Below are 109760 nucleotides of genomic sequence, written 5' to 3'. Positions count from 1 at the left end.
CGCACGGCGATGTTCCACCTCGGTTACCTCGTCGAGGAAGGGCCGACGGACAAGATGTTCACCAACCCTGACGACAAGCGCACCCAGGACTACATCACCGGCCGTTTCGGCTGATCGGCCGCGCGCCACATCCCGCCTTCACGAGGAGCGAGCCCATGGGCGAGCACACCGTCACATCCTTCGACGACGATCTTGAAGAGGTCGACAAGCTGATCCGCGAGATGGGCGACCTGGCCGGTTCGATGATCGGCGACGCCACCCGCTCGCTGCTGAGTTCGGACAATCCGCTGGCCCAGCGCATCATCTCCGACGACGCGATCATGGATGCCAAGCAGCGCGAGCTCGACGAGCGTGCCATCACGCTGATCGCCAGGCGCCAGCCCATGGCCCAGGATCTGCGTGCCGTGATCGGCGCTATCCGCATGGCCGGCGACCTGGAGCGTATCGGCGATCTCGCCAAGAACATCGCCAAGCGCGTCGGCGCCATCGGCCAATCGACGACGCCCAAGAGCCTGTCGCATTCGATCGAATCGATGGCCGAGATGGTGCACGCCCAGACCTCCGGCATCGTCGACCGTTATGTCGGACGCGACGCCGAAGCGCTGAAGGCGCTCAGGGCCGGCGACGAGAAGATCGACATCAAATACACCGCGATCTTCCGCGAGCTGCTCACCTACATGATGGAAGACCCGCGCAACATCACCGCGTGTACGCACCTGCTGTTCTGTGCCAAGAACCTTGAACGCATCGGCGACCACGCCACCAACATTGCCGAGAACGCCTATTATGTGATGACCGGCAACCAGTTGCCGATCAGCCGGCCCAAGCTGGACGAGACGGCGGTCTCGGACGCGACGGCCTGAGACCGCGAGGTGCCTTGTTGGCGATGATGGCGGCAAAGATCATGGTCGTGGAGGATGAAGAACCCCTCTGCGTCCTGCTGAAATACAACCTCGAGGCCGAAGGCTACAATGTCGAGGTGATCAGCCGCGGCGACGAGGCCGAGATCCGGCTGCAGGAAAGCGTGCCCGACCTGCTCGTGCTCGACTGGATGATCCCCGCCGTCTCCGGCATCGAGCTGTGCCGGCGGCTCAGGATGCGGCCCGAGACCGAAAGGCTGCCGATCATCATGCTGACGGCGCGCGGCGAGGAGAGCGACCGCGTGCGCGGCCTTGCCACCGGCGCCGACGACTATCTGGTCAAGCCGTTCTCGACGCCGGAATTCATCGCCCGCGTGCGCGCGCTGTTGCGCCGCGCCAAGCCGGAGGTGCTGTCAAGCGTGCTCAAGGTCGGCGACATCGTGCTCGACCGCGAGGCGCATCGCGTCTACCGGCGCAAGAGCGAGATCAGGCTGGGGCCGACCGAGTTCCGGCTGCTGGAATTCCTGATGCAGCATCCGGGCCGCGTCTTTTCGCGCAGCCAGTTGCTCGACAATGTCTGGGGCGAGACGATCTATATCGACGAACGTACCGTCGACGTCCATGTCGGCCGCCTGCGCAAGGCGGTCAATTCCGGCCGCCTGCCGGACGTCATCCGCACCATCCGTGGTGCCGGCTACGCCATCAAGGAAGCTTAGCCGGCAATCTTCTTGTCACTGCGCGTCGCTGGCCTGCCAGGCGTCACCCTTGTCGCTCGGGGTTATCGTGTCGTCGGCCTCCGGCGGATACCAGTAGCGCGCCGCGTTCGCCTCGCGGCCGATCAGCACGAAATTGTTGGCAAAGACCCGGTAGGGCGCGCTCCATTCGCCGTCAGGCCACTTGACGCGCACCTGGGCGCGTTCGGCCGTGCCCAGCCCGACATGGACGAAGCCGGCATGCCCCGAGGCGTGGCCGCCGCCGACCTGCACGGTGCGGTTATAGGTGTTGTTGCCGGCCTTGACCGAGACCAGCGCCCCGACCGCGTTGCGGTTCGGCCCCGGCTGCGAGAGTTCGACGGCGAGGAAGTTGCCCATCGGCCTCGCACCGAACGCGACCCTGGCGCCACGGTTGCGGAACAGGGTGACGTTCTGCTCGCGGTTGACGACCAGCAGGTCGAGCATGCCGTCGGCGTTGAAATCCTCCACCACCGCGCCGCGGCCCTTGGTCGGCAGGTTGATGCCGGCCAGGTGTCCGGCCTCGATGAAGCTGCCGTCCCACTGGCCGAGCAGCAGGTTGTCCGGGTCGACCGCGGCAAAATCCGGCATGCGTTCGACATTGCCCTTGGCGATGAACAGGTCGAGCAGCCCGTCATTGTTGAAGTCGGCGAATTCGGAATGCCAGCCGGTCGACGGCTTCAGATCGTCACTGGCATAGGGCCGGTGCGCCGTTGCGCCCTTGTCGAAGGCGATGTCGACATAGGTCGGCTCGTCGGTGTCCGCCTCCTCCGACAGCTTCTGCAGCTTGGTGTCGCCCATCGAGGTCAGCGCGTATTCGGGAAAGCCGTCGCCGTCGAGGTCGCCCTCGGCAATGCCCATGCCCCAGATCGTCAGGTGCTGCCAGCCTTCCGACTTGCGGTAGGGCCGCGCGGGCCGGCCCGGATCGACGCGCCACAGCTGCTCTTCGCCGCCGCGGTAATAGTGGCGGTCATTGGTGATGCGCAGCGCCGGGGTGCCCGAGCGGTTCCAGTCGGTGAAGAGCATCGACAACGCGCAGAAACCGGGGCGCAGCGCCATTCGCCCGGAATAGTCGGCGGTTTCCGTACCGGCCGGCCGGTAGAGATCGTTGTCGTGGCAGGTCCCCCAGGGCGAGCCCGGCGCGTGCCGGTCGACATAGTTGCCGAAGGCCAGCGTCGGGAAGCGACGCCCTTCTTCCCAGGTGGCCGAGAACGCCGTCGTCCAGGCCTTTCCGCCGTCGAAGGCGAAATGCCGGTTGGCCTTTTCGAAGCCGCAGTCGGGCGCACCCTTCAGGATCAGGTTTTCGCCGACGCGCAGAAGCACGAGGTCGAGCTGCGCATCGTCGTCGATGTCGAGCGCGTAGGCGCCGAGCACGTTTTCGAGGTCGTCGCGGTCGAGGCCCAGCGCGGTTTCCTCGAACCTCAGCGCGCCCCCGGCCGTACTGCGATTGAGATAGAAACGCGCCGGCTCCTTGCCGCCGGCGATGAAGAGTTCAGGCAGCCGGTCGCCGTTGCAGTCGAAGGAGGCAGCACCCCCGCCGACAAAATATTCCCACGGGCCGCGATAGGCATGGGCGAGGCCAGCGGCCTCGGCCTGTTCCTCCATCAGCGGCACGTCGCCGGTCGGTTCGGGCAGGGCGTCGGAGGCGATGGACGGCAAAGATGCCAGGGCGGCGAGCAGCGAAAGCCCGGCCAGGACGGCAGTCGGTCTCATTTCACTTCCTCCTCAGCGTCGATCACCAGCGTCTTCAGGAAGGCGATGATGGTGCCGCGTTCGTCGTCGGTGAGAGCCACGTAGCGGTCGCGCGCCTCGCGGCCCTCTCCGCCATGGGCGCGGATCACGGCGTCGAGCGAGGCCAGGTCGTTGCGGTGGCCGTAGGGGTCGGTGGAGCCGACGCCCCAGAGTTCGGCGGTCATGAACACGTTGCGTTCCACGAAGCGCTGCGCCAGCAGTTCGTTGCCGAGGACAGCAACCTGCCGGTCGGCGATGCGGTGGCGCTTCAGGTCGCCGAACAGCGGCACCAGCACCTCGCCCTTGTCGTTGCGCGGCAGCCGGCTTGCCCATGCAAGCAGGCCGAGATCGTAGATGGCGGGGTCTTCGACGTCGCTGGTCCGCAACGTGCCGGCCATGTCGGCGGGGCCGGGATCGGAAAATTTCAGCGAAGCCAGCAGCAGTGACGGCTTGTGGCAGGTCGCGCAGCCGATCGCGGCGAACGTCGCCTCGCCGCGCGCGGCGGCCGCCTGCCAGCTCTCGTCGTCGGGCACGTTGCGCACCGGTGGCGGCAATGTCGCCTGCCAGGCGACGATCGCCGACACGTCGCCGGCGCCGATCTCGTCGTCATGGCCATCGCCGTCATGGTCGCGCTCGCCGGTCCAGCGCATGCCGAAACGCTCGTCGGGCTGCATGCCGTGGTGGTGGTTGAGCGCGTTGACGGTGAACTGGCGCAGGGACGTCATCACGCCCTTCTGGCTGAACGGCCGCACCGTCAAATCGGCGTCGACGCCCTCGATGCGCGACATGTCGAGCACCCCGTCGGGGTGGGCGGTGATGGCGCCGTAGTCGATGCCCTTCGAGCCCAGTTCGCGGGTCACCGGCGTACCCGTCGCGCGCGCCTCGGCGAGTGCCGCCTTGCGGATCGTCTTCAGGTCGGCGGTGATCTCGCGGGCCAGCAGTTCGACCAGCCCGGCGCCGAACAAATGGTTGCTGCCGCGTTCGTTGGAAAATTGCGGGTCGGTGGAATCGAAATCGAAGCTTTCGAAGCCTTCGGACACGAACACGTTGGCGACGAAATCGCCGGCCCCACCGGTCACCGGCTGGTTGTGGCAGGAGGCGCAGGAATTGGCGTCCATGCCGGAGGTGCGGGCGAAGCTCGTTTCCGGCGGGCGCTTGCGCTTGGTCGGGATGATGGCCTGGGTGGCGAGCGGCCGGCCGACGCCGTCGAGCACGGTGAAGCGTCCGGCGAACAGATGTTCGCCCTTGGCGCGCAGCGCCAGCAGTGTGGCGCGGTCGAGCGGGCCGGCGAGCGTCGCCTGGTCGACGTGGTCGGTGACGACGCGCTCCGCCCACGGTTCGGCGGCGGTGCCTGACAAGGGCAGGAGGGCAAGGACAAGCGCTGCGAGTGATGGTGCCTTCAATCGCCGGGTGTTCATGCGACCTCCCTTCCAGCGCCCGAAGCCAGGGGCGGTGCGCCGCTGGCGAAGATCTCGCGATCGACGAAGGTCAGCGCACGCAGGGCGCAGCCGGCGCGGATCAGCGGCATCTCGTTCGGATCGGTTTCGAATGTCGGAATGGCATGGTGCTGGCCGCCCGCGGTCTTGGCGAGCGCATCCAGCATCGGCCCCTCGATCAGGTCGAAGGCCAGCGCTCCCTGGCCGACGATCGCCACCGGCGCCGGGTCGATGATGGCGAACAGGCTGCCGAGCCCGAAGCCGATCGCCTCGCCGGCCTTGCGGAAGGCATCGCGCTCGGCGCCGTCGCGGGTGCGGGCCGCCGCCGCAAGCGCCAGCATGTCGGCGTCGGAGATGTCGGCTGCCGGCGTGTCGCCGTCGCTGCCCTGGCGGGCATTGCGCCAGATGGCGTAGTTGCCGGCATAGGCCTCGATGCAGCCGCGCCGGCCGCAACGGCACAGCGCGCCGCCGGGGATGTGGTTCATGTGGCCGAACTCGCCGCCCGACGACATGGTGCCGGTGAAGAGCTCGCCCCGCACCATCATGCCCATGCCGATGCCGTGCGAGAGCAGGATGGCGATGAAGTTGCGCCCGTAGCGGGCCGGGTTCTTCTCGCGCAACGCCACGGCGATCATGTTGCAATCGTTTTCGACGGTGACCGGGATGCCGAAAGCGTCCTTGAGCGCATCGCCGAGCGGAATGTCGACATGACGCGTGATCGGTGACCACATCAGCGTGCGCGCGTCGGAATCGGTAATGCCCTGGAAGGCGACCGCGATGCGCGGCACCCGCGTGCGGCGCTCGTCGGCGTGGGCGATCAGGCGTCCCACCACCGCGCGCGTCGCCGCCACGATCTCCTCGCGCGACAGCGCAAGCGTGTCGAGGCGCTCCTGTTCGCTGACGATGACGCTGCCGGTATAATCGATCAGCGCCGCCGACAGGGAATTCAGCGACAGAACCACGGCGACCACCGCCGCGGCATGCGGGTTGAGACCCAGCGCCACCTGCGGCCGGCCGCGCCGCGAAGAAGCCGCGTCGCCGTCGCGCACCTCGCGCAGGACCTCCTCGGCGAGAAGGTCGGAGGTGATCGCCGACACGGTCGAGGGGCTCAGGCCGGTGCGCGCCGTGATCTCGGTGCGCGACAGCCGTTCATTGGCCCGCAATACCGAAATCACCAGCCGCCGGTTCTGCCGGCGCACATCGTCCGACCGTGCGATCGCCGTCATGCGGCGTTGTCCTCCCGTTGCCGCGCTTTCGATGCAGTGCGAAATTTTCTATTGCATTGCAACACGTTAGCGCGATCGAAAATCATCTTGACACAGCTCGCAGGGTGAGTCACTATTTTTTTCGAGCCTCGAATTAATAGAGGCTGCCGGCCGGACCAGGTTGCGTTGTTCCGGTCGTTAACGTGCATCATGCACCCGGGAGGAAAGTATGAGAAAATTGGTTCTGGCGCTGACCTGCGCCGCTTTCGCGATGCCGTTCGCCGGTCAGGCGTTCGCCGAGGGCAAGATCATCGGCGTTTCCTGGTCGAATTTCCAGGAAGAGCGCTGGAAGACCGACGAGGCGGCGATGAAGGCCGCGATCGAGGCTGCCGGCAACAGCTACATCTCCGCCGACGCGCAGTCCTCGGCTTCCAAGCAGTTGACCGACGTGGAGTCGCTGATCGCGCAGGGCGCCAACGCCCTCGTCATCCTTTCGCAGGATGCCAGCGCCATCGGCCCGGCCGTCGAAAAGGCCGTCAATGAAGGCATTCCGGTCGTCGGCTATGACCGCCTGATCGAAAGCGAGGACGCCTTCTACCTCACCTTCGACAACAAGGAGGTCGGCCGCATGCAGGCCCGTGCCGTCTACGAGGCGCAGCCGGAAGGCAACTACGCCTTCATCAAGGGCTCCTCGGCCGATCCGAATGCCGATTTCCTGTTCTCTGGCCAGATGGAAGTGCTCAAGGAAGCCATGGATTCCGGCAAGATCAAGAACGTCGGCGAGGCCTACACCGATGGCTGGCTGCCGGCCAATGCGCAGAAGAACATGGAGCAGATCCTGACCCAGAACAACAACGACGTTGACGCGGTTGTCGCCTCCAATGACGGCACCGCAGGCGGCGTCGTTGCCGCGCTCGAGGCGCAGGGTCTGGCCGGTTCCGTGCCGGTCTCCGGACAGGACGGCGACCATGCCGCCCTCAACCGCGTCGCGCTCGGCACCCAGACCGTTTCGGTCTGGAAGGATGCGCGCGAACTCGGCAAGGCCGCCGGCGAAATCGCCTCGGCGCTCGCCGACGGCACCGCCATGGGTGAGATCGAGGGTGTCGTCGACTTCACGACGCCGGGCGGCAACACCACCAAGTCGGTGTTCCTGGCCCCGGTCCCGATCACCAAGGACAACCTCAACATCGTCATCGATGCCGGCTGGGTGTCCAAGGACGTGGTCTGCCAGGGGGTTCCGGCAGGGCAGGTCGACGTCTGCGGCTGATCTTCATCCGATCGACTGACTGACCACCGCGCCGCGGTTTGACGAGAACCGCGGCGCTTCATTAAGCTTGGCGGGCTGGGAAGGGCGGCTGGACGACCGCTTGCCCGGCGGGAGGATGACGATGTCGGATGCCACGTCGCATGCGCCGGCAGAGGGCGCCCGGTCCACCGATTCCGGCCTGTTGCCGCGATTCCTGAAGGCCACCGAACTCGATACGCGCATGCTGGGCATGATCGGCGCCCTGGTGCTGATCTGGCTCACCTTCCACCTCTTGTCCGGCGGCCTTTTCCTGACCCCGCGCAATCTCTGGAACCTCTCCGTCCAGTCGTCGTCGATCGCGGTGATGGCGACCGGCATGGTGCTGGTCATCGTCACCCGCAACATCGACCTTTCCGTCGGCTCGCTGCTCGGCTTCACCGGCATGATCATCGGCGTGACCCAGGCCGAACTGCTTCCCCAGCTGCTCGGCTTCGGCCATCCGCTGATCTGGGTACTGGCGCTGCTCGTCGGTCTGGCGATAGGCCTTGTCGTCGGCGCCTTGCAGGGCTTCATCATCGCCTTTCTGAGCGTTCCGGCCTTCATCGTCACGCTCGGCGGGCTGCTCGTCTGGCGCGGCGCGGCCTGGTGGGTCACCAGCGGCCGCACCGTGGCGCCCATGGATGCCACCTTCCGGCTGATGGGCGGCGGGCCCGAGGGCGCCATCGGCGCAACCTGGAGCTGGATCATCGGCATCGTCGGCTGTGCCGCGCTGGTGCTGGCGCTTGTCAGCGCGCGCTCCCAGCGCAAGAAGTTCCACTTTCCGCTGCGCCCGGTCTGGGCCGAGACCTTCCTCGGCGCGGTCGGCTGCGCGGCGATCCTGCTCGCGGTCTGGGTCGCCAATGCCTATCCGTGGCCGGTGGGCATCGTGCGCCGCTATTTCGAGGATCGCGGCCTTGAGGTGCCGGAGGACGTGTTCATCGCGCACGGCATCGCCATTCCCGTGCTGATCGCCATCGGCGTCGGGGTCATCATGACCTTCATCGCCACGCGCACGCGCTTCGGCCGTTATGTCTTCGCCATCGGCGGCAATCCCGAGGCCGCCGAACTGGCCGGCATCAACACGCGCTGGGTGATCATGAAGATCTTCATGCTGATGGGCATGCTGGCGGCGCTGAGCGCCTGCATCTCGACTGCGCGCCTCAACGCCGCGACAAACGCCGCCGGCACCCTCGACGAACTCCTGGTGATTGCCGCCGCGGTCATCGGCGGCACCTCGCTCGGCGGCGGTGTCGGCACCATCGCCGGGGCGATGCTGGGCGCGGTGCTGATGCAGTCGCTCGCTTCCGGCATGATCCTGCTCGGCGTCGACACGCCACTGCAGAACATCGTCGTCGGCCTCGCGCTGGTCATCGCGGTCTGGCTCGACACGATGTACCGGCGGCGGATCCAGTAATCGGAGAGTGAGGACCATGACGGGAAAAGGCACGCCCCTCGTCGAGATGAAGAACATCTCCATCGCCTTCGGCGGCATCCATGCCGTCGACGATGCATCCGTCGACCTCTATCCGGGCGAGGTGATGGCGCTGCTCGGCCACAATGGCGCCGGCAAGTCGACGCTGATCAAGATCCTGTCCGGTGCCTACAAGCGTGACGCCGGCTCCATCTTCATCAATGGCGAGGAAGCCACGATCAACAATCCGCGCGACGCCAAGCATTACGGCATTGAGACGATCTACCAGACGTTGGCGCTGGCCGACAATGTCGACGCTGCTGCCAACCTGTTCCTGGGGCGCGAATTGCGCACCCGCTGGGGCACGCTCGACGATGTCGCGATGGAGTCGGAAACGCGCAAGGTGATGGGCCGGCTCAACCCTCGGTTCCAGCGCTTCAAGGATCCGGTGGTGCGGCTTTCGGGCGGCCAGCGGCAGTCGGTGGCGATCGCGCGCGCGATCCATTTCAACGCGCGCATCCTGATCATGGACGAGCCGACCGCAGCGCTCGGGCCGCAGGAGACGGCGCAGGTCGCTGAACTGGTCAAGCAGCTCAAGGCCGACGGCATCGGCATCTTCCTGATCAGCCACGACATCCATGACGTGTTCGACCTCGCCGACCGCGTCTGCGTGATGAAGAACGGCCAGGTCGTCGGCACGGCCAGCACCGACGACGTCACCAAGGACGAGGTGCTTGGCATGATCATCCTGGGGAAATGCCCGGTCGGCGCCAAGCCGGGTCCGGGGGCGCTTTCGGCGGTGGCCTAGTGGATTGAATTTGACATTCGGTACCCGCTCGATGTCGACATCAAGGCCGAATGTCAAATTCGAAAAATCCACTAGAATCATTCGGTTGCTAGTGGTTCTCTTGTTTCCAACATTTGCCCGCGAGGCCAATACAAATGGGATGCAAATGTTGGAAACGAACCACTAGGAAAGGCGCCAAAAAGCGATCGGCAGCGCCAGAGCTACCGATCGCTTTCTTGGCATTGTTATCGTGACGAGGCTTACAGGCCGCGACAACGGGCTTCGTAGAGACGCCCGTAGCGGTCGCGGTAGACGCACCAGCCGGTCCGGGTCGCCTTGCCGATCAGCACGCCGGATGCCGCGCCAACCACGCCGCCAACCACCGCGCCTGCCGCACGGCCGGTCGCCAGGCCACCGATCGCAGCACCGGCTGCGCCGCCAAGTGCCGCGTCGCGCTCGGCCGTCGTGCACCCGGCAAGGGTGAGGGCGGCGACAGCCGCAAGAACAATCTTCCTCATTGTCGAACTCCTCGTTCAGGCCTTTGCTTCATCGCCCCGGCCCAGTCTTGGGTTGCAAATGCTACCGATTTGTTGCCGGGCGTTTCCGCAAAGGAAAAATCCGGTCATTCGTTGCCGATGTCGTTGTAGGCGACCGTGACGTCCGGGCGCTCCAGCGCAGCCTCAAGGCGGCCGCCGGGGCCGACGTCCCACACCAGTACGGCGTCGTCATAAACCAGTGCCGGATCGACGTTGACGCAGGTCGCAAAGACCCGCGGCGAGGCGTCGATGTCCTTGTTGCGGACGGCCTGGAGTTCGCTCTGGCATTCTTCACGGGTCTCGAAAATCGGAACATCGACAGGCAGTTCGCGGCAGTCGCCGAGATCGCCGGAGCAACCGATAACGAGAAGTAAGGCGGCAATGTGTTCCATGACGCGGTCCTTTCGCGAACAAGAACGACGCTACACCGGCGAAGGTTCCGGCTTATGTTAAGCAGGCCACGCAGCGGAGAGTCGCGTGTGGTGCCGGCGGTGCCGGATCGGCATTTCGTCTGGACAGGGCCGGCGAAAGGCATTTTCATGCGGGCGGGCGCGGGAACCGCCGAGGCAATCAGGCGTTCGTCCGGTCGTCAGCCGGTTGTGAGGGGAGTTGTCGATGAGCACTGCACGCAACAAGACCAGCAAAGCCGCCGCAGCCGCGTCGGCCGGCACCACCGACGCCGACGCGCGGGCTGAATTCGAGGCCCAGATCGCGGCGCTTCGCGAAGAACTCGCCACCGTCAAGTCACTGCTTGCCGGCTCTGGGGAACGTTCCGCCTCGGCGGCGAAGAAAGCGGCCGCAAGTGCCGCGCGTCATTTGCGCGAGGAAGGCGAGGCGGCGATCGAGGAACTGCGGGCCAACACCAAGGACATCGAGGCGCAGCTTGTCGCCAATGTGCGGCGCAAGCCGGTCACCTCGCTTGCGATCGCCGCCGGGGTCGGTTTCCTGATCGCCTTGATCGCAAGGCGTTAGGCTTCACCACATGCTCAGATCGCTCGTGGAAATGCTGGCCGGGCTCGACGCCCAGCGCGCGGCGCGCCGCTTCCGCCGCGCTGTCATCGACTTCGCTTTCGCCGGCGCGGCGCTGGTCCTGGGGCTCGGCTTCCTCGTCGCGGCCGCGTTTCTGTTCGTCGTCGAGCGCTACGGGCCGCTCTACACCACCACCGGCTTCGGCATCGGCTTCATCGTTCTTGCCGGGCTGATCCTCATTGTCCACCGCATGATCGTCGGTATCCAGGCGAGGCGGCGGGCCGAGGAAAAGCGCGCCGAGCAGGTCAAGTCCTTCGCAACCACGGCCGCCCTTGCCGCCCTGCCGGCGATCGTCCGCTCCAGCGGCGTCGTCGGGCAGGTGGTGATCCCTCTCGTGGCGATTGCCGCTTATGCGATCTATCGCGAGAACGTCGACAGCGACGAGGATCTCGACACCGATCCCGACGAGACGCTTTGAGTTCCTGAAAAGCATTTCGCTCCGGAACCTTGCGAGCGCTGGCGCATTGCGCTGGCAGGGTCGCGGCCATCGCTTGCGCTGCGACCCGCCAAGCGGAGCATCAGCCGATGAAGCGAAAACTCGAACCACAGGACGCACGTCAGGGCCGGCTCGGCAAGCCGGTTCTCATTGTCCTTGTCGTCGGCATCCTTTTGGCCATGGTCGCCTGGGGCGGCGCCGAGTGGTATGGCGAGGAGACCGATCCGGTGCTCGGAGCGGGTTCCGGGCAAACCGGCGAAAGCGGGCAGGCCCGATAGGGGCGGCGGCTGGCACCGGTCGTCACTCCGCGTGCGGAACGAGGACGGTCAGGGCGCCCGGATGGATGCGCAACTCGACCTTTTCGCCGACGCTGCACAATTCGCCGTCGATCACGGCGCGCAGGCGGCGGCGCGAGCGGATGCGCAGCACCGCCTCGGCTGTCTCGTGGATCTCGACCGTGTCGACGTCCTTCCAGCGCCCGGCCGCAAGGGCCAGCATCAGCCAGGCGATTTCGAGACGTCCGGCCGCGCCAAGCACATAGATGCCGAGCACGCCGCGGTCGGGTTCGTCGGCATAGGGCAGATGCCCGTCGCCGAACAGATTGTTGGAGATACCGATGCCGCTTGTGGTGGCGAGCACCTTCGTCTCACCCATTTCGAGCGCGACGTCCATCGCTGGAGGCCTTGCCATGACCGCCAGCGAGGCCCGCACGGAGGCCAGTATCTTGCCGAGGCGGGAGCCGTATTCGAAACGCGAGCGCATCATCACCATGCGGGCGTGCAGGCCGATCGAGAACTGGTGGATGAACGGCCGTCCGTCGGCGGTGGCGATGTCCACCCGACGCCTGGTCCCGGCCGCCAGTGCCTCTACCGCCTCGCTGAGCGAAAGTGGTATCTTGAGGCTGCGTGCGAACAGGTTCATCGTCCCGGCGGGCAAGATGGCCAAAGCCTTGTCCGAATTCATCAGCGCGGCCGCTGCCGCCGAAATCGTGCCGTCTCCGCCGGCGGCGATCACGGCGTCGACATCCGGCGCGGCGGCTGCCCGTTTCAGGGCGGCCTCGACCTCGCCGCCACGGACGATCTCGATGTCGACGCTGTGTCCGGCCTTGTCGAAGCTGTCGCGTATGTGGGCGGAGAGCCAGTCGAGGTCGGTGGTGCGAAGGGTTCCGCCTTCGCGGTTGAGGATGGCGACGAGACGCATGGTTCAGCACTTCCGGGAAAAGGGATGCCCGTCAATAACGTCCGAGGCCGGGATTCGATCCTGCGACGAAGCGACCGTCACTGCAGGGGCAATCCTTGCTTGAACGCCTCTCCCTTGTCGTTCACAAATAGTGAACAAACAATCCGGCCGGCGAAACCTTCCAACTGGCGTTCCGATACCGACATATGGGCCAACGTTACGGCGCCAAGGCGCAAACAACCGGGATTTTGACCATGCTCGACCAGATCAAGGGCTTGCACCACGTTACCTCCATGGCGAGCGATGCCCGCCGCAACAATAGCTTCTTCACGCAGTTGCTCGGCCTGCGCCGGGTCAAGAAGACGGTGAATTTCGACGCGCCCGACGTCTACCACCTCTATTACGCTGACGAGCATGGCACGCCGGGCACGGTGATGACCTATTTCCCGTTCCCCGATATCGGCGGCCGGCGCGCCGGGACCGGCGAGGTCGGCACGACGGTGTTTTCGGTGCCGCAAGGCTCGCTCGGCTACTGGCGCGAGCGTTTCGCGAAAGAGGGCATCGATGCCGCTGATCAGGAGGCGCTGTTCGGCGAAAACCGGCTCGGCTTCTCCGGTCCCGATGGCGACAGCTTTGCCCTCGTCGAGACGAAGGATGACGGCCGCGCGCCTTGGACGGCCGCCGGTATTCCGGCCGACGACGCCGTGCGCGGCTTTCATTCGGTGTCGCTCAGGCTCGCCGATGGCGGCGCGACGGAGGAGCTTCTGACCTTCATGGGCTACGAGCCCGCTGCGACCTCCGGCAACGTCAAGCGCTTCGCGATCGGCGACGGCAACGGCGCCGATTTCGTCGACATCGAAACGCTGCCTGGCGCGGGCCGCGCGTCGCTCGGTGCCGGTTCGGTGCATCATGTCGCCTTCGCGGTCGCAAACCGCGAGCGCCAGCTCGAGGTGCGCAAGGCGCTGATGGACACCGGCTACCAGGTCACGCCGGTGATCGACCGCGACTATTTCTGGGCGATCTATTTCCGCACGCCGGGCGGCGTGTTGTTCGAGGTTTCGACCAACGAGCCCGGCTTTGACCGCGACGAGGATACCGCGCATCTCGGCGAGGCGCTCAAGCTGCCGAGGCAGCACGAGCATCTGCGTCCGTTCCTTGAAACGCATCTGGCGCCGCTCGAGGATGAAACTGTGAGCGCCGGCACGGCCTGAGGAGGTAGGAACATGTCCACCGACAGCTATCATCACAAGAGCGCTGCCGGCACGCCCGGCGGGCCGCTGCTTTTCACCTTCCACGGCACCGGCGGCGACGAGCACCAGTTCTTCGATCTGGCGCCGCGGATCGCGCCGGACGCCAGCGTGGTGTCGCCGCGCGGCGACATCTCGGAAATGGGCGCCGCCCGCTTCTTCCGGCGCACTGGCGAGGGTGTCTACGACATGGAAGACCTCGCCCGCGCGACTGCGAAGATGGCTGGCTTCGTGCGTTCTCATGTCGAGGAGGCCAAGCCGTCGGCAGTACTCGGCCTCGGCTATTCGAACGGAGCCAACATCCTGGCGACGACGATCTTCGCCGAGCCGGCGCTTTTCGACGCCGCGGTGCTCATGCATCCGCTGATCCCGTTCGAGCCGCGCATTGCTGGCGACCTTTCCGGTCGCCGCGTGCTCATCACTGCCGGCCGGCACGACCCGATCTGCCCGCCGGACCTCACAACCCGCCTCGAATCCTGGTTGCGGGCCGCAGGCGCCGATGTCACCCTCGTCTGGCACGAGGGCGGCCACGAGGTGCGGCCTTCCGAGATCGAGGCGGCACATAGCTTTCTTGCCGGTGCGGCGACGAGCCAGGAGACATCGTCATGACGGGCGAGCAACCGGAAATCGCGCTGGAGGAAACCGGGTCGAAGGGCCGCTACGTGCTGCGCGCGCCGGACGGCGCCGAAGCCGAGATGACGTTTTCGAAGGTCGGAGAGCGCCAGCTCATCATCGATCACACCGAGGTGCCCGAGGCCTTCCGCGGTCAGGGCGCGGGCGTGCGGCTGGTCGAACGCGCCGTCGCGGATGCGCGCGCTGCCGGAAAGACGATTATCCCGCTCTGCCCCTTCGCGGCGGCGCAGTTCCGCCGCCATCCGGAATGGGCCGACGTGCTCAGGAAGCCGAAATCATGAACGACAACACGCCCGACATCCAGACCGAGGAGACGACCGACGGAGGGCGCTATTTCGTCGCCATGCCGAATGGCGAAGAATCGCGCCTGACCTGGCGCAGCCTTGGAGACGGCGTCATCGACGCCAACCACACTTTCGTTCCCGTCCCCTATCGCGAGGAGGGCATCGCCGAGGCGCTGGTGGAGCGGCTTGTCGCCGACGCGCGGGCCAAGGGCCGGACGATCGTGCCGAGCTGCTGGTTTGTCGCCGACGAGTTCAAGCGCCATGCGCCAGCGTGGGATGACCTTCTCGCCTCGAAGAGCTGACAGGCGCCTCAGGCCCTGAATATCAGGGCAAAGCGCTCGCGCAGCAGGTTTTTCTGCACCTTGCCCATCGTGTTGCGCGGCAGTTCGTCGACCACGACGATCCTGCGCGGCTGCTTGAAGCGCGCCAGTCGGTCGCGCAGGCCGGCAAGCAGTGCCTCCACATCGAGTTCGGCCCCGGCCTTTGCCGTCACCACGCCGACCACGCCTTCGCCGAGGTCGGGATGCGGCACGCCGATCACCGCCGATTCGGCCACGCCCGGCTGCTCGTCGAGCACCAGCTCGACCTCCTTGGGATAGATGTTGTAGCCGCCGGAAATGATCAGGTCCTTGGAGCGTCCGACGATGGTGACGTAGCCGTCGGAGTCGATCGTGCCGAGGTCGCCGGTGATGAAGAAGCCGTCGTCGCGGAATTCCTCCTTCGTCTTTTCCGGCATCTTCCAGTAGCCGGCAAAGACGTTGGGACCGCGCACCTCGATGACGCCGATCTCGCCCGCCGCCACCTCGGCGCCGCTCTCCGGCTCGCAGATTCTCAGTTCCACGCCGGGCAGCGGAAAACCGACGGTGCCGGCGCGGCGCTCGCCGTCATAGGGGTTCGAGGTGTTCATGTTGGTCTCGGTCATGCCGTAGCGCTCGAGGATGCGCTGGCCGGTGCGCTTTTCGAACTCGACATGGGTCTCCGCCAGCAGCGGCGCGCTGCCGGAGATGAAAAGACGCATATGTGCCGCGCTTTCGCGGGTGAGGCGCGGATCGGCGAGCAACCTTGTGTAGAAGGTCGGCACGCCCATCATGGCCGTCGCCCGCGGCAGGGAGGCGATCAGATCGTCGATGTCCGGCGCCGGAAGGAAGATCATCGCGCCGCCGGCAAGAAGCATGACGTTGGTGGCCACGAACAGCCCGTGCGTGTGAAAGATCGGCAGCGCATGCAGGAGCACGTCGTCGGCCGAAAAGCGCCAGTAGTCGACCAGCGCCAGCGCGTTGGACAGAAGGTTTTTTTGGGTCAGCATGGCGCCCTTGGAACGCCCGGTCGTGCCGGAGGTGTAGAGGAAGGCGGCGAGGTCACCGGCCTTCCGTTCGGCCACGTCGAAACGCTCTGCCATCCCCGCCGCGGCCGCCGCAAAGCTGCCCGAGCCGTCGGCATTGAGCGTCAGCAGCGTCGCGCCCGCGCCGCTCGCGACCGGAGCCAGCGCGGCCTCGGCCGCGCCGTCGCAGATCAGAATCCGCGCTTCGGCGTCGCTGACGAAATAGTCGATCTCGGCCGGCGTATAGGCGCTGTTGAGTGGCAGGAAGACCGCGCCCGCGGCCACGCACGCCGCGTAGACGGCAAGCGCCTCCGGTGATTTCTTCACCTGCAGCGCCACCCGGTCGCCGACCGCTACCCCGTTTTCCCGCAGTGCATGCGCATAGCGCGCGGTCATCGCAAGGAAGGCCCGGTAACTGAGCCCGGTGCCATCCTTCAGATGCAGGAACGGCCGGTCGTTTTCCTCGTGCGGGCGAAAAAAGGCGTCGTAGAGCGGATTGGGCATGCAGGTCCCGGACGGCAGATGACGTGGCTGCGCTCGCGGCGCGCTGCATCTTTGCCGTCTCGCGGTCGTCCTGTCACCCCTTCGCGGGCGCCTGGCTCAGAGCGCCGGCTGCCGCGCCGCCTTGCCGTTGCCGCCATTTGCCGGGGCCGGTTCTCCGCGCCAGTCGTCCAGCCGTCGCCCGGCGGTGCTGAAGGCGTGCAGGCGGCTCGCGGGCACGGCGATCGACACCGCGTCTCCCTCGCTGCTCGGCGAGCGGCCGGCAACGCGCGCCACCACGCCTTCGCCATTGACCTTGCCGTGCAGATAGCTCTCGGCCCCGACCGGCTCGACCGCCTCGATGACCAGTGTCAGGCGCAGACCGTCCGCAACGCCGTTTTCGCCGACCGCGACATCCTCGGGGCGGAAGCCGATCGTTGCCACCGCCGCGTCGCGCAGGCCGAGCTGGCCATCGTCGCCGAGGGCGGAGAGCGGCAGGAGGTTCATGGGCGGCGCACCGATGAAGCCGGCCACGAACAGGCTGGCAGGGCGCTCGTAGACGTCGAGCGGCGCGCCGACCTGCTCGACCTTGCCCGCGTTCATCACCACCAGCGTGTCGGCCAGCGTCATCGCCTCCAGCTGGTCGTGGGTGACATAGACCGAGGTGATGCCGAGGGTGCGCTGCAGATGCTTGATCTCGACGCGCATGTGACCGCGCAGCTTGGCGTCGAGGTTGGAAAGCGGCTCGTCGAACAGAAACGCCTCCGGGTTGCGCACGATGGCGCGGCCCATGGCGACGCGCTGGCGCTGTCCGCCGGAGAGTTCGCGCGGCCGCCGCTCCAGCAGTTCGGCGAGTTCGAGCGTCCTTGCCGCCTCGCGGACGCGGCGGTCGATCTCGTCCTTGGCCACGCGGCGGTTGCGCAGGCCATAGGCCATGTTGTCGTAAACCTTCATGTGCGGGTAGAGCGCGTAGTTCTGGAACACCATGGCGATGTCGCGCTCGGCCGGGTCGAGGTCGTTGACCACGCGGTCGCCGATGCTGATCGCGCCCTCGGTGATGGTTTCCAGCCCGGCGATCATGCGCAGCAATGTCGACTTGCCGCAGCCGGACGGGCCGACCAGCACGATGAAGCGGCCGTCGGGAATGTCGATCGAGACATTGTCGACGGCACGCTGGGTGCCTGAATAGATCTTCGAGACCTTGTCGATATGGAGACGGGCCATCGCGGATGCTCCTACTTGTCGCTTTCGGTCAGGCCCTTGATGAACCAGCTCTGGAACACCACGACCACGATCACCGGAGGCAGCATGGCGAGGATCGCCAGCGCCATGGCCTGCCCGTATTCGGGTATCTGCGAGCCGACCCAGACCTGGATGATCTGCTTGATGCCGCGCACCAGGGTGAAATAGTCCTCGTCGGTGGTGATCAGCGTCGGCCAGAGATACTGGTTCCAGCCATAGACGAACATGATGATGAAGATCGCGGCGATCATGGTGCGGCTGAGCGGCACCAGGATGTCGACGAAGAATTTCCACGGGCCGGCGCCGTCGATCCTGGCCGCCTCGATCAGTTCGTCGGGCACCGACTTGAAGAACTGGCGGAAGAAGAAGGTCGCCGTCGCCGAGGCGATCAGCGGCACGATCAGCCCGGTATAGGTGTTGGTCAGCCCCATCGACTGCACGATCTCGTAGGAGGGCAGGATGCGCACCTCGAGAGGCAGCAGCAGGGTGACGAAGATCGCCCAGAAGGCGAGTTCGGCCAGCGGAAAGCGGAAATAGACGATCGCATAGGCGGCCATCATCGCCACGACGATCTTGCCGATGGCGAAGCCGAAGCCGAGGATCATCGAGTTGATCATCATGGTGGTGCCGTTGACGGCACCGGTAAAGCCGAGGCCCTTGAACATCACCGTGGAATAGTTCTCCGCCAGGCGGTCGCCGGGCATGAACTGGACTCCGCCGGTGTGGATGGTCACCGCCTCGTGGGTGGAGGTCATGAAGGCCAGCGCCACCGGCAACAGCATGAACAGCGAGCCGGCGATCAGGATGGCGTGGTCGAGGACGACGCTCCACCTGAAGGCGGCGCGCCGCGTCGCCGGAGCGAGCGCATGGACGGTTGTGGCGGTGTCTGTCATGCGCCCCTCACGAATAATGCACGCGGCGTTCGATGAAGCGGAACTGCACCACGGTCAGGACGAAGACGACGATCATCAGGATGACCGACTGTGCCGAGGAACCGCCGAGATCGTTGCCGCGAAAGCCGTCGAGGAAGACCTTGTAGACCAGCGTCACCGGGTTGTTGCCAGGCTCGTTCTTTGTCATCAGGTCGATCAGGCCGAAAGTGTCGAACAGTGCGTAGGTGATGTTGATCACCAGCAGGAAGAACGCCGTCGGCGTCAGGAGCGGCAGTGTCACCGTGAAGAAGCGCCGCATGCCCGACTGGCAGTCGATCATGGCTGCCTCGCGCACCGAGCGCGGGATCGACTGCAGGCCGGACAGGAAAAAGATGAAATTGACCGCGATCTGGTACCAGACCGCCGTGACGATCATCGCGGTGGCGGTGTCGTAATAGTTGACGCCGACCCGCATGTCCCAGCCGAAGAAGCCGAACAGGGCCACCAGCGGGCCGACATGCTGGTCGAACAGAAGGATGCCTAGCAGGCCGGCGACCGGCGGCGCGATGGCGTAGATCCACATCAAAAGCGTGCGATAGGTCTTGGCGCCGCGGATCACCGCGTCGGCCTTGACCGCCAGCAGCAGCGCGATGGCGAGCGCGAAGAAGGCGACAAGCGCGGTGAACCAGACGGTGAAGGTCGCCACGCGCCGGTATTCGCTGTTCGACAGCACGTCGCGGTAATTGTCGAGGCCGACAAAGGACGAGCTGAAGCCGAACGGGTCCTCGAGATAGAAGGAGGAGCGCACCGCCTCGCCTGCGGGCAGGTAGAAGAAGACGGCGACGATCGCGATCTGCGGCAGCAGGAAGATGTACGGGATGGCCGAATGGCCGAACCTGACCTTGTTCATCCGCTTCTCTGTCCCCTGCCGATGATGCGAAAAGGGCGCGTCCTCGGAAAGGACGCGCCCCGCGGGCGTGATGCCTGTTGTTAGCTGCCGGTCTTGGCGAAGCGCTCGAGCAGCTGGTTGCCGTCGGCCTCGATCGTCTTGAAGGCCTCGTCGACGGTGGTCTCGCCGGTGAACAGCTTGCCGTATTCGCGGTTCATGACGTCGCGGATCTGGACGTAGAAGCCCATCCGGTAACCCTTGGTCCACTCGCCGGCCTTCAGGTTGAGCTGCTGGATGCCGACCTCGGCCTGCGGGGTCTCGCTATAGTAGCCCTGTTCCCTGGCAAGCTCGTAGGCGGCGTTGGTGATAGGCACGTAGCCGGTCTGCTTGTGCCACATCAGCTGGACTTCCGGCGAGGTCAGGTATTCGAAGAACTTCGCCGTGGCCTTGTTCTCCTCGTCCGACTTGCCGGACATGGCGAACAGGGCCGCCCCGCCGATGAAGGACTGGTAGCCCTCGTCGCCCGCGACCGACTGCCAGTAGGGCAGCGGCACGGCGCCGAACGGCATGGTGGCCGACTTCTTCAGGCCGCCGAAGGAGCCCGACGAGCCGATCCACAGCGCGACGTTGCCCTGCTCGAACGGGGTCTGGTTGTCGCCCCAGCCGGTGCCGTACCATTCGAAATGGCCGCTGCCCTTCCACTCGACCAGCTTGGAGAACATCATCTTCAGCTCGTCGCTGTTGACCAGCAGCCTGGTGCCCTCGGCGCCGTCATAACCGTTGTTGTTGGTCGCAAACGGCAGGTTGTGGCGCGAGAAGAAGTTCTCGGTGAACTCCCACGGCAGATGCGACTGGACCAGCGGGATGTAGCCGGCGTCCTTGAGCTTCGGCGCGATGGCCTCGAACTCTTCCCAGGTCTTCGGGGCCTCGACGCCGGCCTTTTCCAGCGCCTCGGTATTGAAATACATGATCGGCGCCGAGGAGTTGAACGGCATGCCGATCATCTTGCCGGCGCTGTCGGCGTAGAAATAACGCACGCCGGAGATGTAGTCCTCGATGTCGAACGCCGCGCCGGCGCCTTCGAGGATGTCCTGCACCGGCATCACCGCGCCCCTGGCGCCGATGACGGTCGCCGCGCCCGCGTCGAAGACCTGGAGGATGTTCGGCTGTTCGCCGGCGCGGAAGGCGGCGATGCCGGCCGTCAGCGTTTCCTCGTAGGTGCCCTTGTAGACCGGGGTCAGCCTGACCTCGTCCTGGGCCTCGTTGAAATTGGCGGCGATCTCGTTGACCGTTTCGCCGAGCGCGCCACCCATGGCGTGCCACCAGGAAATCTCGGTGACGGCGAGGGCGGGGCTGGCGAGAAGCGACAGTCCGGCCGCGAGACCCGCGGCGATACCAAAGGGCTTCATGATGCTCTCCCGAATTTGGTTGGCGAAAGTTCCGTTCACTTTCGCCTCTCGCCGTAGCGACGGGAGATGACAGTCCGACAACGGTTTTGTTGCAGCCGTGTGAAATGCGCCACTGATCCACAATGGCCGCCGGCTACGCTGCGACAGGGGTCGGGGTGGCGTCCGGCGGGGCGGGCGTTAACGAAAAACCGTCTGCTGCGTCGGATGTTCACAAAAAATTTGTCTTTGTCAGATTCCGGCCAATATCTCGTTCTTCAATGGAGACGCTGGAGGATTCGAAATGCATACGCAGTTCCGCAAGATCCCCTATAGCGCGTTCCTCGCCGCCAAGGCGGCGTGCGAGAAGCCGGCCGAGATCGACCGCTTCCTGGAAAGCGGCGCCATGCCGGCCGCGTGGCACCTGAAGCTTGACGAGATGTCGCTTGAGGCAAAGAAGGACGACGACGCCGTCGTCATGACCATCAACTGACGGCGGCGGGCTCGCCCCGCCGCCCGGCACATCAAGGCCGCTCCATCTGGGACGTGGCCGCATTTCCGGACTATCAGGCAACGAAATGACCGCGCGCTGCCAACGCGCGGGCGCTCTTGTGCCTTGCATCGAGTGAAAAGGCGGGCAGGGCCGCCGCCAACCTTGCCGTCGGTCACGCAACCGGACAGGCAGCGCGGCGAGTTCACGCCGGAAAACTTAGCAAATCGACGAAGTTTTTTCTTGCGCCGCAATTCGCGGCGATGATAGTTAGCGATATGGCTAAGCATGATCCTGATCTCTCGCTGCTCTTCCATGCGCTGGCCGACCCGACGCGCCGCTCCATCCTGACCCGGCTCGCCGAGGGGCCGGCGCGGGTGACCGAACTGGCCGGGCCTACGGGGCTGCGGCTGCCCACGGTGATGCGGCACCTTTCCGTGCTGGAGGAGGCGGGGTTGATCGTTACGTCCAAGGACGGGCGGGTCCGAACCTGCGCCATCGTGCCGGACGCCCTGAACCCGGTGCGGAGATGGCTCGACGAGCAGCGGGCCATCTGGGCGGCGCGGCTCGACCGGCTGGACGCGTTCGTGATGAATGTGATGAAGGAAGGCAAGGAATGACGCAGAATTTCGCGACAAGCACAGCGACACGGGCAGCCGCCGCCGACGATCGGAGCGGCCGTTTTGCGACGCTGACCTTCGAACGCGACCTGGCGGCGCCGTTGTCGGTGCTGTGGGAAGTGTGGACGGCACCCGCCGCGCGGGCGATCTGGTCCGCACCGTCTTCGGCGGTCGCTGTGGAGTTCCTTGAGGCCGACACCCGGGTGGGTGGACGCGAGGTCTCGCTTTGCAGGATGGAGGGTCGTCCGGACATCCGCTGCGAGTGCGGCTGGCTGGCGCTGCAGCCGGAGGTGTCCAGTGTCAACTACGAGGTGATCTCGTCTGAAGGCGTGACGCAATCGGCAGCGCTGGTGACAGCAGATTTCTCGGGCACGGACGAGCGCAGCCGGCTGGTCGTGACGGTGCAGTTGTCCTCGCTGGCCGAGGATATGGAGGCGGGTTACCGGCAGGGCTTTGACGCGGAGCTGGACAATCTCGCCGGCGTGGCAGAGCGCACCATGGTGCTGCAGAAGGTGATCCGCGCGCCGCGGTCGGTCGTCTGGGGCGCATGGATGAACGCCGAGACTTTGCCGCAATGGTGGGGCCCGGAGGGCTTCTCCTGCCGCACGCAAAGGATAGACCTGCGCACCGGCGGCGAATGGGTCTTCGACATGATCGCGCCCGACGGCACGGTGTTTCCGAACCACCACCTCTATCACGAGGTCCGGCCGGAGGAGCGGATCGGCTACACGCTTCTCTGGGGCGAGAACGGGCCGAAACATGCCGACGCCTGGGCCTCGTTCGAGGACCAGGACGGGGCAACGAAGGTGACTCTGGGCATGGTCTTCACCACTGCTGCCGAGTTCCAGCAGGCGAAGGGCTTCGGCGCCATCGAGCTGGGACTGCAGACACTGGGCAAGCTGGAACGTTTCATCATTTCAAGCTGACTTGCCACGGCGTTCCGCAGCTCGAACAAGGGCTCGTGGGCAAGGCCAACTTTCGGGGAACGCTCCAGCGACGTTCCGCTCCGAAGGCCGGCATCGCGACGAATGACGAGCGGTGAACTGGTGATCCCGACAGGATTCGAACCTGTGACCCTCAGATTAGGAATCTGATGCTCTATCCTGCTGAGCTACGGGACCACGGCCGCTTCATACCGGTTTCGGGTGGATTCGCCAACCGTTTTGGCGGGGTTGCGGCGACGGTCGAGCCGTGTTCTCGGCCGCTGGTGTGAAGGCTCCGCCAGCCGAAGCAAGCGCGCCGGCTTGAGGGTCGGTGCGAACGAAAATGGCGGCGCTGCCGCCGCCATTTCCCAGCCATGATCGAAAGAACGGCTAGGCCGGCTTGCTCAGTCGGCCCTTGCCGGCAGTGCCGAGGGGGCTGCTTCGCGTCAGGCTGCCAGCGCCTTTTCCGTCAGCCGCACCCAGTAGGAGATGCCGTGCGGGATCGCCTCGTCGTTGAAGTCGTAGGCGGGGTGGTGGAGGTTGGCCGTTTCGCCATTGCCGACAAAGATGAAGGAGCCTGGCCGGGCCTCCAGCATGTAGGAAAAGTCCTCGCCGCCCATCATCGCCGGCATCGCCGGGTCGACATTGGGCGTGCCTGCCACGTCCTCGGCGACGGAGACGGCAAAGCCGGTCTCCTCGGCATGGTTGAAGGTCACCGGGTAGTTGCGGTCGTAGTGGATGTGGGCTTCGGCGCCGCTGGCGCCGGCGATCCCGGTGACGAGCGCTCGGATGCGTTCCTCGGCGAGGTCGGCGGTCTCCTTCTTCAGCGTGCGCACCGTGCCGGCGATCTCGGCCGTCTCGGGGATGACGTTATAGGCGTCGCCGGCATGGAATTTGGTCACCGACACCACCAGCGCCTCGACCGGATCGGTGCTGCGCGAGGCGATCGACTGCATGGCGCCGACGATGCGGCTGGTAATCACGATCGGGTCGATGGTCTGGTGCGGGAACGCGGCGTGGCCGCCGCGCCCCTTCACGGTGATGGTGAATTCCGCCGTCGAGGCCATGATCGGGCCCGGGCGGGTGGCGAAATGGCCGACCGGCAGGCCTGGCGCATTGTGCATGCCGAACACCCGTTCGATGCCGAAGCGCTCCATGATGCCTTCCTTGACCATGACGCGGCCGCCGCCGCCGCCTTCCTCTGCGGGCTGGAAGATCACCGCCACCGAGCCGGCGAAATTGCGCGTCTCGGTCAGGTACTTGGCCGCGCCGAGCAGCATCGCGGTGTGGCCGTCATGGCCGCAGGCATGCATCTTGCCGGCGTTTTCGGAACTGTGCGGCACGCCGCTCGCCTCGGCGATCGGCAGCGCGTCCATGTCGGAGCGCAGGCCGATGGTCGGGCCGTCGCCGAGCCGGCCGCGAATGATGCCGACGACCCCGGTCTTGGCCATGCCGGTCGCCACCTCGTCGCAGCCGAATTCGCGCAGCTTCTCGGCCACGAAGGCCGAGGTCTCGAACAGATCGAAGCCCAGCTCCGGCTTGCGATGCAGGTGCCGGCGCCAGCCGCTCACCTCTTCCTGCAGCTCCGCCGCCCGGTTCAGAATCGGCATTTGGTCGCACTCCTCTGGTCCTTCCGCGCAAGAGGCGGGTGCCGCCGGCCGGTTCGCGCCGGCCGGGCTTTGCCATCTTGGCGTCACATGCGCTAAATAATACCCGCCGGAAGCCGGCCGGTCGCCTCCCCGCGCGAAATGAGAGCGGCGGAAAGACCGCGCAACCGTAGCGCAATTCGCGCACCCGACCATAGCGAAATCGACACAGAGCCCCGCGATGCGACTTTTCGGACTTTCAGGAGCCCTGGCCGTGGCCGGCCTTCTCACCCTGCTGCAGCCGGCGGCGGCCGGTCCGTCGATCGTCGTCGACCTGAAGTCGGGCAAGGTGCTGTCGCACGAGGAGGCGTTCCGGCGCTGGTATCCGGCGTCGCTGTCGAAGCTGATGACGGCCTATGTCGCCTTCCGCGCCGTCAAGTCGGGCGAGGTGACGCTGAAGTCGCCGGTCACCATCTCCAGGAACGCGGCCAAGGAACCGCCGAGCAAGATGGGCTACAAGCCGGGCTCGGTGCTCACCCTCGACAATGCGCTCAAGATCATCATGGTCAAGTCGGCCAACGACGTCGCCACCGCCATCGGCGAATCGATCGCCGGTTCCGAGGCCGCCTTCGCGGCGCGCATGAACGCCGAATCGAAGCGCCTCGGCATGACCGGCTCGCACTGGGTCAACGCGCACGGGCTGCATTCCGACGAACAATATTCGACGGTGCGCGACCTCGCGCTGCTCGCCGTCGCGATCCGCCGCGAGTTTCCAGAACATGCCGCGTATTTCAACATCGAGGGGCTGGCTGCCGGCAAGGCCAAGCTCTCCAACCACAACACGCTGATCGGCCGCTATGCCGGCGCCGACGGCATGAAGACCGGCTTCACCTGTCCGGCCGGCTTCAATCTGGTGGCGTCGGCCACACGCCAGGGCCGCACCGTGATTGCGGTGCTGGTCGGCGAGCCGTCGGTGGCGCAGCGCGCCGAAAAGGCGGCACAGCTGCTCGAGGACGGCTTTTCCCGCAACCAGTCCTTCGCGCCGGAGCTGACCCGGCTCCCGGTCGGCGGCGACAAGCTCGCCGAGGCGACCAACATGCGTCCCGTCATCTGCACCCAGGAGGCGCGCAAGGAGCGCATGGAAAACCGCGACGAGGAGGGCAACATGGTGATCCGCTCGCCCTTCATCCGCGAGATGGAGCGCGAGCCGCAACTGGTCGCCGTCGGGCTCGGCGGGGCCACCGGGCCGAAATCGCCTGCCGCCGCCGAACTGATCGAATACGCCAACGTGCCGATCCCGACGCCGCGGCCGCCCTACGAGCCGGCCAAGGCGAGCGCGGTCCAGTAGCCACGCCGATGCCTGATCAAGAAATGCCCGCGCCGGTCCCGGTCAGCGTTCTCACCGGCTTTCTCGGCGCCGGCAAGACGACGCTGCTCAACCGCCTGCTCAAGCTGCCCGAATTTGCCGGCACCGCCGTCATCATCAACGAGTTCGGCGACGTGCCGATCGACCATCTGCTGGTCGAAAAAGCCTCCGACGGCATTATCGAACTCTCCGACGGCTGCCTGTGCTGCACGGTGCGCGGGGAACTGGTCGACACCCTGGCCGATCTCGCCGACCAGGCCCAGACGGGTCGGCTGGCGCAGTTTTCGCGCGTCGTCATCGAGACCACCGGGCTCGCCGACCCGTGCCCGGTGCTGCAGTCGATCATGGCGCATCCGGCGCTCATCGCCGCCTACCGGCTCGACGGCGTCATCGCGGTAGCCGACGCGCTCTCCGGAGCCGCGACGCTCGACGCGCATGAGGAGGCGGTACGCCAGATCGCGGTCGCCGACCGCATCGTCCTCACCAAGACCGATCTTGCCGAACCCGGTGCGGCTGAAGCCCTTGCGGCGAGACTTGCAGCCCTCAACCCAGGCGCGCCGGTGCTCGACGCCGCGGCCGGCGCGGCGACGCCCGCCGCGCTGCTCGACTGCGGCCTCTACGACCCGGCGACCAAGGGCGTCGACGTCGAACGCTGGCTGCGCGAAGGGGCGCTGCGCGACCATCACGACCACCATCACCATGGTCACGACCATGACCACGAACACCACCATCACGACCGGCATGACGGCCGTTTCCGCACCTTCTCGCTGACGCTCGCCCGGCCGCTGGAATTTTCCGCGATCGCCAATTTCCTCGACCTTCTGCGCTCCACCCATGGCGAGGGCATCCTGCGCATGAAGGGCATCGTCGAGACGGTCGAGGAACCGGAAAGGCCACTCGTCGTCCATGGCGTGCGCCAGTTCCTGCATCCGCCGATGCGGCTGCCGGCCTGGCCTTCCGGCCAGCGCGGCACGCGGCTGGTGCTGATCACCGCGGACGTTCCGGAAGACTATGTGCGGCGGCTCTTCGACGCCTTCGCCGGCAAGCCGTCGGTCGACCAGCCCGACCGCACGGCGTTGGAGGCCAACCCGCTGTCGATCGGCGGGTTCCGGCCGTAAAGCAATTTATGAGGCGAAACTGGTTTCCGATCGCACTTTCGCGGGGGAATTCGGTCGAATCGGCTCAGCGCCTTGAGCGGTGGGCGGCCTAAGCGTCCGCCCCGTCCGCAATCGCCCCGCCGCGTTCGATCAGGAAGCGGTGGCCGCCTTCGACCGCCCGGCTTTCCACGAGGCGGTGCCCGCTCTCGGCGCAGAAGGCGGGAATGTCGATCACCGCCAGCGGATCGGTGGTCTCGACCCACAGCCGGTAGCCGTCCGGCGCGTCCATCAGCCGGCGCCGCGTCTTCAGCACCGGCAGCGGGCAGTTGAGCCCGCGCAGGTCGTAGGTCTCGGCCGCGGCCATCCCCGGCGGGCTATTCGAAGATGTTGGTGATGCGCTTGCGCACCGAGCCGAGCCCGAGCAGGCCGCCGGACTCTTCCTCCGCGGGTGCCGCGGCGGTCTCCGCCGGTTCCTCGGCGGCGCGCTTGGCGGCTTCCGCCTCGGCGACCTTGGCCGCTTCGGCCGCCGCCCTTGCCTCGGCGGCGCGGCGTTCGGCCTCGGCCTTTTCCTCGGCCGCCTTGCGCTTGGCTTCCTTCTCGGCGTCGATCGCCGCCATGCGGCGGCCGGCCGGTGAATCGATGCGGCCCATGACCGAGGTCGCGGTCACCGTGCCGTCATGGCCAAGCGAAGGCGGCTCCACCGGCACGCGCTCGCCGCGCGCCCGGCGACGGGTCCAGTCGGCGACCAGGTTCGCCTCCCTCAGCCCGGCGATCGAGGCCCTCGGCGCCGGCATGCCGCCCTTGCCGGCCATGGTGGTGAAGGCCGCCTCGTATTCGGAACGGTAGGACTGGAAGGCGTTGACCAGCGCTTCGGGCTGCGTCGTCGGGGGGCAGGCGCCGGTCGGCGAGAACTCCACGCCTTCCTCGGTGACGCGGTTGAAGACGTAGCGCTTCTCGCAGACGTCGACCTTCGGCGGCACCTTGGTGATCTCGAAATGGTCGTAACCCTCCTTCAGCATCTGCCAGAAGGGATAGTTGGGGTCGTTGCGGTAGCGCGCCATGTTCTGCGCGGTCATGCGGAACGGGTAGGCCTGGATCTGGAAATCGCGCTGGCCGCCGCGGAAGGCGTCGCGGGCCAGCGCGTAGATCTCTTCCATCTCCGGATTGTTCATCGAATAGCAGCCGGCCGACGAACATTCGCCGTGCACCATCAGGTGCGAGCCGGTGCGGCCATTGGCGCGGTCATAGGCGTTGGGATAGCCCATGTTGAAGGCGAGGTGGAAACTCGACTGCGGGTTCATCTGCGCCGGACGCACATGGTAGAAGCCTTCCGGTGCCTGGCGGTCGCCTTCCGTGAATTTGGGGCCGAGCTTGCCCGACCATTTGCAGATCGGGTAGGTGGCGAGCAGCTCGTAGCGGCCATTGGCCTTCTGCTTCCAGACCTCGAGCTGGCCTTCTTCCTTGAAGACGCGCGCCATCACCGGCGAGTGCCGGGTCATGCCCTTGGCCTTCATGGCGGCAATCAGGCGCGGCGGCAGCGGCTTTTCCGCCTTGGCCCCGACCGACTGCAATGTCGATTCCGTGCAGCCGGCCAGCGTCAGCGCCATGCCGGCGGCAAGCAGTCCGGTACGCATCCACTTCGAAATCATCGGCGTATCAATCACCCGTCGCGATGGTCTTTGCGGCAGCAAGCCTCTCTGCCGTGATCGCTGGCGCGACGTTAAGTTGGTTAACCTTGAAAAAACCTTACCACAAGGGCAGCCCCGCCTGCCTCACGCGGTTGTCATTGAGGCAAAAGTCTTGGCATTTTTGTGGCATGTCGCGGGCATTGGCCGCATTTCACGCCGCCCGGGCAGCCTGCCTCAGAGCGCGCGTCCGATGGCCAGGAACTTCTCGCGGCGGTGCTCGCGATAGTCCATGTTCGCGCCGGCAAGCTCCTCGAACGCCGCTTCGATCTGCTTGCCCGTCGCCGCGATCACGGTGTCGCGGCTGCGGTGCGCGCCGCCCACCGGCTCGTCGATGATGCCGTCGATCACCTTCAGTTCCAGCAGGTGCTGGGCGGTGATGCGCATCGAGGTGGCGGCGTCCTTGGCGCGGGTGGAATCGTGCCACAGGATCGAGGCCGCGCCTTCCGGCGAGATCACCGAATAGATCGAATGCTCGAGCATGTAGACCTTGTTGGCGGTGGCGATCGCGATCGCGCCGCCGGAGCCGCCCTCGCCGATGATCACCGAGACCACCGGTACCTTGAGGCCGAGCGAGGCCGAGGTCGAGCGCGCGATCGCCTCGGCCTGGCCGCGTTCCTCTGCGCCGATGCCGGGATAGGCGCCGGCGGTGTCGACCAGCGTCACCAGCGGCACGTTGAAGCGGTCGGCCAGTTCCATGATGCGTACCGCCTTGCGGTAGCCTTCCGGCCGCGCCATGCCGAAATTGTGCTTCAGACGGCTCTTGGTGTCGGCGCCCTTTTCCTGGCCGAGAATCGCCACCGGCTCGCCGCCGAAGCGGGCAAAGCCGCCGATGATGGCGTTGTCGTCGCCGAAGCTGCGGTCGCCGGCAAGGCCGGTGAAGTCGGTGAACAGCGCATCGACATAGTCGAGGCAGTGCGGCCGGTCGGGGTGGCGCGCCACCTGCGCCTTCTGCCACGGCGTGAGCGAGCGGTAGGCTTCGTTGAGCGCTTCCCTGGCGCGCTTTTCCAGCCGGGTGATCTCGTCGGCGACATCGACGGCCTCGCCGCTTTCGCTGAGCTTCTTGAGCTCGAGGATCTTGCCTTCGAGATCGGCGACGGGTTTTTCGAAATCGAGGTAGTTGTACATTCGCCGTCGGCCAGAACGCTCGCAATACGCAAGAAAGCGCACTCCTGGCGGCCGGACGGGCCGGCGCGTGCGCCAAATGAGGCCCTCACATAACGTTCGCGCGCCTAATCGGCAAGCGGGTGGTGCTCGTTGACGAGCCGCACCAGCCGCTCCTCCAGCACGTGGGTGTAGATCTGAGTCGTGGAGATATCGGCATGGCCGAGCAATTGCTGCACGGCGCGCAGGTCGGCGCCGTTCTGCAACAGGTGGCTGGCAAAGGCGTGGCGCAAGACGTGCGGCGAGACCCTGGCCGCCCTGATCCCGGCGCGCGCGGCCAGTCCCTTCAGGTCGCGTGCGAAGACCTGGCGCGGCAGATGACCGCTTTCGGATGCGGCGGGGAAGAGAAAGGGGCTCTCCACGGCCGCGGCATCGCGGGCGCGGGCCGAAAGCCAGGCAGTCATGGCCGCACGCGCCTTCTCGGTCAGCGGCACCATGCGCTCCTTGCCGCCCTTGCCGCGCACCATGAAGAAGCGCTGGTCGCGCTGTGCCACCTCGACCGGCAGCCCGACCAGTTCGGAAACGCGCAGGCCCGTCGCATAAAGCACCTCGATCAGCGCATGCATCCTCGTGGTGGCCACCTGGCTCATGCCGGGCGGCGCTGTTGCCGCTTCCTCCGCCGCGCGGTCGAGCAGGCGCCCGGTTTCGGCCTCGCTGAGGATCTTCGGCAGCACAGCGCTCTTGCGCGGCGCCATCGCCGTGCCGGTCGGGTCGTCGCCGCGCAGGCCTTCGGCATAGAGGAAGCGGTAGAACTGGCGCAGCGCCGAAAGCTTGCGCGCCTGTGTCGAGGCAGCGAAGCCGCGCGCGGCGATGGTGTCGAGATAGGCGCGGATGTCCGAGCTTGAGGCGTCGGCCAGCCCGCCGATCCCGGCCGCCGCATCGTCGAGGTCGCGGCGATAGGCCTCGAGCGTGTTGGCGCTGGCGCCCCGCTCGGCGCTCATCATTTCCAGGAAGGCTTCGATCGCGGTCGCGCTGTTCATCGGCTGACCACCGGGCCCATGCTCAGGGATTGAGCTTCTCGGGCGGGATGCGCACGCTCATTTCGCCCTTGTTCGGCTCGACGAAGGTCACCAGCGCAAACATGGCTCCATAGACGATGCCGGCGATGATGCCGATGGTGACCAAGAACCTGAAAAGGGTGGGCATCCGCCTCCGATTTCCCCAATAGCCTGTCCGCCCCACCCTCTTATGCGTTGGCGACTGGGCGAATTCAACCCCGCCGGGCGATGGCGCGCGTGCTTGACGGAACCTCTGTTTTCATGTGCATACGCCGGGCGAAGGAACTTTTTTATGACCGCCTCGAGGAACGCCGCCGCCACAAGACTGCGCGAATTGATCGGCGGGCGGGCGATTGTCTTTGTCGGTCTGATGGGGGCGGGCAAGACGGCGATCGGGCGCAAGGTTGCCCAGATGCTGGAAATCCCCTTCATCGACAGCGACCACGAGATCGAGACCGTTTCCCGCATGTCGGTGCCTGAGCTCTTCGAAAGCTATGGCGAGCCGGAGTTCCGCTCGCTGGAGCGGCGGGTCATCGCCAGGCTTCTGGAGGAGGGCGGCCGCGTCATTTCCACCGGCGGCGGCGCGTTCACCAACGAGGAGACGCGCGGTGCGGTCAAGCGCGGCGGGGTCTCGGTCTGGCTCAAGGCCGACCTCGACGTGCTCATGGAGCGCGTCATGAAGAACCGGCATCGGCCGCTGCTCCAGAACGCCGATCCGCGTGCCGTCATGCAGCGGCTGATGCGCGAGCGCTACCCGCTTTACGCGGAGGCCGACATCGTCGTGGCCTCCCGCGACGAGCCGAAGGAGGTGATCGCCGACGAGGCGCTTGCCGCCATTGCCGCCTATCTGGAAAACGAACGTTTGGGAGCTGGCTGATGGACGCAACGGCGGCGGAGGGCACGGTGCGTGTCGAGGTCGACCTTGCCGGGCGCTCCTACGACATCCTGATCGGCGACGGCCTGATTGCGTCCTGCGGCAGCGAGATCGCCCGGCGCATGCCGAGCGTGCGCTGCGCCATCGTCACCGACAGCAACGTGGCCGCGGCGCATCTCGCCACGCTGGTCGAGAGCCTCGAACGGGCCGGGATCGAAAGCGCCACGATTACGCTCGACCCGGGCGAGAAGACCAAGAGCTTCGCCGCGCTGGAGGCCGTGGTCGACGGTGTGCTCGGCGCCCGGCTGGAACGTGGCGACCTGGTCATTGCCCTCGGCGGTGGCGTCATAGGCGACCTTGCCGGCTTCGCTGCTGGCATCGTGCGGCGCGGCATGGGTTTCGTGCAGGTGCCGACATCGCTGCTGGCCCAGGTCGATTCCTCGGTCGGCGGCAAGACCGGCATCAACACGGCGCGCGGCAAGAACCTCGTCGGCCTCTTCCATCAGCCGCGGCTGGTGGTGGCCGACACCGCCGCGCTCGACACGCTGCCGCCGCGCGAATTCCGCGCCGGTTATGCCGAGGTGGTCAAATACGGCCTGATCGACCGGCCCGACTTCTTCGCCTGGCTGGAAAAGGACTGGCGCGCCGTCTTCACCGGCGGCCCGGCCCGGCAGCGCGCGATCGCGGAGTCCTGCCGTGCCAAGGCGGAGATCGTGGCCCGCGACGAGCTTGAGACCGGCGAGCGGGCGCTGCTCAATCTCGGCCATACCTTCGGGCACGCGCTCGAGGCGGCGACCGGTTACGACGGCGCGCGGCTCGTCCATGGCGAGGGCGTGGCCGTCGGTATGGCGCTGGCGCACCGCTTCTCGGTGCGGCTCAACCAGTGCAGCGCCGACGATGCGGCGCGGGTCGAGGCACATCTGGGCGAGGTCGGACTGCCGGTGAGGATGGCCGACATTCCGGGCAGCCTGCCTGGCGCGGAGCAACTGCTTTCCTATATAGCCCAGGACAAGAAGGTCTTGCGCGGCGCACTCACCTTCATCCTTACCCGGGGTATCGGGCGCTCCTACATCGCCAGGGACGTGCCGGCCTCCGAGGTGCTTTCCTTCATCCAGGAGAACCTTCCGGAATGACGAGCGAATTGTGGGTGACAGGCGGGGTCATCCTTTTCCTGATCATGCTGTCCTTCCTGTTCTCGGGCAGCGAGACCGGCATGACGGCGGCGTCGCGGGCTAGGCTGCATTCGCTGGCGGCCGGCGGCGACCGGCGCGCGGCCATGGTCGAGAAGCTGATCGAGCGCAAGGACCGCCTTGTCGGCGCACTGCTGATCGGCAACAATCTGGTCAACATCCTCGCCTCGGCGCTCGCCACCAGCCTGCTCCTGACGCTGTTTGGCGAGGCGGGCGTGGTCTACGCCACGCTGGCGATGACCGTCATCCTGGTCATCTTCTCCGAAATCCTGCCCAAGTCGCTGGCGCTTTTCCGTCCGGAACAATTCGCGCTCATCGTCTCGCCCTTCGCGCGCGCCGTCGTTTTCGTGTTCGGGCCGGTCTCCTCGGTCGCCAACTGGATCGTGCGCGGCATCCTGAGCCTTTTCGGCATCAATCTCGGCCGCGACGCGCCGATGGTGTCCGCGCATGAGGAACTGCGCGGCACCGTCGAGGTGCTGCATCGCGAGGGCGCCTTCATCAAGCAGGAGCGCGACCGGGTCGGCGGCCTGCTCGACCTTGCCGAGCTCGAGGTTTCCGACGTGATGATCCACCGCACCGCGATGCGACTGGTCAATGCCGACGATCCGGCCGAGCAGGTGGTGCGCGAAATCCTGCAGAGCCCCTATACGCGCATGCCGGTCTATCGCAATTCCACCGACAACATCGTCGGCGTGGTGCATTCCAAGGACCTGTTGCGGGCGCTGCACGACGTCGACAACGAGCCGCGCCGCATCGACATCACCAAGGTCGCCAGCAAGCCGTGGTTCGTGCCCGACACCACCACGCTGCACGACCAGTTGAACGCCTTCCTGCGCAAGAAGGCGCATGTGGCGATCGTCGTCGACGAATATGGCGAGGTCGAGGGCCTGGTCACGCTCGAGGACATCATCGAGGAGATCGTCGGCGAGATCGCCGACGAGCACGATGTCGACATGCAGGGCGTCAAGCAGGAAGCCGACGGCTCGATCGTCGTCGACGGCTCGGTGCCGATCCGCGATCTCAACCGCGCGCTCGACTGGAACCTGCCCGACGAGGAGGCGACGACGATCGCCGGCCTCGTCATTCACGAGGCGCAGACCATCCCGGAGGAAAAGCAGGCCTTCACCTTCCACGGCAAGCGCTTCGTCGTCATGAAGCGCGACCGCAACAGGATCATGCGGCTGAGGATACGCGACGCCGGCCAGTAGCGTCCGGTCGCTGCCGCATCGCGGTCAGCGCCGTGTCTTTTCGCCCGGAGCCGTCGGTTCGATCGCCAGTGCGTGAAGGCCGGCGCGCAGTTGGTCGGCCAGCGCCTCGTTGACTGCGCGGTGGCGCTCGACCCGGCTCATGCCGGCAAAGGCTGCCGACACGATGCGGACGCGGAAATGGGTTTCGCCGGTGCCGTCGAAAGTTTCCTCGCGGCCGTGCTCGACATGATGATGGCCGGCGTGGAGATGGCTTTCGTTGATGACGTCAAGGCTTTCGGGCGCGAAGCGCTCGCGCAGCTTGGCTTCGATCGCGGTCTGGATGCTCATTGCAGGGTCTCTCCTGGGTGGCCGCCAATCGCGCCGTGCTTTTCGCACGACAATGGCCAAATCACCCGCCTACGGGGATCGAAGCTCAAATGTCAATTCTTGTATCCGGGTGCGAAGCACCCATAATCGGGGGCGCATGAAGCTGGATTCGAAATATTTCGACAGGATTCGCGTGCGGCCCGACCCGGACGCGGAGCTGAAGTCGCGCGCGCCGCGCTGCCAGTGGGACGGCTGTGCCGAGGCCGGCCTCCACCGGGCGCCGGTCGGGCGCATGCGCGAGGGCGAATATTTCCGCTTCTGCCTCGACCATGTGCGCCAGTACAACAAGGGCTACAACTACTTTTCCGGCTTGGCCGACACCGAGATCGCGCGCTTCCAGAAGGAGGCGCTGACCGGCCACCGCCCGACCTGGGCCATGGGCGGCAATTCGCAGGCGCGTTCCAGCCCGGATTTCGCCGACAAGCGCTCCGGCCGCGCCGGCTACTACAAGCGCGTGCGCGACCCGTTCAACCTGTTCGGAGACGCCGAGGCGCCGCCGCGGCCGCGCCAGCGCAAGGTCAAGCCGCTGGAGGCCAGGGCACTCGAAACGCTGGGCCTCGACCAGAATGCGGCTGGCGCCGACATAAAGGCGCGCTATAAGGAACTTGTGAAGCGCCACCATCCGGATGCGAATGGCGGCGACCGGGGTTCGGAAGACCGGTTCCGCGACGTGATCCAGGCCTACCGGGTGCTCAAACAATCCGGTTTCTGTTGAGGCCGAGGTCTGGTAAGCACTGCCCCCGAATTTGTAGGTAACGGACGGCGACGCCCTCGCGACTGCGGCGCGCTGGAGGCATGATGAACAAGATCGACCGCGATATCGCCAATCTCCCTGACACCACCGTCTCGGTGAAGGACACCTTCGGGTTCGATTCCGACATGGTGGTGCCGGCCTATTCGGTGGCCGACCCGCACGTGCCGGACATCGATCCGGACTATCTGTTCGACCACGACACCACGCTCGCCATCCTCGCAGGCTTCGCCTTCAACCGCCGCGTGATGATTTCCGGCTATCACGGGACCGGCAAGTCGACCCATATCGAGCAGGTCGCCGCCCGGCTCAACTGGCCCTGCGTGCGCGTCAATCTCGACAGCCATGTCAGCCGCATCGACCTCGTCGGCAAGGACGCCATCGTGGTCAAGGAAGGCAAGCAGGTCACCGAGTTCCGCGACGGCATCCTGCCCTGGGCCTACCAGCACAATGTCGCGCTTTGTTTCGACGAATATGATGCCGGCCGCCCCGACGTCATGTTCGTCATCCAGCGCGTGCTGGAATCGTCCGGCCGGCTGACCCTGCTCGACCAGAGCCGCGTCATCCGCCCGCATCCGGCCTTCCGCCTCTTCGCCACCGCCAACACGGTCGGCCTGGGCGACACCACCGGGCTCTATCACGGCACCCAGCAGATCAACCAGGCGCAGATGGACCGCTGGTCGATCGTCACCACGCTCAACTACCTGCCGCACGACAACGAGGTCGACATCGTGCTGGCCAAGGCCAAGCACTACCGCAACGACAAGGGCCGCGACATCGTCAACAAGATGGTGCGGGTCGCCGACATGACGCGCTCGGCCTTCATGAACGGCGACCTCGCCACCGTGATGAGCCCGCGCACCGTCATCACCTGGGCCGAGAACGCCGAGATCTTCGGCAATGTCGGCCACGCCTTCCGGCTCACCTTCCTCAACAAGTGCGACGAGCTCGAACGCGCCCTGGTGGCCGAGTTCTACCAGCGCGCCTTCGGCGAGGAACTGAAGGAATCGGCGGCCAACGTGGTCCTGGGCTGACGCGGCAAGCGATGGCGGGTCCGGGCGACAACCAGCGCGGCGGCAAGCCGAGGACGGCAAGCGAGGCGGAAGCCTTCAAGCGCGCCGTCTCGGTGTGCATGCGCGCGATCGCCGGCGACAACGAGCTCGAAGTCTCCTTCGCCAAGGACAAGCCGGCGCTGACCGGCGAGCGGGCCAGGCTGCCGGAGCTTTCCAAGCGGCCGACGGCCAACGACGTCTCGGTGACCCGCGGGCTCGGCGATTCCATGGCCTTGCGCCGCGCCTGCCACGACCGCGGCGTCCACACCCGGCTGGCCCCCGACGGCAAGCAGGCGCGCGCCGTGTTCGACGCCGTCGAGCAGGCGCGGGTCGAGGCGATCGGCGCCCGCGCCATGACCGGCGTCGCCGACAATCTCGCCGTCATGCTGGAGGACAAGTACCTCAAGGCCAACCTCGCCGCCGTCACCGAGATCGCCGACGCCCCCGTCGAGGAAGCGATTGCGCTGCTGGTGCGCGAAAAGCTCACCGGCAGCGCCATTCCGCAGAGCGGCCGCAAGCTGGTCGATCTCTGGCGCGGCTGGGTCGAGGACAAGGCCGGCGGCGACATCGCCCGGCTGGCCGAAAACATCGAGGACCAGAACGCCTTCGCCCGCACCGTGCGCGACATGCTGGTCTCCATGGACATGGCCGAGGAACTCGGCGACGAGGAGCAGTCGCAGGAGAGCGAGGACAGCGACGACCAGCCCGAGGGCGAGGACCAGAGCGAGGAGGGCACCGAACAGGAGCAGGGCAGCGACGATTCGCAGGCCGACGATTCCGAAGCCTCCGACGACGAGCAGGACAGCGGCGAGAGCGAATCGACCGACGCCACCGCCGAGGACGTCTCGGAAGAGGATTCCGACGACGCCGAGACGCCGGGCGAGGCCAAGCGGCCGGACCTGCCCTTCACCCAGCTGCCGCCCGATTTCGACTACAAGGTCTTCACCGGCGGCTTCGACGAGACCGTCGGCGCCGACGAATTGTGCGACGAGGAGGAGCTCGAGCGCCTGCGCGCCTTCCTCGACAAGCAGCTCGCCAACCTGCAGGGCGTCGTCGGCCGGCTCGCCAACCGGCTGCAGCGGCGGCTGATGGCGCAGCAGAACCGCTCCTGGGATTTCGACCTCGAGGAGGGCTATCTCGACACCGCGCGGCTCACCCGTGTGGTCATCGACCCCATGCAGCCGCTCTCCTTCAAGCAGGAGCGCGACACCAATTTCCGCGATACCGTCGTCACCCTGCTCCTCGACAATTCCGGCTCCATGCGCGGCCGCCCGATCACGGTCGCGGCCACCTGCGCCGACATCCTGGCGCGCACGCTCGAGCGCTGCGGCGTCTCGGTCGAGATCCTCGGCTTCACCACGCGGGCGTGGAAGGGCGGCCAGGCGCGCGAGAAATGGCTCAAGGACGGCAAGCCCGCCAATCCCGGCCGCCTCAACGATCTCAGGCACATCATCTACAAGTCGGCCGACGCGCCGTGGCGGCGGGCGCGGCGCAATCTCGGCCTGATGATGCGCGAGGGGCTGCTCAAGGAAAACATCGACGGCGAGGCGCTTCTGTGGGCGCACAACCGCCTGATCGGCCGCCGCGAACAGCGCCGCATCCTGATGATGATCTCCGACGGCGCCCCGGTCGACGATTCCACCCTGTCGGTCAATCCCGGCAACTATCTCGAACGCCATCTGCGCGCCGTCATCGAGATGATCGAGATGCGCTCGCCGGTCGAGCTGATCGCCATCGGCATTGGCCATGACGTGACGCGTTATTACCGCCGCGCCGTCACCATCGTCGACGCCGAGGAACTGGCCGGCGCCATGACCGAGCAGCTCGCCTCGCTGTTCGAGGAAGAGACCGGCCAGGGCGAACGCCGTTCCGCGCGGCCGATGCGCCGGGCGAGCTGACGCGGGTGGCCGGGCGGCGCCTTTTCCTTCTCGCCTGCGGGCTTGCCGCCGCATTCCTTGCGCCGCCGCCGGCGGCACGCGCCGAGCCGGCCAAGGTCGAGAAATTCGCTGTCAGCGCGCGGCCGATCCGCAATTTCCAGCTCGGCTCGACCGAAAGCCGTTTCGGGCCGCTGGAGTTCGTCGGCGGGCTCGAGCTCAATTCCGGCTCGTGGGATTTCGGCGCGCTCTCCGGTTTCCGCTTCCTCGACCCGGGTTCGCGTTTCGTCGGCGTCACCGACACCGGATTCTGGTACTTCGGCGCCATCGAGCGTGATGCCGAAGGCCGGCCCTCCGGCGTTGCCGATTTTTCCATGCAGCAGATGGTCGACGGCAATGGCGATATCATCGGCGAGAAATGGACCACCGACGCCGAGGGCCTCGCGGTCCGCGACGGCATCGCCACGGTCGGCTTCGAGCGCGCGCACCGGCTGTCGGAGTTCCGGCTGACGCCCGACGACATGAAGGGCCCGCTGCGCGATCTCGACTTCGTCGTGCCGGCCTACGAACTGCGCCGCAACCGCGGTTTCGAGACCGTCGTCCACAGTCCCGCCGACAGCGCCCATGCCGGGGCCCGCATCGTCGTCTCCGAAAAGAGCCTCGACAAGAAGGGCGACATTTTCGGCGCCGTCATCGAGGGTCCGACGAAGGGCATCTTCACCGTGGCGCGCAGCGACGGGTTCGACATCACCGACGGCGCCTTCCTGCCCGGCGGCGATCTCCTCCTGCTCGAACGCAGCTATTCGGTCGCCAGGGGGGTGGCGATCCGGCTCAAGCGCATTGCCGGCGACGCCATCCGCAAGGGCAATCGCGCCGACGGCGCGGTGCTCTTGGAAGCCAATATGGGCTACCAGATCGACAACATGGAAGGCCTCGACGTCTGGCGCCGCGCCGACGGCGCCACCATGGTGTCGCTGATTTCCGACGACAACCACTCCATCCTGCAGCGCAATCTCTACCTGGAATTCCGCCTGCACGGGGATTGATGGTGGGCGATCCTCCCCCGTTTACGGGGGGTGAGGACGCGGTCGCCGAAGGTGATCGATCGACAACGATTTGTCGATCTAAGCGACGAACGCCCGGAGCCGAAGCGGAGGGCCGGGACCACGAAGTGGTGGAGGGGGGCGCAAGGACCAGCCATTTCCTTCGCAGGGCGTGCGCGAAGGAGCGCGAACATCTCCCTCATCCTCCCCTCAAAAGAGGCTCTGCGCGGCCGTAATCTGGGGGTGGCGGTGTGGGCCCCTCACGCGACCTTGCCGCGCAGCGCCGCCAGTTCGCCCTCGAGTTCGGCGATGCGGCCCTTCAGCTGGTCGATCGCCGGCGTGATTTCCTCGATGGTGAAACGCTCGACGATGTGCTGCGGGCAGTTCCAGTCGAAGGCGTCGATATCGACCACGAGCCCGCGCTCCACCACCGCGCCGTAGCCGTCGTCGCTCAGGCTCGCGCGCAGCTCGTCGTCCGCCGTCAGGTCGACGCTGCGCACCCGGCCCAGGAGCTTGAGCCGGGCGCGGTTGGCATAATCCATGAAGAAAAAGGCGGCGCGGGCGTCGTCGGCGAGGTTGCCAACGCTCACATATTGCAGATTGCCGCGATAGTCGGCGAAGCCGAGCCGGCGTTCGGACAGCACCTTGACGAAGCCGCGCGGCCCGCCCCGGTGCTGCAGGTAGGGCCAGCCGCTGGCCGAGATCGTCGCCATGTAGAAGGAATCGCGTGCTGCGATGAAGGCCGCCTCGGGGCCGCCCAGCCGGTCGGCGTCCGCGGGCACGTCCTCGGTGCGGGCATAGGCCCGGCGGCTGCCGGCGGTCTCCTGCACCGATTTCACGGCGGGAGTGAAAAGCTGCTGGCGGTAGCGTGCGGTCATGGCTGCTGGACCTTTCGGGAACGGGCTGGCCCCGCCTCGGCGGCGAGGATGTCGGGAAGTTCGTCGAGGAAGCGGCCGAACGGCCCGGTCGAGCCGATGCCGCGCGACAGCACCAGGCTGCCCTGCATCGTCACGACCGCCCGTTCGGCGCGGGCGCGGGCGTCGGCCTCGCTCGCGCCGGCCGCCCGCGCGACGCCGGCGAACGCCGCGAGCAGCGCCTCGAAGGCCTCGCGGATGGCCTTGCCGAACGGACCGTCCTCGTTGCGCGGCGAGGACAGCATGTTGAGCAGGCAGGCGCGGTGGCCGCCGCGGTAGAAGGTGTCGAGATTTTCGGCCGCCAGCGCGATCCGCTCGCGCGGCGGGCCGTCGCCGGCCAGCGGCGCGAGCACGTTGGCGGCGATCCAGTCGAGCGCCGCCGTCAGCACGTCCTCGGCCATCTGCTTCTTGCCGCCGGGAAAGCGGTGGTAGAGGCTCGCCTTCTTCAGGCCCGAAGCCTCGGCAAGCTGCGCCAGCGAGGCGCCGTCATAACCGACATCGCTGAACACTTTCGCCAGCCTGGCGATGACCTCGTCCTCGTCGATGCTGGGTGGACGGCCCATGCTTTGCTCCTGCTTCCGTCTTCAAATTGACGCCGGGCATTAATTATACCGAACGATCGGTAAAATAAAGGCCGTAACGGAAATGTCATTCGGCGGCCGGTGCGATCTACCCGCCCGTGCGGTGAGAAGCGCAGCTGCGGGCAATGTTCCTTCGGCTGCTGGACAGTCCGCGACCGCTTGCCGACCCAACCTCCCGTTCCTACTCACTATTCGCTATTCACCACTCCCTTTTCATCCACGCCCTATCCACCTTCTCGTATCATCCCGGTCGATCGCCGCGCGGGAAACGGATGCGCACCGAGCCTCCGGGCGGCGTCCGGCGCCGGACCGGCAGCACTACGGTGGTGTTGCTGGGCGATGAGCCCCCAGGTCCGGGCCCCAGGGTGAGGTGCGGGGCCGACAGGGTTCCGGTCGCGAGGCCATCGGCTTTGCGAGTGCTGGTCCACAAGGCCAGCAACGCGCACCTGCACATCCGGGCAAGCACGCCGGGCGGGCGGCCGCGAGGTCGCACACTACTACCAGATGAGCGTCCGGACGGCCGCCCGTCTTCCCCTTGTCAAAAGCCAGACGCGTTTCGCGGGCGTGGCGATGATGGAGCTCGTGCAAAGGAGAGGCGATGCGAGCGCGGACGGCCAATCTCCCCACCTGTGGGGGGCGAGCAGCCGGTTCGCGAAGCGAATCCGTCGTGCCGGTGGCACGATGGAAGGCCGGCGAGCGCCGGGACGCTGCGAATGCAGCGGGGACCCGGCCGGGCGAAGCCGACAGAGGGGGGCGCGAAGGGGCACCGGCCTCTCCGCAAATCCTCACCATGCAGAATCAAGACGACATTGGCCGCCGAGCGCACGGCCGTGAGCGAAAGGAGAAAAGCATGGGCGAAGGAGGGGCGATGCAAGCGCGGCGCGAATCCTCCCCTGTTTACGGGGGAGGGGGACCACGAAGTGGTGGAGGGGGCATGTTCAAAGCGGCCCATCTGCGCCGGCCTCTCTCTCGCCCGGACAGAATTCCAGCCGAGGACGCGCTCACAATGGGGGATGTTATTGCGCCCCCCTCCACCGCCTCCGGCGGTCCGGGCTCTCCGCTTGGGCTTCGGGCGTTCGTCGCTTCGATCGACAAATCGTTGTCGATCGATCGCCTGCGGCTATTGCCTCCTCACCCCCCGCTTCGCCGGGGAGGATAGGCGCGCTCGCGCCCTACGCGCTTTCGCGGCCGAGGCCGTCGGCCGGCTTCAGCAGGCCGAGCAGGGCGCCATAGGGCGCCAGCATCGCCAGACCGACAAGGATCTTGACGCAGAAATCGCCGATGGCCAGCGACACCCACAGCGGCACCGAGGCGCCGAGGAAGGCGACCGGGAAGGCCAGCGAGCCGTCCTGCATGCCGAAGGCGGCGTCGATGAAGCCGAAGGCGCCGGCAAAGGCGATGGCGAAGAAAAGCAGCGTGTCGAGCACCGAGCCGATCAGCGTCGAGACGAAGGGCGCCCGCCACCAGGCCTGGCCGCGCAGCCGGTCGAAGACCTGGATGTCGAGCAGTTGTGCCGCCAGGAACGCCGAGCCGGAAGCAATGGCGATGCGCGGCGTGGCCAGCCACACCGAAAGAAAGACCGCAAGCACGAAGCCGGCCAGCACGACCTTTCGTGCCGCCGCCGGGCCGAAGCGCCGGTTGGTCAGGTCGTTGACAAGGAAGGCGACCGGATAGGTGAAGGCGCCCCAGGTCAGAAGCTCGCCGAGCCCGAAATGGGCGAACGGGAACTGGACCAGATAGTTGGAGGCGGCGACGACGGCGGCCATCGCCAGAACGAAAGGCAGGACGGATCTGGAAAGGGTCATTTTTTTAACCTGGGTGATGGAACCAGTCCGGCGCGTATTGCGGCGCCCGGCAAAGGCGGCTGTCCCCCGCCTCGAAATGGCGAAGGATCAGGCGGTCGCGGTCTCGGCGACCTTCTTGGCGACCTGCTTCTTGAGCAGGCGGGCGCGCGGCGAAAGGTCGGAGGCGTCGGCCTTGAGCAGGAAGGCGTCGAGCCCGCCGCGATGCTCGACCGAACGCAGGGCGCTGGCCGAGACGCGCAGGCGGAACTTGCGCTCCAGCGATTCCGACATCAGCGTCACATTGACGAGATTGGGCAGGAAGCGGCGACGCGTCTTGTTGTTGGCGTGGCTCACATTGTTGCCGTAGAGCACGGCCTTGGCGGTCAGTTCGCAAGCGCGGGACATGGGTTGCTACCTTCGGTTCGATGCCGGCCAAATCGCCCGAGCCGCACCAGGATCATGTGGCGCGCGGGCGTTGCAAGGCGGCCTCTCGGAAAAAGTCGGCGTTCCATAGTGGCATTTGCCGCCAGCGTCAAGCGCCGCCGCCTGCGGCGGGCGGCATTTGCCAAGCATTTACCAGCCCGGCCGGTCGGCCATTCACAGCGCGGTTTGGATATGCTCTTGGAGAAGCGGGGACGGGGACAGTCGCCACCGCTGCAATTCGCGCCCGGAGTCCGTCCCTTGCATGCCCCTTTCCGCCCGCTTCTCGTCCTGATCTCCCTCTTCGCGGCGTGCCTGCCGGCGCGCGCCGAGGCGCTGCATGCCGTGCGCATCGAGCAGGTCGTGACGCTCTCCGACCTCGTCGTCGCACAATCGCACATTTCCTCACTGGTCGGCCGCGACACGTTCGAGATCGAGGGGCGGCTGAGGAGCGAGCCGCTGGCCAGGCTCTTCGAGCGCGCGAGGGGCACTGTCGTCTCGCGCGGCCGTTTCGAACGCGGCACGGCAAGGCCGGATGCCTATCTGGCCGACCTCGCCTCGGGCGCCGAGCGCCGCCAGACCAGAATCACCTTCGGCGACGGCCGCGTCTACAGGCTCGACAACCAGCCGGAGTCCGGGGCGAAGCCGGCCGACTGGGTTGCCGTCGGCGGCTCGGATCTGGTCGGCGTGGTCGACCCGATCGCCGCGACGCTGGTCAGGGCGGGCGATGCGCGCGACGTCTGCCGCCGCACCATCGGCATCTTCGACGGCGTGCTGCGCGCCGATCTGCGCCTGTCGCCGGCCGGCCGCGGCCGGCTTTCGGCAAGGGGCTATGACGGCGACACGGTCGTCTGCAAGGCGCGGCTGGTGCCGGTCTCCGGCTACCGGGCCGGCAGCGAAACGCTGCGCTATTTCAGCGACGAAAGCGAAATCAGGATCGCCTTCGCCCCGATCGGCCGGTCCGGGGTCTATGCTCCGGTCGAGGCGTCGGCGACGACGACCGTCGGCACCCTCACGCTCGAAACCCGCCGCTTCGAAATCCTCGACTGACGCCGCCGGCGCAACGAAGCCGAATCCGCTCGCGGGTGGTCGCGCGATGGCCGGTGAGGGAGTTCCAGCCGAAACCTGTAGCGCAACCATGGCGCCGGCGCACATGTCGGTGTATGGGCGATACCGCCGGGCAGGGAGCCGCGGCGATGGAGGGACTTGATGGCGCGGGCGACGCTGATCGGCTTTTCGGCGGTGGTGATGTGGGCGCTGCTGGCGCTTTTCACCGACGCGTCGGGCCGGGTCCCGCCCTTCCAGCTTTCGGCGATGGCTTTCACCATCGGCGCCGCCCTCGGTTTCGTGGCCAGGCTTGCGGGCGCATCGCCGGCCTCGCAGGCGCCGATCCCGCCGCTTGCCTGGGTGGTTGGCATCGCCGGCCTGTTTGGCTACCACTTCTTCTACTTTTCGGCGCTGCGCAACGCGCCCGCCGTCGAGGCGAGCCTGATTGCCTATCTGTGGCCGCTTCTGATCGTGCTCGGCTCGGCGATGCTGCCCGGCGAACGACTCGGCTGGCATCATGTCGTGGGCGCGCTGATGGGGCTTGCCGGCGCGGCGCTGATCGTCACGCGCGGCGTGGGATTCGCCTTCGAGAGCCGCTACGCCTTCGGCTACGGCATGGCGGTGCTGTGCGCGTTCACCTGGTCCTCCTATTCGCTGATGTCGCGACGCTTCCCGGCAGTTGCGACCAGCATCGTCACCTGGTTCTGCCTCGCAACCGCCGTGCTGTCGCTCGCCTGCCACCTGCTGCTTGAAGAGACAGTCTGGCCTTCGGGCTGGCTGCAATGGGCTGCCGTCGCCGGTCTCGGGCTGATGCCGGTCGGCGGCGCTTTCTATGCCTGGGACCATGGCGTCAAGCGCGGCAACATCCAGGTGCTGGGGGCCGCGAGCTACGCCGCGCCGCTGCTTTCGACCCTGGTCCTGATCGCCTTCGGCTTTGCCGAGCCGACACTCAACATCCTCGCCGCTTGCCTGCTGATCACGGCGGGTGCGGCTCTTGCGGCAAAGAACATGATCTGGCGCCGCAAGGCGCCGGCCGTGGCGGTCGAGCCATGATGCCGTTTCCGGGCGGCCTTGCAGCGACAGCGAACGGGACGCTGCTGCTCTCGCTCGTCGCAGCATTTCTCTACCTGTTCATGGTCGCCGGTGCGCCGTCCTGGCGCCGCACCGTGGCCAAGACCGCCGCGGTCGCGCTGCTGGCGGTACTGGCCGCGGCCGAGGGCGGGCCATGGTTGCTGATTGTCGCGCTGGCGCTGAGTGCGGCGGGCGACGCCTTCCTCGCCCAGGACGGTGAAAGGCCTTTCCTGGCCGGGCTGGCGAGCTTTCTCGCAGCGCATCTCGCCTATGCTGCGCTGTTCCTCTCGGCCGGCAGCCTTGCGCTGCTTTTCGGCACCCCGTTGCGGCTTGCTGCCGGTGCCCTCATGGTCCTGTTTGCTGTCGGCATGTTCCACCGCCTTCGCCCGGCCCTGCCTGCGACGATGACCATGCCGGTCGTGGCCTATGTCGCCGCGATCCTCGCCATGGGGCTCAGCGCGCTCGGCCTGCCGGCGCCGGCGGTGATCGCCGGTGCGGTCCTGTTCATGGCTTCCGATGCCATCCTGGCCGTCGAGACCTTCCTGCTTTCCCGGGAGTCGCCTGAGCTTGTCTGGACACGCCCGGCGGTCTGGGTGCTCTATTATGCCGCGCAGGTCACCATCACGCTCGGCGTGCTCTTGGCGTGATGCGTCAGAAGATGTCCTTGCGCTTGCGGATCTCGGCAAACACGGCCTCGTCGCTCGCATCCTCCATGCCGAGATTGCGCCGGATGACCGGGTCGTGCGCGCGCAGGAACGGATTGGTCGCCATTTCGAGCATCATCGTTGTCGGCAAGGTCGGCTTGCCGTCGGCGCGCAGTTTCACGATCTCCGCCGCGCGCTCCTTCAGCGCCGAATTGGTCGGGTCGACGGAAAGCGCGAAGCGGGCATTGGCCTCGGTATATTCGTGCCCGCAATAGATCGTCGTCTCGAGCGGCAGCGCGGCGAGCTTTGTCAGCGAGGCATGCATGGCTGGCGGCTTGGCCTCGAACAGCCGCCCACAGCCGAGTGCGAACAGCGTATCGCCGGTGAACGCGACATGTGATTGCGGGAAATGATAGCAGACATGGCCTGCGGTGTGCCCGGGCGTGGCGATCACCTCGACCGTCTCGCCACCGAAAGCGAAGCTGTCGCCGTCCTTCACCGTATCGTCGATGCCGGGAATCTTCGCTGCCTCTGCTTCCGGCCCGACGATCTTCAGACCGAACTTTTCCTTCAGCGCCAGATTGCCCTCGACATGATCGCCATGATGATGGGTGACCAGCAGCAGGGTCGGCCTCCAGCCGGTGCGTTCGATTGCCGCGAGGATCGGTGCCGTTTCAGGCGCATCGATCACCGCCGTCTCGCCACTTTGGGGGTCGTGCGCCAGCACGCCGAAATTGTCGCTGCGGCACATGAATTGCTCGATCGCCAGGGTCATTTGGTCTGCTCCTTCGGTGGCGGGACGATAGGCCGCCGCCGGCGTCGTTGTCACCCCCGCCGCGATATTCTTGCGAGGCATCCCTCGCGCGGATACCGTTCGCGCCATGTATCTGGATATTGTCGACCTGCGCGCCTTCTATGCTTCCGTCCTCGGGCGGCTGGCGGAGCGTTCCATCACCATGGCGCTTTCGAGCGTGTGGGCGAAGATCCCCAACGAGCGGCTGATCGGACTTGGCTATGCGGTACCCTGGCTGGAGCGCTTCGGGGCCGACGCCGAGCGGGTGTTCGCCTTCATGCCGGCGGCGCAAGGCGCGGTGGCCTGGCCACCCAACGCTCCGTCGGCAACCGCATTGGTGTTCGACGAGGAACTGCCGCTGTTCGATTCCTCGATCGACCGCATCCTGATGGTCCATTCGCTCGAACATGCCGAGAATCCGCGCGAGACGCTGATGGAGCTGTGGCGGGTGCTGGCGCCGGGCGGCCGGCTGGTGATCGTGGTGCCCAACCGGCGTGGGGTCTGGGCTCGCTTCGAACACACGCCTTTCGGTACCGGTCGACCGTGGTCACGCAGCCAGCTCACGACGCTGTTGCGCGAAACCAACTTCACCCCCGGCCCGTGGAGCGAGGCGCTTTTTTTTCCGCCGTCGCGCAAGCGCTGGATGCTGCGGTTTCACCGGTTGATCGAAAACACCGGCCGGCGCTTGTGGCCGATCTTCTGCGGCGTCCTGATCGTGGAGGCGCAAAAGCGTCTCTATCAGGGCCTGCCGGTGGCCCAGCGTGCTTCGCGCCGCGTTTTCGTGCCCGTGCTTTCGCCGCAAGGCGCCACACGCACCCTGCACGATCCCGAAACCGCGCCCTGAGCGCCTGTAGCGAAAGGAGCCTGCCATGTGGCCGGACCGACGCATCCTCGACCTGTTTTCGATCGAGCGTCCCATTCTGCAAGCGCCGATGGCTGGCTCTTCGGGATCCGAACTCGCGATCGCGGTCTGCGAGGCGGGCGGTCTGGGCTCGCTGCCCTGCGCCATGCTCGGCGCGGGGCAGATCCGCAACGAGATCGGCATCATCCGGCAACGAACGAACAGGCCGGTGAATCTCAATTTCTTCTGCCACACGCCGCCCGAGGCCGATCCGGCTCGGGAATCTGCCTGGCGCCGGCGGCTTGCCGGCTATTACGAAGAATTCGGCATCGATCCGGGGACCATTCCTTCCGGGCCCGGCCGCAATCCGTTCAGCGAGGAGAGCTGCGCTCTGGTCGAGGAATTGCGGCCGGAGGTGGTGAGTTTCCACTTCGGCCTGCCCGAGGCGGAGTTGCTGGTGCGCGTCAAGGCGGCCGGGGCCCGGGTGATCGCCTCGGCAACGACGGTGGCGGAAGCGGTCCTGCTCGAGCAGCGCGGCTGCGACGCGATCATCGCACAAGGCGCGGAAGCGGGCGGCCATCGCGGCATCTTCCTCAACGATGACATCAGCACGCAGCCCGGCACCATGGCGCTGGTGCCGCAGATGGTCGACGCCGTTTCGGTGCCGGTGATCGCTGCTGGCGGCATCGCGGACGGGCGCGGCATGGCGGCCGCCTTCATGCTCGGTGCGGCGGCGGTCCAGATCGGAACCGCCTATCTGCAGACGCCCGAGGCGCTGACCGGAGCCGGACACCGCGCGGCCCTTGCCGAAGCGCGCGACGACCGCACGGTACTCACCAATGTCTTTACGGGGCGTCCTGCGCGTGGGCTCTTGAACCGCATCGTCTTGGAAGTCGGGCCGATGAGCGCCGACGCGCCTGCCTTTCCGCTCGCCGTGGCGGCGGTGGCCCCCCTCAGGTCCAAGGGCGAGGCGGCGGGTACGAGCGATTTTTCGCCGCTCTGGGCCGGACAGGCCGCAGCCCTCGGTAGGGCCATCCCGGCCGGCGACCTCACGCGCGATATTGTGGACGAGGCGGCCCGTCTCCTGGCCGGCCGCGGCTGAACGAGAGCCCGAGTTAAGACTCCGCTAACCATAACCGCGTCAAAATGTCCGCATTTACATCTGGACTGCGGCTGTGGACGGACGCCTCGACGACAAGCACCAACTGACGAAGTTCATCCTGGAACTTGTCGCCGAAGGGGTGGATGTCGATGATCTCGACGTCTGCCTGGCCAGGATCGGCCCGGTCGACCTCGACCTGATGGCCGAGTGCGTCCAGGAGCTTTCCTGGTTCTTCGAAGGGCTCGAGAAGGAGCGCGACGCCGAGGCCGCATAGCGGCGGTCACCGCCTCAGCAGGAACACCGCCTGCTGGCCGAAGAAGTTCCAGAACCACCATGGCATCGAGACGCCGATCTTCTGACCATAGGCGTTGAGTGCGGTCGCGCTTTCCACCGTGGCGCCGATCTCGTCGCAAAGATTGACGAAGTCGCGGATGGTGCAGAAATGGATGTTGGGCGTGTCGTACCAGCTGTGAGGCAGGTCCGGGGTCACCGGCATGCGGCCGCGCAACAGCAGCGAGAAGCGCACGCGCCAGTGCCCGAAATTGGGGAACGAGACGATGGCGCGATCACCAATCCGCAATAGCTGCGCCAGCACTTCCTTCGGGTTGTAGGTCGCCTGCAGGGTTTGCGACAGGATGACGTAGTCGAAGCCCTTGTCGGGGTAGTAGCCGAGATCGGTGTCGGCATCGCCCTGGATCACCGACAGGCCCCGCGCCACACATTCGTTGACACCGCGCTGCGAGATCTCGATGCCACGTCCGTCGACCTGCTTCTCGCGCGCAAGCAGTTCCAGCAATTCGCCGTCGCCGCAGCCGACATCGAGGACACGGGCGCGCGGGTCGATCAGGCCCGCAACCATGCGCAGGTCGACGCGGGCTTCGTTGTTGACGCTCACAGGACCGGCTCCAGACCACGGGCCCGCGCCGCGGAATCGAGAAAGCCGCGGACGGCGGCGAACAGCTCGGGCTCGTCGAGCAGGAAGGCATCGTGGCCGCGGTCGGTCTCGATCTCGACGAAGGAGACCGACGCGCCGGCGGCATTCAGCGCCCGCACCACCATGCGGCTTTCCGCGGTCGGGAAAAGCCAGTCGGAGGTAAAGGAGACGACGCAAAAACGGGTCGGCGAATTGGCGAAGGCGTCGGCCAGGAGCCCTCCGCGGTCGGTTGCGAGGTCGAAATAGTCCATCGCCCGGGTCATGTAGAGATAGGAATTGGCGTCGAAGCGGTCGACGAAGGTCATGCCCTGGTGGCGCAGATAGCTCTCGATCTGGAAGTCGGCGTCGAAACCGAAGGTGAGGTTCTCGCGGTCCTGCAGGTTGCGCCCGAATTTCCGGTGCAGCGCCGTCTCCGACAGATAGGTGATGTGGGCGGCCATTCGTGCCACGGCTAGCCCCTTCTCGGGTCGCCGGCCTTCCTCGATGTAGCGGCCGCCGCACCAGTCGGGATCGGCCATCACCGCCTGGCGGCCGACCTCGTGAAAGGCGATGTTCTGCGCCGAATGCCGTGCGCCGGCGGCTATCGGCAGGGCGGTGAAGACGCGCTCGGGATAGCTCGCCGCCCATTCCAGCACCTGCATGCCGCCCATCGAGCCACCGATGACGGAAAACAGGCGATCGATGCCGAAATGGTCGATCAGCATCACCTGCGCACGCACCATATCGGCGATGGTGATGACGGGCAGGTCGAGACCGTAGGCGCGCCCGGTGTCCGGATTGATCGAGGCCGGTCCGGTCGAACCCAGACAGCCGCCGACGACGTTGGAGCAGATGACGAAGAAGCGATCGGTGTCGACCACCCGGCCCGGCCCGACCATCAGTTCCCACCAGCCCGGCTTGCCGGTCACGGGGTTGCGGCTGGCGACATACTGGTCGCCGGTCAGGGCATGGCAGATCAGGATGGCGTTGGAGCGCGCCTCGTTGAGTGTGCCGTAGGTTTCGTAAGCGATCTGGAACGGTGTGAGCGTCTTGCCGGAATCGAGCCGCAGCGGCCGGTCTTCGCCGAGCTTCAGCACCTGGCTCGACGGTTCGTTGGCCTGGTTCGAGGCCGTGTCGTTTCGGGCACGTCGTGCCGCCATCTTCCTACCTCGGCCGGACTTTGCCGCAGGCAGCAAAAAACCGGCAATTGCGCGCTGGCAAAGCCGGTTGATCAATCCAAACGGCCCTTTAGCGACTTGTTTAACGTGGCTGCAAGCCGACCGGCCAAATCACCACGGAGGCCGGTACTTATCCCGCAGCGGCCTTTGCGTCAACGTCAAAGCTTTGCTAGAGCAAGCCGCCTTTTCTCACTTCCGCGACAGGAACCCCAGCGATGACCCAGCCCGTGCGTCCCGAGCCGAAACCCGGTGTGATGGACATCGCCGCCTATGTTCCCGGCAAGAGTGAAGCGCCGGCGGGTGTCGCGAAGGTGTTCAAGCTGTCCTCGAACGAAAACCCGCTTGGCGCGTCGCCAAAGGCGGTGGAGGCAGTGCGCAACGTGGCGGCGGCGCTGGAGTTCTATCCCGATGGCGCGGCGAGCAGGTTGCGCGAGGCGATCGGCGAGGTGCATGGACTCAACCCGGCGAACCTGATCTGCACCAACGGCTCGGACGAGGCGCTTGGCCTCCTCGCCCAGGCCTATCTGCGTCCCGGCGACGAGGCGATTTTCACGGAGCACGGCTTCCTCGTTTACAAGATCTACATCCAGGCGGCGAGCGCGGTCCCGGTGTCGGTCAGGGAAAAGGACGAAACCGCCGATGTCGACGCCATCCTGGCGGCGGTGACCGAAAAGACGAAGATCGTCTTCCTTGCCAACCCCAACAATCCGACCGGCACATACGTCCCGTTCGAAGAGGTGCGCCGCCTGCATGCCGGTCTGCCCAAGAACGTGCTCCTAGTGCTCGACGCGGCCTATGCCGAATACGTGCGCCGCAACGACTACGAGGCCGGCATCGAGCTCGTCTCATCGTTCGAGAACGTCGTCATGACACGCACCTTCTCCAAGGCGCACGGCCTTGGCGGACTCAGGATCGGCTGGCTCTACGGGCCGGCGCATGTGATTGCGGCGCTCAACCGCACGCGCGGGCCGTTCAACGTCAACGCCGCGGCGATCGAGGCCGGGGTGGCTGCGGTCCGCGACCGCGAGCACGTCGCGAAGTCGGTCGAGCACAACGAGCAATGGCTGTCGTGGCTGACGCGGGAACTTACGAAGCTCGGCCTCCGCGTGACGCCGAGCATCGGCAACTTTGTGCTGATCCACTTTCCCGACGAAAGGCATTCGGCGGCGCTCGCCGACGACTATCTGACCGCGCGCGGCTATATCCTGCGGCGCGTCGCCGGCTACGGGTTTCCTAACGCGTTGCGCATGACGGTTGGCACCGAGGAGGCGAACCGAGGCGTGGTTGCCGCCCTCGCGGACTTTCTGAAAGACTGAAAGATGGCTGGCCCGATGTTTGAACGCGTTGCCCTGGTGGGCATCGGCCTCATCGGTTCGTCGCTCGCCCATGCGATGCGACGCGGCGGACTGGCCGGCCGCATCGCCATCGCGACACGCTCGGCGGAAACGCTGAAGCGCGCCGAAGAGCTCGGGCTTGGCGACGAATATCATGCCGACGCCGCTGTGGCGGTCGCGGGAGCTGATCTGGTCATCGTGTCGGTACCGGTCGGTGCGTCCGGCGCGGTGGCACAGACCATCGGGCCGGCGCTGAAGCCGGGCGCGATCGTCACCGATGTCGGCTCGACCAAGGGCTCGGTGATTACGCAGATGCAGCCCGAGCTTCCGGGCAATGTCCACTTCATCCCCGGCCATCCGATCGCCGGCACCGAGCATTCCGGTCCGGACGCCGGCTTTGCCGACCTGTTCGACGGGCGCTGGTGTATCCTCACGCCGCTGCCCGGCACCGACGCGGAGGCGATCAGCAGCCTGACCCGGTTCTGGGAGGCCTGCGGTTCCAAGGTCGACGTGATGGATCCGCAGCACCACGACATGGTGCTGGCCATCGTCTCGCACCTGCCGCACATCATCGCCTACAACATCGTCGGCACCGCCGACGACCTCGAAGCGGTGACCAAGTCCGAGGTGATCAAATATTCCGCCTCGGGCTTTCGCGATTTCACCCGGCTCGCCGCGTCCGATCCGACCATGTGGCGTGACGTCTGCCTGCACAATCGCGACGCCATCCTGGAGATGCTGGCGCGGTTTTCCGAAGACCTCTCGGCGCTGCAGCGCGCCGTGCGCTGGGGTGACGGCGAAAAGCTGTTCGACCTCTTCACGCGTACGCGCGCGGTGCGCAAGTCGATCATCGAGGCCGGTCAGGAAATCGACGTGCCGGATTTCGGCCGCCACGTCGTCGCGCATCCGCCGAAGCCGTAGCTTCGGTCGGGCACCCGCCTACCTCAGCGGCGGGATGTCGCCGAGGGTGACGAAGGCCAGGCGGGCCTGACCCTTGACGATGGTGAGCGGCAGGCTCGGTGTCTCGCCAAGGGCCGCGAGGCCCGCCGCCACCGATGTGACCTGGCCGCGCTGTTCGGGCATCAGATCGGCGAGGAAGGCGGCGATTTCGCGAGGCTTGTGCGCGGTGAGTTGCAGTTTCGCGTTGACCAGTCCCTCGCTGTCGACCGCGATCGGGCCGCTCACCGCGACGCGCGCGTCACCTGCAAGCATCACCGAAACGTCGCGCAGCGTTACGCTCAGGCCGCGCAAGCTTTTCGGGGGCTCGGCGGCAAGCCGCACCCCGTCGTCGATGGTCAGGTCGGCCAGGAAGCGTTCGACGTCGATCTGTCGATTGATCGCGCGTGCCGATATGCCTTCGCCGGACATCGCGATGTCGATGTCATCGCCGTTGCGGCGCAGATGGGTCTCGCCGCCGTTGGCGCTGAACACGATCAGCAGCCCGCGGCTCAGCGGGTTCTCGTCGACGCTGATCGGGCCCGAAGTGACCGAAATCCGTTCCGGCAGGGGATTGGCAATGCGGGTGCTGAAGCGAATGCCCTCGAAATGAACTCCATATGGCGTCGGCGACGCGAAGAGGTCGAACCATGCTTCGTCCAGCTCCCCGACAATGTGGGTCGGATTGTAGATCTGGGCTGCGCTGCGCAAGCCATCGGCCCTGAAGTTGAAGCGATCGTCGCGGTCGTCAAGCGCAACCTCGTCGCAGAACAGCCCGATGCGGAAGGGATAGCCGCGCGCGGTGCGGTTCGCGCAGCCGGCGCGCCCGCCATCGGAGGTGATGCGGGCGATGGCTGCGTCGGTCGCCGCTTCCAGGCGGCCGGCGGCGTAGAACCAGCCGGCCGTATAGAGCGCAGTTGCCGCGATGATGGCGATGGCCAGCCAGACAAAGCGACGGCTCATTCTCGACGGTGGCTTGCTTGACGACACGTGGTTGGCCTCGTTAACCCTTGCCGCCGGCCGGTCCTGCCGGCGACCTCCTCAGACTGGCAAGGCGATATGGGCGATTTTTGGGTGTTTGGCTATGGATCGCTGATCTGGCGGCCGGGTTTCGCCCATGTCGAGACCCGCCGCGCGCGCCTGCACGGTTTCCGGCGAGCGCTCTGCGTGCGCTCTTACGTGCATCGTGGCACGCCCGAACGTCCGGGACTGGTACTCGGTCTCGACCGCGGCGGCTCGTGCGTCGGGCTTGCCTTCCGGGTGCCCGGAGACCTGCGCGAGGAGGTGGTGGCCTATCTGCGTCAGCGCGAACTCGTCACCAATGTCTATGTGGAGCGCATCCTGCCGATCACGCTCGACCATGGTGAACGGGTCGAGGGGCTGTCCTATGTCGTCGACCGCGGCCATGAGCAATATGCCGGGCGGCTCGACGCGGGCCATGCAGCGGAAGCCGTGATCGGTGCGGTGGGGCAGTCCGGCCGCAACGAGGAGTATGTGCTCAACACGGTCGAGCATCTGGCGGCGCTCGGCATCCGCGACCATTGGCTGGAGGACGTGGCGCGTCGGGTGAAGGCGGCCTGAGCGTCAGCCGATCGCCTCGACCAGCGCAGGCAGTTCGGCCAGCGTGCCGATCTGGCGGAAGCGGGCTTCGCCGACGGGTGCGTCGACATGCTCCAGCACCCAGGTCAGTTCGTGCGGCACATGTACGCCCCAGCTGCCGGCGGCGATCGCCGGCACCACATCCGACTTCAGCGAATTGCCGACCATCATGGCGCGTTGCGGACCGTCGCCGGTGCTGGCGAAGATGCGCTGGTAGGTCTCCGGCTGCTTGTCGCTGACGATCTCGACCGCGGCGAAGAAGTCGCCGAGCCCGGACTGGGCCAGCTTGCGCTCCTGGTCGAAGAGGTCACCCTTGGTGATGAGCACGATGCGGTGAGTGGGCGCCAGCCGCTCGAGCGTCTCCTGCACATGCGGCAGCGTCTCCACCGGATGCGCGAGCATCTCGCGACCGGCGGCGAGAATCTGGCTGACGACCTCGCCGGGCACGCGGCCGCCGGTGACTTCGAGCGCCGTCTCGATCATCGAGAGTGTGAACCCCTTGATGCCGAAACCGTAAACGCCGAGATTGCGCTTCTCCGCCTCCAGCAGCCGCTCCGACAAATGGCCGGGCTCGGCGTGGTCGCCGAGAAGTTCGGCAAAGCGCTTTTCGGTCAGCCGGAAGAACTGCTCGTTCTGCCAAAGCGTGTCGTCGGCGTCGAACCCGATCGTGGTCAGCAGGCGTTCGCCGGCCATGGACTCTTCCCTCCTTGGGTCAATCGTCGGTCAGACGCTGACCGTGTCGCCGACATCGACCCCGAGCTTGCCGAGGCGCCTGCGGGCGGTCTCCGGCAGTGGCGGCGCATCGGCCGACGTTGCCGCGTCGACAAGCAGTGCGTCGACCGCAGCTTCGGTTTCGGCAACCAGCCGGCGCATGAACTCCTCCTTTTCGAGCCCCGGCAGGATCGGTGGCAGGAAACGCGCCTTGATCGTGCCCGGGAAGCGCAGGAACTTGCGCCGTGGCCAGTAGAGCCCGGCGACATGGGCGACGGGAACGACGGGCAGATCGAGTTCGGAATAAAGTTCGACGATGCCCCATTTGTAGTTCGGGTCGTCGCCCGGCGCCCGTCGGGTGCCCTCGGGATAGATGATCAGCTGGCGCGGGTTGCGGTCGAGTTCCGCACGCGTGAGCTTGATGACCGACTTAAGCGCCTTGGAACGGCTGCCGCGATCGACCGGGATCATGCGCATCTTCATGATATACCAGCCGAAGAAGGGGATCCAGGTCAGCTCGCGCTTGAGGATGTAGAGCGGGTCGTCAAGAAACGGGAAAAAGGCGATCGTGTCCCAGAACGACTGGTGCTTGGGAGCCAGGATGAAAGAGCCCTCGGGAAGGTTTTCAAGCCCGGTGATCTCGCTCTTCGTGCCGGTCATCACGCGGTAGAGCCACATGCTGGACCGCGACCAGAATTTCGGTACGAACCAGGCGAGGTGACGCGGCGCGAGGAAATAGAACGGCGTCCAGAAGATCATCTGGACGATCAGGCTGGCATAGAAGGCGACATTGAACGCCAGCGAACGAACCAGAATCATGAAGCCTTGCCCGGTGGTCGCGAGGGAGAGCCCGTAGGTAGCACCGGCGCCGCGTCAGGAAAACCGCTCATTTCCTGGGCGGCTCAGCCCCGTGCAAGCACCTTGGCGCCTGCGTCGTCGTCAGGCAGTGCGCCGCGGGCCACTGCACCGAGATATTTGAGATATTCGGTGAACAGCACCCGCAGCGCGTCGGGCTTGGCGAGCCAGCCGCCTTCCTCGAGGTTGCTGCTGACGACCGGGTAGGGCAGCAGCGCCGTGCCGGCGAGCAGTCGGCGCATCTCCAGCAGGCTGCGCGGCATATGGTAGTTGTTGGTGACGACGATGATCTTTTCGTAGGCGTTCGCGCGCACCCATTTGGCGCTTTCGGCGGCATTGCCGATCGTGTCGAGCGCCACCCTGTCGATGTCCACGCAACACGAAAACAGCGCCGCCTCGGCACCGGTGGCCTGCTGCAAATCGCCGGCCCGCGCCACCGGGTTGACGCCGCTGATCAGCAGCCGTTTGCCCTTGCCGGCCCTGAGCAGGTCGACGGCGGCATTGAGGCGAAAGTGACCGCCGGTCAAAACGACGATCGCGTCGGCGCCCGGCGGGTCGGCAGGCGTCTTCATCAGGCTGACTTCGTTGGCGAACCAGCCGAAACCGGCGACGAAGGCGGCAGCGCCGATGCCGGCCGCGAGCACGGCGGCGCGCAAGGCTCGCAGGACGCGCCTGCGCGTCCCGGAGGCGGCACGATCGCCGCTGTCAGCTTCCTCGCCCCGAACCGTCATTCAGCTTGCATAACCTTGAATTGCGGCGCGGGATAGGTACCCCGGGCGGCAGTCGACACATTTCGTTTCATCGTGTTGCGACCTGAGAACCGTGTCGTGCAGCCCTCAAATATGGTCCGTCGTGCCGACATCGACGCCCTGGAGATGGGTGACGACCGTCACATGCGACGTCGCCGCGGTGAGGACGGCGACGACGGCCACGACGACGCCGACCCCGGCATAACCTGTCGAACCGATGGCGAAGTTGCCGAACAGGGCCGTTGCCTGGTCGGCTTCGGGGGTGGCGAAATTGCGGGCCGACCACCAGCCGAAAACGATGAACACGACAATGGCGGCAAGCCCGCCGGCCGCAGCGCCCTTGATGCCGGTATAGAGGAAGTGGCGGCGGAACTGCGAGGCGATGAACCGCGCCTCGGCGCCGACATAATGCAGCACCTCGATGACGTGGCCGTTGCCGGCCATGGCGCCGCGTGTCGCGAAGACCACCGTCAGCACCGTCGCGGACAGCATCAGGATCAGCACCGCGATGCCGAGGGTCACCGTGGTGCGCGCCATGGAGACGAGGCGGTCGACCCAGTTGCGGTGGTCGTCGAGACTTGCTCCCGGCACGTCGGTTGCGACGGCGGCGCGCAAGGCGGCAAAGTCCGGTGGGGCGCTTTCGTCGATGGTGACGATCACCAGCCGCGGCACCGGCAGCTCGTCGAGGTCGAGACCGGTCCCCAGCCACGGCTCCAGCAGCCTCGCGGTTGCGTCACGGTCGACGATGCGCACCTCGGTGACGCCGTCGAAGGTTTCCGCGACAGCCTTGGCGGCGGCAAGGGCGGCCTCCATGTCGAGCCCGTCGCGGGGCCGGATCTGGATGGTCGCCTCACGCGCGATCTGCGTCTGCCAGGCGCTGGCGGTGTCTCGAACCAGGGTGACGGCGCCGACGGTGAGACAGGACAGGAAGGTCATGATGGCGATCACCGCGATCAGCGCGGTGCCGGCGACGGACTGGCCCGGGACGATCGGTGCCAGACGCCGCCGCGGTGTCGCCTTGCCGCCGGCCGGAGCGGCTTCGAGGGAGGCGTCAGTCATGGACCGTCAGCCTTCCGTCCGCCAAAACCAGGCGCCGCGCGTCGACCTGATCCATCAGGTTCAGATCGTGGGTGGCGATCAGCACGGCGGTGCCCGACCGGTTGAGCTCGATGAAGAGCCTCAGCAGCCGTCGCGCCAGCGGCGGATCGACATTGCCGGTGGGCTCGTCGGCCAGGAGGATGTCGGGTTGCTCGATCAGAGCGCGCGCGATCGCGGCGCGCTGCTTCTCGCCGCCGGACAGCACCGGCGGGTGCGCATTGAGCCGTTCACCGAGCCCGACCCATTTCAGGAGTTCGGTCACGTCGCCCCGGTAGCTCGCCTCGTCGCGCCCACGCACACGCAGCGGCAGCGCGACGTTCTCATACGTTGTCATGTGTTCAAGCAGGCGGAAATCCTGGAACACGACGCCGATCTTGCGCCTGATATGCGGCAGTTCGCGGCGCCCGATCAGCGCGCGGTCCTTGCCGAAGATGGTGATGAGGCCGCGTGTCGGCGCCAGGGACAGGAAGAGCAGCCTCAGCAGTGTCGTCTTGCCTGCGCCTGAAGGCCCGCTCAGGAACTGGAACGAACCCGCCGGGATCTGGAAGGAGATGTCGCGCAGAATCTCCGGCCCCATGCCGTAGCGAAGACCAACATTTTCGAAACGGATCACTTTGATCGGCGGTCCTGGATTGGTTGGCGGGTCCGGCGCGGCGGACCATCCCTTTGCATGGTTAATGGCCGGTTAAGCTTGCTCCACCAGGGTCCTTCTCGGGTGCCGGCGCAGCAAATCATTAACCATTTCCATTTACCCGGTGTAAGGGATTTGCAAAAGGATCGCACCCTCCGATGATCGACGCGCGCAAGGTCCGTCCGGTCTCGGGCGAAATCATGACAGACAGGCCTGAGCAGCGCCGCGCCGCGGCGAGCGGTGACGACGTCGTCGACGCTGAATATGTCACGATCCCGGCCTCGCCCGCCGGCGAAGCAAGCGTTGAGCCGCCGCGTGCGGCCGCGCGGGCCGCGGATCTGACCGGCATGCAAAGCCTGAAGCGGGGCGCACCCGTGGCCACTCCGGCCGGCCGACGTGGCGGGCCGCTGTTCTGGGCAGGCGGCTGTACGCTGGCGCTGGCGGCATTCTGGATCGCCGGCGGCCACACGCTTTCCGACGCGATCTTCGCAGCGCCGGCACCGGCGGTCGAGATGCGCATCGTCGAGCTCACCTCGCGGGTCGAGGACGCGGGCGCAGGATCACTTGTACTGGTCGACGGCAAGGTCGCCCATGGCGCTGCGGCGCCGCAACGCGCGCCCCGGCTTGCCATCGATGTCAGGGGTGACGACGGCGGCGCGACCCGCTACATACTCGATCCCGGCGGGGCGAGAATCGGGGCGGGCGAGTTGTTTCCATTCTCCAGCAGGGTTGTCGCGCCCTCCGGCGGTGTCGCCGGAGTGTCCGTGTCCGTGCTCAAGGGAGACAGTTGATGCCGGTTGTTCGCGGCAAGGAAATCGAGGTTCTGTTCAGCGCGTCGACGATTGCGCGGCGCAACCTCGAACTGGCGAAGGAGATCGCCTCGCGCGACTACCACGATCTGCTCGTGGTCTCGATCCTCAAGGGATCGTTCATCTTCGCGGCCGACCTGATCCGCGCCATGCATGACGCCGGCGCGTCGCCCGAAGTCGAGTTCATCTTCATCTCCAGCTACGGGACCGGCACAGTGAGCGGCGAGGTCAAGGTGCTGCGCGACATCGACAACGATGTCGCCGGCCGCGACATCCTCCTGATTGACGACATCTTGGAATCCGGCAAGACGCTGAAGTTCACCCGCGAACTGATGCTGTCGCGGGGTGCGCGCAGCGTGTCGATCGCCGTGCTGCTCGACAAGCGCACGCGCCGCCAGACATCGGTAGACGCCGACTTTGTCGGCTTCGAATGCCCGGACTATTTCGTCGTCGGCTATGGCATGGATGTCGCGCACGCCTTTCGCGAATTGCCCTTCGTCGGGGTGGTCAAGGGTGATGCTGCGGAGTAACCACCGGTTCAGGGAACCGAAAGCTTTCAGGTGCAGTTTCCCGGCATGGCCAGAATCCTGATCGTGGAAGATGACGAGCCCGTCCGCTCCCTCGCCGCCCGGGCGCTGGAGCGCGACGGCCATTCCGTCGACACGGCCGAGGATGGCGAAATCGGCCTTGACCTCATTCGCGCGGCGTCGGGCGGCTACGACCTCGTCGTTTCCGACATCCGCATGCCTGGCATGGACGGCATCGCCATGGCGCAGGCGGCGGTGACGGCTTTCCCGTCGCTGAGGATCATGCTTGTCACCGGCTATGCCGAACAGCGTGAACGCGCTGCCGAACTTGACGGGGTCATCGTCGATGTCGTGCAGAAGCCCTTCACGCTCACGCAGATCAGGGAAAAGGTGCGCGAGCATCTCGCCTGAGCCCTGCCTCCGCCGCGCGCCGTGCCTTGCCGCTTGTGGCAATTCGTCCTAGACCGGCGCTGCCGGCGGGCCGACAACGTCACGGAAGGGCGGAGATGACCAAGACCGATATTGCCAAGCGTGTCTATGACCACACGTGGAAGCTCGATCCGATCATCCGCAGCCTGCTCGACACGGATTTCTACAAGCTTCTGATGCTGCAGATGATCTGGGGTCTCTACCCGGACGTCAATGCCACCTTCTCGCTGATCAACCGCACGAAATCGGTTCGCCTCGCCGACGAGATCGACATCGGAGAGTTGCGCGAGCAGCTCGACCATGCGCGCACGCTGAGATTCTCCAAGAAGGAGATGATCTGGTTGGCCGGCAACACGTTTTACGGCAGCAAGCAGATTTTCCGGCCCGACTTCCTGGCCTGGCTGGAAGAATTCCAGTTGCCCGAATACGAGTTGACCCGCCGCGATGGGCAGTTCGAACTGCGCTTCCCCGGCCGCTGGAAGGAAACCAGCATGTGGGAAATCCCGGCGCTCGCCATCATCAACGAATTGCGCTCGCGCGCCACGCTTAGGGAGATGGGGCCGTTCGCCCTCGACGTGCTTTACGCGCGCGCCAAGGCCAAGGTGTGGTCCAAGGTCGAGCGGTTGCGCGCACTGCCGGATGTGCGGATTTCGGATTTCGGTACGCGCCGACGCCATTCCTTCCTGTGGCAACGCTGGTGCGTGGAGGCGCTGAAGGAGGGGTTGGGCGATTCGCTCAGTGGCACCAGTAACGTCAAGCTCGCCATGGATACCGACCTGGAGGCGTTGGGCACCAATGCGCATGAGCTGCCGATGGTGCTGGCGGCCCTTGCCCGCGACGACAACGAGCTGCTGACCGCGCCCTACCAGGTGCTCCAGGACTGGAACATTTATTACGGCGGCAATTTGCTCATCGTGCTGCCGGACACGTTCGGCACCGATTCCTTCCTCCGCGGAGCCCCGGACTGGGTCGCGGACTGGACCGGCTTCAGGCCGGACAGCGCGCCGGCGATCGAGGGCGGCGAGAAGATCATTTCCTGGTGGAAGGAGCGCGGCCGCGATCCGCGCGACAAGCTGCTGATCTTCTCCGACGGGCTCGACGTCGACACGATCGAGGCCGCCTACCATCATTTCCGTGGCCGGGTGCGCATGGCGTTCGGCTGGGGCACCAATCTGACCAATGATTTCGAAGGCTGCGCGCCGCGCGAGATCGACAGCCTCAACGCTATTTCGATCGTGTGCAAGGTCAGCGAGGCTAATGGCCGGCCGGCGGTCAAGCTTTCCGACAACCCGCAAAAGGCAACGGGCGATGCCGCCGAGATAAGGCGTTATCTCGAGCTGTTCGGCGCGACGGGGCGCATCGCCAAGCCGGTCAAGGTCTGACGCGGTTCGACCGCCTGCGGCGTCTGTCCCGGCGACGACGATTGGTTTTCTGACCAAAAGGTCCGGTTTAACGGAGAATTAGCTGCCTTCCCTTACGCTCGCCTCAGGTCAGGGGGACGAGATGCGTGGGGCATTCGCCGAGAGCCGTCATGTCCGGCCGGATTCAGGCCGGGACTTGCCGTGCCAGACATGGTCTGGCACGCACGGTCGCGCGTGGCTCGTGAGGGTTGGGATCGCATGAACATTCAGGTTTCGAGCACATCAGGGCAAGGCGGCGCGCCGACGGGTCCCGGGTCCGACATTGCCACCAAGATCGCGCTGGCGATGCGCGCGATGGGAGTGGCCGGGTTGCCGCGAAACTATGAAATCTTCTACGAGGTGTTCGCGGGAACCAATCCCGATCTCAACGCCGAACTCGGTACGCTCGGCAACCGGCCGCGCCAGGAGGATCTCGACCGGCTGAGCATCAAATATTTCGTACAGGCGAGCAACCAGGTCTTCGTCGAGGGCATCCGCGACCAGATTGCCGGCAAGGTCGAGGAGGTGATGGTTCTGTTCGAGAAGGAACGGGTCCAGCTCGAGCGCTACGGCTCGATCCTCAACCAGACCTCGGACGGTTTGCGCCAGCGCAACCTGGTGACGCAAGAGATCTTGCAGCGCATCTCCACCATCATGTCGGCGGCGACCGATTCCAAGATCGAACAGGGCAAGCAGTTCGTTACCTCGATCGCGGACAAGTCGGCCGAACTCGAGGAAGTCAAGACCAAGCTCGAGGAATACAAGAAGCTCGCCGACACCGATCCGCTGACCCAGCTCTACAACCGCCGCGCCTTCGACAAGGTCATGGCGTGCGTCTACGACGATCGCAAGAAGGTCATGTACACCAGCCTGGTCATCGTCGACATCGACCGTTTCAAGCAGATCAACGATCGCTTCGGCCACCCCGTCGGCGACAAGATCATCCAGCGTGTTGCCGGCATCGTGCAGTCGGCGGTGCCGGACGAGGTCTTTGTCGCGCGCACCGGCGGCGAGGAATTCGCCATCATTATCGAGGAGACCACCGAAGAGGCGGCGCACGACCTTGCCGAAACCGTTCGCAAGACGGTCGAGAAACTCGCTGCCACCAGCAATGGTACCGGGCTGTCCAGCGGTTCGATCACTGTCTCGGCCGGCATCTGCATGGCCGCCCACGCCGACAGCGCCGACGACCTCTACGTCAAGGCCGACCGCGCGCTCTATGTCTCCAAGGCCAATGGCCGTAACCGGTGCACGCGGTTTTCAGAGCTTCCGGACATGAAGTCGGCCAAGGGCTGGCGCATCTACAGCCGCGACTGACCGGCCAAGACATCCTTCGTAAACAGTCGGTCACCGCCGTGATGAGAATCCGGCGGAAATCTCTAACCGTGTCTTCACGGGCCACGATTACCCTTTGCTCACGATTGATGAGGGGGTTGCGTCGATGGCCGACGATCTCGGGCAGCGTTTTGCTATCAACTGGCCGTGGCTCAAGGAGTCACGGCTCTTCCGCTGGACACTTGCCGGCACCGTGTGGTGCCTGATGGTGTCGGCAGGCTACCACGCCATGGCGCTTGCCGGGCTGGGCAGCGAGGAATTCCGCAAGGGACTGCCGGCGGCAGCCGTGCTGTCGCTGGTGCTGGGAGGGCCGATCCTGCTCTTCCTGGTCTTCAAGCTGCGCGAGCTGGCGCTCGCCAACCAGCGGCTCGGCGTCGTCGCTTCGACCGACAGCCTGACGTCGTGCCTCAACCGGGGTGCGTTCTCCGACCGGGTCGACGCGCGGCTTTCCGACGACGGCCGCAGCAACCGCCGCATCAAGGGCGCGCTGCTGATCATCGATGCGGACCATTTCAAGTCGATCAACGATACCTTCGGCCACGACCTCGGCGACGAGGCGTTACGCGTGATCGCCAGCGCGATCCGTGGCCAGGTGCGCAAGGGCGATCTGGTCGGTCGTCTCGGCGGCGAGGAGTTCGGCGTCTTTCTGCCCGGCGCCTCGCAGGAGAACGCAGTGGGTGTTGCCGAACGGATCCGGCGCAGCATCTCCGAGCTCAGCTTCCGTCCGATGGGCAAGCCGCACCGGCTGACGGTCAGCGTCGGCGGTGTCAGCTTCGAGGACCAGCTCGGCTTCGTCGAACTCTACCGCATAGCCGACCGCCGCCTCTATCAGGCCAAGCATGGCGGCCGCAATCGCATCGAGCTGACGCATGTCCAGGCCTATGATGCGCACGACCTGACCGCGCTGCATTAGCGTTCGCCGAAGCCGCGCGATGCCGGCACCAGTTACGCAAAAGGGCGGCGGAACCTCTGGTTTCCGCCGCCCTTCGACGTTCGCGCCCCGGGATCAGCGCGTGGGAACCGGGTGCTCGCCGCGATAGTCGTAGAAACCGCGGCCCGCCTTGCGACCAAGCCAGCCGGCCTCGACATATTTCACCAGCAACGGGCAAGGGCGATACTTGGAATCTGCCAACCCGTCGTAAAGCACCTGCATGATCGACAGGCAGGTATCGAGGCCGATGAAGTCGGCGAGCTGAAGCGGGCCCATCGGATGGTTGGCGCCGAGCTTCATGGCAGTGTCGATCGCTTCGACCGAGCCGACGCCCTCATAGAGCGTGTAGATCGCCTCGTTGATCATCGGCAGCAGGATGCGGTTGACGATGAAGGCGGGGAAATCCTCCGCCACGGTGATGGTCTTGTCGAGCCTGGTCACGAAGGCCTTGGCGGCCTCGAAGGTCACATCCTCTGTGGCAATGCCGCGCACCACCTCAACCAGCTTCATCACCGGCACCGGATTCATGAAGTGGATTCCGATGAAGCGCTCCGGCCGGTCGGTCTGCGCGGCAAGCCGCGTGATCGAGATCGAGGACGTGTTGGTGGCGAGCATCGCTTCCGGATTGAGGGTCGGGCAGAGCTGCGCGAAAATCTTGCGCTTGACGGTCTCGTCCTCGGTCGCGGCCTCGATGACCAGATCGCAGGTCGCGAGATCGGCGAGCGTTTCGGCGCCGGCAATCCGACCCATCGCGTCCGAGCGCTCCTTTTCGCCCAGCTTGCCCGAGGTCACCTGCCGCGCCATGTTGCCGTTGATTGTGGCGATGCCGGTCTCGATCCTGTCCGGCGAGATGTCGTGCAGGAAGACCTTGTAGCCGGCGAGCGCGCAGACATGCGCTATGCCGCCTCCCATCTGGCCCGCGCCGATGATGCCGACGGTCTGGATTGTCATTGGTGGTGATCCCGTGGAAAGCGGTTGCGCCCGAATTGTGCAGTCGCGAAAAATAGAAGCCGGGGCGACTTTCGTCCACCCCGGCTTTTGGCGTTGGCTGGCGCTGCGGTTTTGGGTCTCAGAGCGCCTTTTCGAGTTCCGGCAGGGCCTGGAAGAGGTCGGCGACGAGGCCGTAGTCGGCAACCTGGAAGATGGGCGCTTCCTCGTCCTTGTTGATGGCGACGATGACCTTGGAATCCTTCATGCCGGCCAGGTGCTGGATGGCGCCGGAAATGCCGCAGGCGATATAGAGGTCGGGCGCGACGACCTTGCCGGTCTGGCCGACCTGCCAGTCGTTGGGCGCATAGCCGGCATCGACCGCGGCGCGGCTGGCGCCGACGGCCGCGCCCAGCTTGTCGGCGACCGGAAGGATGACCTCCTGGAACTTTTCCGACGAACCGAGCGCACGGCCGCCCGAGATGATGATCTTGGCCGAGGTCAGCTCCGGGCGGTCGCTTTCCGACAGCTTGTTCTCCACGAAGCTCGACACGCCCAGATCATCGGCCGCGGCGACGGTCTCGACCGACGCCGAGCCGCCTTCGCCCGCCGCCTGGAAGGCGGCGGTGCGTACCGTGATCACCTTCCTGGCGTCGCTCGCCTCGACTGTCTGGATGGCGTTGCCGGCATAGATCGGCCGCTTGAAGGTCTTGGCGTCGACGACCTCGATGATGTCGGAGATCTGCATGACGTCGAGCAGCGCGGCCGCGCGCGGCATCACGTTCTTGCCCATGGTCGTGGCAGGCGCCACCAGCGCGTCGTAGCCGTCGGCAAGCGACACGATCAGCGCGGCCAGCGGCTCGGCCAGGCGCTGGTCGAGCGCGTCGGCCTCGGCCAGCAGCACCTTGCGCACGCCGGCGAGCTTTGCGGCGGCGTCGGCGACGCCCTTGGCGCCCTTGCCGGCGACCAGAATGTCGACGTCACCGCCGAGCCCGGCCGCGGCCGACAGCGCCTTGGCGGTCTGGTCGGAAAGGGTTTCGTTGTCGTGTTCGGCAATCAGCAATGTGGCCATGGTCTTTTCCCTTGCTTGCCGCTCTGGCACCGGACGCCGGAACCCCGGTCAGATCGTGCCGAAAGCGGCTGGATTCGAGACCCGGAGCGGGGCGTACCCTGGTACGCGACCTCCGGAAGCGCAAAAGCCGGCCGCTTGCAGGCCGGCGGAATTCCTCAGAGCACGCCGGCTTCGTTCTTGAGCTTGTCGACCAGCTCGGCCACGTCCTTGACCTTCACGCCCGCCTTGCGGCCGCCCGGCTCCTCGGTCTTGAGAATCTTCAGCCGCGGCGCGGTGTCGACGCCGTAATCGCCGGGCGCCTTCTCGTCGAGCGGCTTCTTCTTGGCCTTCATGATGTTGGGCAGCGAGGCGTAGCGCGGCTGGTTCAGACGCAGGTCCGTGGTCACCACCGCCGGCAGCGTCAGTTCCACCGTCTGCAGGCCACCGTCGACCTCGCGCGTCACCTTCGCCTTGCCGCCGTCAAGCTCGACCTTGGAGGCGAACGTGCCCTGCGCCCAACCCAGAAGCGCGGCCAGCATCTGTCCGGTCTGGTTGGAGTCGTCGTCGATCGCCTGCTTGCCGAGGATCACCAGTTCGGGCTTTTCCTCGTCCACGATGCCCTTCAGGATCTTGGCCACCGCCAGCGGTTCGACCGCGTCGTCGGTCTTGACTAGGATGCCGCGGTCGGCGCCCATGGCAAGCGCGGTGCGGATCGTCTCCTGAGCCTGCTGCGGGCCGATCGAAACCGCCACGATCTCCTCGACCTTGCCGGCCTCCTTGAGACGGATCGCTTCCTCGACCGAAATCTCGTCGAACGGGTTCATCGACATCTTCACATTCGCCAATTCGACGCCCGAGCCGTCGGCCTTCACCCGCGGCTTCACATTCGCATCGATCACCCGCTTAACAGGAACGAGGACTTTCATGCGCTCTCAACCTCTCTCTGGACAGAAATTTGTCGCGGCCTTTAGCACCTGCGCCACCGTCGCGGCTAGTCCGAAGCCGACATTCGGACGGAAAATCGATCCTGGAAGCGGCGGATGCCGGATGGGTGGCGGGAATAGTTCCGATTGACGTTTACGTCAACCGGAGCTCATTGCCTGCCCCAGCGGGGTCTCCCGGTTTCGGCCGGACTTGCGGTCGCCGGCCCCGCTTCCACCTCAACGGCCTCCGGGGTGACGATCGAGCGGTCGAACAGAGGCACGCCGCGGCGGCGCAGTACCAGCACGAGCACCGCGCCGGCGACGATGCCACCGACATGAGCCGCCCATGAAATCTGGTCTTCGGGCGCCAGGCCGAGCATCGCCAGCTGGAAGACGATCCATAGCGCCAGCGGGATGAAGGCGGGAATTCTGAGCGGGATGCGGCCAAAGGCGAGCACCCACACCTTCACGCGCGGGTGCAGCATGAGATAAGCAGCGACGATACCGGCCACCGCGCCCGACGCGCCGATCAGCGGCGCCTCCGATCCGGGCGCCATGGCGCCGTGCAGCCAGGCTCCGGCGGCCGCGCAGATCAGGTAGAAGATCAGGTAGCGGAAATGGCCAAGCGCATCCTCGACATTGTCGCCAAACACCCACAGGAACAGCATGTTGCCGCCGACATGGAAAATGTCGCCATGCAGGAAGGCATAGGTGATGTAGGTGAAGTTCTCCGGCAGGATGACGAATTGCGGCGGCAATTCTACGAGATCGTTGACGACCGCCGGCACGTAGCCAAGGCCGTAGACGGCGGCCTGCAACGTGCTGTCGGCGGAAAGAGCGGTGAGAAAGAAGATCAGCACATTAGCGGCGATCAGGCCGATCGTGACATATTGCAGCTTGATGTGCTTGAGGCTGTTGGCGTCATGCAGTGGAATGAACATGGCCGCCAGCCCCCTCAAGTCAGCGATTAGCGCCCGGCACCCATAGCACGTCGCTCGCGCCATTGTCATTGACGGCGCGCGAGGCGACAAAGAGCAGGTCGGAGACCCGGTTGATATAGCGCAGAGCGTCGGCACTCACGCTCTCACTGGCGGCCAGCGCCACCATCTGGCGCTCGGCGCGGCGGGCAACTGTGCGGGCGAGGTGGAGGCTGGCGGCGGCCGGGGAGCCACCCGGCAGCACGAAGGAGCGCAAAGGCTCCAGCGCGGCGTTGAGCCGGTCGATCTCGGCCTCGACGCGGACGACCTGCGCGGCAGCGATGCGCAGCGGCTCGAATTTCATCGGCTTGTCGGAGGGTGGCGTCGCGAGGTCGGCGCCGAGATCGAACAGATCGTTCTGGACCCGCGCCAGGATGTCGTCGATCTCGCCTTCCGTGTGAAGCCGGGCCAACCCGATGCAGGAATTGGTTTCATCCACGGTGCCGAAGGCTTCGACGCGCAGATCCGCCTTCGGCCGCCGTTCGCCGGTCACCAGGCCGGTGGTGCCGTCGTCGCCGGTGCGGGTGTAGATCTTGTTGAGCTTGACCAAGCCGCCTCCGGGAATCAGCTGCCGCCGCGGGAAAGATAGAGCGCCAGCATGATGAAGAGCAACGCGACGAACTGGAGAAACACACGTGCCTGCATCAGCTTGTTGGAGGTGTTGGCGGAGCCGCCGCGCATCATGTTGACAAGCCCGCGCACCAGAACGATCGCGACCGCGACCATGAAAAGCACGGCAAGCACGTTGAACACGGTCGACATGGCGGATTCTCCCGAATTGGGCGGGCGGTAGCGGACCGGTCTAAGCCGTCACGCCTGACTTGTCAGCATCTTGTAGAACAATGGTGCCGGCAGCAGCCTTTTCAACAGGAGGCCGGTCTTCGCTGGAACGGTGACCGGGTAGTGCGGGCGCGGGTGCCGGCTTTCGAGCGCATGCTCCAGCACCTTCATCACCGCTTCCGGTCCCAGCTTGAAGCGCGAACGGGTGCCGCCGGCGCGAAGGCGCGCCAGTTGCGCCTCATAGGCGTCGCGGTGGCTTGACGCCCAGCCCGAGGATCGACGAGCAATGAACAATGCGGCCGGCGCGCTGCCGCCGCATGACCGGCACGATCTTGCGCGTGAGGTCATGCCAGCCAAACAGGTTGACCTCGAACTGATCGCGCAGCGCCTCGACCGGCAGATCCTCGACCGCGCCGGGCTGGGCATGGGCGCCATTGTTGAAGAGGGCGTCGATCCGGCCGTCGCCCCGCGCCATTGCCGTTTCCACGAGGGCCGAGATCGAATCGGGCTCGCGGTAATCCATGCGGACGGCGGTCATTCCGGCCGCCTGCAGCGCCGTGATGTCGGCGTCGTTGCGGGCGGTCGCGACCACCCGCCAGCCGCGCGCGTGAAGTGCCCTGGCACAATGCGCTCCGATGCCCGACGAGGCGCCCGTGACGATGATGGTGCGTTGTCGATCCATGTCGTCGCGCCTCCTTACGGCGATTCACGGCTTGCCAATGGCGCCGATGGCTTCACATATTCGACATGAGGAAACAATCGCGGGAAGGCAGGATGCGGAGGATCGTCGCGGCCCGGCGCATCATGAACGACGCGCTTGGCCATTTCGACGCCGACGACGGGTGGTCGATGGCGAGCCACCTGGCGTTGTCGGCGCTGATGGCGCTGTTCCCGTTCCTGATCTTCGCGACGGCGCTGGCGAGCTTCCTCGGTGCCAACGCTTTTGCCGATACCGCTGTCCACCTGGTCTTCGATACCTGGCCGCAGGAGATCGCCGAGCCGATTGCGCGCGAGGTCTTCAACGTGCTGACCATCCAGCGCGGCGACTTCCTGACGGTCAGCGTCATTGCGGCGGCGTTGTTTGCGTCGAACGGCATCGAGGCGCTGAGGGTGTCGCTCAATCGCGCCTACCGTGTGACCGAAACCCGCTCCTTCATCTACCGGCGGTTGCAGAGTTTCGCCTTCGTCTTCATCGCGACGATGGGTTTTCTGGCGATCAGCGTGCTTCTGGTGCTAGCGCCGCTGGCGGCCCGCATCGCCGAACGGCAGTTCGTGTGGCTCGGGCCGTATATGGGAACGATCACGCTGTGGCGCTATGTGATTGCGTCCTCGGTCCTCGTCGTCGGGTTGATCGCCGTGCATTTCTGGCTGCCCGCCGGGAAGCGCAAATTCGTCGACGTCATTCCCGGCATCATCCTTACGCTTGCCGGCTGGCTCGCCGGTTCGACGCTGTTTGCGGCCTATCTGGAGCGTTTTTCCACCTATGTCTCGACCTATGCCGGGCTGGCCTCGATCATGATCGCGGTGATTTTCCTCTACATCGTCTCCATCATCTTCATCATGGGCGGCGAGTTCAACGCGGCGATCCGGCGCTACCGCGAGGCACGTGCGCGCATTCGCGGCTGAGCCGTGGCGAGGCCGACGCCGAGGGTGGCGACCGCCATGCCGCCGATCTGGACCAACGACAATTCCTCGCCGAACAGCAGCCAGGCGAGCACGGCCGTGACAGCGGGCACCAGGTAGAAGAGCGAGGCGACCTTGGAGACCTCGCCCTGTCTGATCAGGTACATGAGCAAGAAGATCGCGCCGATCGACAGCACCAGCACCAGCCAGGCAAAGGCGAAGACAAGCTCGCCGGTGACGGTGAAGGTGCCGGTCTCGAAGGCGAGGGCGATGACGCCGGTGAAGATGCCGGCGCCGAGATATTGGTAGATTGCGCCGCGCACGAGGTCGACACCCGACACGAAGCGCTTCTGCCAGATCGTCCCGGCGGCCATGCCCGTGACCGCGATCACCGCGGCACCCAGAGTGGCCGCGGTGACGCCGCCGCCCATGTCGCCGAGCTTTGGCGCCAGCACGATCGCAACGCCGGCGAACCCGACCACGAGCCCGACCCAGTGGCGCGGCAGGATGCGTTCGCCCAGGAACAGCCCGGCCATCATCGCCGTAATCAGCGGCTGCAGGCCGACGATCAGAGCCGAAAGCCCGGCCGGAAGCCCGTTCTTGATCGCCCAGAACACACCTCCGAGATAGGTGCCGTGCATGAGGATGCCGGCGATCATGGCGTGTATTGCCTCGTTGCGGCTAATCGGCCGGCGCGAGGCCGCGACCGGCAGGATGGCGGCGAGGATCAGGAACGCGATCACCGAGCGCACCGACAGGAAGCCGAACGGTTCCGACCACGGCATCGCGTAGCGGGCGCCGATGAAGCCGGTAGCCCACAGGAGAACGAAGAGCGCCGGAGCCAGGTTGGAAAGCTTCATTGTCCGTCCGTTGGTCTCGGGATGGTCTGCCGGGAGGCGAAGGCTGCGCAATAAGCAAAAGGAAAGCTTTGTCGGATAGGTTCCAGAAGCGGATTTCCGCCGAGCCAGGCGGGGTGCGCATGAAACGGAGGTGGGATCATGATCTGGAATCTCGGTTTCGGTTGGCTGTTCATGGCCGTCGCCACGGTCTGCATCCTGTCGTTCATCTTTTCCCTGGGGCTCAACGTCATTATCGGCCGTGACGGTTTCGGCCCGTTCGGCACGATGGCGATTGTGACCAGCGGCTTCTTCGGGTCGATCTACGCGCTCAACGCCTACGGCATCAGCCTGCGCGAGGTGCAGGAGGCGATCCTTGCCGGACTGGTCGGCGCCTTCATCCTTCTGATGGTGCTGCTCCTGTTCAAGGCGGTGATACGCCGGGTGTGAGCCCGGCCGCGCCAAAGCCCGCTTTCAGGCCGATCATCCTCCTGACGTCGCCAGGCGTCGCGCCCGCTTCGCGCAACGCCCTCAGGGCAGTGTCGCCGCGGCTCTTCGACAGCTTGCGGCCGTCGCGGTCGAGCACGAGGTCGTGGTGAAAGTAGGCCGGTACCGGCAGGCCGAGCAATTCCTGCAGCAGCCGGTGGACGGCTGTCGCGTAATAGAGGTCGCGGCCCCGAACGACATGGGTGATGCCCTGGATCGCATCATCGATGACAACGCAGAGATTGTAGCTCGCAGGCGTGTCGCGGCGGGCGAGGATCACATCGCCCCAGGCGCGTGGGTCGGCGGCAATGCGCCCGATCTCGCCGCCCGGTCCGGCGCCGTCCTCTTCCCAGAAGAGCGGCGCGGCCAGCCGCTCGAGTGCCGCCTCCATGTCGAGCCGCCACGAAAAAGGGGCGCCCTCGGCGATGCGTGTACGGCGTTCGCGTGACGAAAGCTGGCGGTCCTGATCTGGATAGACCGGCGCGCCGTCGGGGTCGCGCGGCCATGGCCGGCCCGCCTCCTCGCGGTCGGCGACGAAAGCGCGGGTCTCGCCGCGGCTCATGAACGCGGGGTAGACGAGTTCCGCCTCGATCAGACGGTCGAGCGCGGCGCCGTAGTCGGCGAAATGCTCCGACTGGCGCCGCACCGGCGCTTCCCATTCGAAGCCGAGCCAGGCGAGATCGGCCAGGATCCCGTGCTCGAATTCGGGCCGGCAGCGTTCGGTGTCGATATCCTCGATCCTGAGCAGCATGCGGCCGCCCGCGTCTCGGCAAAGCTGTGCGTTCACCAGCGCCGAGAGCGCGTGGCCGAGATGCAGTTCGCCGTTGGGGCTCGGTGCGAAGCGGAAGACCGGAACTGTCATGAGCCTTGCCGCGCCAGTTGGACCGCGTTCATGGCGCTTGCTACCTTGCCGCCGGCGGAAGGGGAAGGCCATGCGCAAGATCGACACGGTCGCGGACGTCATGGCGGGCCTCGACGCGCTCTGCCGCGCCGATCCGCGACTGGCCGCCATCCGCGCCCGGGCCGGCGAGGTGCCGTTGCGCCGGGTGCCGCCAGGCTTTGCCAGCCTGGTTTCAATCATCATCTCGCAGCAGGTCTCGCGCGCCAGTGCCGAGGCCATATCCGGCAGGCTGGCGCGGCTGGTCGCACCGATTTCGCCGCACGGGATTGCCACCGCCGGCGACGAGGTTTTCCGCGAGGCCGGCCTCTCGCGCCCGAAGCAGAAGACGGTGCGCGCGGTGGCCGAGGCGTTCCTCGCCGGGCAGATCGATCTCGACGAAGTTTGCCGGCTGTCCGCCGGCGAGGCGATCACCCGGATGACCTCGATCCATGGCATCGGCCCGTGGACGGCGGAGTGTTATCTCCTGTTTGCCGACGGCCACCCGGACATCTTTCCGGCGCGGGACGTCGCGCTGCAGACCGCGGTCGGCCACGCGCTCGGAATCGCGCCCCGACCGGGCGAAAAGCAGCTCTCCGGCATCGCCGAATCATGGCGTCCGCGGCGTGGCGTGGCGGCGCGGCTGTTCTGGGCCTATTACCGCGAATTGAAGGGCCGCGAGGCGGTTCCTGCCGCCGCCGACGTGCAATTGGCTGAAAAATAGCGGCTTTGCTGCGGCTTTCCTGCAACAGAAGCGCCGCAATCGCCGCTTCACATTCCTGACATCTGTCGCTTAGATTATCCGCGCCGTTCAGGTCCCCAGGAAAGGAGTCGACGGACGTGACGATTTCGGTGTCGCCGGACAGTCTTCCGGCACTCGTGCTCAACGCCGACTACCGCCCCCTCAGCTACTTTCCGCTGTCGCTGTGGTCCTGGCAGGATGCCATCAAGGCGGTGTTCCTCGATCGCGTGAACATCGTCGCCGAATACGAACACGCCGTCTCCTCGCCGTCCTTTTCGATGCGCGTGCCCAGCGTGGTGTGCCTGAAGGCCTATGTGAAGCCGTCGCGCCACCCGGCCTTTACCCGGTTCAACGTTTTCCTGCGCGATCGTTTCCAGTGCCAGTATTGCGGCGCGCGCGAGGATCTCACCTTCGACCACGTCGTGCCGCGCCGCTGCGGCGGAGCCACCACGTGGGAGAACGTCGTCGCCGCCTGCTCGCCCTGCAACCTGAGGAAGGGCGGCATGATGCCGAGCCAGGCGCGCATGTGGCCGACGCAGACGCCCTACCAGCCGACGGTGCACGATCTGCACAATAACGGGCGGCTGTTCCCGCCCAACTATCTGCACGAAAGCTGGATGGACTATCTCTACTGGGATGTCGAACTGGAGCCCTGAGGCCGCCCCTGCCTGCTAGGCTTTTCGCACCGCTCCGCCCAGCGCCACCGCCGCCAGCACCAGGCTCGCGACGGCGTTCCAGCCGGCAAAGGAGAGGCCAAGTATGCGCAGCGCCGCCTTGTCGCAGGAAGGCGGGATCACGGTGTTGATGGCGTCGAGAATGCCGGCGCCGGTCGAGGGCGGGGCCTCGACCACGCCGCAGTCGGCCGGGCCCTCCCACCAGCCCCATTCGACGCCGGAGTGGAAGACGCCAAGATAAAGCCCGTAGAGCATCAGCAGCCCGCCCGCCGCCAGCAAGGCGCGGGTGAGCACAGCCGGCCAGCGCAACCAGGCCGAAAGCGCGGCGAGCGCCATCAGCGGCACGCCGAGATAATAGGGCGTGCGCTGTTCGAGGCAGAGCTTGCAGGGAATGTAGCCGCCGATGTGCTCAAAGCCGAGCGCGGCGCCGACGACCGCCGCCATCGCCAGCATCAGGAACAGCGGCGCCGCGAGATGCCCGCCGCGGGTCGTCCGGTCGCTTGGCAGATCGGTCGTCACGGGCGCCTCTCGGTCAGAATACATATCTCACGGCGACGAAGCCGCCGACGAGGAGCACCATGAAAAGGGTGAAAAGAAGGCCCAGATTGTTCTCGATGAAGGCGCGGATCGGCTCGCCGTAGCGGTAGAGCAGCCAGGCAACGATGGTGAAGCGCAGGCCGCGGCCGATGATCGACACGATGATGAAGGTGACGACGTTGAGGCCTGTGAAGCCTGAAAATATGGTCAGCACCTTGTAGGGAAACGGCGTCACGGCGGCGAAGAGCACGCCCCAGCCGCCCCAGCGGTCGTACCAGCTCTGCACCTTCGCGAAGGAATCCTCGGCGTTGTAGAAGGCAAGGATCGGCTGGCCAAGCAGATCGAAGACGAATGCGCCGATCAGGTAGCCGAGCAGCGCGCCGGCCACCGAGGCGATCGTGCACAGCACCGCGTAACGCAGCCATTTCGCCCGCTCGGCCAGCACCATGGGGATCAGGAGCACGTCGGGCGGGATCGGGAACACCGAGCTTTCGATGAACGAGACCCCGGCGAGCGCCCGCTCGGCATGGCGGGTCGCGGCGAGCGACATGGTCCAGTCGTAGAGGCGGCGAAGCATGGCGCGTTCCCGTGAGGCAGGACTGTCTATGCCGGAAATCCGGCCGGATGCAACGGCCAATCGCGTCGCGGATCGGACGCGACAGTTGACGACGGGGGCGCTCGCCGTATAGTCCGCAGCCGATCGCCGGCTTGCCGGCGTTGGGTGTGCCCCTGTGGCGGAATTGGTAGACGCGCGCGACTCAAAATCGCGTTCCGCAAGGAGTGCTGGTTCGATCCCGGCCAGGGGCACCATCTTCTCGCTGACCGGGGGCAGCGTCGGCATCGCATGCTAGAACGACGCGACAGCTACGACCGGCTCGTTTCCGATTTTGCCTGGCAGATCCCGCAACGCCTCAATATCGGCGTTGCTGTCGCCGACGAGTGGGCCGCGCGCGAGCCGGATCGCGTGGCGCTGTTCGAATATCGCGGCGAGGGCGAGGCCGTTGCGCTCACCTATGGCGAGCTTGCCGCACGCTCGAACGCCTTCGCCAACGCGCTCGCCGCGCATGGCGTGACACGTGGCGACAGGGTCGCGCTGCTCCTGCCGCAGGGCTTCGAGACAGCAATCAGCCATGTCGCCATCTACAAGCTCGGGGCCATCGCCGTCCCGCTGGCGCTGCTTTTTGGGGTCGAGGCGCTCGAATACCGGCTCTTCACCGCCGGCGTGAAGGCGGTCGTGACCAATGCTGCCGGCCACGCCAAGCTTGCCAGAGTTCGCGATCGGCTGCCGCTGCTGGAACAGATCGTCGTGACCGACGGCGAGACGATCGGCGGGCTCGGATTCGACAGGCTCGTCGCCGACCATGCCGGGCCGTTCGACGCGGCCGACACGGGCCCTGACGACCCGGCAATGATGATCTTCACGTCCGGCACGACCGGGCCGCCGAAAGGCGCGCTGCACGGTCACCGGGTGCTTCTGGGTCACATTCCCGGTGTCCAGATGCCGCATGAATTCCTGCCGCGGCAAGGCGACCGGCTGTGGACACCGGCGGATTGGGCCTGGGCCGGCGGACTGCTGAACGTGCTCTTGCCTGGGCTGTTGCTTGGCGTGCCGGTGGTTGCCTCACGCGCCGAAAAGTTCGACCCCGAGGCCGCGTTTGCGCTGATGGACCGCATGGCCGTGCGCAACGCCTTCATCCCGCCGACGGCGCTCAGGATGATGAAAACGGTCACCAGCATCTGCGAACGCCACAGGCTCGCCCTGCGCACCATCGGCTCGGGTGGCGAGGCGCTCGGCCGCGAGACCTATGAGTGGGCGCGCGAGGAACTCGGCCTGACCATCAACGAGTTCTACGGCCAGACCGAGTGCAATCTGGTGCTGTCCTCCTGCGCCGCGATCGGGGTCAGCCGCGCCGGGGCCATCGGCCGGCCGGTTCCGGGCCATGAGGTCGCGGTGATCGATGCCGAGGGCCGCTCGAATAAGGCCGGCGAAGCGGGGCAGATCGCGGTCAGGCGGCCGGATCCGGTGATGTTCCTGGAATATTGGCAGAACCCGGAAGCGACGGCGCGCAAGTTTGTCGGCGACTGGATGCTGACCGGCGACCAGGGCGTGGTCGACAAAGACGGCTATTTCCATTTCTTCGGCCGCGATGATGACGTCATCACCTCGGCGGGCTACCGCATCGGCCCGACCGAGATCGAGGACTGCCTCACCGGTCACCCGGCGGTGGCGCTGGCCGCCGCCGTCGGCAAGCCGGACACGCTGAGGACGGAGATCGTCAAGGCCTATGTCGTCCTGAAGGAGGGCTTCGAACGGTCCGACGCGCTGGCGGCCGAAATCAGCGGTTGGGTGCGCGAACGGCTTTCCGCCCATGAATATCCGCGCGAGGTCGAATTCGTCGATTCCATGCCGCTCACCACCACCGGCAAGGTGATCCGCCGTATCTTCCGCGATCGGGCGCGGGAGGAGGCGGGAGCCTAGCAGGCAGGGTCGCCGCTCTCGCCCCCGCGTCAGCGATTTCAGCCGCGGCCGACGAGGCCCTTGATGCGGTTGCGCAGGATACGGGCGAAGTTGCGCGTCTCGCGGTTGAGGTGAATCTGTCCAGCCGCTTGGCGCGCCGCCTTGTCGCTTTCCGGGGTCAGTCCGACGATCAGCGTGCCCATCTCGCGGCGCTCGCTCCACAATCGGCTCATCACGGGATGGTCCGGCACCGCACAGGAATCGGTAGCGTCGATATTCGGATCGTCCAGATGCGTCCGAGTGACCTCGATCATCAGCAGCGTGCCCGGCGAATAGCCCGCGAAATTCTCGTCGTAAGCGGTCTTCCAAGTATAGGCCTGGCCGGCCTCGATGAAGACGATCAGGCTGGCGATCGGCCGGCCGTCGAGAGTGAGTGTGTGGATGCGGCAGAGATCCTGCTGCGCCAGGCGATGCACGGCCTCGCGCGCGAAGGCGGCGCGGAAACGGTCGATCACCATGGCGGTGCGTTCGCGACCCTTCCAGCCCGAAGCCTCCAGCGCCAGGAACGCTTCCAGCGCGTGACGAACCTCGTCCGGCTGGCGGGCAATGGTGTAGGCCACCTCGCCATGCTCGCCGAGACGTCGCTTCAGGCGGCGGAATTCGCGGAAATGGTGCGAACGCAGCGAGCCGCGCAGGTAAGCGTCGCCGTCGAGGTCGCTGTCAAGAAACGGCCGCATCGCGCGCATGGTGGTGATCACCGGCAGGTCGAGCCCGATCGCGGCGGTGCGGATCAGGCGCGCCACCGGACCATCCATCCGCAGGTCGGGCAGCACCAGCACCTTCGGCAGCTTCAGGCGCGGGCGAGAAAGCATCGAGAAGAAGTCCTCGATCACGCCGACCGGGTCGTCGCGGTCGATCAACGGCGTGCCGAGCGGACCGAACGGGCTCGACCAGGTGCGCATCACCGGCACGCCGATCGGTCCGGCGGGCTTCTCGACCGAGAACGGAACCAGCAGGCGCAAGCGGTTCTTGGTCTCGTCGCCGTCGCGGATCACTGCGAGCCGCACCTCGCGATCCTCCAGCCTCGGCATCGCCGGTGCCAGGAAGCGTGGATTGAAGAAGATGTTGGGCTCGACGGTGCGCACGCACAGGAAGTCGAGTTCCTCGACGAGGTCGAAGCCGGCCGAGGCCGGGTAGATGGCGAGACGCCGCGGCGGCCGGTCCGGAGCCAGGATCTCGGTACCGAGCTGCTCGCGCGCCTCGCCGACGACGCCGGCGAGATTTGCGATCAGCGGCCCGGCCGGGCTGCCTGCGGTTTCTTCGATCAGGGGGACAGCAGCCATCTCAGCCTCTGGTGACCGCGGTGCGGGGAGCGACGATCAGCATGGCGATGCCGAGCCGCCGCCATACGGTGAAGGAAAGTGCCGCCGCCTCGAAGCTCATCGCGATCGCCGTCGCGATCGCCGCGCCCCAGAGCCCGTATTGCGGGATCATGATCACGTTGAGCGCGACATTGAGCGATAACGCCAGGGCGTAGACGAGGGCGCAGACGTTCTGGTTGCCGGTCATGGTGAGCAGGCTTTCAGCCGGCCCGACTGCCGCGCGGGCCACGACGCCCGCCGTCAGCACGAAAAGCAGCGGGTAGCCGGCGACGAACTCGGCGCCGAAGAGATGCAGCATGGGCTGGCCGAGCAGGAGTACGACGACGGCCATTGCCAGCGATGGCCAGAATGTCCACGAAACCGTCTCGCGGGCGAAGGCGTCGAGCGCGGCCGGGTCGTTGCCATGGGTCAGCCGCGCATAACGCTGGGCGACGCCGGCCTTGACCGCGAAATAGACGAAATGCACCAGCGCCAGCGTCTTCACGGTGGCGTAGTAGACGGCGACGTCGTCGGGAGCCATGAAGCGGCCGACCATGAGCACGTCGGCATTGGTCAACAGGAAGAAGAAGCTCTCGACCAGGAAAATCGGCATCGAGACCAGCACCCATTGCCGCATCAGGAAGGTCTTGGGGCCGTCCTCTGTCTTGCGATCGACGCGTCCGGTGACCGAGACAAGCTGATAGATCGTGGTGGCGTAGGTTGCGAGGATCGCCGCGATCACGGCGGTTTCCGCGCAAGGCTGGAAACCGGCCAGCAGGGCGCCGCCCATGAAGACAAGCAACAGCACCGGGCGGATGAGATAGGTCGGCGACAACGCCGACACCGCCCAGGCATTGGCGCGCGAAATGCCCTGCAGCGCGTCCGAAAGCGAGATCATCGGCAGGCAGATGATGCCGAGATAGAACGGCACGATGTAGTAACTCTCGATCGACGGCGCGAACAGCCAGATGCCGGCGGCCCCGATGGCGGCGACGAGCGTCGACGCGAACAGCACGAACAGGCGGCTCGCGAGCAGCATGCCGCGCATTTCGGCAAGCAGTCCCTTCTCCCGGTATTCGGGGATGAAGCGGATCACCGAGGTGTGGAAGCCGAGGCAGGACAGGTTGCCGACAATGATCACGGTCACCCAGACCAGCACGAAGATGCCGTATTCGAAGCTGCCCATCCAGCGCGCAAGAAGCACCTGGCTGACGAAGGCGATGACGGCGTTGATGATGCGGATGGCGAAGGCGATGACCGACATGCGGCCGGCCTCGCCGCGATCGTCGGACCCCGAGAGGATCGCGTCGACAGCGTCGAGCAGAGGCCGTGCGCGAAGCGCAAGTCGCTCCGGCAGCATTCGTTCCGCAGTCGTGGCGGCGGAAAATCGCACGCAATACTCTCCGCTTTCCGTCGGTCCTTTCCCTTAGCGGAGAACCTTTAAGAAACGGTTCGGCGGGCCCGGCAAACGGGTCGGCAGCGAGCGCTATCCGCCCTTCTTCAGGGCGTCTTCGAGGCGCATCGTGGCCGATCCGGGCTTCAGCGGTTGTTGCTGGGAGGGGTGCGGCGCCCACCCCGACAGCCAGATGAAGGAGAAGGTGGCGCGGATGCGGCCGTCGCTGTCGGCATAGCGTTCAGCGTAGATTTGCGCCGCGCGCAGAAAGACCGCGCGCGCGGTCGGCCGTCTCAGACGGCCGACAAGCGTATTGGTAGCGCCCATCTCGCGCAGGTCGCGCATCAGGTCGAACATTGTGTCGTAGCGCACCGTCACGCTGTCGGCGTCGGCGACCGGCAGGGCAAAGCCAGCGCGTTGCAGTAGCCCGCCGGCATCGCGGACGTCGGCAAAGGGAAAGACGCGCGGGCTGGCGCCGCCCGTGACCTCGGTTTCGGCCGCGAGCAGCGACTGCCGCAGTTCCTCCAGCGTGCCGCCCCCGGCCATGGCGCCGAGGAACAGGCCGTCGGGGCGCAGCGCCCGGCGAATCTGGATCAACCAGCCCGGCAGGTCGTTGACCTCATGCATGGTCAGCAGTGATGCTGCGAGGTCGATGCTTTGCAGTTCGAGCGGCAGGACCTCATTGTCCGAAACGAAGCCGGCGCCGCCGTCGAGGAAGGCCTTGTCGGGCTCCACCCGCACGACATTGTCCGTCTTGCCGCTGCCGCGCAGGGCGAGCGCGGCATGCGGTGTCAGGCAATGGATCGCGGCGGCGGCGGCGAAACGCCGCTCCACCGTGGCGAGGCGGTCGGCGAGGTCCTCCGCTGCGCGCTCCATCAGGAAGGCGGCAACCGGCCTGCTGCCGGCCAGCAGCCGTTTTTTGCGCGCGAGTGCCGTTTGCGGATCGAACACCGGTTCCATGGTCAACCGCGCGGCAGGCGCTGCCGGCCCGCTACGGCAGGCATCACGAGATGGTGGCAGAAACGCCTTTCTGCTAGGGTCGGGCAGCCGTCCATGGGAAAGCGTGGTGAACCAACTTGCCGGCGAGATCAAGCGCGCGATGGCGGCCGGTTCGGCCTTTGCCGCTAGGGTCCTCTTTCCGCCGGTCTGCGGAGGCTGCCGCCGTCTGGTCAGCGAGCCGGGCACGCTGTGCGGCACCTGCTGGCGCGGCCTGCGGCTGATCGAGCGGCCTTTTTGCGAGGTGCTGGGCATGCCCTTCGCCGTCAACATGGGCGAGGGTGCGGTGTCGGCCGGAGCGATCGCCGAGCCGCCGCCCTTTGCCCGCGCCCGCGCTGCCGTGGCCTACTCAGGCGTCGCGCGCCGGTTGGTGCAAGGGTTGAAGTATCGCGACCGTACCGACCTTGCGCCATGGATGGCGCGATGGATGGTGCGGGCGGGGGGCGACGTGCTTGTCGGTGCCGACATGATCGTGCCGGTGCCACTCCACCGGCGGCGGTTCTTCTTCCGGCGTTTCAACCAGGCGGCGGAACTGGCCCGCACCGTGGCACGCCTTGCCGGCGTCGCCTTCGAGCCGACGCTTGTCGTGCGGGCGCGGCGCACCCGACAGCAGGTCGGGCTCGGCCTGCGCGAACGCGAAACCAATGTGCGCGGAGCCTTCCGGGTTCCGCCCGCCGCGCGCCCGCTGGTCAAGGGCAAGCGCGTTCTGGTGATCGACGACGTCTACACTACAGGGGCCACCGTCTCGGCGATGGCGCGCTGCCTCAACCGTTCTGGCGCGGCCCAGGTCGACATTCTGACCTTTGCCCGCGTCATCGGTGAGGACTTCCGGGACGGCGAAGACGGCCCTATATAGGGTCCGAACGACAGGAAAGGCGAATGACGGACGTCACGATCTACACCCGCGCTTTCTGCGGCTATTGCACGGCTGCCAAGCGGCTGCTCGACCGCAAGGGCGTGTCGTACACGGAACACGATGCAAGTTTTTCGCCCGAGTTGCGCAGCGAAATGATGACCCGTTCCGGACGCACCACCTTCCCGCAGATCTTCGTCGGCGAGGTTCATGTCGGCGGTTGCGACGAGTTGCACGCACTTGAAGCGAGCGGGCGGCTTGACGCGCTGCTTGCCGGCGGCGCGGCCGCGTGAGGTGGCTGGCGTGACCCGGTTCAAGGCAGCCGCGCTGCAGATGCGATCGGGCATGGACCCGGCGGAGAATGCGCGCGCCTTCGAGGCGATGGTGCGGGAGGCCGCCCGTCTAGGCGCGAGCTACGTGCAGTCACCGGAGATGACCGGAGCTTTGGTGCGCGACCGCGCGACCCTGCGAAAAATCATCCGCCCTCAGGAAGAGGACAGCCTGGCGGCGACGGCGCGGCGGCTTGCAGCGGAACTGGCGATCACGGTCCATCTCGGCTCGACGCCGATTGCGCTCGCCGACGGCAAGGTCGCCAACCGCGCCTTCCTGTTCGGCCCCGACGGCGCGCTCGTCGCCATCTACGACAAGATCCACATGTTCGACGTTGATCTCGACCATGGCGAGAGCTGGCGTGAATCGGCGACCTACCAGCCGGGCGGCGCGGCGATGGTTGCCGAACTTCCCTTGGCCAGCATCGGATTGGCGATCTGCTACGATCTGCGCTTTCCGCAGCTTTTCCGGGCGCAGGCCATGGCAGGGGCGCAGGTGCTGACCGCACCCGCCGCCTTCACCCGCCAGACCGGCGAGGCGCACTGGCACGTGCTGACGCGGGCGCGGGCGATCGAGAACGGCGCGTGGATGATTGCGGCGGCCCAGGGCGGCCTTCACCAAGACGGTCGCGAGACGTTCGGCCATTCGGTCATCGTCGATCCGTGGGGCGGTATCGCTGCGGAGGCGGAGGGCGATGAACCCGGCATCATTGTGGCCGACATCGATACGGAGGCCTCGACCAAGGCGCGCGCCAAGATCCCCAATCTGCGCAACGGGCGCGACTTCGCGGTCGAGGTGGCGGCCGCCGGCGCCACAGCGGCGCGACGGGCTGCCGCTTCATGATCCGCTTTTCGCTGCATTGCGATGACGGGCACGAGTTCGAGGCCTGGTTCCGCGGCAATGCCGACTACGAGGCACAGGCCGCGCGCGGCCTCGTCGCCTGCCCTTCCTGTGGTTCGGCCAAGGTCGGCAAATCGCTGATGGCGCCGGCGGTGGCGACCGGCCGTTCACGCGAGAAGGTGGCGCTTGCCGCCAGCCCCGAACAGAAAAAGGCGATGGCGCAGTTGCGCAAGCTCGCCGCCAAGATGCGCGAGAACGCCGACTATGTCGGCGACAAGTTCGCTGACGAGGCGCGCAAGATACACTTCGGCGAGACCGAGGCGCGCGGCATCTATGGCGAGGCGACCGGCGAGGAAGTCAAGGGCCTGCTCGACGACGGCGTCGATTTCATGCCGATCCCCGACCTGCCCGACGACAAGAACTGATCCCTTCGCCCAGCCGCCCGCTTCGACCGGTGACAGCGCCTGAGCCGGCAGCGGCTGCCCGTCAGTCGTTGGCGGGCTTGTCGGCCAATAGCATGTAGTTGACGTCCATGTCGCGCGAGCGCTGCCAGCGATCGCCCAGCGGGCTGTAGACCACGCCGGTACGGTCGATGACGTTCATGCCGGCCGAACCCAGTGCCCGCGTCAGCTCTTCCGGGCGCACCAGCTTGTTGAACTGGTGGGTGCCGCGCGGCAGCCAACGCAGGACGTATTCGGCTCCGAAGATCGCCAGTCCGAGCGCCTTCAGCGTGCGGTTGATGGTGGCGACAAACATGATCCCGCCCGGCTTCACCATCTCGGCGCATTTGGCGATGAAGAGGTTCATGTCGGCGACGTGTTCGACCACCTCCATGTTGAGGATGATATCGAACCGTTCGCCGGCGTCGGCCAGTTCCTCGGCGGTCGCAGCGCGGTAGTCGATCTTGAGGCCGCTCTCGGCGGCATGCAGCCGGGCGACCTCGATATTGGTCTCGGATGCATCGGCCCCGACGACGTCGGCCCCGAGCCGGGCCATGGGTTCGCACAGCAGCCCGCCTCCGCAGCCGATGTCGAGGATTCGCAGCCCCTGGAAGGGCCGCGATGAGCGCGGGTCGCGCCCGAAGCGGTTCGCCACCTGGTCGCGGATATAGGCCAGCCGCACGGGATTGAACTTGTGCAGCGGGCGGAACTTGCCCTTCGGGTCCCACCATTCCGCAGCAAGCGCGGAAAAATGCTCGATCTCGCGGGCATCGATCGTCGTGGCTCGGGTCTCGGGCATGGCAGCCTCCTCTGCGGCCCCCGAAATTTGGGTTGGAGGCAGCCAAAGTCAAGGCGGGAAAATGGTACCGGGACAGTCCCGATCTAGGCCAGCTGCGCGGCAGCACCCTTGCTTGCAGAACGCCTGTCGTTTCGCTATGGAAACCGCGCATTGCGCCGCGGCTCACGCTGGCGGCGCTCCGTCTGGCGCCCGGCCGGCAGAACCGGGCGCCTCCCCGGCACAAGGCTCCACGCTTCCATGGCGCGTATCGTGATGAAATTCGGCGGAACGTCCGTCGCCGACATCGATCGCATCCGCAATGTCGCGCGCCATGTCAAACGCGAGGTCGATGCCGGCCACGAAGTTGCCGTCGTGGTGTCGGCCATGGCAGGCAAGACCAACGAACTGGTCGCCTGGACACGCGAGGCCTCGCCCCTTCACGACGCGCGCGAATATGATGCCGTGGTCGCCTCGGGCGAACAGGTGACGGCCGGGCTGCTGGCCATCGCGCTGCAGGCCATGGGCGTGCACGCGCGCTCGTGGCAAGGCTGGCAGATACCGATCCAGACCGACAACGCGCATGGCGCTGCGCGCATAACCGATATCGACGGCTCGTTCCTGATTAGGCGTTTCGGCGAGGGACAGGTCGCTGTCATCGCCGGCTTCCAGGGCATCGGCCCCGACAACCGCATCGCCACGTTGGGGCGGGGCGGTTCCGACACCAGCGCGGTGGCGATCGCGGCCGCCGTCGGCGCCGACCGCTGCGATATCTACACCGATGTCGATGGGGTCTACACCACCGACCCGCGCATCGAGCCCAAGGCGCGCCGGCTTTCGCGCATTTCCTTCGAGGAAATGCTGGAGATGGCCTCGCTCGGTGCCAAGGTGTTGCAGGTGCGTTCGGTCGAGCTGGCGATGGTACACAAGGTCAGGACATTCGTGCGGTCCTCGTTCGAGGACCCCGACGCGCCCGGAATGGGAGATTTCGACAACCCGCCGGGAACGCTCATTTGCGAAGAGGATGAAATCGTGGAACAGCAGGTGGTCACCGGCATCGCCTATGCCAAGGACGAGGCGCAGGTTTCGCTCAGGCGCGTGGCCGACCGTCCCGGGGTCGCCGCCGGCATCTTCGGGCCGCTGGCGGAAGCCAACATCAATGTCGACATGATCGTCCAGAACATCTCCGAGGACGGCTCGCGCACCGACATGACGTTCACGGTGCCGTCCGGCGACGTCGACAAGGCGCTGGCCGTGCTTGCCAAGGTCCGTGAGACGGTCGGCTTCGATGCCGTCCAGCACGAGGCTGGCATGGTCAAGGTCTCGGTGATCGGCATCGGAATGCGAAGCCACGCCGGCGTTGCGGCAACCGCGTTCAAGGCGCTGTCGGAGAAGGGCATCAATATTCGCGCCATCACAACGTCGGAGATCAAGATTTCGATCCTCATCGATGGGCCGTATGCCGAACTGGCGGTGCGCACTTTGCATTCCGTCTACGGGCTGGATAAGCAATAGAAGACTAAGATAGGCACGGCCTCGACCGTCGCGGCGATTCGCGCCCGGCGGGGCGCGGGTCGTTGGAGCTGGTATCCATGCGCGAAATCGCCGGCGGTCCGCGGATATTGCTGAAGCGGCTCCGCGAACTGATGGCGGAGGTGCTCGAGCCGCAGGATCGGCTCGACCGCATCGTTCGCGAGATCGCCTCCAACATGGTTGCCGAGGTGTGCTCGCTCTACGTGCTGCGCGCCGACGCGGTGCTGGAACTCTACGCGACCGAAGGCCTCAATCCGGGTTCGGTGCATCTGGCACAGCTGCGCCTCGGGCAGGGCCTTGTCGGCACCATCGCCGCCGGTGCGCGGCCGCTCAACCTCTCGGACGCGCGCAACCATCCGGCCTTCACCTACCTGCCGGAGACGGGCGAGGAGATCTACAACTCCTTCCTCGGCGTTCCCGTGTTGCGCGCCGGGCGCACGCTTGGCGTGCTGGTGGTCCAGAACAAGACCAACCGCCATTATGGCGACGACGAGGTTGAGGCGCTGGAAACCACCGCCATGGTGATCGCCGAGATGATCGCCACCGGCGACCTGCGCCGCCTGGCCCGGCAGGGCATCGAGCTCGACATGAGCCGGCCCGTCACCATCAACGGCGCGGCCTTCAATGACGGCGTCGGGCTCGGCCATGTCGTGCTGCACGAGCCGCGCATTGTCGTCACCGAGCTTTTCAACGAGGACGTCGAACACGAGCTCAAGAAGCTCGACGCCTCGCTCGGCTCGCTGCGATTGTCGATCGACGACATGCTGTCGCGGCGCGACGTCGCCTTCGAGGGCGAGCACCGCGCCGTGCTCGAGGCCTACCGCATGTTCGCGCATGACCGCGGCTGGGTGCGCCGGCTGGAAGAGGCGATCCGCAACGGCCTGACGGCGGAGGCGGCGGTCGAAAAGGTCCAGAGCGACATGCGCGCACGCATGATGCACATGACCGATCCCTATCTGCGCGAGCGAATGAACGATTTTGACGACCTCGCCTATCGGCTGCTGCGCCAGCTGATGGGGCGCGGTCCCGAAGAGGTGGCCGCCGCACTGCCGAAGGACGCCATCATCCTGGCGCGTTCGATGGGCGCCGCCGAGCTGCTCGACTATCCGCGCGACAAACTGCGCGGCCTGGTGCTGGAGGAAGGCGCGGTGACGAGCCATGTCGTCATCGTCGGACGCGCCATGGGCATTCCGGTCGTCGGCCAGGCCAAGGGCGCGGTGTCGATGGCCGAGAACGGCGACGCGGTCATCATTGACGGTGATGACGGCACGGTTCATCTCAGGCCGCAGGCGGACGTCGAATCTGCCTATGCCGAGAAGGTCCGGTTCCGGGCCAAGCGCCAGGAGCTCTTTCGCGAGCTTCGCGACAAGCCGTCCGTATCGCGCGACGGCGTGGCGGTCGAGCTGATGATGAATGCCGGGCTTGCCGTCGACCTGCCGCAACTCGCCGAGTCGGGAGCCGCCGGCATCGGCCTCTTCCGCACCGAACTACAATTCATGGTGGCGGCGACATTCCCGCGGGCCGAGGCCCAGGAAACGCTCTATCGCGAGGTGATCGAGGCCGCCGGCGGCAAGCCGGTCACCTTCCGCACCATCGATATCGGCGGCGACAAGGTGCTGCCCTACTTCCGCGGCGCCGAGAAGGAAGAAAACCCGGCGCTTGGCTGGCGCGCGATACGGCTGACGCTTGATCGGCCCGGCCTGCTGCGCACCCAGTTCCGGGCGCTCCTGAAAGCGGCGGCCGGACGCGAACTGAAGATGATGCTGCCGATGGTGACCGAGCTTGCCGAGATCGCCAAGGCGCGCTCGCTCATCGAGCGCGAGGTGGCCCAGCTCGGACGCTTCGGCTACACCTTGCCGACCAGCCTCAAGCTTGGCGCGATGGTCGAGGTGCCGTCGCTGCTCTACCAGTTGCCCGAACTGATGCGCGCCGTCGACTTCGTGTCGGTCGGTTCCAACGACCTGTTCCAGTTCATGACCGCGACCGATCGTGGCAATGGCCTGCTGGCGGGGCGTTTCGATCCCCTGTCGGTTCCGTTCCTGCGGGCGCTGAAGGCCGTCGTCGACGCCGGCAACCGGTCGGGCGTTCCCGTGACGCTGTGCGGCGAACTGGCCGGCCGCCCGGTCTCGGCGATGGCCCTGATCGGTCTCGGCTACCGCTCGATCTCGATGTCGCCGGCCGCTATCGGCCCGGTCAAGGCCATGCTGTGCGAATTGCCGGTCGACGCCCTCCAGGCGAGGCTGGCGGAGGTCCTTGAAAGCGACGCGGGGACCGGCGATGTCAGGGGCATGCTGACCGGCTTCGCCGAAGAGCACGGCATTCCGCTTTGAGGCCCCTTAGATGAGCTCGGTACCCACGCAAAGAATGGACCAGGTCCTCAAACGCTTCGAACTGATCGAGGCGCAGATGGCCGCCGGACCGGAGCCGGCCGCCTATGTCAAGCTGGCGTCGGAATATTCCGATCTGCAGGAACTTGTCGACCAGATCCGGGCCTTGCGCGCCGCCGAGGGCGAGCGTGAGGGGCTTCAGGCGATGCTCGCCGACAAGGCAACCGATGCCGAGATGCGCGAACTGGCCGAGGCGGAACTGCCGGACGTCGAGGTGCGTATCGAGGAGCTGGAGAAAGGCATCCAGATCCTGCTGCTGCCCAGGGATGAGGCCGACGACAAGAACGCCATCCTCGAAATCCGCGCCGGTACCGGCGGCGACGAGGCGGCGATCTTCGCCGGCGACCTGTTCCGCATGTACGAGCGCTACGCGTCGGAGCGCGGCTGGCGCGTCGAGCTTGTCTCGGCCAGCGAGGGCGACGCCGGCGGCTACAAGGAGATCATCGCGACGGTCTCGGGCAAGGGCGTGTTTTCCCGGCTCAAATTCGAATCCGGCGTGCATCGCGTGCAGCGTGTGCCCGAGACCGAGGCGAGCGGGCGCATTCACACCTCGGCCGCCACGGTGGCGGTCTTGCCTGAGGCCGAGGAGGTCGACATAGAAATCCGCAACGAGGATATCCGCATCGACACGATGCGCGCCTCCGGAGCTGGCGGCCAGCACGTCAATACCACCGATTCGGCCGTGCGGCTGACGCACCTGCCGACCGGCATCACCGTGGTGCAGGCGGAAAAATCGCAACACCAGAACCGCGCGCGCGCCATGCAGATCCTGCGCGCCAAGCTGTTCGACATGCAGAGGACCAAGGCAGCGGAGGAACGTTCGGAAAGCCGCCGCCTGCAGGTCGGATCAGGCGACCGTTCCGAGCGTATCCGCACCTACAATTTTCCGCAGGGGCGGGTAACCGACCATCGCATCAACCTGACGCTCTACAAGCTCGACCGCGTCATCCAGGGCGATCTCGACGAGATCGTCGATGCGCTGATCTCAGACCATCAGTCGGCACTGCTGGCCGAGATGAGCGCCAATGCCTGAGGCGGGCGAGGGGGTGTCGCTCAGCGCGCTCCTGGCCTCGACGCGCCGACGACTGGCCGCAGCCGGCCTTCCCGATCCTGGGCTCGAGGCGCGGCTGATCGTCGAACATCTGACCGGCACCGAGCGCATCGACGCCCTGCGCGATCCCGACCGGCTGGTTGGTCTGCACGCTGCCGAAGCGGTCGAGGCGGCGATGTCGCGAAGGCTTGCAGGCGAGCCGGTTCACCGCATCATCGGCTATCGTGAGTTCTACGGGCTCAGGCTCGAACTCTCGCCGGACACGTTGGAGCCGCGCCCCGATACCGAGGTTCTCGTCGATCTGGCGTTGCCGCGCCTGCGCGGGATCGTGCAGGCGCAAGGAACCTGCTCGATACTCGATCTCGGCACCGGCACCGGTGCGATCGCGCTGGCCCTGCTGGCGCAGGTTCCACAAGCCCGCGCCACCGGCATCGACATTGCGCCCGGCGCTGTCGCGATGGCGATTGCAAATTCCCGGCGCCTCGGGCTTGAAGGCCGGTTTAAGGCGACTGTGTCGGACTGGTTTGAAAATGTGAGCGGCAGCTACGATGCAATTCTGTCCAATCCTCCCTACATAAGGGCTGACGAAATGGGCGAACTGGCTGGAGAAGTCAGAGACCACGACCCCCTCCGGGCGCTCCTCGGCGGTGATGACGGGCTGGATGCCTACAGGCTGATCGCCGCAGGCGCAGCATCATTTCTCAAGCCTGGCGGGTTCGTCGGGGTCGAGATCGGCAGCCGGCAAAAGACGAGCGTGATCAACGTTTTCGGCGCCACCGGCTTTCGCCTGGACCATGCGGCGCAGGATCTCGCCGGCCATGACAGGGCGCTTGTTTTCCGCAAGTAGGGGACGCTTTTGTGCCCTGCGAAAAAATGCTTGGCAATGATGACGAATGCCGCTAGTTTCCCGGCACCGGATGAGACGAAGCAGGCAGTGCTGTATCGGTTCGGTTCCACTGGAAACAAGCTGCCAATCGCGTGAAGCGAACTCGCTCCGTGTGGGGATCGTCCGGCCAGGTACGAAACCGAAGGCGCGTCGGCGGCAATGGCCAGCAATTCATGACGGCGTCAGCCAGATGGCCCTGCGCTCGATGGGCGAGCGGCGTTCCCCTTGATGATATGACTGCAAAAAAGAGAATCGGATGAGGCCACAACAGCAGAACAGGCGCATGCGCGGTCGAAACAACAACCGCAAGGGCCCGAACCCCCTGACCCGTAGCTATGAAAGCAACGGGCCTGACGTGAAGATCAGGGGCTCAGCGCAACAGGTCGCAGACAAATACGCCGCCCTGGCGCGCGATGCGCAGAGCGCCGGCGACCGGGTGATGGCCGAAAATTACCTGCAGCACGCCGAACACTACAACCGCATCATCGCGGCGGCCCAGGGCCAGATGCCGCAGAACGCCTCGCGCGACCAGCGTGACGATGACGACGACGATAGCGACGATCGTCAGGAGGCAAGCCAGAACAACAACAACAACAACCAGCCGCAGGCGAACGCCGAGGCGTCGCAGCAGCAGCGCCGGCAGGACGGCGATGACGGCTCCGGCCCGCAGCCGGTCATCGAAGGCACGCCGGTCGAGGTCGCGCTCGAACAGGAATCGATGAAAAGCGACGACGGCGAGAAGAAGCGCGGCCGCCGTTCCAACGGAGCGCCCCAGAAGGCCCAGTCCAACGGCGAAGGCGGTGATGGCGAGGAGGCGCCGCGCCGCGCGCGTCGACCGCGTCGGCCACGCAATCGCGACGGTGAAACCGGCGAGGCGACCGCTTCGGCCGAGCACGCCGACGGCGGGGAGGGCGCGCAGCCCGCACCTGGCAACGAAGCCGATGATTCAGTGCCGGCGGCGGCGCAATAATCGCGGGATTCTTGCGGGAATCGCGAACTTTCTCCAGGAATCCTGGGGAAAAAGGCGGGGCAAATCCCGCCTTTTTTGTTGCTTGACCAGCGTCAAGGCAGCTTGAGCAAATCCGTTCCAGTACCCATATCGGTCGTGAAAGCGGTCCGCTTCCGAAGGAGGGGCCCGTCACGTCAACCCGATCCGGCGCCGCATGGCGGGCCGGCAAGGAACGGAGACACGAATGAACGTCGAGAAATACTCGGAGCGGATCCGTGGGTTCATCCAGTCCGCCCAGACGATGGCGCTGTCGCGCAATCACCAGCAGTTCACCCCCGAGCATATCCTGAAGGTTCTGGTCGACGACGAGGAAGGTCTTGCCGCCTCGCTGATCGAACGCGCTGGCGGGCGTCCGCAGGACGTTCGGCTGGCGGTCGACGCGGCGCTCGAAGCGTTGCCGCGCGTTGAGGGCGGCAACGGCCAGCTCTACCTCGCCCAGCCGCTCGCCAAGGTGTTTTCGACCGCCGAGGAACTCGCCAAGAAGGCCGGTGACAGCTTCGTCACGGTCGAGCGGCTCTTGACCGCGCTGGCGATCGAGAAGTCGGCCAAGAGCGCCGACATCCTCGCCAAGGCCGGGGTCAGCGCGCAGGCGCTCAACCAGGCGATCAACGACATTCGCAAGGGTCGCACGGCGGATTCGGCCAGTGCCGAGCAGGGCTATGACGCACTGAAGAAATATGCGCGCGACCTGACCGCCGACGCCCGTTCGGGCAAGCTCGACCCGGTGATCGGCCGCGATGACGAGATCCGCCGCACCATCCAGGTACTGTCGCGCCGCACCAAGAACAATCCCGTGCTGATCGGCGAGCCCGGCGTCGGCAAGACCGCGATCGCCGAGGGACTGGCGTTGAGGATCGTCAATGGCGACGTGCCGGAGAGCCTCAAGGACAAGCAGTTGATGGCGCTCGACATGGGCGCGCTGATCGCTGGTGCGAAATATCGCGGCGAGTTTGAGGAGCGCCTGAAGGCGGTGCTGTCGGAAGTCACGTCGGCCAACGGCAATATCATCCTGTTCATCGACGAGATGCACACGCTGGTCGGCGCCGGCAAGGCGGACGGTGCGATGGATGCCTCCAACCTGTTGAAGCCGGCCCTCGCACGCGGCGAACTGCACTGCGTCGGTGCCACGACGCTCGACGAATACCGCAAGCATGTCGAAAAGGACGCCGCGCTGGCGCGCCGGTTCCAGCCGGTCTTTGTCAGCGAGCCGACGGTCGAGGACACCGTCTCGATCCTGCGCGGGCTGAAGGAGAAGTACGAGCAGCACCACAAGGTGCGCATCTCTGATTCGGCGCTGGTCGCGGCCTCGACGCTCTCCAACCGCTACATCACCGACCGCTTTCTGCCCGACAAGGCGATCGACCTCGTCGACGAAGCCTCGTCGCGGCTGAGGATGCAGGTCGATTCCAAGCCGGAAGCGCTGGACGAGATTGACCGCCGCATCATGCAGCTAAAGATCGAGCGCGAGGCGCTGAAGCTCGAAAAGGACCAAGCTTCGAAGGACCGGCTCGAAAAGCTCGAAAAGGAACTGGCGACGCTTGAGGAGGAATCGGCTGCGCTGACGGCGACCTGGGCGTCGGAAAAGGAAAAGCTCGGGCTTGCGGCCGACCTGAAGCGGCAGCTCGACGAGGCTCGCAACGATCTGGCGATCGCGCAGCGCAAGGGCGAGTTCAGCCGCGCCGGCGAACTGGCCTACGGCCTCATTCCGGAGCTGGAAAAGAAGCTCGCCGATGCCGAGGCGCATGAGGAAGGGGCTGCCGCCGGCATGGTCGAGGAGACCGTGACGCCGGATCACGTCGCCCATATCGTCTCGCGCTGGACCGGTATTCCGGTCGACAAGATGCTGGAGGGCGAGCGCGAGAAGCTGCTTCGGATGGAGGACGAACTGGCGCGCCGGGTCGTCGGCCAGGGCGAGGCAGTGCAGGCTGTCTCGCAGGCGGTGCGGCGCGCCCGCGCCGGCCTTCAGGATCCCAACCGGCCGATCGGCTCGTTCATGTTCCTTGGCCCCACCGGTGTAGGCAAGACCGAACTGACCAAGGCGCTGGCTGCCTTCCTGTTCGACGACGAGCAGGCGATGGTCAGGATCGACATGTCGGAGTTCATGGAAAAGCACTCCGTTGCCCGGTTGATCGGTGCGCCTCCCGGCTATGTCGGCTACGAGGAGGGCGGTGCGCTGACCGAGGCGGTGCGCCGCAGGCCCTATCAGGTGGTTCTATTCGACGAGATCGAGAAGGCGCATCCCGACGTCTTCAACGTGCTCTTGCAGGTGCTTGACGACGGCCGGCTGACCGACGGCCAGGGCCGTACCGTCGACTTCCGCAACACGCTGCTCATCATGACCTCGAACCTCGGCGCCGAGTTCCTGATGAACCTTGGCGAGGACCAGGATGTCGACGCCGTTCGCGACGAGGTGATGGCGGTGGTGAAGGCCTCGGTGAAGCCGGAGTTCTACAACCGCATCGACGAGATTGTGCTGTTCCACCGGCTGCGCCGCCAGGACATGGGCGCAATCGTCTCGATCCAGCTTGCGCGGCTCGAAAAGCTCTTGGCCGACCGCAAGATCACTCTCGACCTCGATGACAACGCGATCCAGTGGCTGGCGGACAAGGGCTATGACCCGGCCTATGGCGCGCGTCCGCTCAAGCGCGTCATGCAGAAGCAGCTGCAGGATCCTTTGGCTGAAAAGATCCTCAACGGCGACGTCCGCGATGGACAGAACGTGGTAGTGACCGCGGGCTCGGACCGGCTCAATTTCCGGGCGCGCGACGGGGTGGCCGAACCCGAGCCGGCAGACGACAAGGCCGCCTGACGACGCCTCATAAACGCCCCGGCGAGCTTTCTCGCCGGGGCTTTTTCGCCCTGATACGGCGTGGTGAAACCCGTCGACGTGCATGGGTGTTTGTCCTAGACACGGCTGTCTGGAGGAGCCTGAACATGGATCGTTTCACCGGCGGCTGCCTGTGCGGGAAGGTCCGGTTTGTGGCGTCGGGACGACCGTACCGGGTCGGTCTCTGCCACTGCATGGATTGCCGCAAACATCACGGGGCGTTGTTTCATGCATCCGCCATCTTTCCCCGCGAGGCGGTGACGATCGAAGGCAAGACGCGCGACTATGCCGGGCGGCATTTCTGCCCCGATTGCGGATCGACCGTCTTCGGGCACAGCGGCGACGAGACCGAAGTGAACCTGGGGTCGCTTGACACACCGGACCAGCTCATGCCGACCTATGAGTTGTGGACCGTTCGCCGCGAAGCCTGGCTGCCGCCGTTCCCGCTGGCACGGCGGTACGAGCGGGACCGACAAGGCACCGGCCGCTCCGAGGGGTAGGTCGCGCAGCCAGCCGAATTCTTTCGCGTCAGGCGGGATTTTCTTGCTGCGTCCGCCACATGCCGTTGGCCGCCGTCAGCGCGGCCTGCCGCACCTCGTCCGCGATGGGCGTTTCCGGCAAGGTGCGGGCGAGGATCATCCCTCCGACGCACAGTGCCGTCAGCGCCAGCGCCCGCTGGCGGCGATCGTTCTGCTCTCCGTCGAGATTGTTCTCGAAGATACTCGTCATGGCCTCGAGCATCGCGCGATAGCTGTCGCGCACACGCTCGCCGGCGCGGGACACGTCGGTCGCATAGGCGATCAGCGGGCAGTGGCCGTCGCGATCGTCGAGGTGACGGCGCGAGAGGTAGGCGGCCACCATACGCTTGGCCATCAGCAGCTGACGCGCACGCGGGTCGATGCCTTCCTCGCTCCGCCACTCCGCGCCGCGGCCGTTGATGAAACTCGCCATGGCGTCGGCGAACAGGTCTTCCTTGCACGAGAAATGGGCGTAGAAGCCGCCGCGGGTCAGCCCGGCCTTCGCCATCACCTGATCGATCGTGACGCGGTCGTAGCCGTGCCGATTGAACAGGATGCGGGCCGCTTCCAGTATCCGCTGCCGGCTCCTGGCCTTGTGGTCCTTCGCATAGGGCATCGTCGTCCTCCAATGGCAAGAGGTTAGCATCGCATCAGAATATGTTCTTGAACATATTCTGCGCGCAATCATCCTGCGCTTCTTGCAATCAGGGAGTACCGACATGCCGAAATTCGTTCTCGCTTTTCGTGGTGGAATGCCGAAGAGCCCGGAGGAAGGGCAAAAGATGATGACCGACTGGAACGCCTGGATGGACGGCCTCGGGCTGGCGCTGGTCGACAGGGGCGCGGGTTTCGGCAAGTCGCGGTTCCTCGCGGGCCCCGACCGCGAACAGAAGGCCGGTGATCCTCTTTCGGGCTACTCCGTGGTGGAGGCTGGCGATTTCGATGCGGCGGTCGACATCGCCAGGAAGAATCCCATCTTTGCGTTCGGTGGCACGATCGAGATCGCCGAAATGATGCAGATGTAAGCTGCCTTCGCAGGCGGGCGCGGGCCGCAACGCCGGTCGGGCCCGCGTCGTTCTCCCCCGACGTTTGTCGCGCGGTTGCACGCGGCGCTTCACTGTACATACTCGGAGCGCAACCGCGGCGAAGCCCGCCCGAAGCACGGGAAGACGAAAGGAAGAGCTTTGGCATCGAAAGACTGGCCACCGATGGCGTTTCGATGCCTGCTGGTCGGCGCGATAGCATTTCTGGTGCTGCATTGGCTCGGCATACCGGCCTTCGCGACCGAACGTCATGCGCTGCTGATCGGCAATGAACGCTACGTCAAGATCGGAGCGCTCGGCAACCCGGTCAACGACATCCAGGCAATCGACGATGCGCTGAGGGTCATCGGCTTCGCACCGGACAACATCACGAGGATCGAAAACGCGTCGCGGGAAACCATCCTGCGCGAGACGCAGCGCTATGGCGAAAGGCTGCGGGCTGCGGGCTCCGAAGCCGTCGGCTTCTTCTTCTATGCCGGACATGGCGTTGCGAGCGAGGGTACCAACTATCTGGTGCCGGTCGAGGCCGATGGCGCTGACATCATCGGTCAGTCTGTCTCGCTTGACGACATTATCGGACTGGCCAAACGGACGGCGCCCGACGCGATCCACTTCTTCGTGTCGGATGCGTGCCGGAACGTTCCCGCGGCGGATTGCGATTGCGATGTCATGGCTTCGAGCCGCTCGGTCGGAACCGGCTGGGCGGAGTCGCGGTCGGTCCAGCCCCTGGCGGCCCCGGAGCCCGATGGCGATGTCGTCGACATGCTGGTTGCGTATTCCACGCAAGCCGGCCGCACCGCCTCCGACGCCGGCGCGGAACTGGGGCCCTATGTGGCCATCCTCCATCAGGAGCTGGTCAAGCCGGAACTGTCCGTGCGCGAGGTCTTCGATGCCGTCCGCAGGCGTGTGTTCAAGGCGATCGGGCAGCAGCCGATCGCCCACTTCGGCCCGGAATTTCCAGCCGGCTACTATCTGGCATCGGCCAGTCAATCGGGGGAAAGCGCGAGCGGCGCTTCGTTCGCCCCGTCCGCCGGCCTGAAGCTCGAAATTCAGGCGATGAAGCGGCTGGGGTTGTTCGAGGGGCTGGCCGGCGCGCGCGTCTTGTGGCTCGACGACAATCCGGCCAACAACTATTTCGAGCGCAACGAGCTGCGCATGGCGGGGATACTCGTCGACATCGCCATGTCGACCGACGAGGCGCTCGAGAAGATCTGGCTCAACGGTCTGCGCCACTACGACCTGATCATTTCCGACTACCGCCGGTGGGGCGATTTTTTCCGGGGTCTCTCGGATGGGTACGCGCTTCTGGATCGCATCAACGAATTCCCCGATCCACCCGACTACGTCTTCTATACCTACGGGTTTTCCGATCAGGAGGCGCTGGCAGCCGAAAAGCGGGGCGCGATGATCAGAACCGCGGATACCAGCGCGCTGATGAGATGCATACGCGAATCGGTGCTTGGGCCTCACCCGGCCTACCAATGCCCGCGGCGGTTGTCCGAATGACCGGACGCGCATTTCCGCGCCCGGACGTCTGACCAGACGCAGGTCAGGAAAGGCGCTCGGACAGAATCCTGAAGAGCGCCTCGCCGGCCGCCGCGACATGGTCCTGCAGGCACCCGGTGGCGGAGGCCTCGTCGCGCCGCCGACAGGCCTTGAGAAGCGCCCGGTGTTCGCGATGCGAGCGGCGGGTGTAGTCGAGTTCGATGGCGGCGACGCGGAGATAGCGGTCGGCCATGTCGTTCAAGGCGTCTATCTGGGCGAGCAGACGCGGCCGTCCGCATGGCTCGTAAAGCCCCATGTGAAACGCCTTGTTCAAGGCGCCGAAGTCACGCAGCCCTGACCGCTCCGCCTCATCCTGGATTTCCTCGACCATGTCGAGCTGGCTGTTGGTCAGTTCGGGGATCGCAAGCCTCAACGCAAGCACTTCGAGAGCGCCGCGCATTTCGTAGAGTTCCCGGAACTCGAGCGGATCGAGCCTGGCAACGATCGCGCCCCTGTTCGGGGAAATCTCCACAAGGCCCTGGGTCTCGAGGCCACGCAACGCGTCGCGCACTGGCATGCGGCTTGCTTGGTACATGTCTGCCAGCCGTTCCTGACGCAAGGCTTCCCCGGATTTGAAGACGCCGCGGATGATATCCTCGCGCAGGGCGGTCGCGATGCGCCGGGCTTCGGCGCCGGTGCGGCGGGTGGTGGTGGGTTTCATCCAGCCTCACTAGCTCCGCTCGGGCTTGACGGCAATCTTAAGATCTGTATTCATTACAAAAAATTGGATACAAAATTATGCCTGTTTCCCGCCTCCGTGATATTCCCGGCATCGGTGTCGACAGCATCGGCGATGCCGCTGACGCGTTGGCGAGCAGCGAGATGCTGCGGCTCGAGAATCTCGACACAAACATTCGCCCTCCGCGCGAGGCGCTAGAGGCAACGCGGACGGCGATCGACGACGATGATGCGAACAGCTACCTGCCTTTCCTGGGCATCGACAGGGTCCGGAAGGCAGCGACGCGGCGGCTGAGCCGGGAAACCGGGATCGACTATGACTGGCGAAGCCAGTGCATCGTTTCCGCTGGTGGCCTCTCGGGCATCCTGAACGCCTTGCTGGCCATCATCGAGCCGGGCGACGAGGTCGTCATCACCGACCCCGCCTATGCCGGCTTGCTCAACCGCATCCGTCTTGCCGGTGGCGTGCCGAAACTCGTTCCGCTCGTCGTTGTCGATGGCGGCTGGCGCCTCGACGTTGACGAACTGGCGCGCGTGGCCGGAGCGCGTACGCGCGTTGTCCTGACCATGAGCCCCTCGATGCCGAGCGGGATCGTGCACATTGCGGAGGAGTGGGCCGCGATAGCCGACCTGGTGCGCAGGACTGGCGCGTGGCTTCTTCACGACGCCGCCATGGAGCGCATCCTCTACACCGACGCAGCCCCTTTTCATCCGGCACGGCTGGACGGTCTTGCCGATCGCACCATCACCGTCGGTTCGGTGTCCAAGGAATACAGGATGATCGGCTGGCGGGTCGGGTGGATCGTCGGTCCACGCGGTGTCATGAACGACATCGGTCTGGTCAGCCTGACCAACGTCGTCTGCCAGGTGGGTATCGGCATGCCGGGTGCCGCGGCGGCACTCGATGCCGAGGATGACGGCGTCGCGGCGGCAACCGCCGAATGGCGCTCGAGGCGCGACCTCATTCTTCGGGAACTGGACGACCTGCCCGTCATTCGCCCCGATGGCGGGTGGTCGCTCCTCATCGACACCGTTGCGCTGGGAATGCCTCCCGCGGAAGCATCGCGCCGGGCTTTCGACCACGGCGGCATTGCCGCAACCCCGATGACGGGGTGGGGCGATGAAGCGTGTGCCGGACGCTATCTGCGTTTCGTCTTTGCTAACGAACCCGTGGATCGCCTGCGCGGCATTCGCGAGCGGCTTCGGCGGGCATGGAAGGTCTAGACCGGCATGGCGGCGTGGCGCGAAAAGCATGACTGGGCGGGAGACGCCATTGTCTGCGACGGACTGCTGCCCTGGGTCGCCGCGCTGCTGCCGCCCGGCGCGAAGCTGACCGGGCAGTTGGCGCGCTTCGCGGGTGCCGGGTTCGACCACGTCTCTCTGACGGTGGCCGTCGGTCACGAAGACGCGGCCACGGCGCTCTCAAGGCTTGGCGCCATTCGCCGTGAACTGGGTGAGGAGGTGGGCAGGATCAGGATCGCACACACGCGCGCGGAGATCGAGCAGGCCAGGGCCGATGGTGTCCTGTCGGTTTCGTTCCACTTCCAGACCGGCGTTCCGTTCGCCAGCGATCTCGACCTTGTCGACGCGTTCGCCGCAGCCGGCATTAGGCGCGCGCTGCTTGCCTACAACGAGGCCAACCTGTTCGCAGATGGCTGCCATGAACCCCGGAACGCCGGATTGTCTTCGGCGGGCAGGAGGCTCGTGGAGCGGATGGACGACGCGGGCATGGTCATCGACCTGTCGCATTGCGGCGAACGCACAACGCTGGACGTGCTGGAGCTTGCGCTGAAAACCCCGCCCGTATTTTCCCATTCCAATGCGAGGGCGCTGTTCGATCACGAGCGCAACATCAGCGACGAACAGATCAGGCGCTGCGCGGAGCGTGGCGGATATGTCGGCGTGAACGGCGTCGGCATGTTTCTTGGCGCGCCACGCCACCAGATCCCGGCGGCCATGGCGCGCCATGCCGCGCATATTGCGGAGATCGCCGGCGCGGGGCACATCGCGCTTGGTCTCGATTTCATGTTCCTCGAAGGCAGCGACTACGGCTTCTATCACCGGGCGAAAGGGCGCTGGCCGCGCGGCTATCCGCCGCCACCGTGGGACTTCATGCAGCCCGAACAACTGGGCGATCTGGTCGACGCCTTGACGAAGGTCGGCTTCAGCGGGCCGGAGGTTCGCGGCATTCTCGGCCAGAACTATCTGGACGCCGCCGTGTAAGCTGCGCGGGCCCGCGCTCCGGCTGCAACCGTCAAGGGCCAAGCCGACCTTCACTTGAGCCGGCCGCCTTTCCTGCTATGAAGCGTGCTCTTTCGGAGGAGGAGCATGCCCAAAGATCCAGTGTTGATCGCCGGCGGCGGCATAGGCGGGCTGGCCATGGCGCTGACGCTCGACCAGATAGGCGTCGACTGCATCGTCCTAGAGGCGGTCCGGGACCTGCGCCCCCTGGGTGTGGGCATCAATCTGCAACCCAATGCCGTGCGCGAACTCGACGATCTCGGCATCGGAAGCGGCGAACTGGACCGCATCGGGCTGCCGACACGAGAATGGGCGTTGGTCGGCCTCAACGGCAACGACATCTATTCCGAGCCGCGGGGCCTGCTGGCCGGCTACCAATGGCCGCAATATTCGGTCCACCGCGGCGAACTGCAGATGCTGCTGTATCGCAAGCTGGTTGAGCGCGCCGGCGCAGACGTCGTGCGTCCCGGACGGCGCGTCAGCGGCTATCGCAACGAAGCCGACGGGACCGTGACCGCAATCGTTGAGCGTGCCGATGGTGGCGGCCGCGAGGAACTCACAGGCTCGATGCTGATCGGCGCCGACGGTTTGCATTCGGCGGTCCGGGCGCAGATGCATCCGGCCCAGCCGCCGATCCACTGGGGCGGCGCGATCATGTGGCGCGGCGTGAGCCCCGGCGTGCCGATACGATCCGGCGCTTCCTTCGTCGGACTGGGCACGCATCGTCACCGCTTCGTCTTCTACCCGATCTCGGCGCCCGATCCCGAGACCGGCCTTGCGGTGATCAACTGGATCGCCGAAGTGACCGTCGACGCGTCCGAGGGGTGGAAGGACAGCGGCTGGTTCAAGCCGGTCGCGATCTCAGACTTCATCGGCCATTTCGAGGGTTGGACCTGGGACTGGCTCGACCTGCCGGCGCTGCTTCGCCGCGCCGAGATCGCCTATCAAAACCCGATGATCGACCGCGACCCAATCCCGACCTGGCAGGACGGAATGGTGGTGCTCATCGGCGATGCAGCGCATCCGATGTACCCGACCGGGTCCAACGGTGCCAGCCAGGCGATCGTCGACGCCCGCGTGCTCGGCGCAGCACTGGTCGAGCACGGGCTGACGCGGGAGGCGCTGGCCGACCTCGACGGCAAGCTTTGCGGGCCGATCTCCGAGGTGGTGTTGCGCAACCGCGGCGCCGGGCCGTTCGGGTTGCTCAACATGGTCGACGAGCGTTGCGGCGGCACCTTTGACAATATCGATGACGTGATTCCGGCTGACGAGCGGGCGGCCTTCATGGCCGGGTACAAAACGGCGGCCGGCTTCGCCATCGAAAAGCTGAATGCCTCGCCACGGACGATCGCGGCTGGCGCGCGGGTCGCGTAACCGAAGCGCCGCCGTCGTTCAGCCGCGCGGACGTCGAATGGCGCGCACCTTGCCGCTGGCACCACCGCCGCAATAGAACAGATCGCCGCCGTCCGATTCGAGACCGGATACGCCAGTGTCGGGCGGCAGGTCGAGGCGGTGGAGCACCTCGCCGCTGTCCGGATCGATGCGACGCAGGTCGCTTTCTCCGGCTTCCCAGGTGCCGTGCCACAACTCGCTATCGACCCAGGTCACCCCGGTGACGAAACGGCTGCAGTCGATGGTGCGCAGCACCGCTCCGGTCTCGGGATCGACCCGGACGATCTTGCGGTTGCGGTGCTGGCCCACCCAGAGCGAGCCTTCCGCCCAGGCAAGGCCGGAACCGGCACCGCCGGGGGTCGGAATGGTGGCGACCACGCGACCGCTGTCGGGCTCGATCTTTTGGATGCGGTCGTCGGCAAGCTGGTAGAGGTGCTGGCCGTCGAAGGCCGTACCAGCATCGGCGGGCACTTCGATCACCCGTCCGAGAGCTCCGTCGCCAGGGTTCAGCGCATTCAAGCGCTCGCCGGAGGCGAACCAGACGGTCTTGCCATCGAAGGTGAGCCCGTGAACGTTCTCGATCCCTTCGTAGGGGCCATATTCGCGGACGATCTCGGCTTGTGCATGTTTCATCGGTTGCTCTCGTTCGCTCGGTTGACGCTCCTCGTCTAGTCGATCGCCAGCGCGCCCGGGAGTAACAAGGCTGTCGGGAAACCCGGAACGCTGGCGGCAACCCAGCGATGCGCCCGCCCGCGGCCATAGGCCTGGACCTTGCCGCTTTCAGCCAGCCTTTCGAGCGCTCGCTGCACCGTGCGCGGGCTGGCGCCCAGCGCCAGGGCGAGCGACGAACTCGACCAGGATTCGCCATCGGCGAGAAGCGCCAGAACCGCGGCGTCCTTCTCGTCGACTGGCGGAGCCAGCACAACGACGTCGGTCGCCGGCGGAGGCGCGAGCGTAAAGCCAGTTGAAGTGGCCTCGATGCCGACGAGGGGGCGAAGCGTGGCGCGCAGACGCCCGATTTCGACCCGCAGCCGGGCACGATGCGATTCGTCGACATGGCGCGCGCCGAACGCTCGCTTGAGTAAGTCGCTCCTGGCCACGTCGTTGGGCCAGGCCTCGGCGAGGGCGCGGGCCAGCGCGAACAGGACAGGCCGGCTCGCCAGCGAGACCGTCTGGTCGCGATGTCCGACGAGGCTGCGGCAGGCGTCGAAAATCAGCGCATCGGTAGTCAGTATCGTTTCGACCTCGGCCAGCAGGAGCGGTCGTTCCGTGCCCCGCGCGATCAGGCGGGCGGCTGGCACTGTCAGGGCAAGCGACGCGCTCTCCACATCCGCGGCCAGCGCTTCGATGCCGGCCTGGCGGGCGGCCAGCCCGGCGCGGCGCAAGGCCTCGCCGGCACGCCGTGCCTCCAGGCGTCGGATGGCGATGCCGGCTGTTACCAGTTCGTGCCCTGCCCTCAGCGCCGGCGGAAAGGTCTCGGGAACGGCTTCCGTCAGCAGCGCTTCGGCCTCGCCGAGGCGGCCGACAAGGAGCAGACGCCGCGCCTCGATGTTACGGGCGTGCAGCGCGTTGGCGCGGTCGCCATGCGCTTCAAGCGTCGCTCGCGCCGCCGCCAGCTTGGTTGCAGGTCGGCCGAGGTCACGCGAGACAAGCGCTATCTCGGCCTCGGCCACGATACAGCGGGCGCGTGCAACCGCTTCGCGCGGGCCAAAAGCGCGAGCCGCGCGCCGCAGCAGCACCTTGGCGCTGTCGAACTCGCCAAGCTGGGCCATGGCGATGCCGCGCAGTGCCAGCGCCGGCGCGTCGTCGCGGGTGGCCACCCGCTTGAGCGCGCCGAGCGTGTCGCCGGAGGCGAGTGCGCGGGCGGCGGCATTGATCAGCGAGTCCAAGACGCCGCCACCAGGTTGGTCTTCAGCATTTCCGGGTGCCCTTCCTGTTCCGTCCAGCTGCTTCGGATGTCGAGAAGACAGAAAATGACGCCAACGCGCAATGTCGTTGAGACAACAGGCACGAATGAAGGACTCACGGCAAAGGGTTCTGCAGACGCCCCGGACGGGGCGTTGCAGCGATTGTCAGGAGCAAGACGCGTCAGCCGCTGTCATCCTGTCGACGACGGTAGGATACGGGTAGGGTGCGGCATGACCCTCGACGAATATAACACCTTCTGTTCGACGCTGCCGCACGCCACCCATGTCGTGCAATGGGGCGGCGCCGATGTCTGGAAGGTTGGCGGCAAGGTGTTCGCGATCGCCGGCTGGAGCCGCGAGGCGATGCCCTACATCACCTTCAAGGCGTCCGAGATGGCCTATGACATTCTGAAAGAGCAGCCCGGGCTGCGCCCTGCACCCTATCTCGCCTCGCGCGGGATGAAGTGGATCCAGCGCTTTTCCGACGAAAGCATGGATGACGCCACCCTCAAGGACTACCTGGCCGAGAGCCACAGGCTCGCCTCGCTCAACCTCACCAGGAAGCTGCAAAAGGAGCTCGGCCTCAACCAGCAGCGTTGAGGGGTCTCAAGCCTGCCATCTTCATGTCCGGTTCATCTGCGAATTGGCATCATCGATACGACGCGCGGTATGGCCGCGCACGGTACTACGACCGCCGAGGGGACCATGAATCGAACGACGCTTTCCGCCACCGCGCTTCTTGCCTTCCTGCTGCCGGCCGTTTCAGCCGGCGCGTTGCCACCCTTGCGCGGCGCGCCTTCGGCCACTGCCGAATCGGCACGCGGCGATGTCGTCCTGGCCCAGTATCGCGACGTCGAGGTCTATTACGACCGTTTCGGCAACCGGGTGATCGTGGACGCTTATACCGGGGAGGTGGTGGCGGTCGAGCGGCCACGCGAATATCCGCTCGACAACCGGGAGGCGCGCCGCGCATTGCCGGCGCCGGGCGTCAACAATCCCGCGGCGCTCGAGCGCTACCGGCGCTTCCGCGAGCGCCAGCTCGGCAGGGCCGTCGGGCCGCTGCCCGGCGAAGAGGCTCCGGCCTTCGAGCAGCCCTATCCTGGCGACGGAACCATTCGCCGGCGGACCTTGCCCGAGCTCGACCGTGATCGCGAGATCGCCAGGGGCGAGCCCATCGTTCGCGAACCGCTGCCGGAGAATCCGGTGACCGGCTCGACACCGCCTCCAGACAGCTCCGAACGGCCCGCTTCGCCAGGCCGGACGGCGTCGCGCGAGAACGTTGCCAAGCTGCAGGTGCTGCTCGATCGTGCGGGCGTCTCGCCCGGGGTGATCGACGGCCAGATCGGCGGCAATGTTCGCAAGGCGCTCGCGGCGCTCAAGGAAATGACCGGGGAAACGCTCGACCCTGCCGATACCAAGCTTATCGACGCGGCCCTTGCCGATACGGGCGGTGACGCCTTCGAGACCTATACGATCACGGCCGCGGACGCCGCCGGGCCGTATGTCGCCTCGATCCCTGCCGATTACGGCCAGAAGGCTCGCATGGAAAAACTCGGCTTCACCTCGACGGTGGAAATGCTGGCGGAGCGCTTTCACATGGACGAGGCTTATCTGAAGCAGCTCAATCCGGGCGCGGATTTCTCCAGACCGGGCACCCGGATCAAGGTCGCGCGTCCCGGGGAGCGCAAGACCGGCGCGGTCTCGCGCATCATCGCGGACAAGGGCCGCGAGCAGGTGCGCGCCTACGATGCGACCGGCAATCTGATCGCGGCCTATCCGGCGACGATCGGCTCGACCGACACGCCTTCGCCGAGCGGCACGGTGACGGTGGCGCGGATCGCGTTCGACCCCGAATACACCTACAATCCGAAGCTCAACTTCAAGCAGGGCAACAACGACCGCATCCTCACCATCCCGCCCGGCCCGAACGGACCCGTCGGCTCGATATGGATCGCGCTCTCCAAGCCGACCTACGGCATCCACGGCACGCCGGAACCGGCGCGCATCGGCAAGACCAACAGCCATGGCTGCGTCCGGCTCACCAACTGGGATGCGTTTGAGTTGGCGAAGATGGTCACCGAAGGTGTGACGGTGGAATTCGTCGAGTAGCGTCGACGCGCTACCGCCGCCGCCCGGTCCGTCCTGGCACTGCCGAAACCGTCAACTGCCGGCTCGACCGGGTGGCTGGCCTGTGCTTTCTCGGTTCGCATGACGGCGCCGGTCGTGAGCTTTGCGGGGAGGGCGTATGGGCTTCCAATATATCAGCCTGGACGAGGCGATCGAACGTGCTGGCCTGCGCATGGTCGTGGTCGGCGACATTCCAAGCCCATGGGGCGAGGCGGCCAAGGGCATCCTGCACATAAAGCGCATTGGCTGGGCCGCCGTGCGCCTGTCCTACGACGACCCGCGGATCAAGGAGTGGGCCGGGCAGCGCAGTGGCCCTGTCGCTATTCTCGACCGGGAGCCGCCGCGCTCGGGCTGGGCTGATATCCTGATGCTGGCCGAACGGCTGGCGCCGGAACCATCGCTGTTGCCGGCCGACCCTGGGGAACGCGCGCTGATGTTCGGGCTTGCCCACGAGATCTGCGGCGAGGGCGGTCTCGGCTGGTCGCGCCGCCTGCAACTGATCGATGCCGGCCTGCGCGGCGAGGGCGGTTTCCCGCAGCCGGCCGCGGGCTACCTCGCCAGGAAGTATGGCTATCGCCCGGAAACGGCCGCCAGCGCCGACCGGCGCGTCGCCCACCTGCTGCGTCTCTTGTCGGGCCGGCTCCAGCGCCAGCTTGATGCCGGTCGGCCTTACTATCTCGGCGACGGCGTGACGGCGCTCGATGTCTACAGCGCGACCTTCATGGCCATGTTCGCGCCGCTGTCGGAGGACGTCTGCCGGATGGAGCGCTGGAACCGGCGTGCTCTTGAAACGCTTGATGAGGCGACGTCGGCCGCGATCGACCCGATCCTGATCGCGCATCGGGACATGATGTACGAAAAGCACCTGGAACTGCCGCTGGCCTTGTGACGCGCTGGCGGCTGCCGGCAGGATCGTCACGCCGCGTCGTTTCGCGGGTGGCCGTGGGGCAAGAACTCCGATAGAGCGGTTTGGAAGGGAGCCGCTCATGGCCACGTCTGCCACGACCATTGCCGGCGACGGCGCCGCGCCTTCCGAAGGCCGCGTCTTCTGCCCGCCCGCGTCACGAAAGTTCGTGCTTTTGTCGGCCATTCTGGCGTCGTCGATGGGGTTCATCGACGGTTCGGTGGTGTCGCTGGCGATGCCGGCGATCCGCGCCGATCTCGGCGGCACGCTGGTCGACGCGCAATGGATCAGCAATTCCTACATGCTGTTTCTGTCGGCGCTTGTGCTCTTGGGCGGCGCGGCCGGCGATGTCTTCGGCGTGCGCAACATCTTCGTGACCGGCATCGCGCTCTTCATGGTGACGTCGCTCTTCTGCGCGGTCGCGCCCGACAGCGAGACGCTGATCTACATGCGCGCCGCGCAGGGGGTCGGCGCCGCGCTCATGGTGCCCGGCAGCCTCGCCATCATCGCCAAGTCCTACCCGGCCAGTGAACGTGGCGCGGCGATCGGCACCTGGGCGGCGTTTTCGTCGCTGACGACCGCGGCCGGTCCGTTCCTGGGCGGGCTTCTGCTTTCCTTTGGCGAGGACTGGATGTGGCGGCTGATCTTCGCCATCAACGTTCCGATCGGATTTCTGGCAATCGGCATGCTTTTGCTGCGTGTGCCGCGCGACCGCCCGGCGGACCGGCGCACCCTCGACATACCCGGCGCGGTGCTGGCGACCGGCGGCCTCTGGCTGATGGCCTGGGGGCTCACCGCATTCGGCTTGCCCGAGACCGCGCGGAGCTTGCCTCCCGTCGCGTGGATCGGCGCGGGCGTGGCCCTGTTCGTCGCCTTCGTCGCCTGGGAGGGGCGCGCCGCGGCGCCGATGGTCAAGCTCGAGCTCTTCCGCTCGAAGGCGTTTTCCGGCGCCAATATCTATACGCTGATCCTGTTCTTCGGTTTCTCGGCAGTGCTGTTCTTCCTGCCGATGACGCTGGTTTCGGCGTGGGGCGCGAAGGAGTGGCAGGCGAGCCTCATGTTCCTGCCGCTTTCGCTGTTCATCGCCGGCCTGTCGAGCCGGTCGGGACGCCTTGCGGACCGCATTGGCCCGCGCCTGCCGCTCACCGTCGGGGCGCTGCTGGTCGGGCTTTCCTTCGCCGGTCTCGCGGCCACCATGCCGCTGCGCGAGATGTGGCTGGTGACCTTGCCGGTGTTGACCGTGATGGGGCTCGGCATGTCGATCCTGGTCTCGCCGCTGTCGTCGGCAGTGATGCTGGCGACGCCGGACGAGGACACCGGGCTGGCCTCCGGCATCAACAATGCGGTGGCGCGGGCAGCGGGGCTGATGGCGGTTGCCGCCCTCGGCGCGGTGGCGGGTCTGGTGTTCGCGGCGGCGCTGCCGGCCGGCGTGGACGCCGCCTTCGGCGCGCTGCCGGAGACGCAGCTGTCGGCAGCGCAAGAGGCGGCGCGCGTCGCAGCGTCGGACCGGGCCTTCCAGGCCGTGGCGGCGATCTCGGCGGTACTCTGTCTGGCGGGAAGTGCCATCGCCTGGTTCACCCAGCCGCATTGGCGGCGCGGGGAGCAGGCCCCGGGTGGCACAGAGCCCGCCTGAGCGGGCAATACTTCAGCGGCTGGCGAGCTTGAGCGAGCCTTCGTTTTCCTCGGCAAGCAACGCATCGATGCGCTCGCGCTCGCGGTTGAAGGCTTCCAGTTCCTGATCCTTGAGAACCCTGCCGGTGGGTAGGCGCACCCGCATCGGGTCGACCTTGGTGCCGTTGACGATCAGTTCATAATGCAGGTGGTTGCCGGTGCTGAGGCCTGTCGAACCGACATAGCCGACGACCTGGCCCTGCCGGACCTTGGCCCCCGGCACGACGCCCTTGGCGATCGCGCTCTGGTGGCTGTAGGAAGTCTTGTAGCCATTGGCGTGGCGGATGATGGTCTGCCGCCCGTAGCCGCCGACCCAGCCGGCCTTTTCGACCGTGCCATTGCCCGAGGCAATGATCGGCGTACCGCGCGGAGCCGACCAGTCGACGCCGGTGTGCATCTTGCGGTAGCCGAGGATCGGGTGCCGGCGCATGCCGAAGCCGGAACGGAAGCGGCCATTGGGCACCGGGTTGCGCAGCAGAAACTGCTTCGCGCTGCGGCCCTCGGAATCGAAATAGTCGGCGGTGCCGTCCTCCATGCGGAAGCGGTAGAAGGTGCGCGTATTGCCGCCGAAAGTCGCCTTCACGTAGAGGAGCTCGGAATCCTCGGAGGCGGAGTCATCCTGCTCCGGCTGGGAGAAGAAGACCTCGATCTGGTCGGACGGGCTGACGCGCGACTGGAAGTCGACATCCGCGGCCAGGAGCTTGATCAACTGCTTGGTCATGTCGCGGGTCATGCCGTAGGCATAGGCGGCGCGATAGATGCCGTCATATGCGCGCGGCAGTTCTCCGCGCACGCGCACGACCGGCTGTTCCTCGTTGAAGGCGGCGGCGACCTCGGGATGTGCCTCGGGTTCGTCGGCGGGAACGAACTGGTCGCGGTCGTCGACCGCCACGGTGCGCAGGTGAGTGGCATTCGCGTAGACGCTGGCCCGCATGATGCGGCTTTGCTCAGCCAACGATTCCACGCCGAGGCGAAGCACGTTGCCGGGTTTCAGGCCGGGAGCGTCGAGCAGCCTGCCGAGCGCTTCCGCCATCGCCGCGGCATCGTCGCCCTCGTAACCGGCGTCGGCCAGGATGTCGGTGATCGGACGCTCGCTGCGAACCGCGATGATCTCCTCGTTGAAGAACGGCGCGGAAGTCTCGGTATCCTGGTGGGCGACCGAAACATTCTCCTGGACGATGCGAACGCCGTAGGACGCCGACAGCGTCGCGGTCGCCAGCGACTCGCCGAAACGCTGCGGATCGACATAATGCAGCGCGGCGATCTGGATGTCGCCGTCGGTCAGGATCGCGCCGGTGGTGCGCACCACCTGCTCGACCTCGTCCGCCGAAAGACGGCTGCGTTCGTCGAAGGCTGCCGTCTCGATCGGGAAGTCGACGGTCTTGAGGCTGACCTCGCTTTCCACCTTGGCGCCGTAGATCAGGCCGGTTGTGGCAGTCTGGACGGCGTCATCCTCGGCGAAGACCTGCAGCGGGTCGAAAGGCGGATAATCGCGGCTGGTGGCGTGCGCGGCGGCGAGTGACATCTTCACCTGCACGAACGGAACGGTGCGCACCAGGTCGCGGTCGTCGACCCGGCTCACCGTCGACACTTCCATGCGCCTGCGGTCGCGGGCGCGATTGGAACTGCGCGGTACCAGCACGCGGGCCGCCTTGGCGGCTTCGCCGTCACCATCGGCGGCGGCCATGTCGTCGACGGCGACGATCTCGGGCGGCGTGGCGAGCTGCTCGCGCCCGTCGAGCGCGGCGAGCAGGGCGGCACCCATCAGAACGGTCGAGGTCAGACCGGTCAGAAAGGTGCCGGAGAGCCAGCGCGCCGACACCTCGCGGCGGTCCGGCGGGCCACTGCGACCACCTGCGGCCAGCGGCGGCTCGGTGCCGAGCACGGCTATCGTCTGCTCAACATTATGCATCTATGCGGCGAATCCGTCCCGAACCTCTGTGTCGCTGCCAGCCGGCGCGACGACCTTTGCCTGCCTGACGCGTGTTAGTCAACGAATGACCGAGCGTGCACTGGCGCCGCATCGCGCGGGCCGCCACACCAAGGTCGTCTGTCGTCGTCGACCCCCCAAACCGATTTGCCAAGATCGGTCGGTAGTGTGGCGTCAATAGGGCTGAAACCGGGCGCTGGCCTGGGCGCCTCCTGCGGTCGCGAAACGGCCGCCAAGCATCGGCTTTTCCGGCCTTTGCGGACCGTCGCAAAAAATTCAAAAAAGTTCGAAATCGGTGTTGACACTCGAAGCAGCCCCCGACTATATACGCCTC

The 109760-nt window shown here is 66.2% G+C and carries 115 protein-coding genes, 2 tRNA genes, 1 pseudogene and 1 riboswitch (1 of these 119 running past the window's edge); of the genes and pseudogenes, 66 read left to right on the top strand and 52 right to left on the bottom strand.

Annotated elements, in window-relative coordinates:
* The 3 genes in view from pstB to phoB are tightly spaced (at most 41 nt apart) and all read left to right on the top strand, a layout consistent with a single transcriptional unit that may run on beyond the window.
* Positions 1–114: the 3' end of a phosphate ABC transporter ATP-binding protein PstB gene (pstB, locus tag FQ775_RS16475; RefSeq protein WP_146298481.1), read on the top strand. The gene continues 702 nt to the left of window position 1, outside the view; 114 of the gene's 816 nt are visible here — the last part of the coding sequence; the start codon falls outside the window, past its left edge; its stop codon occupies positions 112–114.
* A 41-nt stretch (positions 115–155) separates the two neighbouring features.
* Entirely contained in the window at positions 156–863 is a 708-nt protein-coding gene (gene phoU / locus FQ775_RS16470; protein ID WP_146298480.1) for a phosphate signaling complex protein PhoU, read from the top strand.
* A 26-nt stretch (positions 864–889) separates the two neighbouring features.
* Entirely contained in the window at positions 890–1576 is a 687-nt protein-coding gene (gene phoB / locus FQ775_RS16465; protein ID WP_206064770.1) for a phosphate regulon transcriptional regulator PhoB, read from the top strand.
* A gap of 15 nt (positions 1577–1591) precedes the next feature.
* On the opposite strand, the gene FQ775_RS16460 is transcribed toward phoB, so the two are convergent.
* From FQ775_RS16460 to FQ775_RS16450, 3 genes are read right to left on the bottom strand one after another with little or no spacing between them, the layout of a single operon-like run.
* A complete protein-coding gene (locus tag FQ775_RS16460) occupies positions 1592–3304 on the bottom strand; it encodes an FG-GAP repeat domain-containing protein (protein ID WP_146298478.1) in 1713 nt (570 codons plus the stop codon).
* Positions 3301–4740, bottom strand: coding sequence for a hypothetical protein (locus tag FQ775_RS16455; RefSeq protein WP_146298477.1), 1440 nt, complete (start codon positions 4738–4740; stop codon positions 3301–3303). Before FQ775_RS16455 ends, FQ775_RS16460 begins: the two co-directional genes overlap by 4 nt.
* The gene (locus FQ775_RS16450; protein WP_146298476.1) at positions 4737–5984 is read right to left on the bottom strand and encodes an ROK family transcriptional regulator; all 1248 of its coding nucleotides are present in this window, start codon (positions 5982–5984) and stop codon (positions 4737–4739) included. The genes FQ775_RS16455 and FQ775_RS16450 overlap by 4 nt, the downstream gene beginning before the upstream one ends.
* Positions 5985–6192: 208 nt before the next feature.
* On the opposite strand from FQ775_RS16450, the gene xylF reads away from it, so the two are divergent.
* The 3 genes from xylF (at position 6193) to FQ775_RS16435 (ending at position 9467) form a co-directional block, all read left to right on the top strand.
* On the top strand, positions 6193–7230 hold the full coding sequence (xylF, locus tag FQ775_RS16445) for a D-xylose ABC transporter substrate-binding protein (protein ID WP_146298475.1): 1038 nt from the start codon (positions 6193–6195) through the stop codon (positions 7228–7230).
* Between the two features lie 121 nt (positions 7231–7351).
* Positions 7352–8662 carry a sugar ABC transporter permease gene (locus tag FQ775_RS16440; protein ID WP_146298474.1) on the top strand — a complete coding sequence of 437 codons (1311 nt, stop codon included), beginning with the start codon at positions 7352–7354 and terminating at the stop codon, positions 8660–8662.
* A gap of 16 nt (positions 8663–8678) precedes the next feature.
* Positions 8679–9467 (top strand): ATP-binding cassette domain-containing protein, encoded by a 789-nt coding sequence (locus FQ775_RS16435; RefSeq protein ID WP_146298473.1) that lies wholly within the window; start codon positions 8679–8681, stop codon positions 9465–9467.
* 239 nt (positions 9468–9706) lie between these two features.
* Here the strand turns inward: FQ775_RS16435 and FQ775_RS16430 are convergent, their stop codons facing one another.
* Together FQ775_RS16430 and FQ775_RS16425 are read right to left on the bottom strand one after the other, a co-directional pair.
* Positions 9707–9964, bottom strand: a complete 258-nt coding sequence (locus FQ775_RS16430; RefSeq protein WP_146298472.1) for a YMGG-like glycine zipper-containing protein — start codon at positions 9962–9964, stop codon at positions 9707–9709.
* A gap of 104 nt (positions 9965–10068) precedes the next feature.
* The gene (locus FQ775_RS16425) at positions 10069–10374 is read right to left on the bottom strand and encodes a hypothetical protein (RefSeq protein WP_146298471.1); all 306 of its coding nucleotides are present in this window, start codon (positions 10372–10374) and stop codon (positions 10069–10071) included.
* Between the two features lie 223 nt (positions 10375–10597).
* Here FQ775_RS16425 and FQ775_RS16420 point away from each other — a divergent pair, with 223 nt between their 5' ends.
* The 3 genes from FQ775_RS16420 to FQ775_RS16410 all read left to right on the top strand — a co-directional run bounded on the left by FQ775_RS16420 (position 10598) and on the right by FQ775_RS16410 (position 11725).
* The gene (locus tag FQ775_RS16420; RefSeq protein WP_146298470.1) at positions 10598–10954 is read left to right on the top strand and encodes a DUF883 family protein; all 357 of its coding nucleotides are present in this window, start codon (positions 10598–10600) and stop codon (positions 10952–10954) included.
* A gap of 10 nt (positions 10955–10964) precedes the next feature.
* Positions 10965–11429, top strand: a complete 465-nt coding sequence (locus tag FQ775_RS16415) for a hypothetical protein (RefSeq protein WP_146298469.1) — start codon at positions 10965–10967, stop codon at positions 11427–11429.
* Positions 11430–11536: 107 nt separating this feature from the next.
* On the top strand, positions 11537–11725 hold the full coding sequence (locus FQ775_RS16410) for a hypothetical protein (protein WP_146298468.1): 189 nt from the start codon (positions 11537–11539) through the stop codon (positions 11723–11725).
* Positions 11726–11747: 22 nt separating this feature from the next.
* Here the strand turns inward: FQ775_RS16410 and FQ775_RS16405 are convergent, their stop codons facing one another.
* A complete protein-coding gene (locus tag FQ775_RS16405) occupies positions 11748–12647 on the bottom strand; it encodes a diacylglycerol/lipid kinase family protein (RefSeq protein WP_146298467.1) in 900 nt (299 codons plus the stop codon).
* A 233-nt stretch (positions 12648–12880) separates the two neighbouring features.
* Here FQ775_RS16405 and FQ775_RS16400 point away from each other — a divergent pair, with 233 nt between their 5' ends.
* From FQ775_RS16400 to FQ775_RS16385, 4 genes are read left to right on the top strand one after another with little or no spacing between them, the layout of a single operon-like run.
* On the top strand, positions 12881–13837 hold the full coding sequence (locus FQ775_RS16400; protein ID WP_146298466.1) for a VOC family protein: 957 nt from the start codon (positions 12881–12883) through the stop codon (positions 13835–13837).
* A gap of 12 nt (positions 13838–13849) precedes the next feature.
* On the top strand, positions 13850–14482 hold the full coding sequence (locus FQ775_RS16395; protein ID WP_146298465.1) for an alpha/beta hydrolase: 633 nt from the start codon (positions 13850–13852) through the stop codon (positions 14480–14482).
* The gene (locus FQ775_RS16390) at positions 14479–14787 is read left to right on the top strand and encodes a GNAT family N-acetyltransferase (RefSeq protein ID WP_146298464.1); all 309 of its coding nucleotides are present in this window, start codon (positions 14479–14481) and stop codon (positions 14785–14787) included. The genes FQ775_RS16395 and FQ775_RS16390 overlap by 4 nt, the downstream gene beginning before the upstream one ends.
* Positions 14784–15092 carry a GNAT family N-acetyltransferase gene (locus FQ775_RS16385; RefSeq protein ID WP_146298463.1) on the top strand — a complete coding sequence of 103 codons (309 nt, stop codon included), beginning with the start codon at positions 14784–14786 and terminating at the stop codon, positions 15090–15092. Before FQ775_RS16390 ends, FQ775_RS16385 begins: the two co-directional genes overlap by 4 nt.
* Positions 15093–15100: 8 nt before the next feature.
* Here the strand turns inward: FQ775_RS16385 and FQ775_RS16380 are convergent, their stop codons facing one another.
* The 5 genes from FQ775_RS16380 to FQ775_RS16360 all read right to left on the bottom strand — a co-directional run bounded on the left by FQ775_RS16380 (position 15101) and on the right by FQ775_RS16360 (position 21003).
* The gene (locus FQ775_RS16380; protein ID WP_146298462.1) at positions 15101–16615 is read right to left on the bottom strand and encodes a malonate--CoA ligase; all 1515 of its coding nucleotides are present in this window, start codon (positions 16613–16615) and stop codon (positions 15101–15103) included.
* Positions 16616–16711: 96 nt separating this feature from the next.
* On the bottom strand, positions 16712–17815 hold the full coding sequence (ugpC, locus tag FQ775_RS16375) for a sn-glycerol-3-phosphate ABC transporter ATP-binding protein UgpC (RefSeq protein ID WP_146298461.1): 1104 nt from the start codon (positions 17813–17815) through the stop codon (positions 16712–16714).
* An 11-nt stretch (positions 17816–17826) separates the two neighbouring features.
* Positions 17827–18615 (bottom strand): sn-glycerol-3-phosphate ABC transporter permease UgpE, encoded by a 789-nt coding sequence (gene ugpE, locus FQ775_RS16370; protein ID WP_246730385.1) that lies wholly within the window; start codon positions 18613–18615, stop codon positions 17827–17829.
* 118 nt (positions 18616–18733) lie between these two features.
* On the bottom strand, positions 18734–19615 hold the full coding sequence (locus FQ775_RS16365) for an ABC transporter permease subunit (protein WP_146298459.1): 882 nt from the start codon (positions 19613–19615) through the stop codon (positions 18734–18736).
* 80 nt (positions 19616–19695) lie between these two features.
* Positions 19696–21003, bottom strand: coding sequence for an extracellular solute-binding protein (locus FQ775_RS16360; protein ID WP_146298458.1), 1308 nt, complete (start codon positions 21001–21003; stop codon positions 19696–19698).
* A gap of 280 nt (positions 21004–21283) precedes the next feature.
* On the opposite strand from FQ775_RS16360, the gene FQ775_RS16355 reads away from it, so the two are divergent.
* The 3 genes from FQ775_RS16355 (at position 21284) to FQ775_RS16345 (ending at position 23015) form a co-directional block, all read left to right on the top strand.
* Positions 21284–21472: a hypothetical protein gene (locus tag FQ775_RS16355; RefSeq protein WP_146298457.1), complete on the top strand. Its 189-nt coding sequence runs from the start codon at positions 21284–21286 to the stop codon at positions 21470–21472.
* A 275-nt stretch (positions 21473–21747) separates the two neighbouring features.
* Positions 21748–22089, top strand: coding sequence for an ArsR/SmtB family transcription factor (locus FQ775_RS16350; protein WP_206064769.1), 342 nt, complete (start codon positions 21748–21750; stop codon positions 22087–22089).
* Positions 22086–23015, top strand: coding sequence for an SRPBCC family protein (locus FQ775_RS16345; RefSeq protein ID WP_146298456.1), 930 nt, complete (start codon positions 22086–22088; stop codon positions 23013–23015). The genes FQ775_RS16350 and FQ775_RS16345 overlap by 4 nt, the downstream gene beginning before the upstream one ends.
* A 118-nt stretch (positions 23016–23133) precedes the next feature.
* Here the strand turns inward: FQ775_RS16345 and FQ775_RS16340 are convergent.
* Positions 23134–23210: transfer RNA gene (locus FQ775_RS16340), tRNA-Arg, on the bottom strand.
* 248 nt (positions 23211–23458) lie between these two features.
* Positions 23459–24622: a M20 aminoacylase family protein gene (locus FQ775_RS16335; protein WP_146298455.1), complete on the bottom strand. Its 1164-nt coding sequence runs from the start codon at positions 24620–24622 to the stop codon at positions 23459–23461.
* Between the two features lie 250 nt (positions 24623–24872).
* Between FQ775_RS16335 and FQ775_RS16330 the strand changes: the two genes are divergently transcribed.
* Together FQ775_RS16330 and FQ775_RS16325 are read left to right on the top strand one after the other, a co-directional pair.
* Positions 24873–25946 carry a D-alanyl-D-alanine carboxypeptidase family protein gene (locus FQ775_RS16330; RefSeq protein WP_246730154.1) on the top strand — a complete coding sequence of 358 codons (1074 nt, stop codon included), beginning with the start codon at positions 24873–24875 and terminating at the stop codon, positions 25944–25946.
* Positions 25947–25954: 8 nt separating this feature from the next.
* On the top strand, positions 25955–27082 hold the full coding sequence (locus FQ775_RS16325; protein ID WP_246730153.1) for a CobW family GTP-binding protein: 1128 nt from the start codon (positions 25955–25957) through the stop codon (positions 27080–27082).
* Positions 27083–27170: 88 nt separating this feature from the next.
* Here FQ775_RS16325 and FQ775_RS16320 read toward each other — a convergent pair whose 3' ends face one another.
* From FQ775_RS16320 to FQ775_RS16300, 5 genes are all read right to left on the bottom strand, one after another.
* Entirely contained in the window at positions 27171–27425 is a 255-nt protein-coding gene (locus FQ775_RS16320; RefSeq protein WP_146298453.1) for a sulfurtransferase TusA family protein, read from the bottom strand.
* Positions 27426–27435: 10 nt separating this feature from the next.
* Complete coding sequence (locus FQ775_RS16315; RefSeq protein ID WP_146298452.1) at positions 27436–28710, bottom strand: L,D-transpeptidase family protein; 1275 nt, start codon at positions 28708–28710, stop codon at positions 27436–27438.
* Positions 28711–28923: 213 nt separating this feature from the next.
* Positions 28924–29874: an acetyl-CoA carboxylase carboxyltransferase subunit alpha gene (locus FQ775_RS16310; RefSeq protein ID WP_146298451.1), complete on the bottom strand. Its 951-nt coding sequence runs from the start codon at positions 29872–29874 to the stop codon at positions 28924–28926.
* Positions 29875–29978: 104 nt separating this feature from the next.
* A complete protein-coding gene (locus FQ775_RS16305; protein WP_146298450.1) occupies positions 29979–30890 on the bottom strand; it encodes a site-specific tyrosine recombinase XerD in 912 nt (303 codons plus the stop codon).
* 22 nt (positions 30891–30912) lie between these two features.
* Positions 30913–31056: a histidine kinase gene (locus FQ775_RS16300; protein ID WP_146298449.1), complete on the bottom strand. Its 144-nt coding sequence runs from the start codon at positions 31054–31056 to the stop codon at positions 30913–30915.
* Between the two features lie 144 nt (positions 31057–31200).
* Here FQ775_RS16300 and FQ775_RS16295 point away from each other — a divergent pair, with 144 nt between their 5' ends.
* The 3 genes from FQ775_RS16295 to FQ775_RS16285 are packed head-to-tail and all read left to right on the top strand — an operon-like array spanning position 31201 to position 34180.
* On the top strand, positions 31201–31785 hold the full coding sequence (locus FQ775_RS16295; protein WP_146298448.1) for a shikimate kinase: 585 nt from the start codon (positions 31201–31203) through the stop codon (positions 31783–31785).
* Positions 31785–32915 (top strand): 3-dehydroquinate synthase, encoded by a 1131-nt coding sequence (gene aroB, locus FQ775_RS16290; RefSeq protein ID WP_146298447.1) that lies wholly within the window; start codon positions 31785–31787, stop codon positions 32913–32915. Before FQ775_RS16295 ends, aroB begins: the two co-directional genes overlap by 1 nt.
* Positions 32912–34180 (top strand): HlyC/CorC family transporter, encoded by a 1269-nt coding sequence (locus FQ775_RS16285; protein ID WP_146298446.1) that lies wholly within the window; start codon positions 32912–32914, stop codon positions 34178–34180. The genes aroB and FQ775_RS16285 overlap by 4 nt, the downstream gene beginning before the upstream one ends.
* A 24-nt stretch (positions 34181–34204) precedes the next feature.
* Here the strand turns inward: FQ775_RS16285 and FQ775_RS16280 are convergent, their stop codons facing one another.
* Entirely contained in the window at positions 34205–34507 is a 303-nt protein-coding gene (locus FQ775_RS16280) for a BolA family protein (protein ID WP_146298445.1), read from the bottom strand.
* A gap of 136 nt (positions 34508–34643) precedes the next feature.
* Here FQ775_RS16280 and FQ775_RS16275 point away from each other — a divergent pair, with 136 nt between their 5' ends.
* The 4 genes from FQ775_RS16275 (at position 34644) to FQ775_RS16260 (ending at position 39269) form a co-directional block, all read left to right on the top strand.
* Positions 34644–35261 carry a J domain-containing protein gene (locus FQ775_RS16275; protein WP_146298444.1) on the top strand — a complete coding sequence of 206 codons (618 nt, stop codon included), beginning with the start codon at positions 34644–34646 and terminating at the stop codon, positions 35259–35261.
* 83 nt (positions 35262–35344) lie between these two features.
* Positions 35345–36331: a cobaltochelatase subunit CobS gene (cobS, locus tag FQ775_RS16270; RefSeq protein WP_146298443.1), complete on the top strand. Its 987-nt coding sequence runs from the start codon at positions 35345–35347 to the stop codon at positions 36329–36331.
* 11 nt (positions 36332–36342) lie between these two features.
* A complete protein-coding gene (gene cobT / locus FQ775_RS16265) occupies positions 36343–38247 on the top strand; it encodes a cobaltochelatase subunit CobT (RefSeq protein WP_146298442.1) in 1905 nt (634 codons plus the stop codon).
* Between the two features lie 5 nt (positions 38248–38252).
* Complete coding sequence (locus FQ775_RS16260) at positions 38253–39269, top strand: esterase-like activity of phytase family protein (RefSeq protein ID WP_146298441.1); 1017 nt, start codon at positions 38253–38255, stop codon at positions 39267–39269.
* 257 nt (positions 39270–39526) lie between these two features.
* Here FQ775_RS16260 and FQ775_RS16255 read toward each other — a convergent pair whose 3' ends face one another.
* From FQ775_RS16255 to rpmB, 4 genes are all read right to left on the bottom strand, one after another.
* A complete protein-coding gene (locus FQ775_RS16255; protein WP_146298440.1) occupies positions 39527–40144 on the bottom strand; it encodes a pyridoxamine 5'-phosphate oxidase family protein in 618 nt (205 codons plus the stop codon).
* Positions 40141–40743, bottom strand: coding sequence for a TetR/AcrR family transcriptional regulator (locus tag FQ775_RS16250; protein ID WP_146298439.1), 603 nt, complete (start codon positions 40741–40743; stop codon positions 40141–40143). The genes FQ775_RS16255 and FQ775_RS16250 overlap by 4 nt, the downstream gene beginning before the upstream one ends.
* A gap of 1190 nt (positions 40744–41933) precedes the next feature.
* A complete protein-coding gene (locus FQ775_RS16245; RefSeq protein ID WP_146301646.1) occupies positions 41934–42566 on the bottom strand; it encodes a queuosine precursor transporter in 633 nt (210 codons plus the stop codon).
* Positions 42567–42653: 87 nt separating this feature from the next.
* A complete protein-coding gene (gene rpmB, locus FQ775_RS16240) occupies positions 42654–42950 on the bottom strand; it encodes a 50S ribosomal protein L28 (protein WP_146301645.1) in 297 nt (98 codons plus the stop codon).
* A 276-nt stretch (positions 42951–43226) separates the two neighbouring features.
* Between rpmB and FQ775_RS16235 the strand changes: the two genes are divergently transcribed.
* The 3 genes from FQ775_RS16235 (at position 43227) to FQ775_RS16225 (ending at position 45730) form a co-directional block, all read left to right on the top strand.
* A complete protein-coding gene (locus FQ775_RS16235) occupies positions 43227–44015 on the top strand; it encodes a DUF3108 domain-containing protein (RefSeq protein WP_167813018.1) in 789 nt (262 codons plus the stop codon).
* 159 nt (positions 44016–44174) lie between these two features.
* A complete protein-coding gene (gene yddG, locus FQ775_RS16230; protein ID WP_146301643.1) occupies positions 44175–45065 on the top strand; it encodes an aromatic amino acid exporter YddG in 891 nt (296 codons plus the stop codon).
* Entirely contained in the window at positions 45062–45730 is a 669-nt protein-coding gene (locus FQ775_RS16225; RefSeq protein WP_146301642.1) for a lysoplasmalogenase family protein, read from the top strand. The genes yddG and FQ775_RS16225 overlap by 4 nt, the downstream gene beginning before the upstream one ends.
* 4 nt (positions 45731–45734) lie before the next feature.
* Here the strand turns inward: FQ775_RS16225 and gloB are convergent, their stop codons facing one another.
* Positions 45735–46502 (bottom strand): hydroxyacylglutathione hydrolase, encoded by a 768-nt coding sequence (gene gloB / locus FQ775_RS16220; RefSeq protein ID WP_146301641.1) that lies wholly within the window; start codon positions 46500–46502, stop codon positions 45735–45737.
* 106 nt (positions 46503–46608) lie between these two features.
* Between gloB and FQ775_RS16215 the strand changes: the two genes are divergently transcribed.
* From FQ775_RS16215 to FQ775_RS16205, 3 genes are all read left to right on the top strand, one after another.
* Entirely contained in the window at positions 46609–47364 is a 756-nt protein-coding gene (locus FQ775_RS16215) for a class I SAM-dependent methyltransferase (protein ID WP_146301640.1), read from the top strand.
* 25 nt (positions 47365–47389) lie between these two features.
* Positions 47390–48463, top strand: coding sequence for an NAD(P)H-dependent flavin oxidoreductase (locus tag FQ775_RS16210; RefSeq protein ID WP_146301639.1), 1074 nt, complete (start codon positions 47390–47392; stop codon positions 48461–48463).
* Between the two features lie 73 nt (positions 48464–48536).
* Positions 48537–48737, top strand: coding sequence for a hypothetical protein (locus tag FQ775_RS16205; RefSeq protein ID WP_146301638.1), 201 nt, complete (start codon positions 48537–48539; stop codon positions 48735–48737).
* 6 nt (positions 48738–48743) lie between these two features.
* Here the strand turns inward: FQ775_RS16205 and metW are convergent, their stop codons facing one another.
* Both metW and metX read right to left on the bottom strand, forming a co-directional pair.
* Positions 48744–49358: a methionine biosynthesis protein MetW gene (gene metW, locus FQ775_RS16200; protein WP_146301637.1), complete on the bottom strand. Its 615-nt coding sequence runs from the start codon at positions 49356–49358 to the stop codon at positions 48744–48746.
* The gene (gene metX, locus FQ775_RS16195) at positions 49355–50536 is read right to left on the bottom strand and encodes a homoserine O-acetyltransferase MetX (protein WP_146301636.1); all 1182 of its coding nucleotides are present in this window, start codon (positions 50534–50536) and stop codon (positions 49355–49357) included. The genes metW and metX overlap by 4 nt, the downstream gene beginning before the upstream one ends.
* Positions 50537–50604: 68 nt before the next feature.
* Positions 50605–50682: riboswitch (SAM riboswitch) on the bottom strand.
* Between the two features lie 87 nt (positions 50683–50769).
* Between metX and hisC the strand changes: the two genes are divergently transcribed.
* Entirely contained in the window at positions 50770–51870 is a 1101-nt protein-coding gene (gene hisC, locus FQ775_RS16190) for a histidinol-phosphate transaminase (protein ID WP_146301635.1), read from the top strand.
* 3 nt (positions 51871–51873) lie between these two features.
* Positions 51874–52809 (top strand): prephenate/arogenate dehydrogenase family protein, encoded by a 936-nt coding sequence (locus FQ775_RS16185; RefSeq protein ID WP_206064768.1) that lies wholly within the window; start codon positions 51874–51876, stop codon positions 52807–52809.
* Between the two features lie 18 nt (positions 52810–52827).
* Here the strand turns inward: FQ775_RS16185 and FQ775_RS16180 are convergent, their stop codons facing one another.
* Complete coding sequence (locus FQ775_RS16180; RefSeq protein WP_146301633.1) at positions 52828–53787, bottom strand: DUF2125 domain-containing protein; 960 nt, start codon at positions 53785–53787, stop codon at positions 52828–52830.
* Positions 53788–53883: 96 nt separating this feature from the next.
* Here FQ775_RS16180 and FQ775_RS16175 point away from each other — a divergent pair, with 96 nt between their 5' ends.
* Positions 53884–54405 (top strand): gamma-glutamylcyclotransferase, encoded by a 522-nt coding sequence (locus FQ775_RS16175; protein WP_146301632.1) that lies wholly within the window; start codon positions 53884–53886, stop codon positions 54403–54405.
* Between the two features lie 3 nt (positions 54406–54408).
* Here FQ775_RS16175 and FQ775_RS16170 read toward each other — a convergent pair whose 3' ends face one another.
* From FQ775_RS16170 to ftsE, 5 genes are all read right to left on the bottom strand, one after another.
* On the bottom strand, positions 54409–55116 hold the full coding sequence (locus tag FQ775_RS16170; RefSeq protein ID WP_146301631.1) for an HAD family hydrolase: 708 nt from the start codon (positions 55114–55116) through the stop codon (positions 54409–54411).
* Positions 55117–55146: 30 nt separating this feature from the next.
* Positions 55147–55953 carry a lysophospholipid acyltransferase family protein gene (locus tag FQ775_RS16165; RefSeq protein ID WP_146301630.1) on the bottom strand — a complete coding sequence of 269 codons (807 nt, stop codon included), beginning with the start codon at positions 55951–55953 and terminating at the stop codon, positions 55147–55149.
* An 83-nt stretch (positions 55954–56036) separates the two neighbouring features.
* Entirely contained in the window at positions 56037–56720 is a 684-nt protein-coding gene (locus FQ775_RS16160; RefSeq protein WP_146301629.1) for a YdcF family protein, read from the bottom strand.
* Between the two features lie 105 nt (positions 56721–56825).
* On the bottom strand, positions 56826–57797 hold the full coding sequence (locus FQ775_RS16155) for a cell division protein FtsX (RefSeq protein WP_146301628.1): 972 nt from the start codon (positions 57795–57797) through the stop codon (positions 56826–56828).
* Positions 57790–58449 carry a cell division ATP-binding protein FtsE gene (ftsE, locus tag FQ775_RS16150; RefSeq protein WP_146301627.1) on the bottom strand — a complete coding sequence of 220 codons (660 nt, stop codon included), beginning with the start codon at positions 58447–58449 and terminating at the stop codon, positions 57790–57792. Before ftsE ends, FQ775_RS16155 begins: the two co-directional genes overlap by 8 nt.
* 176 nt (positions 58450–58625) lie before the next feature.
* On the opposite strand from ftsE, the gene FQ775_RS16145 reads away from it, so the two are divergent.
* The 6 genes from FQ775_RS16145 to FQ775_RS16120 all read left to right on the top strand — a co-directional run bounded on the left by FQ775_RS16145 (position 58626) and on the right by FQ775_RS16120 (position 63880).
* Positions 58626–59258, top strand: coding sequence for a hypothetical protein (locus FQ775_RS16145; RefSeq protein ID WP_146301626.1), 633 nt, complete (start codon positions 58626–58628; stop codon positions 59256–59258).
* Entirely contained in the window at positions 59258–59806 is a 549-nt protein-coding gene (gene hpt / locus FQ775_RS16140; protein ID WP_146301625.1) for a hypoxanthine phosphoribosyltransferase, read from the top strand. Before FQ775_RS16145 ends, hpt begins: the two co-directional genes overlap by 1 nt.
* Before the next feature lie 45 nt (positions 59807–59851).
* On the top strand, positions 59852–60214 hold the full coding sequence (locus FQ775_RS16135; protein ID WP_146301624.1) for a response regulator: 363 nt from the start codon (positions 59852–59854) through the stop codon (positions 60212–60214).
* Positions 60215–60309: 95 nt separating this feature from the next.
* Entirely contained in the window at positions 60310–61614 is a 1305-nt protein-coding gene (gene pncB / locus FQ775_RS16130; RefSeq protein ID WP_146301623.1) for a nicotinate phosphoribosyltransferase, read from the top strand.
* Positions 61615–61851: 237 nt separating this feature from the next.
* The gene (locus FQ775_RS16125; RefSeq protein ID WP_146301622.1) at positions 61852–62949 is read left to right on the top strand and encodes a GGDEF domain-containing protein; all 1098 of its coding nucleotides are present in this window, start codon (positions 61852–61854) and stop codon (positions 62947–62949) included.
* A 124-nt stretch (positions 62950–63073) separates the two neighbouring features.
* Positions 63074–63880 (top strand): GGDEF domain-containing protein, encoded by an 807-nt coding sequence (locus tag FQ775_RS16120; protein WP_146301621.1) that lies wholly within the window; start codon positions 63074–63076, stop codon positions 63878–63880.
* Between the two features lie 93 nt (positions 63881–63973).
* Here the strand turns inward: FQ775_RS16120 and FQ775_RS16115 are convergent, their stop codons facing one another.
* The 7 genes and pseudogenes from FQ775_RS16115 to FQ775_RS16085 all read right to left on the bottom strand — a co-directional run bounded on the left by FQ775_RS16115 (position 63974) and on the right by FQ775_RS16085 (position 69238).
* The gene (locus FQ775_RS16115) at positions 63974–64849 is read right to left on the bottom strand and encodes a 3-hydroxybutyryl-CoA dehydrogenase (protein WP_146301620.1); all 876 of its coding nucleotides are present in this window, start codon (positions 64847–64849) and stop codon (positions 63974–63976) included.
* Between the two features lie 118 nt (positions 64850–64967).
* Positions 64968–65897 carry an electron transfer flavoprotein subunit alpha/FixB family protein gene (locus tag FQ775_RS16110; RefSeq protein ID WP_167813013.1) on the bottom strand — a complete coding sequence of 310 codons (930 nt, stop codon included), beginning with the start codon at positions 65895–65897 and terminating at the stop codon, positions 64968–64970.
* Between the two features lie 155 nt (positions 65898–66052).
* Positions 66053–66802, bottom strand: a complete 750-nt coding sequence (locus FQ775_RS16105; protein WP_146300176.1) for an electron transfer flavoprotein subunit beta/FixA family protein — start codon at positions 66800–66802, stop codon at positions 66053–66055.
* Positions 66803–66969: 167 nt separating this feature from the next.
* Entirely contained in the window at positions 66970–67740 is a 771-nt protein-coding gene (locus tag FQ775_RS16100) for a rhomboid family intramembrane serine protease (RefSeq protein WP_146300175.1), read from the bottom strand.
* Between the two features lie 19 nt (positions 67741–67759).
* Positions 67760–68326 carry a cob(I)yrinic acid a,c-diamide adenosyltransferase gene (locus FQ775_RS16095; protein ID WP_146300174.1) on the bottom strand — a complete coding sequence of 189 codons (567 nt, stop codon included), beginning with the start codon at positions 68324–68326 and terminating at the stop codon, positions 67760–67762.
* 14 nt (positions 68327–68340) lie between these two features.
* Entirely contained in the window at positions 68341–68538 is a 198-nt protein-coding gene (locus FQ775_RS16090; RefSeq protein WP_146300173.1) for a twin transmembrane helix small protein, read from the bottom strand.
* A gap of 48 nt (positions 68539–68586) precedes the next feature.
* Positions 68587–69238 (bottom strand): annotated as a pseudogene (locus FQ775_RS16085) (SDR family NAD(P)-dependent oxidoreductase).
* A 92-nt stretch (positions 69239–69330) separates the two neighbouring features.
* Here FQ775_RS16085 and FQ775_RS16080 point away from each other — a divergent pair.
* Positions 69331–70182 (top strand): YihY/virulence factor BrkB family protein, encoded by an 852-nt coding sequence (locus FQ775_RS16080; protein ID WP_146300172.1) that lies wholly within the window; start codon positions 69331–69333, stop codon positions 70180–70182.
* On the opposite strand, the gene FQ775_RS16075 is transcribed toward FQ775_RS16080, so the two are convergent.
* Complete coding sequence (locus FQ775_RS16075; RefSeq protein ID WP_146300171.1) at positions 70149–71039, bottom strand: DMT family transporter; 891 nt, start codon at positions 71037–71039, stop codon at positions 70149–70151. The two genes, FQ775_RS16080 and FQ775_RS16075, sit on opposite strands and share 34 nt — an antisense overlap.
* A gap of 138 nt (positions 71040–71177) precedes the next feature.
* On the opposite strand from FQ775_RS16075, the gene FQ775_RS16070 reads away from it, so the two are divergent.
* Positions 71178–71465: a hypothetical protein gene (locus FQ775_RS16070; protein WP_146300170.1), complete on the top strand. Its 288-nt coding sequence runs from the start codon at positions 71178–71180 to the stop codon at positions 71463–71465.
* On the opposite strand, the gene gluQRS is transcribed toward FQ775_RS16070, so the two are convergent.
* On the bottom strand, positions 71440–72363 hold the full coding sequence (gene gluQRS / locus FQ775_RS16065) for a tRNA glutamyl-Q(34) synthetase GluQRS (RefSeq protein WP_146300169.1): 924 nt from the start codon (positions 72361–72363) through the stop codon (positions 71440–71442). The genes FQ775_RS16070 and gluQRS overlap by 26 nt on opposite strands.
* A 70-nt stretch (positions 72364–72433) precedes the next feature.
* Here gluQRS and FQ775_RS16060 point away from each other — a divergent pair, with 70 nt between their 5' ends.
* Both FQ775_RS16060 and FQ775_RS16055 read left to right on the top strand, forming a co-directional pair.
* Positions 72434–73102, top strand: a complete 669-nt coding sequence (locus FQ775_RS16060) for a DNA-3-methyladenine glycosylase family protein (protein ID WP_146300168.1) — start codon at positions 72434–72436, stop codon at positions 73100–73102.
* Positions 73103–73218: 116 nt separating this feature from the next.
* A complete protein-coding gene (locus FQ775_RS16055) occupies positions 73219–73776 on the top strand; it encodes an HNH endonuclease (RefSeq protein WP_146300167.1) in 558 nt (185 codons plus the stop codon).
* Positions 73777–73791: 15 nt separating this feature from the next.
* On the opposite strand, the gene FQ775_RS16050 is transcribed toward FQ775_RS16055, so the two are convergent.
* Entirely contained in the window at positions 73792–74247 is a 456-nt protein-coding gene (locus FQ775_RS16050) for a disulfide bond formation protein B (RefSeq protein WP_246730384.1), read from the bottom strand.
* Between the two features lie 79 nt (positions 74248–74326).
* Positions 74327–74908 (bottom strand): YqaA family protein, encoded by a 582-nt coding sequence (locus FQ775_RS16045; protein ID WP_146300165.1) that lies wholly within the window; start codon positions 74906–74908, stop codon positions 74327–74329.
* A gap of 148 nt (positions 74909–75056) precedes the next feature.
* Here FQ775_RS16045 and FQ775_RS16040 point away from each other — a divergent pair.
* A tRNA-Leu gene (locus FQ775_RS16040) sits at positions 75057–75141 on the top strand.
* Positions 75142–75175: 34 nt separating this feature from the next.
* Positions 75176–76810, top strand: coding sequence for an AMP-binding protein (locus tag FQ775_RS16035; RefSeq protein WP_146300164.1), 1635 nt, complete (start codon positions 75176–75178; stop codon positions 76808–76810).
* A 38-nt stretch (positions 76811–76848) separates the two neighbouring features.
* Here the strand turns inward: FQ775_RS16035 and FQ775_RS16030 are convergent, their stop codons facing one another.
* From FQ775_RS16030 to FQ775_RS16020, 3 genes are all read right to left on the bottom strand, one after another.
* Entirely contained in the window at positions 76849–78132 is a 1284-nt protein-coding gene (locus tag FQ775_RS16030) for a GNAT family N-acetyltransferase (protein ID WP_146300163.1), read from the bottom strand.
* Between the two features lies 1 nt (position 78133).
* Positions 78134–79543, bottom strand: coding sequence for an oligosaccharide flippase family protein (locus FQ775_RS16025; protein ID WP_146300162.1), 1410 nt, complete (start codon positions 79541–79543; stop codon positions 78134–78136).
* Between the two features lie 93 nt (positions 79544–79636).
* Positions 79637–80503, bottom strand: a complete 867-nt coding sequence (locus FQ775_RS16020) for a methyltransferase domain-containing protein (RefSeq protein WP_146300161.1) — start codon at positions 80501–80503, stop codon at positions 79637–79639.
* Between the two features lie 139 nt (positions 80504–80642).
* On the opposite strand from FQ775_RS16020, the gene FQ775_RS16015 reads away from it, so the two are divergent.
* The 4 genes from FQ775_RS16015 to FQ775_RS16000 are packed head-to-tail and all read left to right on the top strand — an operon-like array spanning position 80643 to position 82987.
* Positions 80643–81395, top strand: coding sequence for a ComF family protein (locus FQ775_RS16015; RefSeq protein ID WP_146301979.1), 753 nt, complete (start codon positions 80643–80645; stop codon positions 81393–81395).
* A gap of 23 nt (positions 81396–81418) precedes the next feature.
* Positions 81419–81685 (top strand): glutaredoxin 3, encoded by a 267-nt coding sequence (grxC, locus tag FQ775_RS16010; RefSeq protein WP_146300160.1) that lies wholly within the window; start codon positions 81419–81421, stop codon positions 81683–81685.
* Between the two features lie 10 nt (positions 81686–81695).
* Complete coding sequence (locus FQ775_RS16005) at positions 81696–82565, top strand: carbon-nitrogen hydrolase family protein (RefSeq protein WP_146300159.1); 870 nt, start codon at positions 81696–81698, stop codon at positions 82563–82565.
* Positions 82562–82987: a DUF1178 family protein gene (locus FQ775_RS16000; RefSeq protein ID WP_146300158.1), complete on the top strand. Its 426-nt coding sequence runs from the start codon at positions 82562–82564 to the stop codon at positions 82985–82987. Before FQ775_RS16005 ends, FQ775_RS16000 begins: the two co-directional genes overlap by 4 nt.
* Positions 82988–83048: 61 nt before the next feature.
* Here FQ775_RS16000 and ubiG read toward each other — a convergent pair whose 3' ends face one another.
* Positions 83049–83801, bottom strand: a complete 753-nt coding sequence (ubiG, locus tag FQ775_RS15995) for a bifunctional 2-polyprenyl-6-hydroxyphenol methylase/3-demethylubiquinol 3-O-methyltransferase UbiG (RefSeq protein WP_146300157.1) — start codon at positions 83799–83801, stop codon at positions 83049–83051.
* A 237-nt stretch (positions 83802–84038) separates the two neighbouring features.
* On the opposite strand from ubiG, the gene FQ775_RS15990 reads away from it, so the two are divergent.
* The 7 genes from FQ775_RS15990 (at position 84039) to FQ775_RS15960 (ending at position 93970) form a co-directional block, all read left to right on the top strand.
* Positions 84039–85292, top strand: a complete 1254-nt coding sequence (locus FQ775_RS15990; protein WP_146300156.1) for an aspartate kinase — start codon at positions 84039–84041, stop codon at positions 85290–85292.
* Positions 85293–85369: 77 nt separating this feature from the next.
* Complete coding sequence (ptsP, locus tag FQ775_RS15985; protein WP_146300155.1) at positions 85370–87640, top strand: phosphoenolpyruvate--protein phosphotransferase; 2271 nt, start codon at positions 85370–85372, stop codon at positions 87638–87640.
* Between the two features lie 10 nt (positions 87641–87650).
* A complete protein-coding gene (prfA, locus tag FQ775_RS15980; protein WP_146300154.1) occupies positions 87651–88730 on the top strand; it encodes a peptide chain release factor 1 in 1080 nt (359 codons plus the stop codon).
* The gene (gene prmC, locus FQ775_RS15975; protein WP_146300153.1) at positions 88723–89595 is read left to right on the top strand and encodes a peptide chain release factor N(5)-glutamine methyltransferase; all 873 of its coding nucleotides are present in this window, start codon (positions 88723–88725) and stop codon (positions 89593–89595) included. The genes prfA and prmC overlap by 8 nt, the downstream gene beginning before the upstream one ends.
* Positions 89596–89890: 295 nt before the next feature.
* Positions 89891–90604: a DUF4167 domain-containing protein gene (locus tag FQ775_RS15970; protein WP_146300152.1), complete on the top strand. Its 714-nt coding sequence runs from the start codon at positions 89891–89893 to the stop codon at positions 90602–90604.
* A 223-nt stretch (positions 90605–90827) separates the two neighbouring features.
* The gene (gene clpB, locus FQ775_RS15965) at positions 90828–93452 is read left to right on the top strand and encodes an ATP-dependent chaperone ClpB (RefSeq protein ID WP_146300151.1); all 2625 of its coding nucleotides are present in this window, start codon (positions 90828–90830) and stop codon (positions 93450–93452) included.
* Between the two features lie 125 nt (positions 93453–93577).
* Positions 93578–93970, top strand: a complete 393-nt coding sequence (locus FQ775_RS15960; RefSeq protein WP_146300150.1) for a GFA family protein — start codon at positions 93578–93580, stop codon at positions 93968–93970.
* 28 nt (positions 93971–93998) lie between these two features.
* On the opposite strand, the gene FQ775_RS15955 is transcribed toward FQ775_RS15960, so the two are convergent.
* Positions 93999–94604, bottom strand: a complete 606-nt coding sequence (locus FQ775_RS15955; RefSeq protein WP_146300149.1) for a TetR/AcrR family transcriptional regulator — start codon at positions 94602–94604, stop codon at positions 93999–94001.
* Between the two features lie 103 nt (positions 94605–94707).
* On the opposite strand from FQ775_RS15955, the gene FQ775_RS15950 reads away from it, so the two are divergent.
* Together FQ775_RS15950 and FQ775_RS15945 are read left to right on the top strand one after the other, a co-directional pair.
* Positions 94708–95013 (top strand): YciI family protein, encoded by a 306-nt coding sequence (locus FQ775_RS15950; RefSeq protein ID WP_146300148.1) that lies wholly within the window; start codon positions 94708–94710, stop codon positions 95011–95013.
* Positions 95014–95196: 183 nt separating this feature from the next.
* Positions 95197–96537: a caspase family protein gene (locus FQ775_RS15945; RefSeq protein ID WP_146300147.1), complete on the top strand. Its 1341-nt coding sequence runs from the start codon at positions 95197–95199 to the stop codon at positions 96535–96537.
* 43 nt (positions 96538–96580) lie between these two features.
* Here the strand turns inward: FQ775_RS15945 and FQ775_RS15940 are convergent, their stop codons facing one another.
* Entirely contained in the window at positions 96581–97237 is a 657-nt protein-coding gene (locus FQ775_RS15940) for a GntR family transcriptional regulator (protein ID WP_146300146.1), read from the bottom strand.
* Between the two features lie 77 nt (positions 97238–97314).
* Here FQ775_RS15940 and FQ775_RS15935 point away from each other — a divergent pair, with 77 nt between their 5' ends.
* From FQ775_RS15935 to FQ775_RS15925, 3 genes are all read left to right on the top strand, one after another.
* Complete coding sequence (locus tag FQ775_RS15935) at positions 97315–98478, top strand: pyridoxal phosphate-dependent aminotransferase (RefSeq protein WP_146300145.1); 1164 nt, start codon at positions 97315–97317, stop codon at positions 98476–98478.
* A 6-nt stretch (positions 98479–98484) separates the two neighbouring features.
* Complete coding sequence (locus FQ775_RS15930; RefSeq protein WP_146300144.1) at positions 98485–99477, top strand: dipeptidase; 993 nt, start codon at positions 98485–98487, stop codon at positions 99475–99477.
* 105 nt (positions 99478–99582) lie between these two features.
* On the top strand, positions 99583–100869 hold the full coding sequence (locus FQ775_RS15925; RefSeq protein WP_146300143.1) for a flavin-dependent oxidoreductase: 1287 nt from the start codon (positions 99583–99585) through the stop codon (positions 100867–100869).
* Positions 100870–100887: 18 nt separating this feature from the next.
* On the opposite strand, the gene FQ775_RS15920 is transcribed toward FQ775_RS15925, so the two are convergent.
* Positions 100888–101520 (bottom strand): Vgb family protein, encoded by a 633-nt coding sequence (locus tag FQ775_RS15920; RefSeq protein WP_146300142.1) that lies wholly within the window; start codon positions 101518–101520, stop codon positions 100888–100890.
* Positions 101521–101555: 35 nt separating this feature from the next.
* A complete protein-coding gene (locus FQ775_RS15915) occupies positions 101556–102776 on the bottom strand; it encodes a helix-turn-helix domain-containing protein (RefSeq protein ID WP_146300141.1) in 1221 nt (406 codons plus the stop codon).
* Between the two features lie 249 nt (positions 102777–103025).
* Between FQ775_RS15915 and FQ775_RS15910 the strand changes: the two genes are divergently transcribed.
* The 4 genes from FQ775_RS15910 (at position 103026) to FQ775_RS15895 (ending at position 107458) form a co-directional block, all read left to right on the top strand.
* A complete protein-coding gene (locus FQ775_RS15910) occupies positions 103026–103394 on the top strand; it encodes an MmcQ/YjbR family DNA-binding protein (protein ID WP_146300140.1) in 369 nt (122 codons plus the stop codon).
* 105 nt (positions 103395–103499) lie between these two features.
* A complete protein-coding gene (locus tag FQ775_RS15905) occupies positions 103500–104903 on the top strand; it encodes a L,D-transpeptidase (protein WP_146300139.1) in 1404 nt (467 codons plus the stop codon).
* 136 nt (positions 104904–105039) lie between these two features.
* A complete protein-coding gene (locus FQ775_RS15900) occupies positions 105040–105810 on the top strand; it encodes a glutathione S-transferase family protein (RefSeq protein ID WP_146300138.1) in 771 nt (256 codons plus the stop codon).
* A gap of 97 nt (positions 105811–105907) precedes the next feature.
* Positions 105908–107458: an MFS transporter gene (locus tag FQ775_RS15895; RefSeq protein WP_146300137.1), complete on the top strand. Its 1551-nt coding sequence runs from the start codon at positions 105908–105910 to the stop codon at positions 107456–107458.
* A gap of 12 nt (positions 107459–107470) precedes the next feature.
* On the opposite strand, the gene FQ775_RS15890 is transcribed toward FQ775_RS15895, so the two are convergent.
* Positions 107471–109408: a M23 family metallopeptidase gene (locus FQ775_RS15890; protein WP_146300136.1), complete on the bottom strand. Its 1938-nt coding sequence runs from the start codon at positions 109406–109408 to the stop codon at positions 107471–107473.
* Positions 109409–109760: the final 352 nt, after the last annotated feature.

Source organism: Nitratireductor mangrovi (assembly GCF_007922615.2).
GTDB lineage: Bacteria > Pseudomonadota > Alphaproteobacteria > Rhizobiales > Rhizobiaceae > Mangrovimarina > Mangrovimarina mangrovi.
The sequence above is the reverse complement of the archived record's forward strand: the minus strand, read 5'-3'. Positions and strand labels throughout refer to the sequence as shown.

Bases quoted from the DNA above. Each gene is read 5' to 3' on its own strand.
- FQ775_RS16175 (WP_146301632.1), top strand. From the start codon at position 53,884: ATGGGCGATTTTTGGGTGTTTGGCTATGGATCGCTGATCTGGCGGCCG.
- FQ775_RS16210 (WP_146301639.1), top strand. From the start codon at position 47,390: ATGTGGCCGGACCGACGCATCCTCGACCTGTTTTCGATCGAGCGTCCC.
- FQ775_RS16320 (WP_146298453.1), bottom strand. From the start codon at position 27,425: ATGGCCGCGGCCGAGACCTACGACCTGCGCGGGCTCAACTGCCCGCTG.
- FQ775_RS16045 (WP_146300165.1), bottom strand. From the start codon at position 74,908: ATGCTTCGCCGCCTCTACGACTGGACCATGTCGCTCGCCGCGACCCGC.
- FQ775_RS15970 (WP_146300152.1), top strand. From the start codon at position 89,891: ATGAGGCCACAACAGCAGAACAGGCGCATGCGCGGTCGAAACAACAAC.
- FQ775_RS16215 (WP_146301640.1), top strand. From the start codon at position 46,609: ATGTATCTGGATATTGTCGACCTGCGCGCCTTCTATGCTTCCGTCCTC.
- FQ775_RS15920 (WP_146300142.1), bottom strand. From the start codon at position 101,520: ATGAAACATGCACAAGCCGAGATCGTCCGCGAATATGGCCCCTACGAA.
- FQ775_RS16160 (WP_146301629.1), bottom strand. From the start codon at position 56,720: ATGACGGTTCGGGGCGAGGAAGCTGACAGCGGCGATCGTGCCGCCTCC.
- FQ775_RS16305 (WP_146298450.1), bottom strand. From the start codon at position 30,890: ATGAACAGCGCGACCGCGATCGAAGCCTTCCTGGAAATGATGAGCGCC.
- FQ775_RS16315 (WP_146298452.1), bottom strand. From the start codon at position 28,710: ATGATTTCGAAGTGGATGCGTACCGGACTGCTTGCCGCCGGCATGGCG.
- FQ775_RS16325 (WP_246730153.1), top strand. From the start codon at position 25,955: ATGCCTGATCAAGAAATGCCCGCGCCGGTCCCGGTCAGCGTTCTCACC.
- phoB (WP_206064770.1), top strand. From the start codon at position 890: ATGGCGGCAAAGATCATGGTCGTGGAGGATGAAGAACCCCTCTGCGTC.
- pncB (WP_146301623.1), top strand. From the start codon at position 60,310: ATGACCAAGACCGATATTGCCAAGCGTGTCTATGACCACACGTGGAAG.
- ugpE (WP_246730385.1), bottom strand. From the start codon at position 18,615: ATGCTGTTGCCGGTGGCGCTGGCCTTCATGACCTCCACCCACGAGGCG.
- FQ775_RS15890 (WP_146300136.1), bottom strand. From the start codon at position 109,408: ATGCATAATGTTGAGCAGACGATAGCCGTGCTCGGCACCGAGCCGCCG.
- FQ775_RS16020 (WP_146300161.1), bottom strand. From the start codon at position 80,503: ATGGAACCGGTGTTCGATCCGCAAACGGCACTCGCGCGCAAAAAACGG.
- FQ775_RS16420 (WP_146298470.1), top strand. From the start codon at position 10,598: ATGAGCACTGCACGCAACAAGACCAGCAAAGCCGCCGCAGCCGCGTCG.
- hisC (WP_146301635.1), top strand. From the start codon at position 50,770: ATGACCCAGCCCGTGCGTCCCGAGCCGAAACCCGGTGTGATGGACATC.
- FQ775_RS16030 (WP_146300163.1), bottom strand. From the start codon at position 78,132: ATGGCTGCTGTCCCCCTGATCGAAGAAACCGCAGGCAGCCCGGCCGGG.
- FQ775_RS16165 (WP_146301630.1), bottom strand. From the start codon at position 55,953: ATGATTCTGGTTCGTTCGCTGGCGTTCAATGTCGCCTTCTATGCCAGC.
- FQ775_RS15910 (WP_146300140.1), top strand. From the start codon at position 103,026: ATGACCCTCGACGAATATAACACCTTCTGTTCGACGCTGCCGCACGCC.
- FQ775_RS15930 (WP_146300144.1), top strand. From the start codon at position 98,485: ATGGCGGCGTGGCGCGAAAAGCATGACTGGGCGGGAGACGCCATTGTC.
- FQ775_RS16285 (WP_146298446.1), top strand. From the start codon at position 32,912: ATGACGAGCGAATTGTGGGTGACAGGCGGGGTCATCCTTTTCCTGATC.
- FQ775_RS16050 (WP_246730384.1), bottom strand. From the start codon at position 74,247: ATGCTGGCGATGGCGGCGGTCGTCGGCGCCGCGCTCGGCTTTGAGCAC.
- FQ775_RS16435 (WP_146298473.1), top strand. From the start codon at position 8,679: ATGACGGGAAAAGGCACGCCCCTCGTCGAGATGAAGAACATCTCCATC.
- FQ775_RS15990 (WP_146300156.1), top strand. From the start codon at position 84,039: ATGGCGCGTATCGTGATGAAATTCGGCGGAACGTCCGTCGCCGACATC.
- rpmB (WP_146301645.1), bottom strand. From the start codon at position 42,950: ATGTCCCGCGCTTGCGAACTGACCGCCAAGGCCGTGCTCTACGGCAAC.
- FQ775_RS15955 (WP_146300149.1), bottom strand. From the start codon at position 94,604: ATGCCCTATGCGAAGGACCACAAGGCCAGGAGCCGGCAGCGGATACTG.
- FQ775_RS16015 (WP_146301979.1), top strand. From the start codon at position 80,643: ATGGCGGCCGGTTCGGCCTTTGCCGCTAGGGTCCTCTTTCCGCCGGTC.
- metX (WP_146301636.1), bottom strand. From the start codon at position 50,536: ATGGCGGCACGACGTGCCCGAAACGACACGGCCTCGAACCAGGCCAAC.
- grxC (WP_146300160.1), top strand. From the start codon at position 81,419: ATGACGGACGTCACGATCTACACCCGCGCTTTCTGCGGCTATTGCACG.
- xylF (WP_146298475.1), top strand. From the start codon at position 6,193: ATGAGAAAATTGGTTCTGGCGCTGACCTGCGCCGCTTTCGCGATGCCG.
- FQ775_RS16355 (WP_146298457.1), top strand. From the start codon at position 21,284: ATGCATACGCAGTTCCGCAAGATCCCCTATAGCGCGTTCCTCGCCGCC.
- FQ775_RS15960 (WP_146300150.1), top strand. From the start codon at position 93,578: ATGGATCGTTTCACCGGCGGCTGCCTGTGCGGGAAGGTCCGGTTTGTG.
- FQ775_RS16410 (WP_146298468.1), top strand. From the start codon at position 11,537: ATGAAGCGAAAACTCGAACCACAGGACGCACGTCAGGGCCGGCTCGGC.
- yddG (WP_146301643.1), top strand. From the start codon at position 44,175: ATGGCGCGGGCGACGCTGATCGGCTTTTCGGCGGTGGTGATGTGGGCG.
- FQ775_RS16250 (WP_146298439.1), bottom strand. From the start codon at position 40,743: ATGGGCCGTCCACCCAGCATCGACGAGGACGAGGTCATCGCCAGGCTG.
- FQ775_RS16090 (WP_146300173.1), bottom strand. From the start codon at position 68,538: ATGTCGACCGTGTTCAACGTGCTTGCCGTGCTTTTCATGGTCGCGGTC.
- FQ775_RS16360 (WP_146298458.1), bottom strand. From the start codon at position 21,003: ATGAAGCCCTTTGGTATCGCCGCGGGTCTCGCGGCCGGACTGTCGCTT.
- FQ775_RS15950 (WP_146300148.1), top strand. From the start codon at position 94,708: ATGCCGAAATTCGTTCTCGCTTTTCGTGGTGGAATGCCGAAGAGCCCG.
- FQ775_RS16455 (WP_146298477.1), bottom strand. From the start codon at position 4,740: ATGAACACCCGGCGATTGAAGGCACCATCACTCGCAGCGCTTGTCCTT.
- FQ775_RS16070 (WP_146300170.1), top strand. From the start codon at position 71,178: ATGATCTGGAATCTCGGTTTCGGTTGGCTGTTCATGGCCGTCGCCACG.
- clpB (WP_146300151.1), top strand. From the start codon at position 90,828: ATGAACGTCGAGAAATACTCGGAGCGGATCCGTGGGTTCATCCAGTCC.
- FQ775_RS16335 (WP_146298455.1), bottom strand. From the start codon at position 24,622: ATGCCGATTCTGAACCGGGCGGCGGAGCTGCAGGAAGAGGTGAGCGGC.
- FQ775_RS16275 (WP_146298444.1), top strand. From the start codon at position 34,644: ATGAAGCTGGATTCGAAATATTTCGACAGGATTCGCGTGCGGCCCGAC.
- FQ775_RS16080 (WP_146300172.1), top strand. From the start codon at position 69,331: ATGCGGAGGATCGTCGCGGCCCGGCGCATCATGAACGACGCGCTTGGC.
- FQ775_RS16180 (WP_146301633.1), bottom strand. From the start codon at position 53,787: ATGAGCCGTCGCTTTGTCTGGCTGGCCATCGCCATCATCGCGGCAACT.
- FQ775_RS16395 (WP_146298465.1), top strand. From the start codon at position 13,850: ATGTCCACCGACAGCTATCATCACAAGAGCGCTGCCGGCACGCCCGGC.
- FQ775_RS16115 (WP_146301620.1), bottom strand. From the start codon at position 64,849: ATGACAATCCAGACCGTCGGCATCATCGGCGCGGGCCAGATGGGAGGC.
- cobS (WP_146298443.1), top strand. From the start codon at position 35,345: ATGAACAAGATCGACCGCGATATCGCCAATCTCCCTGACACCACCGTC.
- FQ775_RS16380 (WP_146298462.1), bottom strand. From the start codon at position 16,615: ATGCCCAATCCGCTCTACGACGCCTTTTTTCGCCCGCACGAGGAAAAC.
- hpt (WP_146301625.1), top strand. From the start codon at position 59,258: ATGCCGGTTGTTCGCGGCAAGGAAATCGAGGTTCTGTTCAGCGCGTCG.
- FQ775_RS16450 (WP_146298476.1), bottom strand. From the start codon at position 5,984: ATGACGGCGATCGCACGGTCGGACGATGTGCGCCGGCAGAACCGGCGG.
- FQ775_RS16425 (WP_146298471.1), bottom strand. From the start codon at position 10,374: ATGGAACACATTGCCGCCTTACTTCTCGTTATCGGTTGCTCCGGCGAT.
- FQ775_RS16440 (WP_146298474.1), top strand. From the start codon at position 7,352: ATGTCGGATGCCACGTCGCATGCGCCGGCAGAGGGCGCCCGGTCCACC.
- gloB (WP_146301641.1), bottom strand. From the start codon at position 46,502: ATGACCCTGGCGATCGAGCAATTCATGTGCCGCAGCGACAATTTCGGC.
- FQ775_RS16310 (WP_146298451.1), bottom strand. From the start codon at position 29,874: ATGTACAACTACCTCGATTTCGAAAAACCCGTCGCCGATCTCGAAGGC.
- ugpC (WP_146298461.1), bottom strand. From the start codon at position 17,815: ATGGCCCGTCTCCATATCGACAAGGTCTCGAAGATCTATTCAGGCACC.
- FQ775_RS16400 (WP_146298466.1), top strand. From the start codon at position 12,881: ATGCTCGACCAGATCAAGGGCTTGCACCACGTTACCTCCATGGCGAGC.
- aroB (WP_146298447.1), top strand. From the start codon at position 31,785: ATGGACGCAACGGCGGCGGAGGGCACGGTGCGTGTCGAGGTCGACCTT.
- FQ775_RS16255 (WP_146298440.1), bottom strand. From the start codon at position 40,144: ATGACCGCACGCTACCGCCAGCAGCTTTTCACTCCCGCCGTGAAATCG.
- FQ775_RS15905 (WP_146300139.1), top strand. From the start codon at position 103,500: ATGAATCGAACGACGCTTTCCGCCACCGCGCTTCTTGCCTTCCTGCTG.
- FQ775_RS15900 (WP_146300138.1), top strand. From the start codon at position 105,040: ATGGGCTTCCAATATATCAGCCTGGACGAGGCGATCGAACGTGCTGGC.
- FQ775_RS16385 (WP_146298463.1), top strand. From the start codon at position 14,784: ATGAACGACAACACGCCCGACATCCAGACCGAGGAGACGACCGACGGA.
- gluQRS (WP_146300169.1), bottom strand. From the start codon at position 72,363: ATGACAGTTCCGGTCTTCCGCTTCGCACCGAGCCCCAACGGCGAACTG.
- ptsP (WP_146300155.1), top strand. From the start codon at position 85,370: ATGCGCGAAATCGCCGGCGGTCCGCGGATATTGCTGAAGCGGCTCCGC.
- FQ775_RS16430 (WP_146298472.1), bottom strand. From the start codon at position 9,964: ATGAGGAAGATTGTTCTTGCGGCTGTCGCCGCCCTCACCCTTGCCGGG.
- FQ775_RS16105 (WP_146300176.1), bottom strand. From the start codon at position 66,802: ATGAAAGTCCTCGTTCCTGTTAAGCGGGTGATCGATGCGAATGTGAAG.
- FQ775_RS16390 (WP_146298464.1), top strand. From the start codon at position 14,479: ATGACGGGCGAGCAACCGGAAATCGCGCTGGAGGAAACCGGGTCGAAG.
- FQ775_RS16245 (WP_146301646.1), bottom strand. From the start codon at position 42,566: ATGACCCTTTCCAGATCCGTCCTGCCTTTCGTTCTGGCGATGGCCGCC.
- FQ775_RS16365 (WP_146298459.1), bottom strand. From the start codon at position 19,615: ATGAACAAGGTCAGGTTCGGCCATTCGGCCATCCCGTACATCTTCCTG.
- FQ775_RS16225 (WP_146301642.1), top strand. From the start codon at position 45,062: ATGATGCCGTTTCCGGGCGGCCTTGCAGCGACAGCGAACGGGACGCTG.
- FQ775_RS15925 (WP_146300143.1), top strand. From the start codon at position 99,583: ATGCCCAAAGATCCAGTGTTGATCGCCGGCGGCGGCATAGGCGGGCTG.
- FQ775_RS16000 (WP_146300158.1), top strand. From the start codon at position 82,562: ATGATCCGCTTTTCGCTGCATTGCGATGACGGGCACGAGTTCGAGGCC.
- FQ775_RS16185 (WP_206064768.1), top strand. From the start codon at position 51,874: ATGGCTGGCCCGATGTTTGAACGCGTTGCCCTGGTGGGCATCGGCCTC.
- FQ775_RS16280 (WP_146298445.1), bottom strand. From the start codon at position 34,507: ATGAGCATCCAGACCGCGATCGAAGCCAAGCTGCGCGAGCGCTTCGCG.
- FQ775_RS16405 (WP_146298467.1), bottom strand. From the start codon at position 12,647: ATGCGTCTCGTCGCCATCCTCAACCGCGAAGGCGGAACCCTTCGCACC.
- FQ775_RS15935 (WP_146300145.1), top strand. From the start codon at position 97,315: ATGCCTGTTTCCCGCCTCCGTGATATTCCCGGCATCGGTGTCGACAGC.
- FQ775_RS15895 (WP_146300137.1), top strand. From the start codon at position 105,908: ATGGCCACGTCTGCCACGACCATTGCCGGCGACGGCGCCGCGCCTTCC.
- FQ775_RS16060 (WP_146300168.1), top strand. From the start codon at position 72,434: ATGCGCAAGATCGACACGGTCGCGGACGTCATGGCGGGCCTCGACGCG.
- prfA (WP_146300154.1), top strand. From the start codon at position 87,651: ATGAGCTCGGTACCCACGCAAAGAATGGACCAGGTCCTCAAACGCTTC.
- ubiG (WP_146300157.1), bottom strand. From the start codon at position 83,801: ATGCCCGAGACCCGAGCCACGACGATCGATGCCCGCGAGATCGAGCAT.
- FQ775_RS16110 (WP_167813013.1), bottom strand. From the start codon at position 65,897: ATGGCCACATTGCTGATTGCCGAACACGACAACGAAACCCTTTCCGAC.
- prmC (WP_146300153.1), top strand. From the start codon at position 88,723: ATGCCTGAGGCGGGCGAGGGGGTGTCGCTCAGCGCGCTCCTGGCCTCG.
- FQ775_RS16345 (WP_146298456.1), top strand. From the start codon at position 22,086: ATGACGCAGAATTTCGCGACAAGCACAGCGACACGGGCAGCCGCCGCC.
- FQ775_RS16120 (WP_146301621.1), top strand. From the start codon at position 63,074: ATGGCCGACGATCTCGGGCAGCGTTTTGCTATCAACTGGCCGTGGCTC.
- FQ775_RS16125 (WP_146301622.1), top strand. From the start codon at position 61,852: ATGAACATTCAGGTTTCGAGCACATCAGGGCAAGGCGGCGCGCCGACG.
- FQ775_RS16155 (WP_146301628.1), bottom strand. From the start codon at position 57,797: ATGACTGACGCCTCCCTCGAAGCCGCTCCGGCCGGCGGCAAGGCGACA.
- cobT (WP_146298442.1), top strand. From the start codon at position 36,343: ATGGCGGGTCCGGGCGACAACCAGCGCGGCGGCAAGCCGAGGACGGCA.
- FQ775_RS15940 (WP_146300146.1), bottom strand. From the start codon at position 97,237: ATGAAACCCACCACCACCCGCCGCACCGGCGCCGAAGCCCGGCGCATC.
- FQ775_RS16295 (WP_146298448.1), top strand. From the start codon at position 31,201: ATGACCGCCTCGAGGAACGCCGCCGCCACAAGACTGCGCGAATTGATC.
- FQ775_RS16170 (WP_146301631.1), bottom strand. From the start codon at position 55,116: ATGGCCGGCGAACGCCTGCTGACCACGATCGGGTTCGACGCCGACGAC.
- phoU (WP_146298480.1), top strand. From the start codon at position 156: ATGGGCGAGCACACCGTCACATCCTTCGACGACGATCTTGAAGAGGTC.
- FQ775_RS16135 (WP_146301624.1), top strand. From the start codon at position 59,852: ATGGCCAGAATCCTGATCGTGGAAGATGACGAGCCCGTCCGCTCCCTC.
- FQ775_RS16460 (WP_146298478.1), bottom strand. From the start codon at position 3,304: ATGAGACCGACTGCCGTCCTGGCCGGGCTTTCGCTGCTCGCCGCCCTG.
- FQ775_RS16145 (WP_146301626.1), top strand. From the start codon at position 58,626: ATGATCGACGCGCGCAAGGTCCGTCCGGTCTCGGGCGAAATCATGACA.
- FQ775_RS16100 (WP_146300175.1), bottom strand. From the start codon at position 67,740: ATGTTCATTCCACTGCATGACGCCAACAGCCTCAAGCACATCAAGCTG.
- FQ775_RS16300 (WP_146298449.1), bottom strand. From the start codon at position 31,056: ATGCCCACCCTTTTCAGGTTCTTGGTCACCATCGGCATCATCGCCGGC.
- FQ775_RS16075 (WP_146300171.1), bottom strand. From the start codon at position 71,039: ATGAAGCTTTCCAACCTGGCTCCGGCGCTCTTCGTTCTCCTGTGGGCT.
- FQ775_RS16415 (WP_146298469.1), top strand. From the start codon at position 10,965: ATGCTCAGATCGCTCGTGGAAATGCTGGCCGGGCTCGACGCCCAGCGC.
- FQ775_RS15945 (WP_146300147.1), top strand. From the start codon at position 95,197: ATGGCGTTTCGATGCCTGCTGGTCGGCGCGATAGCATTTCTGGTGCTG.
- FQ775_RS16035 (WP_146300164.1), top strand. From the start codon at position 75,176: ATGCTAGAACGACGCGACAGCTACGACCGGCTCGTTTCCGATTTTGCC.
- FQ775_RS16350 (WP_206064769.1), top strand. From the start codon at position 21,748: ATGGCTAAGCATGATCCTGATCTCTCGCTGCTCTTCCATGCGCTGGCC.